Here is a 113,179-nt window from a genome sequence, read left to right as displayed (position 1 = left end):
GTGTCATCGTTCCTCAGCGTCGTTCCGTGGGAATGACAGCATCCGCCTGGAAGACGTCAGCGGGGGCTGCTGCTCGCACCCCTGTCGCCATGGCAAACAACCTCACGCAAATGATCAAGGAATACAAGAAGCGCGGCGTCTTCGTGCTCGGCCTCGACGGTGATGGCGACGTTTCACTTCCGTCATTGCCACTGGCCAAAGAGCCCGTGCTGATCGTTGTTGGTAGCGAAGGCAAGGGCCTGTCGCGCCTCGTCACCGAAAACTGCGATGCGATCGTTTCGATCCCGATTAGCGCAGCGACCGAGTCGCTCAACGCGGGTATCGCGGCAAGTGTCACGCTCTACGAAATCTCGAAACTGCGCGCAGCGGCACGCAAGAAAAAGTAGTTCAGCCTCCACGCAGAAGAGCCGCTGTTCCCTCGGGAACAGCGGCTCTTCGCGTTGCGCGAGGCGAGTGTGCCTGGCTACTTGCCTGTCACAGCGTCGAGGGCGGCGGTGATGTCGTTCATGAGATCCTCGATGTGTTCAAGGCCGATCGAGATGCGCACAATCCCCGCACCCGGCTTCGCTTCAGAAGCGACCGGGCGGTGGGTGAGCGATGCCGGATGCTGCACGAGAGTATCGATTCCCCCAAGCGACACCGCGTGGGTGATGAGCTTCACCGACTCCGTGAACTTAGCGGCAGCATCGTAACCGCCAGCGAGATCAAGAGCGATGAGCGAGCCAGCGCCTGCCGACTGAGTCCCGATGAGGCCGGCAGGATCTTGACCGGGGAGTCCGGGGTAGAGAACGCGGGCGAGAGCCGGATGTCCGTCTAGACGACGAGCGAGTTCTCCGGCAGTCTCCTGCTGCGCGCGAACGCGAAGTGGGAGGGTGCGAAGTCCCCGGTGAAGAAGGTATGCGGCGAAGGGGTGGAGCACACCGCCGGTGAGGGCGCGAACGTTGCGCAAGCTCTTGGCATGTTCCTCGCTTGTTGCGATAACGCCACCCATGACGTCACCGTGGCCACCGAGGTACTTGGTGGCGCTGTGAAGCACCATTGCGGCACCGAGCTCGAGGGGACGCTGGAGCACTGGAGTCGCGAACGTATTGTCAACGAGCACAGGAACGGTGCCGGCTGCCGCAACAATCTTCTTGATGTCGACCAACTCAAGCGTGGGGTTGGCGGGGGACTCGATAACAACAAGTCCGGTGTCGGCCTGGATGGCATCCGCTATAGAGTCAGCATCAGCCCAAGTGACGGTCGTTCCGAGTAGCCCATTGTCGAGCACGTGGTCGGTTCCGCCGTACAGGGGGCGAACTCCAACAACGTGGGGGCGGCCAGCGGAGGCAATGGAGATGAGTACTGCAGCGAGTGCAGCCATTCCGCTGGCATACGCCACGGCGGCCTCCGCGCCCTCCAATGCAGCAAGGCTGTCTTCGAAGCGCGCAACCCCCGGCTGCCACAGGCGCTGGTAGACAGCGGAATGACCATCGATGATGGGGTTTCCGGTGGCGAGGTTCTCATAGGAATCTCCGCCGACCTCAACGCTGGGTAGCGGGTTGGTGGTCGAGAGGTCGATGGAGGGAACGTGTTGGCCACTTTCGTGTACGCCCTCCAGTCCCGCGTGAACAGCAAGGGTTTCGAGACGAATGTCGTGAGGCAGCATCCTCTGATATCAGCAGAAAATTCGACACAAATCAACTACCGATGCAGCTTCTTCACGGATTGTGACGTTATTCGCATAAGCTGCGGTCAAGGAGGACACCGTGACTGAGCAAAAATCTTTGCCGATCGACTCGATAGATCGGGCGATTTTGGCCAGCTTGGCCACCAACGCCCGCATGTCGGGCTCGGCACTCGCGGCACGGGTCGGCGTTGCTGAATCCACAGTGTCGCAGCGACTGCGCCGACTGCACGAGGACGGATACTTGCGTGGCTTTCACGCCGATATTGATGTCGCCAAGCTCGGAATGAGTGTGCAGGCGCTCATCTCGATCAAGCTCGTCAAGCACGTGCGAGAAGATGTGGACGCATTTCGCAGCGCGGCGCCCTACTGGCCAGGTGTGCTCGCCTTCTTCCACACGGGCGGCGCGGACGATTACCTGCTGCACGTTGCCGCTCACAGCGCAGCCGAGTTGCGTGACTTTATGCTCACCTATCTGGCGAGTCATCCGGCTGTTTCTCACACCGAAACGAACCTTGTCTTTGAACACGTGACAGGGCGCGGTCTTGAGCAGCTACTTTCGTAGTCGTGGTTAAGCCCGGCTAGACCTTGAGGCGCCAATCCTCGCTATCGCCTTCGTCGTCATCATCGTCCTCATCGGCCCCTGCGGTGACGGCAATGGAGATGGGCGAAGTGAATGCCCCCGTTGGAGGGTTGATCATCGTTGCTTCGTCACGTCGGAACTGCAGCACGTTTTCGACGTAGCTACCCACAGCTTCAGCCAGTGGGATGTCGTGACCTGAATCTTGGGCGAGCTGACGACGGTGATCGAGCAGTTGGTGAAAAATTTCAGCAGGTTCGAGCTTTCCCCGTAGGGACTTAGGAATAGCACGGATCACGGGCTCAAAGACTCGCGCGGCCCACTCATGTGCCAGCATCTCTTCGTCCATGTCCTGCTTATCGAATGCTGCACGGTACGAATCCATATCGTTCAGCAAACGGCGCGCTTGGTTTTCTTGGGCATCAAGACCCGTCAGACGCAAGAGACGACGTGAATGGTGACCGGCGTCCACAACCTTGGGCTGGATGCGCACTCGAGTTCCCGAATCTTCGGTTTTGATGGCAAGTTCTTCGATATCGAAGCCCAGCGCGTTGAGTCGTTCGACGCGCTGGTTGATGCGCCAACGCTCAGAGTGGTCGAATCGCTCCGAGCCAGTGAGCTCCTGCCACAGTGTGCGGTACTGCGCGACAATTCCGTTGCTGATCTCGATCGGATCAATGTCTTCCTCGAGCCGACCACCTGCCTGCAAATCGAAGAGTTCGCCCGCGATATTCACTCGACCGATCTCGAGGTCGTTCTCACGTTGACCGTTCGAAAGCCGGTCGTACAGCTGACCGGTTTCAGCATCCACGAGGTAGGCGGCGAAGGCGCCGGCATCCCGACGGAAGAGCGTGTTGGAGAGTGAGACATCGCCCCAGAAGAAACCGACGATGTGAAGACGAACCAGCAGCACTGCCAGCGCATCAACCAAACGACGAGCGGTCTCAGGGCGCAGACTCTGGGAGTAAACGGCACGGTAGGGGAGCGAAAAGCGCAAGTGGCGAGTGACAAGCACCGACTTGAGTTCTTCGCCGTCGCTTGCCGTGCGGTTGGTGATGATCGCAAGGGGGTCAACGCACGGAACATCGAGCTTCTGCAGAGTGCGCAACATGTCGTACTCGCGTTTGGCCAGCTCGCTCGATGTCTCTTTGATGGCAACGATGTACCCCGAGAGGTTCGCGAACCGCACCAAGTGTCGAGAGATGCCCTTGGGGAGGGTGGCGATTGCATCATCCGGCCATAGCTCTAGCGGCAACTCCCACGGAAGATCGAGCAGAGCGGGATCGGCGGTGGCCGAGGTGATGTTGACTGAACCAGACATTCACGTTTCCTTAAGCTGAAACGAGCCCGTCAACGCATCCGAACACAGTTCGACGTTGACGGGCTCGATCGTAAAGCGGAACTAGCTCGCTACCACAGGCTTCTTAGTCAAGCGCAGGCCTGACTCGGTGTCGAAGACGTGAACGTGGTGCGGCTCAGGGGTCAGGAAGACCTTGTCGCCGGCGTTCGGGTGTGAACGGCCGTCAACGCGAGCAACGATGTCGACTCGCTCACCCTTGATCTCTGCGTGACCATAGAGGTAACCGTCGGCGCCGAGTTCTTCAACGAGGTCAACATCAACCGGAAGGCCGCTGCCTGTCGTCGAAACAATGACGTCTTCTGGCCGGACGCCGATGGTGACGGTCTTAGCGTCAGTCTCGCCGAGGGTCTCGCTGTCAACGTGTACAACTGCATCGCCGAACTGAAGGCCACCATCGACGATGTCGACGCTGAACAGGTTCATCGCGGGGCTGCCGATGAAGCCAGCAACGAAAATGTTCTGTGGTGCTTCATAGAGGTCACGAGGAGTACCAACCTGCTGGAGGAGGCCATCCTTGAGAACTGCGATGCGATCACCCATGGTGAGTGCTTCAGTCTGGTCGTGAGTCACGTAAACCGTGGTGACTCCGAGTCGACGCTGAAGGCTAGCGATCTGCGTACGAGTCTGAACGCGCAACTTGGCGTCCAAGTTCGAGAGCGGTTCGTCCATGAGGAACACCTGAGGCTGGCGAACGATAGCGCGACCCATAGCAACACGTTGGCGCTGACCACCCGAGAGTGCCTTGGGCTTGCGGCTCAGGTAAGGCTCAAGGTCAAGCAACTTTGCTGCCTCAAGTACGCGGGCTGCACGCTCTTCCTTATTGATGCCGGCGATCTTGAGCGCGAAGCCCATGTTCTCGGCAACCGTCATGTGCGGGTAGAGAGCGTAGTTCTGGAAGACCATGGCGATGTCACGGTCCTTCGGAGGAACATCAGTGACGTCACGGTCTCCGATGAGGATGCTGCCGTCATTAACCTCTTCGAGGCCGGCGAGCATGCGAAGGCTAGTGGACTTACCGCAACCCGATGGGCCGACAAGTACGAGGAACTCGCCATCTTCAACGTGAAGATTGAGCTTGTCTACAGCCGGGACTGTTGATCCGGGGTAGAGGCGGGTTGCGTTGTCAAAAGTTACAGACGCCATTGTTGTATTTTTCTCCTTCACCGGCAGGTACGTGCCGGACGATCCTTAGTGAATGGACGGTGGTCGAAACCACGTTGGGTCATTATTGCACTCTTTTGGGGGTCGCGTTACCGGGTTATGTGGGCGCTCACAGGGTGAGTCTCAGGATCCAGTTGGGCAATTCCCAGAGATTTCTCCTAGAATTCGACGGGTGCGCCGCCATTTCTGGCGCTCGCCACAGCGAAATACACGGCAGATGAGGTTCGATTGAGCAACGGCAATTCCGGCGACGGCCGACTCAGCAAGAATGAGCGACGCGAAGCAGCACGTGAAAAGGCTCGCGTTCAGCGCGACGAACAAAAGAAGAAGGATCGCCGCACTCGGCTGTTCCTTCAGGGCGGTGTAGGCCTCGCACTCATCGCGATCGTTGCCGTTATCGCCCTCGTGCTCGTGAACTCGAACCAGCCCGCTGGTCCTGGCCCCAAGAACTTTGCCAGCGACGGTATCCAACTCAATCAAGGCTTCATTGCTACCCCGACTGATGCCCTCGACGCGGATGCTGAGCCCATCGCTAGCGTTCCCGATGAAGGTTCAGGCGTGCTCGATATCCAGATGTATGTCGACTACCTGTGCCCGATTTGTGGCTCGTTTGAGCAGACAAACGCAGAGTACATCGAAGGTCTTGTCGACAACGGCGCGGCAACTCTTGAAGTCCACCCCATCACGATTCTTGACCGATTCTCTCAGGGGCAGCGGTACTCATCCCGTGCAGTAAATGCTGTCGCGTGTGTTGCCGATTCTTCGCCAAACGACTTCTACGCGTACCACAAGCTGCTGCTTTCTGAGGAAGTCCAACCAGCAGAGAACACCTCCGGCCTGAGCGACGACGACCTGATCGCGTTGCTCGACACAATAGGAGCTGACAGCGTTCCAGCGATTAGCGAGTGCATTCAAGATGAGACGTTCAAGTCGTGGGTAAAGAACTCAACGGCTCGCGCTCTGTCGGGTCCGCTTCCTAACACTGACGTGCCTCAGGTCACGGGAACCCCAACGGTTCTTGTCAACGGGCTCAAGTATGAGGGTGCAGTAAACGACCTCGCTGCTTTCCAGGCCTTCGTTATTCAGGCGGCGGGCGATGACTTCAACGCCAACTCGACTCCGACCCCGACGCCGACACCTACCCCGTAGGTTCTTCTAGCGCACAACAAAAGGTGCCCCCGGTCATACGACCAGGGGCACCTTTTGTGTCATACAGCGGAGTGTCGTGCAGAGGAGTGTTGGTTAGCCGAAGGTGTACGAGCACGCCTCAATGCTTTCGCTTGCGGTACCAGCGTTGAACAATTCGCAGCTGACCATCGTCAACGGTGCAACCGTCTACCTCAGCGATGCTGTTCTCACGTCTCTTGCCTCGTAATTCCTTAGCAACGGTTACGGGTCCCGTTTTTGCGTGCCCGGATGCCCGTAGTAGAGGGGTTCGGATGCGCGGAGGTCGAGGAAGAGGAAGTCCTGACGATTGCAGAAAGTTTTTCCAGCGCACGTGTCGATTCGGCACGTGCGCTGCGTCATGTCAGTGAAGGGCAAGAAATTCCGGCCCCGAAAGGACATGATGATGCTGAATGTGCTGGCGATCGCAATCGCCACCGCCGCGGGAATGCTCGTTGGGTGGCTCGTTCCTGACCGTCACGCTGGCTGTGGCATCCGTTAGCTGGCTCGGGTTTACCGCGTCGCGTAATGCTGTCGAGTATCTTTTTGAGAAGAAGTCCCCGACGCTGTTTGCGATCAATATGGGTCATCAGCTTGCAGTTCTCATCGTCATGTCCGTCGTTATTGGCCTTTTTGGCCACACTTCACAGATCGGTTAGGGAGAAAAACATGCAGTACATGATCCTGATTCATTCAGAACCGTTTGATGGCCCAGAACCGGGTACAGACGCCTTCGACGCAATGATGGCGCCGTGGATGGCCTACAACCAGAAGCTCATTGATGGCGGCCACTATATCGCCGCCGATCAGCTGCAGGGTGTTGAGACCGCGACCACTATTCGTCGGGCGTATGGTGCCGGCGACACAATCGTCGATGGCCCGTTTGCTGAAACCAAGGAGCACTTCGGCGGCTTCTACATTGTGGAAGCCGAAGACCTGGATGAGGCGCTTGCGCTCGCTGCCGAGGTTCCGATTCCGGCCGGCTCGCTCGAGGTTCGCCCGGTGGTGCCCTCCTAGCGTGCCTGATAACTCAGAGGCGGTCACCCGCCTGGCGCGTGAGGAGAGTGGGCACGTGCTCGCTCTTCTCACGCATCGCTTTGGCCTCGATGCGGCCGATGAAGCTGTGCAGGATGCGCTCGTTGAAGCGCTGAACTGGGGCAGCGTTCCTGACAACCCTGCTGCGTGGCTCTATACGGTCGCACGCAATCGCGCGGTCGACGGAGTACGACGCGACGCTGCGACAGCGCGACGGCTAGCTCGGGCAGCCCCCGATTTGGTGCGCTCTAGCCACAGCACCGGCTACGGCGGTAACGACAGCGAGGAGGTGCCACCCGAGATGATTGATGACGCTCACTATTCGGGCGACGAACACCTGCGACTGCTGTTGCTCTGTTGCCACCCGGCGCTCAGTCGCGAGGCTCAAGTGGCATTGACTCTGCGCCTGACTGGCGGACTCACGACCGCCGAGATCGCGGCCGCATTCTTGGTGCCCGAGCAGACTCTTGCCCAGAGAATCGTGCGGGCGAAACGCAAGATTCGCGACGCCGGCATCCCGCTGACTATCCCCGAAGACCTCACGCTGCGAGTGGATGCGCTGCTCACCGTTCTCTACCTGATTTTCAACGAGGGCTACCTCTCGCGGGGGAGTGCAACCGGTGGCCGCGTTGACCTCGTGGAAGAAGCGATTCGCCTCACGATCACCACTCGCGAAGTCCTCCCCGGCAACGCTGAAGTAGAAGGCCTGTTGGCGCTAGAGCTCTACGCTCGCGCCCGCCACGACACCCGCTTTCGCGGCGACGAACTCATCCTGCTCGAACAGCAAGATCGCACCCGCTGGGACGGCGAGCTGATTGAGCAAGCCAACGGGCTCCTGCACAGTGCCCTCGGTCGGCTGCAGCCAGGGCCCTTCCAAACCCAAGCGGTCATCGCGCGCCACCATGCCACCGCGCGCACCGCCGCCGATACCGACTGGCCGGCCATCGCATCCGCCTATTCTGTGCTGCTGACCATGACCGGCAGTTCTCCCGTTGTTGCGCTCAATCGGGCGGTCGCCGTGTCGATGGCTGATGGCCCGGATGCCGGACTGCGGCTTCTCGACACCGTGACCGGTCTCGAGAATTATCACTTGTACTGGTCAACGAAAGCGGAGCTGCTGCTGCGTGCGGGTGATGTGGATGCCGCGGCTCCGGCTTTCGCGCGTGCCCGCGAACTTGCCACCAACGGGGCCGAACAGCAGCACCTCGATCGGCGGATTGCGCAACTGAGGCAGTAGGTCTCCGCGAGATTCGCTTTCTGAAAGAACGCTCACAGAAAAGAGTTGGATTCGAGGGCGAACCTTCAGCGGCGAACGAAATTCTAGGGCTCATGACTGAGACCCTTTCCCACCACACCCGCACCATCCTGTTGAACAGGGTGCCTGAGATCACGTTCGCCTTTTGGGTGATCAAAATTCTTTCGACCACGACTGGCGAAACTTTCGCCGACTATCTCAACGTTGATGTTGGGCTTGGCCTGACCTTTACCACCTGGATTATGGGGGCGTTGCTGGTTGCCGCTCTCATCGGGCAGTTCATGACGAAGCGCTACACCTCCGGGATTTACTGGACTGCAGTGGTGCTCATCAGCGTTGTCGGCACGCTCGTCACTGACACCCTCACTGATGTCTTCGGCGTTGAGCTTTGGGCGAGCACGCTGTTCTTCAGCGTCCTCCTCGCGGTGACTTTCGGAATCTGGTTTACACGGGAGCGCACGCTCTCCATCCACACCATCTTTACGCGCCGCCGTGAAGCGTTCTATTGGATAGCGATCCTGTTCACATTCGCACTGGGTACTGCCGCTGGCGACCTCATCACGGAAGGATTTGGGCTTGGCTACCTCGTTGGCGTGATCCTGTTCGCAGCACTCATCGGCGTGATCGTGATTGCCCGCTATGCCTTCAACGTGAATGTAGTGTTCTGCTTCTGGGCGGCGTACATCCTTACCCGCCCGCTTGGGGCGTCGATTGGTGACCTGTTGTCGCAGAGCCCGCAAGACGGCGGATTAGGCATTGGAACGACTGCGACGAGTGTCGCCTTCTTGGCGATCATCGTTGCGGTCGCGGCCTACCTCGGCGTGAAGATTGGTCGTCAGCGCCGCGAGGCCGAAGCTCTTTCTGCGCACGTCGTTACTGTGGCGGCATAGTTCCAACTATCCGATGCACCGTACTGTTGACCGCGTGGTCCCACGCATCCTGATTGTCGACGATGAGCCTGAACTTGCGGCGCTGCTGGCGCGCGGCCTTCAGTCGGAGGGTTACGCGGTCAACGTCGCCTCTAATGGCATCGAGGCGATCACATTGAGCCGTGACATCCGCTTCGACGCGGCTGTTCTCGACATCATGCTTCCGGGGATGTCGGGCTTTGAATTGTGTCGTCGGCTTCGCGAAGAAGCCACCGGTGTCGCCATTCTGTTGCTCACCGCACGGGATGCTCTTGACGATCGTGTGCGGGGCCTCGACTCTGGGGCGGATGACTACCTCACCAAGCCGTTTGAGTTCGCTGAACTGGCTGCCCGCTTGCGTGCTCTGCTGCGTCGCGATCAACTGGGATCGTCGCGACTCGACATCGGAGGCTTACGCATAGATTTCACGCGTCACGAGATTAACGCTGGAGGCGCTCCTCTGCGGTTGAGTCGCACTGAGTTTGACCTGCTGCGGCTCTTAGCCGTCAATCGCGACCGGGTGCTGTCTCGCGCTGAGATCATCGACGTGGTGTGGGGTTCCGCCGCCTACATCGACCCGAATATCGTTGACCAATACGTTCGCTATGTACGCAAGAAGTTGGATGCCGTGGAGTCGCCAGTCCGAATTGTCGCAATGCGGGGGCTAGGTTTTCAACTCAGCGAAGCCGTCTCGTGAATTTCTCGCGACTCACTATTCGCGCCCGGATCACGGGCGGAAGTTTGATAATTGCGATCCTTATTTCCCTAGTCGCTGGCATTGTCATTTTTGCCCAAGTGCATCGCATAGTCACCGATGGGCAGCAGCGAGTGCTCGACAATGTAGAAGCACCCTATCTGGTGGCGTTGGGGGAGGATCCCGCCGAAGACATCGACCCTCCCGGTGCTGACCAACTGGTCGCGATTGTGGCTCCCGGCGGAGAAACCGTGCTCGATACTTTGCCAAGCTCGCTCAGTGTGCTGCTCCCGTCAGTGCTCGAGGGCTCAAGCGAGACAACGCCGCTTACCATCGGAAGCGAATCTTTTTTGGTGCGCGTAAGTCCTGTCGAAACCACTTCGGGAACGTTCAGCGTCGTGAGTGCGACCCGCAATGATGCGCAAGCGAGCGTGCTCAATCAGGTGGCGCTGCTCCTCGTCGCGAGCATCGCGGGTATCAATATTGCGTTCGGAGCAGCCTCGTGGCTGATCGGATCCGCAGCGCTCGCACCAGTCGCACGTCTCCGACGCAGCGCGGCTGAACTCGTGCACTTACGTAGTGACGAGCTGCTGCCGGTTGGCCTGGCACAAGACGAGATATCCGAACTAGCCAACACCCTCAACGAGTTGATTGTCCAGTTGCGCGCTTCGGCCGAGCGCGAACGAAATATTGTGTCGGATGCGAGCCACGAGTTTCGAACACCACTTGCTATCGTTCACACCCAACTTGAACTGGCGCAGCGCGAGGCATCCTCGTTGCCTCAGATGCAGGCGGATGTAGCGGCAGCCCAACGCACTCTCGCGCGCCTGACTGCTCTCGCGACGTCAATGCTTGAGCTGTCTCGTATTGATGCTCAGGTTGTTCCGGGTAGTTCACATGTGGGGGCGCTTTCGGAGGAATTGGCGGATGCCGCTGACCGAGGTCGCGTGCGTGTGGCAGGGCGCAACATCCGAGTTGAATACGATGTCGAGGGCCTTGTTGATGCAGAACTGGTTTCGGTGAGTGTCGCCGACTTCGGGCGCGTGTGTGACAACCTCATCGGAAACTCGCTCGCGGCGATGGGAGAGGTGGGGCTGATTGAGATCTCTCTTGCCCGGAGTGCAGCCCACGTAGTGCTTCGAGTCAGCGACAACGCTGGAGGCATGGACGAAGTGTTTGTGTCGAACGCGTTCCACCGTTTTTCGCGCGCGGAAGAATCCCTGGGAGGCTCAGGCGCCGGGCTTGGGCTCTCGATTGTTGCGGGGATCGTTGCAGTGGCTGGGGGCGAGATACGTCTCAACAACCAGTCCGGTATCGGGCTCGCAGTCGAGGTCGTTCTGCCGACGCTATCGGCCTAGTTCGACTGCGGAGCAGAAGGTGAGTTTGGTGGTGATTTCCGTGGCTTGGGCTGCGCGTAGTGATGCTCGCCCCGAGCGCCCTTCTCGACAATGTCGCGGATGCGCGCGGCTCGCACAGCGGGTGTCTTGACCGCAGTCACGCGCGCGTAGATCTGAAAGCGCACGCTCCTCGTGAGGCTGGCGTGGAACTCCGCCGACGCGGGGTTAGCGTCGAGCGCAGCTTGCAGGTCTGGGGGAGTCATCATGTTCTTCTGGCTGTAGGCGGCATCCCAGCGTCCATCGGCTTTGGCCCGTTCGATCTCTGCGAGACCACCGGGGCGCATCTGGCCGGCATCAATGAGACGAGCGACGTGGTCGCGATTGATTTGCGACCAGGGGCTGTTCTTGCGGCGCGGAGTGAAAGCTTGCAGCGTGAAGTCGTCGTCGAGACGTGCGCTTTGGCCGTCGATCCAGCCGAAGCAGAGGGCAACATCGAGCGCTTCTGACCAGGTCATCCCTGTGGCTTTAGAGAGTTTCTTGCGCAACTTGAGCCGCACTCCGTCTGGCGAGGGCGCTCCTTCGAGAAAGGTCGTCCACTCAGCGATTGTCACATCGAGGATGGGCTTGTCGGCGAAGCTGACCATGGGTTGATGCTAGTAAAGGCCACTGACGTTCGGTCGACTACATCGTGGCCCGCCGAATCCGGATATCGCCAACCTGGGCTCGTGCGCGCACGGAGACCGACTGCTCGTAGTCTTCCGGCCCGCTGCCGGGCTCGAGCTCGTTATGCACTCGGCCTGTTTTGGAGACGAGGTCGAGCCACGCGGCGACGCCTTTCTCGATTCCGATTCGGATTTGCCCGAGGGAGCTGCTGGCATCGATGGTGCCGCTCGATACTTCGTCGAGGGTGATGCTGCCGTATGCCGTTTTTGCCGTTACGGAGGCGAGGGCTTTGTTGATCTCGAGATCGCCGTAGGAGAGTTTGGCTTCGAGGGCGCCACTGATTTCTCCCAGGCGGATGTTGCCGTGTGAGGCTTTGAGCGTGGCATCTCCGGTGATGGTTCCGATGCGCATCTGGCCGTTGTCGACGGTGAGTTCGGCATCACCTTCGACGGTTCCGATGGTGGTGCCGCCGTGGGACAAGCGAAGCCATAGGTCACCGGTGGTATCGAGGTTGACTGCGCCCATCGCGCTCTTGATGCGCGTTGCACCGAGGCGTCCGACGGTGTGCACGTCGCCGAGCGCGATTTCTCCAGTGAACCGCGAATCTACCGGCAACTCAACTTTCACATCTACGGACTCGCTTGGCCCAACGAGGCTGAATCGGGGGCGTGGAGTGGTGATAGTGACGCGGTTGTTGTCGAAGTCCACAGTGGTATTTTCTGCGGCCCGTCGATCGCTTTCTCTACCTGCATCGGTGGGAGTGATCGTCACGATGGTGTCTTCGCGCTCGCTTGCGACAATGTCGATGGTGCCGACTTTTGCGTTAATCGCGAGATCGATGGGGATCGGGGTGGTGAAGGTGGGCATGCTGGCGCCTTTCTGTGGGCGTGGTGGAGAGACCTCGCGGCTGCGCGGGGTTGATGGATGTGCTGGGGTGGGCGGCTTAGCGCACCCAGCCAGCGAAGGAGTCGCCTATTGCGGAGGGTCGTTGCGGCGTCTTCGGCCGCTGCGGTTGCCCGGGCGGCTGCGGTGGCGTCTGATGGATGGGTTGAGCGGCGGCCGCGATAGCGCGGACCAACCAGGTGTTGACGGAGACTCCGTCAATAGCAGCAGCTTCGTCTACTCGTGCTTTGAGGGCATCGGGGAGGCGAAGTGTGGTGCGTGAAGTGCTCGCGTCATCAAAGTCGATTGCGGCGGCGGTGATGCCGTGGTCATCGTCTTCGGTGGGCGCGTGGGCGACGACGAAGTCGACCTCGCGACCGCGCAGGCGAACGTCAACCGAGCTGGGGGCGAGATCGCGCGTGATTTCGCCGGCAGCGGCAGACAGTACGTCGAGCAGAACGAGCCGTGCAGCGGAGTCCAGCTTGGTGACGAGGCGTTCGGCGACGACGCGAGTTTCGTCGCTGCCGTTCTCTGCGGCATCCACGAGCTGACGCTGAAGGTCGTTAATGTACTGTCCCAGCTCCATAGCATCAGAGTGACACCACTATGGTGTCATGTCAATACTTTTTGGTGTCAAGAATCTCAGCTACTCCTCGTCGCTGAATAAACCCTGATTCGTTGCTGGGCGCGACTCGGGCGTTGAATAGACCCATGCGAGCTACTTATATTTATGGCGCGGGCGATGTCCGCGTAATCACCGCCCCCGACCCCAGGCTCATCGAGAGCACTGACGCCGTTGTGCGCATCACGCGCGCGTGCGTCTGCGGCAGTGACCTCCACCCCTTCCATTCCATGCCGGCGGATGTGGATGCTCTGCCGATCGGCCACGAATTCATCGGCGTTATCGAAGAAGTCGGTAAAGAAGTGGCTACTCTCTCGGTTGGCGACTTTGTCATCGCCCCATTCGCGTACTCCGATGGAACCTGCGAGTTCTGTCTCGAGGGGCTGCAGACCTCGTGCATCCACGGTGGCTACTGGGGCAACGGTGGAATCACGGGTGGCCAGGCTGAAGCAGTGCGCGTGCCCTACGCCGACGGCACTCTCGTGAAGGTGCCTGGCACCATTGATGAGTCGCAGTATGCCGGTCTCCTCACGCTCTCCGACGTCTACGCCACGGGGTGGCACGCCGCCTACAAGGCTCGCGTTTCGCCTGGTCAGACCGTCACAGTGATCGGCGATGGCGCGGTCGGTCTCCTCGCCGTTCTCTCGGCCAAGCAAATGGGGGCCGAGCGCATCATCCTCATGGGTCGCCACAAGGCACGCACCGATCTCGGCATCCAGTTTGGTGCGACGGATGTCGTGGCTGAGCGAGGCGAGGAGGGAATCGCTCAGGTGCGCGAACTCACTGGCGGCACAGGAAGCCACGCTGTACTCGAGGCTGTCGGCTTCATGCCCGCCTACAAGCAGGCCCTCGGCGTCGTTCGTGCTGGCGGAGTGATCAGTCGAGTGGGGGTTCCTCAGTATGAGGAAGCCCCCGTTGGCCGCCGCAGTCTCTTCGGCAAGAACGTCACTCTCACCGGTGGTGTTGCTCCCGCCCGCGCCTACATCGAACAACTGCTGCCCGCCGTGCTCGAAGGAACGGTGAACCCCGGCCTTGTCTTCGACCAGACCGTGAAGCTCGAACAGACCCCTGATGGCTACACCGCCATGGATGAGCGCACGGCCCTCAAAGTGATGGTCGATCCCACGTAGCTCTCACATCGGGTCGCCCTCTGGAGCTATCCTCTTCGCATGACCGCCAGGATCTCTAACATTTCCGTTCATGCTGAAAATCCGGATGCCCTCGCCGAGTTTTGGTCGAGGTCGAGTGCGCACGCCTCGTGTCTCTCGGTGCCTCAGTAGAGCAGGTACTCGAGGGAGCGTGGGGGCCGTTTAACGAATTCGCAATCATGATGAGAGACCCCGAAGGCAACGAGTTTTGCCTGCAATGAGGATGGCCGGGATGGCCGGGATGGCGGGCATGGCCGTGAGGCCGAAGCCTGGAACCGGGCGATGTGGATGGTTGCGTCCGAGTTCTGAACGTCGACGCCTATACTTCTGACGTGGTCGACTTTGTCGTCGCGGGGCTAAGCGCCAACTCCGTGCCGTATTTGACGGCCCTAGACCTGCAACGTGCCGTGCACGCCGCTGTTGTCTCGGGCCAGCGCACCGATACTCTCATTCTGCTTGAGCACCCGTCCGTGTATACGGCGGGCAAACGCACAGAGCTAAGTGAACGCCCCGATGACGGCACTCCCGTCATCGACACTGACCGTGGGGGCAAAATCACCTGGCACGGTCCCGGGCAACTGATCGGCTACCCGATCCTGCGATTGCCCGATCCGGTCGACGTCGTCGCCTATGTTCGACGGCTCGAAGGCTTTCTCATCGAGGTGCTCGCCGAACTCGGTGTTGCCGGGCATCAGGTGCAGCACCGCTCGGGGGTGTGGGTGACCACTGGCGCAATCGAAGACAAAATCGCTGCCATCGGAATCCGCGTTGCCGACGGAGTGACCATGCACGGATTTGCCCTGAACTGTTCAAATGAGTTCGATGCCTACGAACACATCGTCGCGTGCGGCATCCGCGATGCTGGCGTCACCTCGATCTCTCGAGAATTGGGGCGCACAGTGCAACCGGGAGACATCGTTGAGCTCATTCAAGCCAAGTTTTCTGACATGTGGGAGCTGGTGCAATCGTGAGCGCCGCACCGTCCGGCCGCAAGATGCTTCGCCTCGAAGTCCGCAACGCTGAGACTCCGATCGAGCGCAAGCCCGAGTGGATCAAAACGACAGCCAGAATGGGTCCCGAGTATCGGCAGCTTCAAGAACTGGTGAAAAGTGAAAACCTCCACACGGTCTGCCAAGAAGCAGCCTGCCCCAACATTTTCGAGTGCTGGGAAGACCGAGAGGCAACGTTCTTGATCGGCGGTGCACAGTGCACTCGGCGATGCGATTTTTGCCAGATCGACACGGGAAAACCCGCCGACTACGACACAGATGAACCTCGTCGCGTCGCCGAATCTGTCGTCGAAATGAAGCTTCGCTACGCAACTGTGACCGGGGTGGCTCGAGACGATCTCCCGGATGAGGGCGCGTGGCTGCACGCCGAGACCGTCCGACAGATCCATACCCGCGCTCCCGGAACTGGCGTAGAAATTCTCGCTACCGACTTTTCGGGAAATCCGGACTATCTCGGCGAAATCTTCTCGGCAAGCCCGGAAGTCTTTGCCCACAATGTAGAAACCGTGCCGCGGATCTTTAAGCGCATCCGCCCAGCATTTCGCTACGAACGATCGCTGGACGTTCTCACCCAAGCTCGTAATGCGGGAATGATTACCAAGTCAAACCTCATCTTGGGGATGGGCGAAGAGCGGGCCGAGATCAGTCAAGCCCTGCATGATCTTCATGACGCGGGCACCGACATCATCACCGTCACCCAATATTTGCGACCAACAGCTCGCCATTTGCCAGTAGCCCGCTGGGTGCGACCAGAAGAATTCATCGATATCAAGGCAGAAGCAGAAGATATCGGATTCCTCGGAGTGCTCGCCGGCCCGCTCGTGCGATCCTCGTACCGTGCCGGGAGGCTCTGGGCGCAGTCGATGAAGGCTAAGGGCCGTGAAATTCCCGAACATCTGCGATCTCTTGCCGATGCAGCAGCGGTATTCAAACAAGCAGTGTCGTAGAGCGCTGAGCGAATCCCGCCCTTCGCGTGCCCTGCCGCTGGCACTGTTCTCGTCGTAACCGCGAAATGGAGTCGCGGCGAAACAAGAGTTGCTACGAAACAAGAGTCGCCGTTAAACAGCGATGTCGAAGGCCGCTAGGGTTTAAATAACCCCGACGGCCTTCGACATCTTTGCTGGGCCTCCTGTCGGATTCGAACCGACGACCCCCGCTTTACAAGAGCGGTGCTCTAGCCAGCTGAGCTAAGGAGGCTTGGACCAACGTCCTATTTTAGACATGACTACACCTATGCTCCCAACCAATCCGCAAAGTCGGCGTCGTGCACTGGCCGGAATTTTCGCTGCAGTCGCTGCTGGCGCCCTCGTTTCAGCTCAAAGTCGCATCAATGGAGAACTTGCGGTTGAGCTTCACGACTCAACCCTCGCAGCCCTGATTTCTTTTGGATCGGGCCTCATCATCCTCACGCTCATCGTGCCGTTCGTGCCAACCGCCCGCGCTGGATTTCGCACCCTCCGTACCGAAGTTTCCAGCAAAAGACTGCCCTGGTGGTACCTCACCGGTGGTGCGTTTGGAGCATTCTTCGTCCTGACTCAGGGCCTCGCGGCGACCGCCCTCGGCGTTGCGCTCTTCACTGTTGCGGTCGTGGCTAGCCAAACAATTAGTTCCGCCGTCATCGACCGAGTGGGGATCGGCAGCCTACAAAAGAGACCAGTCACCGCATTGCGAGTCGCGGCATCCGCCCTCGCAGTTGGTGCCGTAATTTTTTCTGGGCTCTCTGATTTGCGACTCGACGGACCCTTCTTGCTCGTGTTTCTGCCGCTTGTTGCCGGATTCGGCATCGGCTGGCAACAAGCCATCAACGGTCATGTGCGTCACGTGACCCGTTCGCCACTCACCGCCACCTACGTCAACTTTGTCGTCGGAACATCAACCCTCGCTATCGCGACAATCACGTTCGGATTCTTTGGTGGGTGGCAACACGAGTTTCCGACCGACCCAACGCTCTACATCGGGGGAGCAATCGGCGTGATCTTCATTGCCGTCGCTGCAGTGCTCGTACCTATCACCGGGGTCCTGTTCTTCGCACTCGGATCCATCGCGGGGCAGTTGATGGGCGCACTAGCACTAGAAATCTTCGTGCCAACAGACAGCGATGGGGTGGCACCGACCACCGTAATCGGTGTGGTGCTCACCCTCATCGCCGTAGCGATCGCTTCACTTTCGAGTCAGCGACCGCCAAAAAAGAAGCTGTCTAGCTAGTTGTCTTCTTCGAATTCCAGTGAGCTCGAGTTCAAGCAGAAACGGTCACCCGTTGGGGTTTGGTGCGCGTCATCAAAGAGATGACCCAAGTGTGAACCACAGGTTGCGCACACAACCTCGGTGCGAACCATGCCCAAGGAGCGATCTTCGCGCAGTTCAACAGCATCCGGGTTGATCGCCTCATAGAAACTGGGCCACCCTGAACCGGAGTCAAACTTGGTGCCACTCTTAAAGAGTTCAGCGCTGCAGGCGCCACAGCGGTAGGTGCCCTCACGCTTTTCGTCAAGAAGAGCACCAGACCATGGACGATCAGTGCCGGCTTCACGCAACACCGAGTACTTGAGGCCGAGCTCTTCGCGCCACTCTTCTTCTGTCTTATTCACCTTGTAGGTCATGGTGGTCTCCTTAGTTCGTCAGCTTTCGCTGCCCAGTACATTAAACTCGTGGTTGTGCCTAATGATTCCGTGATCGCCAAGTCTTGGGGCGAATTAACAACAACCGAGCTCTACTCGATCATGAAACTGCGCACAGACGTGTTTTTTGTTGAGCAAAAAGTCGACGAAGAAGAACTCGACAACCGCGACCAAGAAGACGCAACGGCTCATTACTGGATCGCCGACGACCACGGTGTCGCTGCCTACATCCGTGTTCTCTACAACGAGACCGCAGAATACCTAGATGGCCACCGCGTCATTGGGCGTGTTGTTGTACGCGAAGATCGTCGTGGTGAAGGCTTAGCGCAGATCATCATGAAGCGGATCATTGGCGACTTCAGCGGCGAAGCAATGCTGCTCCACGCCCAGGAATACATCGTGCCGCTCTACGCCAAATTTGGTTTCGAATCATTCGGTGAGCTCTATGAAGAAGCCACCATCATGCATCAATCGATGTACCGCACAGCCCAGTAATGCGTGGCCTCAACGTCTGCGTTCTCGGCCCCGCAGCGCTCATTATCACTGCCGTCGCTATTGCCATTACCCCCATGACAAGCAACGCCACAGAATTGGATGCGCCAGATACCCGCACCGGCACACGGTCGGCGACAACTGACGTGAACCTCGCCGCCGACGACTCCACCTGCCAAATATCGGATGCCGCCATCACCTGGGGTGTCAAAGAGTCGCTTCGGTCGTACATCAGCGGCACCATCGCGAACGGCGAATGGGCGGTGAGCGACGGTGCCACCTATGACACCCCCAACTTTGGTTGGAGCGAAGGTGCAGGCCAACTCGACGCGGGCCGTGGCACCCTCGTCTTTGACGGCACCCTGCGATTCACCGGCCACGACGGAATTCTCGACACCACGCTCGACGCGCTCGAACTGCAGTTCGACGGCACCACCAGCGCAAAGCTCGTCTTCGACGTTAGTGGAACCACTCAAGACGGGACGCCCGTCGACCAGTCCGGCGTGGAATTCGCAACCATTGACACATCCACCGTCGCAGTCGATAACGGCACCGCACAATTATCCGCCGCATCCGTGACGCTCACAGAGGCAGGGTCTGCCGCGTTCGGCACCTACCCCGCTGGTGAAAAACTCGACCCCATCACGGTTACGTTTAGCGCGACGACCAACTGCATGCCAACGCCCCAAGCGAGCGTCACCCCGCGAGAACGGAACACCGTCGTGGCATTGGCGGTCGTCGCTGCCGCGGCAGCTGCAGGCATCGTCTTTTTCGTCACCCGGTGGCGCGGAACCAAACGTTCGCCGCGCCAACGCCCCTAACTACGAACCAGAGCCAGGTGCATAAATGGCACGCGCGAGCGCATCAAGCACCATGACCGTGCGTGGGCCGAAGCTCAAAATCTCGCCATCATCCATCTCGACAAAGCGCTGATTTTTGCCAGCCTCCGTCAGCGCGACCGCCGGGCGAGCCTCAAGTAAGCCGCTTACGCCGCCAACACTGTCGAGGCCATTGGTCATCACCAGAATGAGATCCGGATTCGCCGCAACCATCGCCTCATCCGTCATCGGACGCATACCTTCGAGACCGATCTCGGCAGCAACATCCACCCCGCCAAGAGCATTGATCAAGACATCTGAACCAGACTCCTGACCAAACAGGTAATAAACACCTGACGTTCCCCGCAAATAAAGAAACACCATGCGCAAGCGATCACCGCGCGGAACAATGCCCGCGATCTCCGTAATCTTCGCCTGAATTTCCGCAGCCAACTGCTCACCGAGCGCCACTCCCGCAGCCGGAACCCCCAACGTGGCTGCAGTTTGACGCGCCAACTCAGCAACCCCATTCACCGAGGGATCAGTCTCCACAAACACCACAGCAATGCCAGCATCCCGCAACTGCAACACCACATCGATCGGACCAATCGAACCATCCGTCACAATCAGATCTGGGCGCATCGCCAAAATCGCTTCGCTATTGACCGTATGGGCACTCGACGTGATTACCGGCAACGCAGCAGCCTCATCAAACGTCGTAGAAATATCGCGCGCCACCAAAGAATCAAGCAAACCCAAACCGGCAACCGTCGCCGCAATCGACCCCGAAATATCCATCGCAATAACGCGGTCGGCCGACGAAACCGTCACCGAGACATCACCACTCAGATCATGTGACATCACGGTCGTCGGCAAGGACTGCTCCGGCGCAGAATCAGGAGCAGAAATACCCGCCGTCGGAAGAGCCGCGCGCACCAACCCGCTGTAATCCTTCGCATCATCCAACACTGTCAACTGAGACAAAGGAGAACTCGCATCAGCAGTGACCGTAACCATCGGCTGCTCCGCAACCGTCGAGATCGAACAACCGCTCACCACAAGCGCAACACAAGACACCACCACAGCAGTGGCGAAAAGTCGTAAGCGCATGAAGACCAATCGGAGACATCGGGTACTAAGGACATCCTAACCTCGACCGCCCCTGATTGACCGAGCAAGCCGCGTCGTTAGGCAATCCCAAAGGTTGCGCGCCCTAGAATTGCCACAATATTGGAGGTCGTCATGTCAGAACCCGAAACAACAACACACGCCTCCAACGGGCTACCCGAAAATGCGACCCAGATTCTCGACTTCGAACGCGAATGGACCCGCCACGTCGGGGCAAAAGAAGAAGCCATCAGCAGCCTGTTCCACGTATCAAGCGCGCGCTACTATCAAATGCTCAACGCCGTAATCGACGCACCAGCAGCCGTCACCTACGACCCCATGCTCGTCTCGCGACTACGACGCAACCGAGACAACCGGATGCGCAACCGCACAGTGCGCACAACACACCACCACAACGAAGAATTGACAGACTAATCAATGGCTAGTTACCCGAAAGATCGATTCGACGAACAGCCCGACGACATCGAACGCGTAGGCGCACACCGCGGACCCAAACGACGCGGAGGCGGCTGGATCGGGCTCGCCTGGGCCCTACTCGCAACCGGAATCCTCGTCTTCGGCGGCCTCTTCGCCCTCAGTCAATACCTCGACGACGACCTCGGAATCCCCCTCTTCGCCTCACCAGAAGAACCCGCAGCCACCCCAGAACCCATAGAAACAGTCGAACCCCTCACCGACCCCACAACCATCGACCCCGCACGAGCACTCACCATCGACATCCTCAACGGAACCCCCGAAACCGGAGTACAAACCAGCCTCCTCGACGAACTCACCGCCGTCGGCTGGCCCATGGGCAGCGCCGCACCAGCCTCCCAACGCGACATCGAAGACACCTACGTCTACTACAGCAACCCCGACGACGAAGACGTAGCCGCCGGCCTCATCAACGCCCTCGGAATCGGCGAAATACGACTCATCGAAGCCGACGTCTTCCCCGCAGCACAACTCACCATCGTGCTCGGAACCGACTACCTCACCGCCGGACAATAAGCAGCCAACCCCCACACCACACGACCACACCCGGAACACGCGCACTCGCCCCTGTCGAGTGCGCTGGGCTGTCTTGCACTCGCCCCTGTCGAGTGCGCTGGGCTGTCTTGCACTCGCCCCTGTCGAGTGCGCTGGGCTGTCTTGCACTCGCCCCTGTCGAGTGCTAATTTTGACCTTGGCACTCGCATAGTTCGAGTGCCAACTTATTCGCTTGTACGACGTCCGGGAGGGACGAGAAACACACATGGCAAAGATCATTGCTTTTAACGAAGAGGCCCGTCGCGGCCTTGAGCGCGGCCTGAACATTCTCGCTGACGCCGTAAAGGTCACACTCGGCCCGCGCGGTCGCAACGTTGTTCTCGAGAAGAAGTGGGGCGCTCCCACCATCACGAACGACGGTGTATCCATCGCCAAGGAGATCGAGCTCGACGACCCGTTCGAGAAGATCGGTGCTGAGCTCGTCAAAGAGGTAGCAAAGAAGACGGATGACGTTGCCGGAGACGGTACGACTACTTCTGTTGTTCTTGCACAGGCACTCGTACGCGAAGGCCTCCGCAACGTTGCTGCGGGTGCAGACCCCATCAGCCTCAAGCGCGGAATCGAAAAGGCCACCAACTCGGTCATTGAGGCACTCATTGCGAGCGCCAAGGAGATCGAAACCAAGGAAGAGATCGCGGCTACCGCATCAATTTCTGCTGGTGACCCCGAGATCGGTGCACTTATCGCTGAGGCGATCGACAAGGTCGGCAAGGAAGGTGTTGTCACCGTTGAGGAGTCGAACACGTTCGGCACCGAGCTTGAGCTCACCGAAGGTATGCGCTTCGACAAGGGATTCCTGTCGGCATACTTCGTCACTGACCAGGAGCGCCAGGAAGCGGTCTTCGAAGACCCCTACGTTCTTATCGTCAACGGCAAGATCTCGAACATCAAGGATCTGCTCCCCATCGTCGACAAGGTAATCCAGAGCGGCAAGCAGTTGCTCATCATTGCTGAAGACGTTGACGGAGAAGCCCTCGCAACTCTCGTTGTGAACAAGATCCGCGGCATCTTCAAGTCGGTTGCCGTCAAGGCTCCCGGTTTTGGTGACCGTCGCAAGGCTCAGCTCGCTGACATTGCAATCCTCACCGGTGGACAGGTCATCTCAGAAGAGGTTGGCCTCAAGCTCGAGAACGCAACGCTCGAACTCCTCGGTCGCGCCCGCAAGGTCGTTATCACCAAGGACGAGACCACGATCATCGAAGGTGCGGGTGACGAAGAGGCAATCGCAGGTCGCGTCAAGCAGATCCGTGCCGAGATCGACAACACCGACAGCGACTACGACCGTGAGAAGCTCCAGGAGCGTCTCGCCAAGCTCGCCGGTGGCGTTGCAGTAATCAAGGCAGGTGCCGCAACTGAGGTTGAACTCAAGGAGCGCAAGCACCGCATTGAGGACGCAGTCCGTAACGCAAAGGCAGCTGTTGAAGAGGGAATCGTCGCCGGTGGTGGCGTTGCCCTGATTCAGGCTGGCAAGATCGCGTTCGACAGCCAGGCAATGGCTGACTTGGTCGGCGACGAAGCAACCGGAGCGAACATCGTTCGCGTTGCTATTGACGCACCGCTCAAGCAGATCGCACTCAACGCAGGCATGGAGCCAGGTGTTGTTGCTGACAAGGTCCGCAACCTCCCCATTGGTCACGGCCTCAACGCGGCAACCGGCGAATACGTCGACATGCTCGCTGCAGGTATCAACGACCCGGTAAAGGTAACCCGCTCGGCTCTGCTCAACGCATCGTCGATCGCTGGACTCTTCCTTACGACTGAAGCTGTTGTTGCTGACAAGCCAGAGAAGAACCCCGCTCCGATGGGCGACCCGTCAGGTGGCATGGACTTCTAAGTCCCGCCGCTAAACGTAGTCCCACCGCAGTAAACAGAATGGGCGTCTCCTTCGGGAGGCGCCCATTCTGGCGTTAACGGCCGCAACCCAGCCGCAACTCGCCCGCACAGGGGCGTCAGCGCGGCCGAGCGGGCTTCTTCAGTGTCCTTTAGGCCCTCACGCGCTAGCGTGCAAAGAGGCGAGCATTAGCTGCCTCGATCTCCGCATACTGCTGGCCAGCCTGAGTGAGCGCGTGATTGATCGCAGCGAGGTTCTCTTCAACGCGCTGCTGAGTTGCCTTCCAATCAGTAACGACGGTCGAGAAGGCAGTCGCTGCCTGCCCGGTCCAGGAACCCTGAAGGTTGGTGAGTTGGCCGTGCAGTCCAGAAACTTCGGCCTGAATTCTGCTGATGGAGTTCTGTACCGCTCCAGTCGCGCTGAGAACGGCATCGCTATCTACTTGGTATCGAGTCATGGCTCAACGGTAGATTTCGGTACCGGTGCTCGCGCAGCCTAATCCTCTTCGGTTGCCTCAGGCGCGTCAGGTTCGCTGGGGAGGAGAGGAAGTTCAACGCGGAAGGTTGCGCCGCCTCCGGGGGTCTCAAGCGCTTGCACGGTGCCTTTGTGGGCGTGCACGATTGCCGAGACGATGGCGAGGCCAAGGCCGCTGCCACCAGTGTCACGGTTTCGTGAGCTGTCGGCGCGCCAGAACCGTTCAAAAACTTTGTCGCGAATCTGTTCGGGAATGCCCTCGCCGTGGTCGATGACGGAAAGCACCGCGAGCTGTCGTTCGCGGTCAACCCCGACACCGATCTCGACGGGAGTATCGGGAGAAGCGAAACGCAGGGCGTTGGTCACAAGGTTGGTGAGCACTTGGCGAATCTTGTTTTCTTCAGCCATGACAACGGCGTGAAGATCCTTCGCTGGCGGTGCAGAGATTTGGGTGATTCGAGCCGCAGCTTTGGCCACCGCAACTGATTTTTTGCGTGAGGCAAGGCGGGAGAGCCGAGCGCCGGCAGCGGCGATGGGACCTGTTGCCAGTGCGGCAACCCCGCGCGGTGGCGTACTCGGTTGCGGGTGGGAACTCTCCGGCAACGTAATCGCCTTGGTTGCGGTGTCGGCGTCAGCGGCAGAATCCGGGTCTGGCTTAACCACGGGGTGAGCGCTAATGGTGGGGTGAGTGTTGATGACATTCACGACACGGCCAGCGGAGGCACGAGCATCCATTGCAGCGTCGTTTGCGAGCGGCAAAAGATCGACCTCGGTGAGTTGCAGCGGCTTGGTTTCATCGATGCGGGCCAACTCGAGCAGGTCTTCTACGAGCCCACCCATGCGGATGGCTTCCTTTTCGATGCGTTCCATTGCCTGCAGAACATCGTCGGGCTTGGTAATCGCGCCCATGCGGTACAGCTCCGCATAGCCGCGCACCGTCACAAGGGGAGTGCGCAGTTCATGGCTGGCGTCGCCGACAAAGCGGCGCATCTGGTCAATGGTGCGCGCGCGATCAGCAAAGGCACGATCGATTCGTCCAAGCATCGAGTTGAGGGAACGATTGAGCCGCCCCACTTCAGTATTGGGAGTCGCGCCGGATAGTCGTTGGTCGAAGTCTCCGTCGGCAAAACGGGCAGCGGTCGCTTCCACTTCGCGCAGAGGGGAAAACGTGGAGGTAACAAGGAGACGTGTCAGGGCGCCACCGACAATCACCACTGTGAGTCCGAAGAACAGAAAGATCGCGGCATAGCGGGCGACGATGGCGTTTGAGTCGCCCAAATCTCGGGCGATCACGATGGTCACAAAATCGATGCCGATAGTGCTGGCAGCGGGGTAGGCAATGACTCGCCACTGCCCTCCGATAGAGGTGCTTGGCAGGGTAAATGCCGAAGTTTGCTGGCTGGCAACAGCAATCGTGAGACCCTCAAGCACGGGGCGGGCGGCATCCTCTTCACGACTGTTGCAGCGCATGCTGCCGTCATGATTGAGCACTGCAAAGTAGAGATCGTTTGGCAGTCGAGAGACACTGCACTGGGGGTCGCGTGCTGTTCCGGTGTACTGGATGCGGCCATCAAGTCCGTCGGCTGCTGCGCTAATTTTTTCGTCAGTTTGCTGCAGCAGGTAGTCGCGTAATACGGCGGCAGTGCCGACGCCGGCGACGAGGAGCCCCATGGTCAACAGAAGCACCGTCACTCCGGTGACTTTCGTGCGAAGCGAGATGCGGCTCCACGCGTCTGGGATGTTCTCCTGCATGATTGTGAACGCTACCTCGCGTGGCTGGGAATCGGGAAACAGTTATGGCCAGCTCGACAACGTTTTCGTGTCGAACCGGCCACCTGACTAGGTCAGACCTTTGCAGCCTTCAGCATGTAACCAAAGCCACGCTTCGTCTGGATGAGCGGCTCTTCGGTGTGAATGTCGAGCTTGCGACGGAGGTAGGAAATGTAGCTCTCAACAATGCCGGCGTCGCCGTTGAAGTCGTATTCCCAGACGTGGTCGAGAATTTGAGCCTTCGAGAGCACGCGGTTGGGGTTCAGCATGAGATAGCGCAACAGCTTGAACTCGGTGGGGCTGAGTTCGATCTGCTCGCTGCCGATGCTTACTTCGTGGGTGTCCTGGTCCATGGTGAGGTCACCGGCACGGATGATGGTCTCTTCATCGTCTGCCATGGTGCGGCGAAGAATTGCTTTGATGCGGGCAACGATCTCGTCGAGACTGAATGGCTTGGTGACATAGTCATCGCCACCGACGGTGAGGCCGGTGATCTTGTCTTCTGTGTCATCTTTTGCCGTGAGAAAGAGGATAGGGGAGGTGTACCCAGAGGCGCGCAAGCGCTTAGTTACCCCGAACCCGTTCATATCGGGCAACATCACGTCGAGGATGATGAGGTCGGGTTCTTCTTCAAGAACCGCCGAGATCGTTTGTGCCCCGCTCCCTACCGCACGCACCGCAAATCCTGCGAAGCGCAGGCTCGTAGTGAGTAGGTCGCGAATGTTGGGTTCGTCGTCAACAATCAGAATCTTGGGTCCGTCAGCCATGCCCTTAGTATCTGCGTGTTTCCTGAACGTTGGCTGATGAGCATAGGCGTGTCGGCGCGTTGTTCACTCAAACTTTCCTTGAGTATTAATTAATTTTAAGCATAGGGTGGGCATACGGGATTTCAGGTGAGGGGAGACGCGTGATGACACGACTAGTTCGGTGCACACTAATCGCATTTGGTGTTGGGGCATTGTCGTTTCTCGCAACCGCGTTCATCGCAAATTATGCGCACTCGAACAGCACCGGGTGGGGAAGCGTTGACGGGATGACCCCGATGTGGCCCGTGAGCGTCGGCCTAGCGGCCATGTCCCTTATGGCACTGAGTGTTGTGGCGTTGCTCCTCTGTGCTGGCGTTGGGCTCATCCGCGAATTGCTCACGACTCGCCAAGCAAAAGCCTGAAACGTGGCTTACGTCAGGTCGGCGGCATCCAGAATCGTGTAGCTGTAACCCTGCTCGGCGAGGAACCGCTGGCGGTTCTGCGCGAAGTCCTGGTCGACAGTGTCGCGCGCAACGAGCGTGTAGAAGTTGGCGGGCAGGCCACTCTCCTTGGGGCGCAAGAGGCGGCCAAGGCGCTGGGCTTCTTCTTGCCGGGAGCCAAAGGAGCCACTGACTTGGATGGCAACAGTCGCTTCGGGTAGATCAACAGAGAAGTTGGCGACTTTGGAGACGACCAATATCTTCGTGATGCCTTCGCGAAATTCTTGGTAGAGGCGTTCACGTTCCACAACGGACGTAGCGCCGGTCAGTTGGGGCGCATTCAGCTGTTCGGCGAGATCGTCAATCTGATCGAGGTATTGCCCGATCACGAGAATGCGTTCGCCGGCGTGCTTCTTTACCAGCGCCCGCACAACCTCGGTCTTTGCTGGGGCCGTTGCAGCAAGTCGGTATCGCTCGTCGTCAGCGGATGCCGCATATTCGAGACGCTGGTTCTCCGGAAGATCTACGCGAACCTCGAAGCAACTAGCGGGAGAGATGAAGCCTTGAGCCTCGATCTCTTTCCACGGCGCATCAAAGCGCTTGGGGCCGATGAGGGAGAACACGTCACCTTCGCGACCGTCTTCGCGAACAAGAGTGGCGGTGAGGCCGAGGCGGCGTCGTGCCTGCAGGTCGGCCGTCAGCTTGAAGACGGGGGCGGGAAGCAAATGGACCTCGTCATAAATGACAAGACCCCAGTCGAGAGCATCCAACAGCGCAAGGTGGGCATACTCACCCTTACGCTTCGCGGTGAGAATTTGGTAAGTCGCAATCGTCACAGGCAAAATCTCTTTCACCTGGCCCGAATACTCACCAACTTCCTCTTCCGTGAGAGTCGTTCGCTTCAAAATTTCGGCACGCCACTGTCGCGCCGAAACCGTATTTGTGACCAAAATCAGGGTTGTGGTCTTGCTTTGGGCCATGGCGCCCAAACCCACGAGCGTTTTGCCGGCACCACAGGGCAAGACAACAACGCCAGAACCGTGGTGGAAGAAATTGTCGATGGCGTGCTGCTGGTACTCGCGCAGGCCCCAGCCCGCAGCATCCAACTCCATCTCGTGGGGAGTGCCGGGCGTGTAACCAGCGTGGTCTTCTGCTGGCCAGCCCAACTTCAAAAGTTCTTGCTTGAGCTGACCACGAGCCCACGGCTGCACGACAAAAGTGTGCTCGCCGCGACGCTCGAACAAGAGACTCGCAACCTTTTTGCCGCGCGTAATTTCGCGCAAAACAGCGGGATCAATTGCCGTCAGAGTGAGAGCGCCGTCATCGTCGCGGTTGATGACCAGACGACCATAGCGCCCAACAGTCTCAGCGATATCAACGCTGACACTCTGCGGAATCGGAAACTTCGAATACTTCTCGAGGGTCTCCAACATGGCATCAGCATCATGGCCAGCGGCGCGCGCATTCCAGAGCCCCAATCGCGTAATGCGATAGGTATGGATGTGTTCTGGCGCGCGCTCTAGCTCAGCAAAGACAGCCAAATCGTGACGTGCGTCTTCTGCAAGAGGGTGCGCTACCTCAAGCAAAACCGTGCGGTCAGACTGCACGATGAGAGGTCCGTCGGGTGCTGTGTTCATCCGACCTAGCCTACGCCCGCAAGCTTAGCGTTCGGTCGTTGCCTCAACCCCGATGATGCTCGACAGCGGCAGGGTGCGCTCGATGTCTGCCCCACGGTCGAGACCGCGCATGCGCCCCGCTGCCACCGTTGACGGTTCGAGGGTATACACAACCTCTCGACCGTCCGGCATTTTCACTGTGACCTTGAGCAACAGCTTGTTGCGAATAGCGACCTCGATCTGTCGAGACAGCCAGGCCTGATCCTCATCGCCCGTAGCGCCACCTTGGCCGTTGCGAAGCTTCGCCAACAATTGCTGCGGCTGCGGATCCTGAGCTTCTGCCTCGTTCACATCGCTCACCTGATCACGCCGAAGCGACAAAATCTTGCCAGTGCTGTCTTCTGCCGCGACCGGATACCGGGCGTCGCTGAGAGCCCAAAACAGCTGCTCGACACCAAAACGCGAGACCAAACGGTCGGCCTCATGTCGCAACCCAAACAGACCAAAGTTGGGGTCAACAGCGATCGACTGCAGCAACAACCTGTCTGGTGAGGTGACGTAGCTGCCGACAGACCCGTGAACACCAACCCGAACCAGCCCATGCCGTGACGCTGCCTCAGCGAGCAAGTATTCGACCGGTTGCGGAACACCGGTCAACGAAATCTCGGCCAAGAATTCGCGCATTCCTTCGAGCGTTTCGCCCAGAGTCATCGCGTGATGAAGGCTCGACGGGGAAATCCGATACGTGGATGCCAAAGCTCGAGTTTCGACATCGGCAATAGTGCGCAAGCGCGCATCAAGCTGCGGCGCAAGGGGCCCCGGCGAAATAACAGTGAGATCGGGCTGCACATACACGTGGTGCACTTCGTTCGGAAACAGTACAGCCATCGCGGCTGCAGCATCGGCCGGGGTTTGAGTGAGAAGCGCAATGCCTGCCGTGCTCGGGAGCCTCTCCGCCGTCACGCCAAGTAATTGTGCATCACGGCTGTAGCGCCGCACTTTTTCGAGCATCCACTCCACGCCGGCAGGAAACAACCAGCGAACATACGCTTCGACTCCGTCACCCCAGAAGCTGTGAGTGCGGTCGGCCAAGATGGTGCGGATCTCCTTTGGCACACCCTGATGCCACGCTTCAGCAAGCTGTAGCCAGCGCTGATCTGCCGAGCGCGACATCCACTCGGTGGCGTTAGCGGTGGGCATCCATTGAGCGTTGGTTGTTGCGACCAGACCGGCACGCTCGGCAATATCGACTAGCCCGGCAACTTTCTCAAGCGGCACAGACATTGATACGGCGAGGCGCTTTGAGTCAGGCAGCGATACTCCGCCGCGGGCAAGATCACGCACAGGAGAACTGCGAAGCTGGTTGAGAAGCTCGGTTACCTCATTAGTGGTGGAGAACGCGTTCTCGGCCGCAATGCGATCGAGGGAGGCACGCTCAGACGGTTCAACAGAAGTGAGCGTCGACGGGGGAGCTGTATCGAGCAACTCGCCAGTAGAAGGCAGATCATCGAACGGCCACCCAGCGAGATGGTCGATAACGCCGTCTGGGGCGCTGTAGCGACCGCCCCGGAAAATTAGCAACGCATGCTCAACTAGGCGATCCAAGCGTGACTGCACAGCAACGGGGTCGGTGCCGAAGCTGCCGAGGGCAGCCGCAACATCTTCCGCCGTCAGCGAAGTCGTATCGGCAATAACCGCGATTGTCGCCAAGGTTGGGCGGTCAAGAGTGCGAAGAACCCGCTCTAGTGACGTCGTCTGCTGCAGGGCATCCGCGAGGTCAAAGAAGTCGCTGACAGAGTTGCTGCGAACAACGCGCGAGCGCAGCAAGTGAAGGAGTTGACTATCGTCTAGTGCGCGCAGTTGAGCAGCGAGCAGAAGAGCAGCGTCGCTAATTGTGGCCATTCCTATATTCGCGTTGGCGGCGGCGCCCATTCAGCACCAGGAGGGTGATGATGAAAACCACGCCCAACGGGAGAGCAAAGTAGGGCATAGTGATGACTGCGGGCCACGCACCTGTGTCGAAATCGCTGAGACCAGCTGCGGTGGCAACAACTACGGCGACAAAGCTAATCACGGCGAGTGCGATCGAGATGGCGACGAGGTAGGCGAGCACACGCTCGATACGAAGGTCGCGTTCAGTTGAATGATTTGTCACGTTGACAAGGATACGCGCCCGTTTACGTTCTAAGCTTGAGTCACGATACGAAGGAGCATGCCCATGCCCACCGGCAAGGTTAAGTTTTACGATGACGAGAAGGGTTTTGGCTTCATCATGAGTGATGAAGGCCAAGAGGTCTTCTTGCATGCCTCTGCGCTGCCTGCGGGCACGACAGGGGTAAAGGCGGGTACGCGCCTCGAGTTCGGCATTGCTGACGGCAAGAAGGGTGCTCAGGCGCTCTCCGTGCGCGTCATGGATGCTCCTGCGAGCATGAGCAAGCTCAATCGCAAACCAGCCGATGATATGGCCGTGATCATTGAAGATTTGGTCAAGCTCATGGACGGCATCGGTTCTGGTCTCAAGCGGGGTCGTTACCCAGACAAGGCGCACGGCGCCAAAATTGCTTCAATGCTGCGAAAGGTAGCGGACGAACTAGATGCCTAATAGCCAGTACGAAAAGCTTGCTCGAGGGGCACTCCTCGAGATCACTAACGATGCGTCGATTGGTGCACTCGTCGGTGAGCAGGTCGAAAGCGAAGGCACCGTCTCGGTGATCTTTGCCTCGGCCATGCCAGGCTATCCGGGCTGGAATTGGACCGTCAGCATCGCCCACGTAGAGGGCGCTGAGCCAACGGTTCTCGAAGCAGAGCTCATGCCGGCCGAAGGCGCACTGCTTTCGCCAGACTGGGTTCCGTGGTCTGAACGACTTGCTGACTACAAGGCTGCGCAAGCAGCAACGGATGCCGCAGGTGCAGAGAAGGCGGAGTCGGACGAAGTCGTCGGTGACGACGACCTTGACGACGACGAAGACGAAGACGACGATTTTGACTCCGCCGTCTTACACGGTGGCGATCTAGATGGTGTCGATATCGACGATGTGGCTGACGACGAAGACGACGACGATTACGACACTGGTGCATTTCGTGGCGGAGACCACGACGGCGTGAGCGTCGACGACCTCGACGATTCGAGCGATGATGACGACGACGAATCGGACGATGATGACGACGACGACGATTCGGATGATGACGAAGAGTCTGACGACGACGACGCCCTCGATGACGACGACGATCTAGACGATGACGAGTAGCACTTCGCGCCTAGCGTGAACCCTTGCCACGCCTGACGTGCGTGTAGACGAGTCCGATTAGCCCAAGCACGAGTCCTGCGACCGCTGTCCACAACCACCACAGGTTACCGGCAGCATTCAATGGCTCGATAAAGAGCAACAAAACGGCAAGAGCAATGGCCCACGCGACAATGCCAACGAGCATCGCCTTGCGGTCGTCAGTCTCGACCGGCTGGGGGTCGGGCCGTCGTTCCGAATCTTTGAGCCAGATGCGCACGGTTTCAGGCTAGTGGCTATTGGCGATCACAAAGTCGATCGATGAGACCAACTTGCGTACGTCATCCGGTTCGATCGCAACGAAGGTGGCAACGCGCAGCTGGTTGCGACCGAGTTTGCGATACGGGTTGGTGTCAACAATGCCGTTGGCTCGCAGCGTCTTGTCGATTGCCGAAGCATCGATGGCATCATCGAAATCGATCGTGACAACAACCTGCGAGCGGTGCTCCGGGTTGATGACGAAGGGTGTGGCAACGTCGCTTGCCGAAGCCCAGTCATACAGAACTGACGAGGATTCACGGGTGCGAGCATCTGCCCATGCAAGGCCGCCGTTGCCGTTGATCCAATCGATCTGGTTCTCGAGAAGTAGCAAAGTACTGAGTGCCGGGGTGTTCAGCGTCTGGTTGAGGCGTGAATTGTCGACCGCATTCTTGATCGACAAGAACTCGGGAATGTAGCGACCCGAAGCAGCGATACGCTCGACGCGTTCGATCGCAGCGGGCGAGAAGAGGGCAAACCACAGCCCGCCGTCCGACGCAAAGTTTTTTTGCGGTGCGAAGTAATAGACATCAGCCTGACTGGCATCAAACTGGATGCCGCCTGCAGCACTCGTGGCATCAACAACGGTGAGCACGCTGCTGTCATCAAAGCGGCGAACAGGAGCCATAACGCCGGTTGAGGTCTCGTTGTGGGGATACGCGAACACATCGGCGCCATTGATTTCGTCGAGTTCAGCGAACGACCCGCCCGGGGCGTTCACGACATGAGGCGATTCGAGGTGGGGTGCTGCGGCCGCTTTCGCAAACTTTGACCCGAACTCTCCGAAGGAAAGGTGGGCGCTGCGACGTTCGATGAGGGCGAAGGCTGCGGCATCCCAGAAGGCGGTCGAGCCACCATTTCCGAGGACAACTTCGTAGCCGTCAGGAATCTGGAACAGGTCGCCAAGCCCCGCACGTACGCGGCCGACGAGGTCGCGAACGGGTGCCTGACGGTGAGAGGTGCCGAGGATTGTGTGGGCGGCTGACGCAAGATATTCGATCTGTTCTGGGCGCACCTTGGATGGGCCGCATCCGAATCGTCCATCGGCGGGAAGGAGGTCATTGGGAATCGTCAGGCTTGCCATGCGTCCGATTCTATTGGCCCATTCGGGCTAGTCTTATTTCATGACCGATCTCGTTGACACCACCGAGATGTACCTGCGCACGATTCTTGACCTTGAAGAAGAGAACATCGTTCCGTTGCGGGCACGCATCTCTGAACGGCTCGGCCACTCTGGGCCAACCGTTTCGCAAACTATCGGCCGCATGGAACGTGACGGCCTTGTCGTTGTTGAAGGCGACCGTCACCTCGAATTTACTGCGGAAGGCCGCCGCCGTGCCACGCACGTGATGCGCAAGCACCGTCTCGCTGAGCGACTGCTCGCTGACGTTATTGGGCTCGATTGGGCTCTGGTTCACGATGAGGCGTGCCGCTGGGAACATGTGATGAGCGAGCAGGTTGAGCGCAAGCTCATCGAAATGCTTGATCACCCCACTGAGTCGCCCTACGGCAATCCGATCCCCGGCCTTGAAGAGTTGGGTGGCGTCGCTGCTCCCTCTTTCAGTGCGGGAATGGTGAACATCGTTGATTTGGTTGCGGAGACAACTGCACCAGTTTCGGGGCTCATCCGTCGACTCGGGGAGCCTGTGCAGTTCGAACCAGAACTGTTGCAGCAATTGTTCAATGCCGGCGTGATGCCAGGCAAGACGGCAACGTTCTCTGCCGCCGACTCCTATGTTGCGGTCACCGTCGAAGGATTTGGTGAGGGGCTCGAACTGCCAAACGAGGTTGCCGTTCATATTTTCGTTGAGAAGCCGCGCGTCTAGTTCTCTGAATCTCGTGTTTACCAAGACGTAACCGTCTTGTCATTCTGTGCGGCGCGCCTCCGTGCAAAAGGTGCCAAAAATTGGGTTAGCCTGTAGCTCTTGGAGTTCACGAATGAACCGGAGAATCGCATGTTGAGTAGGTGCAGCGTCCAAACCGTGGACGCGCGTGCCCACTTCTACATACGACACAGCAGTATTGTGCGCGGCAGTTTTCGCGCGCTGAATCACTAGGCATCGTCTTTCGACGGTGCCTTTTTGTTTTCTGCCTCCCATTCGCTGAGCCTCAAGGAAGTCGATTGCCTGCAAGCCGTGCAGGCTCTTTCGAGAGGATGACAATGCGTACTTTGGTATTGAACGCCGGCTACGAGCCGCTTGCGGTCGTGTCTTTCAAGCGAGCGATTGTGCTCGTGTTGAATCAGAAGGCGACGATCATTGCTGCCGATTCGGAGCATCCGGTGTGGGGTTCAAGCGGATCATGGGATCGCCCGTCGGTGATCATCCTGCGAAATTATGTGCGCATTCCTTCTGCGAGAAGACTGCCAGTGTCCCGTCGGGGAGTTTTGCGCCGAGATGGCCACCGCTGTGGCTATTGCGGCGGCTCGGCGAACACCATTGACCACATAATGCCGCGGTCGCGAGGGGGCGAAGACTCGTGGGAAAACTTGGTGGCGTGTTGCCTGCGCTGCAATAACATCAAGAGCAATCGCACCCCTGCTGAGATGAAGTGGCGCCTGCTGATTAAGCCGCGCCCACCACACACGAGCGCGTGGCTTGTGAGGGGAATTGAAAGGGCACTCCCAGATTGGGAAGAATATTTGGCTCCAGCCGCATAACTGTTATGCTGTTGTGATTATTCCCGTAGCCCGAGACTTTCCCTAGATCTGTCTCGATTTCTCTTAACTGTTAGGTTTTCGTTTGTCGCGCTTGCCCTCTGATAGCTCGGATGCTCTCGGCGTCCCCGCGGGAGAAGCCGACAGCAATGCACCAGTATTTCTTTCGCGACGCGAAGCGCGTGCTGCCCGTGACGCGGCTGCCGCGAAGCACACGGCGGTAGCAAAATCTCCGAGTGCACAGCCAACAGTGGAAAAGGCGCCGCAGATTTCGGCAGTCATCCAGGCGCCAGCGGTCGTGCCCGAGATTCCGATTGCTCCCGATGCTGTGGTGCGCTCAAACGTTGCTGCGTCCAGCCCCGTAGCGAAAGCTGCGAATCGTGCGGTGGCGCGACCACGTACCGGTTCGCCAAAGCGCGCTCGCCGCAACCCCGTGCGAGCTATGGCGTCAATGGTTGTCATCGGCGGGCTTTTTGCGGTCGCAGGGTTGCCGGCTTACGCAGAGAGTGGCCTCTTTGCTGATGAGGGTTCGGTTGTCGCTTCTGCCGAGGTTTCAGATGCTGCCACGGTAAGCGTCCAGTCGCTTACTGTCAGCGCAGACCTCACTCTTCCTGAGCTGAAGCGCGACCAATTCGAGGCGACCTCGCCTGAAGATTTGGCTCTCATCCGTCAGCAAACCGCACTTGCTTCGGCCAACGCGGTTTACGCAGCATCGGGCGCTCGAGCGTTGGGCGACGATTACCCGTGGGCGACAGCGGGCTACAACCTGTCTCCTCTCAACTACTACTACCGCCAGTGCACCGACTTTGTGGCGTGGCGTCTGAACCGCGATGTCGGTTCGTTCTCGGCACCCTTCCGTTGGGCGTGGGCTGACCTGACTCCGAACGGCGGAAACGCATCGCAGTGGAAGGCCGCTTGGGATGCCCACGGCTGGACAGTCAGCGCCACCCCCGTGGTCGGTTCTGTTGCCTGGTTCGGTTGGGATAACCACGTCGCTTACGTCAAGGCAGTAAATGCCGACGGCACTGTTTTGCTCGAAGAGTACAACTACGTGAACCGCGTCTACAGCCAGCGCACGCTTGCTTCTGTTGATGTTGAGGCGTTCCTTTACCCACCTGGGCAGTAGCATCCGCTTGGAGTGCGCGGTGAATGTGCGCCTATGAACAACACCGAACTCGTTGCCGCCTTTGAGGCTGGCAAGATTTCTCCCGCAGAGTTTTCTCATGAAAACCATGTCCGTGTAGCGTGGGGCCTCGCTCGCCACTACGGCAAGGCTGATGGGCTTGAACTGCTCACTATCGGGATAAAGGCGCTCGCTGTTCGGGCTGGCAAGCCGGATGCGTTCCACGTCACCCTCACGCGAGCCTGGTTCGAGCTCATCTCCTCGGTAGGAGATGTTGATGCGGCGCCTGAGCTGTTCGGTAAGTCGATCATCAAGCATTTCTATTCTGCCGGGCGGATTGCTTCGGGTCGCGAGCAGTGGCTCGAACCAGACCTCAATCCGCTGAAGTGGCCGATCCCTGAGCTCGCTGGCGAGCCGACCAGCGAATCGCACTGAGTCCGGGCCGGTCGCCTTCGGCATCCGAGTGCCTGACTCGACTACACTCGTAGCGCCAGCCTCTGTAGCTCAACGGAAGAGCAACTCCGTCCTAAGGAGCAGGTTGGGGGTTCGAATCCCTCCAGGGGCACAATGTAAAAGTGCTGATCAGCGCCAATATTTATCCGCAATCCCGCGGTTTTTGAATCGCGTGTGCCCACAACTGAGGAGCATTGACAATGGTCTCTGCGGTTTTGCCCACGGTTTGATCACAGTTCATACAAAGTACAGACCCGCGTTGGACGATCGTCGAAGCCCTTTCTGAGGCCGTTGCGTCGAGCGTATGACGACCGGTCGTCGGGCTCGATTTCGAATCACCTGTACCCGCACATACTGGCCCAGACGTGCCTCGATTCCCGCGACGGTGGCGGAATTCCCGTGCGCCGAACCCAATCCAGCAGACTTTCGAACGGAGGGCATGGAGCAGTGTTCGGGCAGTACGCTGGACGAAAAAATTTCGAGGCTACGAAGACCAATTGAAGGCTGAAGAAAAGGCCGAAGTCATTGCCGCTGTCCGTATCCATCGCTCTCATGAGGCCAAACTCGCGAGTGCGATCCTGCTCCGGCATGATAAGGGTGTTCACCATCCTGAAGCTTGCCGCTATCAGGGTGATGCTTCATCGACTAGAACACCTGTCGGTGAGGCTCGTATGGTCTGTGATCTGTGAAGTTGGTCCAAGCTTCGCTGATCACTCCGAAGCTTCTGCACTGCCGACGTCACGCGGGTCCGACCCATGTCTGGTTTGGGCCGCCCACGCAATCCCACACGATGAGCTGTCGCCCGTTGGTCAGATTACCGGAGTCAAGATCCAAGCAACGACCGGCGGCCACGTTGCGGAGTTGTCCGTTCGCGAAACGGCTCCATTGCTGGTTGGCGGCCGTCGGCGAGCACGTGGCCGCGGAGACAAGCGCGCCGTTTCCCAGTGAAGAAGGAGAAAGCTGCATGCAGACTTCCGTGTTGTTGAGCGTTCCGTCTCGCTCAAGACTCCAGATTTGGTTGGCCAACCCGTTGCACGACCATATCTGGACCTCGCCGCTCGCGACATCCAGATCGACGCACGAGTTGGACGTGTTCCAAGCGATGGAGCCGACCGCCGTCGTGTATGTCGGCCCCACCCAACTCTGGTTTCGGCTACCTACGCAGTCGTAGATCTGAAGCTGTCGAGCGTTGCTGAAGTCGGCTTCGGGAACGTCGAGGCACTTGCCAGACGCTAGATTGATCAACGATCCGAAGTTGCCTTGTCGCCATTTCTGATTCGGAGCCCCGGAACATGCTGCGATCGACACAAGTGTCATGTTCACGTTTTGCCCTTGTGGCACTCGCAAGCAGAAGCCGTCGGTTGTGAGCTGACCGTAGCTGTCGAGTGTCCACGTTTGGTTGGCGTTGCCAAGACAATTCCATAGCTGTGCTTTGCCGCTGGCTACATCCCGGTCGATGCACATGTTTTGGTGTCCGGTTGAGGTGATCGCCCCCGCGGGTGCGATTCCTTGAGGCGCAGGTGCCCAGGCGGATGATATAGGGGAGAACTCCAGTGAGGTAAGCGTGACTGAACCTCCGATCGCGTACAGTTCGAGCCCAAGGCTTCCTGCTGACGAATCGAATGAGACGTTGTCGCTGAACACCATTTTTCCGCCATTGCCAAAGACCTCTAGCTGCCCACGGTCAACCAACAGTTGCATTGTCACCTCGTTCGAGATGGGTGGTAGCGACATCCCATAAAGTTGCTGCGTCGCGGTGGTATACGCAACGGTGCGGTCACTCGTTCCGTCATTCCGGGTGTGTAATCGGAATCCGAACTCGGTTGCGGTCGCATCGCTGACGGAGAAGGTGGCGTTTAATTCGTAGGTGTCGGCTGAAATTCCGCTCAACGGATCACTGGCTGGATCGGTAGTTATCGTTCGGCTGCCCCAAGTCTGGGTCGACGTGCGGATTGTTGCGATCTCATCCACTGGGTTGCGTGTTAGACGTATTCCCTCTGGATAGGTCGTCAGTCCAAGTTCAACGGGGAATGATGCGTTCCCAGTCCACGTCACGCCAGCATTGCTCGGCTGCCAGCCTAGCTGGACCACTCGCCCATCGGGAAGTTGGTTGAAGGTTTGTGGGGCGTACCAGACTGATGGTGCAAATGCTGCGTCCGACTTGCCCCACTCCATGTTTTGTGGCGTCGCCCAGTCCGAAGTGAAGTTGCCCGCTGAACTTAGGGAACCGATCACGTACTCGCCGCTTGCGTCTTGTAGCACCCATTTCTGAGATGCTCCGCCATCGACATTAAGCAGGTAAAGATCGGGGCATTCGACGAACCATTCCGCGGTGAAGGTGGAACGGTAAGCCCAGTTCAAAAGGTTTGTTGATGTGTAGAACACTGCCCCGGTTCCCGCGCGGAACGTGACCATCACCCACTGGTTGTTGGCCGCGTCCCACTGAATCTTTGGGTCGCGGCTCTCTTGTAGGTCACTTACTACTTTGGCGCCGCCGTTGTACATTTGGAATGACTTTGCGCCATCGGTGGAGTAGGCGATGCTTACGCCTTCGGTGTTGGTAAACAGTAGTATCGGATCGTCGTTGCCCGTTTTGAGCCCAGTCACATTGTTCACATCGACCCAGCCGGCCCCCGACCAGAGATTGCCGGCATGGACTCCAGGCTCGAGCGCGATTGGCTTTTGCGTCCAATGCACTAGATCGGGACTTGTGGCGTGCCCCCAGTGCATAGTGTCCCAAGTGAGGCCGTGTGGGTTGTGCTGGAAAAAAAGGTGGTAGGTGCCCCGGTAGTAAAGCGGGGCATTGATGTCGTTCATGAAACCACTCTGAGGGCTGAAGTGGAACTGCCCGCGGAACGTTTCGTTGTAGTCAGTTGCCGCGTACGGGGACTCGGGGTAGTCGAGCGGTGAACCCGCCTCTGCAGTGGAAGCCGGCGGCGTTAGCAGCAGTCCGAATGACACCGCTATCGCCGCGGCGGCGGCAATGGCAAATCTGGAGCGAGTGGGGGGCGAATGGCGAGCCATGATTATCTCCTTTGACAATCAAACGGAATCAGAGGGGAGGGGGAGGGGGAGCTACGGTGTCGCGCGGAAACCGTAGGAGGATCCGGCGAGGGCTTGAAACTCGCCTGCGGACCCGCAGTCGAGCACCTTAGTGTTTACAGTGCTGCCGTCGAGCACCACAGTTTTCACGCCTATGTTTGCGATGGTGTGGTTGGTGGCGACGAAGTTGTTTGCTCCTGACTTAACTAAAACGATCGTCGGTGTCGTCCCGAGAGGCTGAACGTACGCAGCAGCCACGTCGAAGCTGAAGTGGTTGCTCGCGACCGTATTGCCGCTGCCGTTGATATGGACCAGACCAAACAAGTCGTCTAAACCATTATTGTTGGCTTGGAATGGCGGAAACGATTCTCGCTGTCGAAGGAAGTGATTCGATGCCACCAAATTGTTCGTGCAGCCGCTTTCGAACTGAATCATTCCCGAATAGAAGGCATGTAGCCGGTTGGCTGTAATGCTGGAGTTTGAGCAGGCTTTGAGATGAACCGAACTCTTACCGCGCGGAAAGATGTTGTTTCCTGAGATCAGCAGACCAAAGTGGTTCTCCGCATAGATGGAGAACCCGACGAACCCGGCTCCGATTAAGTTGTCATTGACCAGGCAGGCTTGCCCTGATCCGATGAGTTCAATGCAATTGCCGCATTCAGCGATGAAGTTTCCAGTGACGGATAGTGCGTCGGCTCCAGTGATAACGAGGCCGCGTTGAAGGTAGACCATCCCCATCCCCGCGATGCGCAACGAGTCTGTGTCGCTCGTTGAGCGGATTCCGATCTTTCCGTTAAGGTAGCTGTTCTGATTGGGGCTGAACGACAGCCCGTCTAGACAGAAGTCGATTAGCTCGATCGAGCTCAGCCTTGGTGAACCTCCACGGTTGATTAAGATCGCCTCAGAGTTGCCGTCGGTGTTCTCGACCTTGATGCGGCTACCGCCCGGCCAGACTTCGAACCAGCTCGCGGTACTCCCGGCGTTGTATCGGATGCTTGATGAAGTGAATCCATGGCCGGAGCCCTTGATTTGCAAATAGCTGATATCGATAACAATTCGGGTCTTGAGCGAGTAGTCGCCCGGCGGGATGTAGACAACTGCTCCAGGCTTGGAAGCTTGGGTCGGTTGGTTCGCCTTGATGTCAGCGATGATGCTGTTCACGACCGCACCGATGTCGGTATAGGCGGTGGTGCCGGGAAGCCCTGGGATAGTCCAAGTAGTTACGTCGTAGATGGTCGAAGGCATAGTGGCCTCTCTGCTGAAATGTGGATGGGGTGGGCAAAAATTTAGAGCACACCAAGCAACGTGCTATGGGTGTGCTCGACTGATGTGGTGGCCGCCGGTGTGGGAGCCGCCGTGGCCGTTTTTTCGTGCGTGGTCAGCCACACAGTAATAGCCGCCGTCGATCCCGCAATAAGGAATCCTCGACGTGACAGCGACATGCTCGCGTGCGCAGGCTCAGGTTCGAATTTGTTCATGGAGCTCCCTCAACATTGAGTGAATTGCAAAAAGGTTTTGGCATTCGTGAGTTGCTCGATAGTAGGGCGGGACCGTCGGCGGGTCAAGACTCGGTGCGCCCTTTTATCTGTTTGGCAATTTTTGGCGTTGACTCCGAAAGGCCCGTAGGGGAAACTCGTGCCAAGACGTTTTGCCAAAACGTTTGATCATCGCTATGGTGATCTCAATCACAGTGCGTAGCAATACTGCTACCAAAGAACGGAGTCGAAGTAATGAAGCTTCGCAATATGCGCGGTACTCGTGCCGCATTACTCGGAACGGCTGTACTGTCGGTCACGGCACTCGCACTCTCGGGGTGTGGCGTCGGTGGCGGAACCAACGGAAGTTCCTCTGACGAACTGACAGTCCTTGTCGAAGGTGGCGGCCTTGCAGAGCTCCAGCCAATCGCCGACTTGTACAAGGAAGAGACTGGAACGACTATCAAGCTCGTTGAACTGCCATACGACGGACTGTATGACCGCATCCAGACGGAACTTGGTTCGGGCAGCGTCTCGTTCGATATTGCCGCGCTTGATGCGATCTGGCTGAGCGCATTCGCGGAGGGTGTCGCACCTCTTGATGACCTGTTCACTGACGATGTCACGTCAGACCTCTTCCCCGGACTTGTGTCAGAGGCGCAAGTGGGAGGCATCTACGTAGGGATGCCGATCTTCACCAACTCCGAGATCCTCTATTACCGCACTGATCTCTTCAACGATGAGAAGAACAAGACAGACTTCGAAGCTGAGTTCGGCTACCCACTCGCCGCGCCGACGACATGGGACCAGTACACCGATGTTGCGAAGTTCTTCACTCGCGACACCGATGATGACGGACAGATTGATCTCTACGGTACAGATGTCAAGGGCGCGGTGGAGACTGAATGGCTTGCGACTGTGTCGCAAGCTGGCGAGACTCAGATGGTGCTTGACCCATCCAGCGGCGATGTGACCATCGACAGTGCTGAGCACCTCGAAGCGCTCGACTTCTATACGAGCCTGCTTCCCTACGCCCCCCCTGGTGCTTCGCAGCTCGACTGGGCAGGAGCGCAGAACCTCTTCTACCAGGGCAATCTGGCGATGATGCGGTTCTGGGGTCACGCATACACGCAGACTCCTGATGATGCCGCCGTCAAGGGAAACATTGGTGCCGCACCAATGATCGCCGGCCCGGGCGGTGTCGCAGGCGTACCGGGTGCCTGGTATCTCTCCGTTCCGACAGCGACCACCAAGCAGCAGGAAGCGAAGGACTTCATTGCCTTCGCCTATGAGAATAACGAGTTGTCAGTGGACACATCGTTGGGACTTGTCTCGCGAATTTCTGCCTTCGAATCGCAGGCTAACGTCGAGGGTCGAGAAAACTACCCAGCAATCCTCGAGACACTCAACTCGCCCGCGACGTTCGCGAGGCCCGCGACGCCGAAATGGCAGGAGATTGTGAACACTGTGCTCACGCCGATGCTCCAGAAGGCTGTTGAACCTGGCGCTGACAACGCTGCCCTGTTGAAAGATGCCAAGATGCAGATCGAAGCAATCATCCAGTAACTCGCACTGCAATCTGGGGCAGTCTGTGTAATTGCGGGCTGCCCCGCCATCCGACTCGTTCAAAGGATTCACTCTCGTGCGCCTCACCGACCGACGGTTCGCCTTGCTACTGATGGCACCGGCCGCCGCTTTTCTCGCAGCATTCGTGCTGTGGCCTCTTATTAGATTCGTCTCCAACGGTTTCTATGAGATCTCGCCCATTTCCGGAGGACCCCGAATCTTTGTGGGGTTCGATAACTTTGCCGCCGCGTTCGCTTCAACGGCGTTCCAGGGCGCAGCATTCCGCACGATCGTCTACACCGTTATCGTCGTTGCCCTTGAGTTTGCAATTGGGTTGGCTGTAGCGCTTATTTTTGCGTCGCTCGGAAGCCGATCCGCGGTATTCCGCACTATCTTTATGTATCCGCTCATGATCGCGCCCGTCGTCGCCGGGCTGCTGTGGCGTTTCCTGCTTATTGACAACTTCGGGATTATCAACGAACTTCTTCGCCAAGCGGGAATCCTCCAAACGAGTAGTCAAATCGGATGGCTAAGCGACCCGAACATTGCATTGTTCTCGGTGGCACTGCCTGACGTCTGGCTTACTACCTCGTTCATTACCCTCGTGCTTTTCGCGGGCCTGCAGAACGTGCCGGGTGACGTAATTGAAGCGGCGAAATTGGATGGTGCTCGCTTTTCCACCATGCTCTTCCGCATCATTATCCCTCTGCTTCGACCTGTAATTGCTGTAGCGCTCATTGTTCGGGGAATTGATGCGGCTCGCGCTTTCGACATCATCCTCATTCAAACCAACGGTGGACCACAGGAGAGCACAACGACGTTGAGCCTTCTGGTCTACCGAACCATGACTCGCTACGGCGACCCTGGCCTCGCGAGTGCTATGGGCACTATCTATCTTGTTGCAATGCTCGTGATTGCCACCGCGGCGATATACGCAATCTGGCGCCCAGGGAGTGACAAATGATTGGCATCGAAACTAACCGACGTTCATCACGGCTGATCCTGTGGAGCGCACTCGCAGTAGTTCTTGTGATCTATGCGTTCCCTTTCCTTTATCTTCTGTTCACTTCGTTCAAGACGCCGCTCGATGCGATCGCTGTGCCGCCCTCTGTGTTGCCCTCGGTCTGGACACTAGAGAACTATGTGACAGCGCTCAGCAAGGACGGGGTAGTTCCGGCGCTGATTAACAGCACCGTGACCGCTGTCTTGAGCACGGCGTTCTCCCTCGTGCTCGCGGTACCCGCGGCCTATGCGATCACACGGTATCGCACACCAAGCGGGCAGGTCTTCGTCATGGCAGCGCTAGTAACACGGATGGTGCCCACGATCGCAGTGGGAGCCCCGCTCATAGAGACGATGCGCGTTCTCGGAATCAGCGACACATCTCTGGGCCTTGCTATCGCGCACACCACCCTCTCGCTTCCCCTCTCGATCTGGCTAATGGCGAGCTTCTTCGAAGCCGTCCCTGGTGAGCTCGAAGAAGCGGCTCGGGTTGATGGAGCATCACGTCTGGGAGCATTGTGGCGAGTCGTAATCCCGGTAGTCTCCGGCGGCCTTGCAGTCACGGCGATCTTCGCCTTCCTTGCGTCATGGAACGAGTTCCTTTTCTCGCTCCTACTCACCTCTGTTCGTGCGCAGACAACGCCTATCGTGATCGCGAACTTCCAAACGCAGTTTGGACTCGACTGGGGAGGGATGACCGCGCTTGCTGCGATCTACTCAATCCCCGTTATCCTGCTCACTCTCGCACTGCAGCGTCATATCGTCGCGGGCCTCACTCTCGGTGCAGTGAAAGGATGAACGGTCGCGCCATGGAACGAAATCAGACCTCCGATGGAATTCTGGAGACTACAAACTCCGCTCAGCGGACTTACTCGGCGCGCACCCGACAAGAAGCCGCTTCAGACCTAATGGTGGCAGCGGCGCTGGTCGCTACGACGAGTGGACTCGCGCATCTAGAGGAAGAAGAAGAACTGTGGCAGTGAGAAATGTCGGGATTCGAGATGTCGCCGAAATGGCTGGAGTTTCGGTTACTACGGTGTCCCACGTCCTGAACGACACCCCTCAAATGCGGGTCGCCGCAGACACACGAGCTCGTGTCCGCGAAGCAGCGAAAACACTTGGCTATGGCCCGAACCGGATGGCGCAAGCGCTCCGAACCAACAGGTCAGGGCTCATCGGCCTGCTGAGCGAAGAGATCGCAACCACTCCTCACGCGGGCAGGATTATTCTTGGCGCCCAGAATGCGGCGCGCGAACATGACCTGACCCTGGTCATCATCAACACTGAGCGCGAATCCGGCGATTCACACAGAGATGACGTTCAGGCGCTGATTGACCGGCAAGTGGATGCCGTCCTCTACGCGACGATGTATCACCGTCAAGTATCCCTCCCTCCAAACCTGAAGGGTCTGCCTGCCGTCCTGATCGACTCGACCGACAAGGCAGGCATTGTGCCGGCAGTAGTGCCTGACGAGGTGGGGGGCGCGATCGCCGCCGTCACGCACCTTGTCGAGGCCGGTCACCGACGCATCGGCTTTCTCAATAACGACGACGATGTGCCGGCTGCGCACGAACGTCTGGTCGGCTACAAGGAGGTGTTGCGACAGCACGACATTCCGATCGATGAACAACTGATCGTTCAAGCACCGTCAGAAACCCTTCCTGGTTACGAGATTGCTCGAGAACTCCTAGCGAGACACGACCGGCCAACCGCCCTTTTCTGTTACAACGATCGGATGGCAATGGGTGCCTACCGGGCCGCGAATGAACTGGGTCTGGACATCCCGCACGACCTCTCGATCGTCGGTTTCGACAACCAGGAACTCATCGCGGCCAACCTGTTCCCTGGCCTGACCACTGTGGCGCTCCCTCACTACGAAATGGGCGCTTGGGCCGTCGACACTCTCGTGCACCTGCTTCACGGAGACGACGAATATAAGCTCCTCGCCGACACCCCCACACGCCTCGACTGCCCACTGGTCATCCGAGGATCAGTCGGCACACCACGAGACAACTGAAAGGTTACATAAAATGCTTCGACTGGCCTCGTCCTGGGTGTGGGACTTCTGGATTGCCGATGATGGCGACCGCTACCATCTCTTCTTTTTAAAGGCGTCCCGAGCTCTCCTTGACCCCGACCGACGGCACTGGCGTGCCACCATCGGACACGCGACTTCCACAGATCTCACGACGTGGATCGAGCACGCCGATGCGGTCATTCCGGATGATTCCCCGGCCTTCGATGACCTCTCAACGTGGACGGGGTCAGTAGTGCGTGGCGACAACGGCAAGTGGCGAATGTTCTATACGGCGGTCAGTCGTGCCGAAGGTGGACTCAACCAACGGATCAGCTCCGTCGTCTCCGACGATCTTTTCACTTGGCGCCGAGAACCCGAGAGACAGATTCTTGAACCGGACGCCCGTTACTATGAAACCGCGGACACGAGAATTTGGCCTGACCAGGCTTGGCGCGACCCGTGGGTATTCCGCGATCGGCGCGACTGGCACATGCTGATCACTGCGCGCGCCAACCACGGCGATCCCGATAACCGCGGAGTCATCGGGCACGCAACCTCACCGGACCTCACCCACTGGACTGTTCAGCCTCCGCTGTCCGAGCCAGGCGCCGGATTTGGACACATCGAAGTGGTTCAGACTGTCGTTGTTGACGGCACGCCAGTGGGAATATTCTCTTGCCTTGCCTCCGAACTGTCGCACGAACGCCATGCGGAAGATCCCGTCGGAGGTATTTGGGCGTTTCCTGCCGACTCTCTGACAGGGCCATTCCATCTGGCAGATGCGTACCGACTCACCGACGAGCGACTTTATGTTGGACGGCTGGTTCAGGATCGTGAGGGACAGTGGCAAATTCTTTCATTCCGCAACGACGACGAAAATGGCGGTTGGGTCGGAGAGATCAGCGACCCGCAGCCTGTTCACTGGGTCGATGGCCGGCTGACGATCGTATTGACGAGCCATTCAGAAATGTTGGAAGAACGAGTTCCGTCGTGAATGGCGGCGCGCTAGTAGTAGGGGAAGCGCTCATCGACGAAGTTGTCGACCTCGGCCGTGTTAGTCGCTATACGGGAGGATCGCCCGCGAACGTGGCGCTCGGACTCTCTCGTCTGAATGTTGCTACTCGTTTGCACTCCGCTATTGGGAACGACGAAGACGGGGAGCTAATCCGAAAGCACCTCGGTGAATCCGGGGTGATTATCACCCCAGATTCCTTGACGAATGCGCCGACATCGAAAGCGATAGCCACCGTCGCAGATGACGGATCGGCAACCTACGAATTTGCGTTGAGCTGGGACCCCGTCAACCTCGGTGAACTCGGGGCACCGAAGGTTATTCACGCAGGTTCGCTAGGGGCGTTCCTCGAGCCGGGTTCTGATGTCACAAACGACATCGTCCGACGAGGCGGTGCAGCGGGAGCGCTGATCACGTTCGATCCGAACGTTCGACCGAGCCTCGTCCGAGACTCACGAAAGTCCCACAAACTTTTCGAGGCGCTCGCCTTCTCCAGCCACATCACAAAACTAAGTGATGAGGACGCCGAGTTCTTCTTCCCGGAAAAATCCGTCAACTATGTACTCGATCTCCTTATTGATGGAGGGGTGACCGTGGCCGGGATCACGCTAGGAAGCAGGGGTGCGTGTCTTGCGAGCGGTGCGAATCGCATTATTATCCCGCCAGTCAAGACGGTAGTCGTGGACACTGTGGGCGCTGGCGATTCTTTTATGGCAGCTCTGATTTGGGCCCTCGTATTCAGAAGCGGTGGCTGGGATGGGCATCCGATTTCCCAGCAACAGCTCGAGGACGTCGGAGGGAAAGCAGCCCTTGCTGCGGCCGTTACAGTCTCCCGGCCCGGCGCTGATCTGCCGAGCCTGGCCGAGATCATTTCGCAACTAGCTGCAGCCTGATTACGCCACAAAGGAGAAAATCTATGTCAAGCGCAAACTACTACGATGTGACTAAGTGGCCCGTCGGTAACCCGGCCGAGGACATCGGCGAGGTGCTTAACAGCATCATCGCTGATATCAAGAGCCGACAGGTAGCCACCGATGAGAACAAAGGCGGAAAGCCGGGCGCGGTGATCTACTTTCCACCTGGGGACTATCACCTCCGCACACAGGTTCTGATCGACATCAGCTTCCTCAGGATCCAGGGCTCGGGTCACGGCTTCACGTCTTCGAGCATCCGGTTCAATACTCCCCAAGACAAGTCTCTCGGCTTGCACGAGTTGTGGCCCGGGGGCAGTCGCATTCTTGTGGAAATTCATCTCGACAAGGATGACGAAGAGTCCGCAGGCGCAGCCTTCTACATTGAGCGCAGTGGGAGCCCGCGGATCAGCGCGGTTGAATTCTCTGATTTCTGCATCGACGGGTTGCATTTCACTCCGGACGGCTCGGACCTGCATCCAGAGAACACCTATATAAACGGCAAAACCGGCATCTATGTCGCGAATGCCAATGACTCGTTCCGCGTCAACGGCATGGGGTTCGTCTACCTCGAGCACGCTCTCACTATCCACAACGCTGACGCGCTTTCCATTCATGACAACTTCATTGCTGAATGTGGCAGTTGCATCGAGCTGCGTGGGTGGGGGCAGGCTTCGAAGATCACTGACAACCTCATCGGAGCAGGCTTCACCGGCCACTCGATCTACGCCGAGAATCATGGCGGGCTGTTGATCACAGCCAACAACATCTTTCCACGGGGGGCGAGTAGCGTCTATCTCAACGGAGTCACGCGTTCAAGCGTCACTAATAACCGCCTGCATTCGTTCTACCCTGGGATGGTGGTTCTCGGAGCGAATAGCTCGGAGAATCTTGTGGCTTCGAATCACTTTCTGCGCGATCTTGAACCTTGGACGCCTTTCTTGGGCGTCGATAACGGCCTAGATGATCTCATTGGGCTCCTTTGTGTCAGCGGTAGCAACAATTCGGTCATCGGTAACCACTTCTCCGAGGTCATCGACTCTGAGAGCATCCGCCCGGCTGGTGCGACGCCGGTCATCATCCGGTTAATGGCGGGGAGCTCCAACTACGTCTCCAGCAATCACATAGTGGCAGTGGACGTTCACGCCGAGTCGAGTAATTCCGCCTTCGAAGCTCAGGTAAACGCTTTGCTGACGACTGAGGCTTCGGACAGCTTGGTCGTTACGGCAGTCAAGGTCGATTCCGAGTCAGTTCGAAATACGATCCTCGATTCTGGAAGCGAGGCCGAAGTTGTCGTCGATACGAAAGTTAATGCGTTTAGGGCCACACCTTCTGTCGGCGCCTAGTGGATTGAGACTGCTCACGGTATCGGTTATGTCTTCACGCGGGGATGCGCCGAATCGCGGGGTCAGGCCAGCTGGTGAGCGCGACGGTTCTGGAGGCGGGCGACCGCCCGGGCTGGAAAGGATGGACTGCCGCGACCGCAGCGCCGTGGAGCGAAGCTTTTTGCGGCATCGAGCAAAAGGGTGGGCTGGCAACACTTCGCGACGAACGCGCTACAGCCTTCCGCTATAGCGCAGCCCTAGGGTCCGTCACAATCTGCGCGGCAAGTCGGCAAGTCGGCCAGTAACGGCGTCTGCGGAAACCATTCCTGGCTGAGCGAACGCCCGGCCGTGACGCGTATGAGGCTCGTCCCTTAGTAAAGCCGTCGCAATGGGAGACCGGGAAAGAGTGGGGGGTGTGAACTGCCGCCGATGTCCTGGTGGGGCACAGATATTTTGTTATGTCTCAGGGCATCGGTAACAGTTCGGGTCTGCTGCACTTGAAGCGAGTTGCCCTCCTGGCGCAAGGGCCGCAGATCTCGAACCCGGTCAGTTCGGGTAACATGACATCAATCGCGGCAGCCGAGAAGTTTTCGTTCGCGGTGGCGATCAGGGCATCTATTCCGTTGATCACCAGAGTTACCGCGCAGCCGTCGTTTTCTGGGCCGTGCTGAACGAGCGTGCCATGGCGACATCGTCCTCGACGACAAGAATCTTGAGAATGACGGTCAGGCTACGCACGTCTTGTGCGCACAGTTTCGCGCCCCTAGCTCTTGACAGCACCTGCAGTCAGCCCAGCAATCACCTGACGTTGGAAGATGGCGTAGATGATCAATTGCGGCAACAGTACTAGCGTTGCCGACGCCATCATCCCGCCGTAGTCGACAGTGAACTGACCCTGGAATCTCGACACTGCAAGAGAGACGGTCACGAGATCAGGATCATTGATCAGGATCGACGCGAACGGAAACTCATTGAAGACGTAGACGACGTTGAAGATGAGGATGGTTGCGATCACTGGGCGCATGAGGGGAAGCACCACTGAGGTGCACAAGCGCCACAGGCCTGCGCCGTCAAGGATGGCAGCCTCCTCGATCTCCGTGGGGAACTCTCGGAGGAAACCCGTGAGAAGCAAGGTGTTGAAGGGAATCGACACCGCAATGTACGGAAGAATTAGCGCGGCATACGTCCCGAAAACTCCGAGCGCTAGGTCGAGGCGGTACACCGGGAAGAGAAGGATGTACACCGGCACCGCCAGTCCAGCGAGCACGTAAAACCGAAGGCTCGATTGCACACGCTTGCGGCGGAAGATCATTCGAGTGAACGCAAATGCCGCCATGAACGAAACTCCGGCACCGATCGTGACCGAGATGACACCGATGAGAATCGTATTGCCGTACATCCTCAGCAGTGGCAAGGAAGTGATCGCGTTGACGTAGTTCTGGATTGTTAGCGAGTCGAACGAGAACGGATCACTCAGGATGTTTTCGCTTGGTTGGAACGAGAGTAGGGCGATCCAGAGCAGCGGCAGGATGATGAGGAACGTGATGAGGTAGGCGGCAATCGCTGCGACGAGTCGCCAGCCGCTCAGTCGGCGTAGGGCGTTCATGCTGTCTTCCTTTCGCGGGAGAGCAGCAAGTAGGCGGCGGACACTACCGCGCCAAGCACCGTAACGATCACTGCGATTGCCATGCCGAGCCCGTACTGCTGGTTGGTGAAGGTGATGAAGTACATGTAGCTGACGAGAGTCTCGGAACGGTGAACAGGCCCGCCGCCGGTCAGGACGTAAACGAGTTCAAAGATCTTGAAGACATTGGTAATGAGAAGGATCGTCACGATGGCGAACGTCTCGCGCATCATCGGGATTGTGACCCAAGCGAGCTGTTGCCATCCCCGAGCTCCATCCAAGGCGCTCGCTTCCATCACATCGTTAGGCAGCACTTGAAGCCCGGCGTAGAAGATGGTCATTGCGAAGCCGACGCTGCTCCAAATGAACACGAGGGAGACGGCGTAGGGGGTGAGGGTGTCGCCACCAATCCACTGCACCGGATTGATTCCGAGCGCGGCCAGCAGGCGATTTAGAAGCCCGATCTTGGGATCGAGAATGAAGACCCAGATCAGTCCGATCAGAATCGGCGCGATGATTGCGGGGCCGAAGACCAGTGCACGCAACCCTGATCCGCCAGGGATGCGCACACGCAGCAGCAGCGCGAGTCCGAATGACAGCGGAACGAGGAGCACGATGCTTACGCACAGGATGATGAGAGTGTTTTGCAGCGCTTGCCAGAAGAAAGGGTCCGCACCCAGCGTTGCGTAGTTGTCGAACCCGATGAACTCGGGTTCTCCAAAGCCTTGGAATTTGGTGAGGCTGAAGCCCATTGAGTAGAGCACCGGATAGACGATGAACAGTGAAACCATCGCGAGCGCCGGCGCGACCATCGCGATGATCTTCCAACGCGAACTAATCCAGATCACGGGACGCTCCTCTTGCGGTGACGGGTGGGTATATTGGTTAGGGGCGAGCCCGGCGTGATGAGCGCCGGGCTCGATCACGCTATTCAGCGTCGAATGCTTTTTGCACTAGTTCAAGTGCTTGCTTCGGGGTGAGCTGATCTTGGATAACGCCATAGATGCTGTCGTACATAGCGTTGGCGATAGGGGTCGAGACGATGAGATCCGGTTGGGTCTCAGGGCTTGTCACACCATCGGCTGTTGCAGTGTCCAATGCTGCCTTAAGGGCGGGCTGCTCAGCTTCATCAACCTGAGGAATGTAGGTCGTTACTGGGGGCTGGCCGTTGTCTACGAGCAACTGCTGGGCGTCATCGCTGTAGTAGAACGCGATGAATTTCTTTACTGCGGCCAGCCTGGCCTCGTCTTTGGCAACGGTTGCCGCGACTGAGAACGGTGCTGAGGCGACGTTCATGACGATGTTCTGTTCGCCAACACCGTCGTCGAATTGGGGTCCGGCCCAAAAACCGGCGTCTATCCCGGCATCCTGAATGGCGCTCGACGCCCACACACCGGCGTCGAGCATCGCTGCGTTGCCGCTCGTGAACTGGTCAACTGCCTGCTGGTAGGTCTGAGTTGAGACGTTGGAGGCAAACGCGCCAGCATCACGAAGCTCGGCAATGTTCTCGTAGAGGCGAAGGAAGTCGGGGTTGTCATATTTCTCGGTGCCCGCGAGGATGCCGTCAATTTTGTCTTCGTATCCGAAGCGATTGAGGTCGACGAGAAAACTCCAGACACTGAATGACGACTGGTTGGCTCCGTTGGATATCGTTGTAATGCCCTTGGCGTTGAGCGCCTTCGCAACAGCGACGAGTTCATCGAACGTCACAGGGAGTTCAAGGCCATTATCCGCAAGCACTTGCTTGTTGAACCAGAGGCCAGTGAGGAGCCCTTGGTAGGGCACTCCGAAGATGACGTCATCGGTTGAGAAGTTTGACACCGTGCTCGCGGGGAACTTGTCGGTGAGGTCTAGTTCGTCGAGTACGGGGCGCAGGTCGAGTAGCTTGCCTGCCTTTTCCATCTCGACTGCGGTCGACTTGTAGACCCAAAAAATGTCAGGAAGAGTGTCGCTCTGTGCGGCGATGGACAGTTTCTGGAGGTGTTCAGCAACGGCTTCTCCGGTCACGGCTACAGAGATATCTGGGTTCGCCTCTTCGAATGCTTCGATGATCGCCCAGGTGGCAGGGTCGGCAGTCTTCACGTCCGGGTTTTGCATCGAGAGAGTGATCTCGATGGTTCCGTCCGAAGCGTTGTCGCCGTCTGTTCCGCAGGCGGTGAGAGCCAGCGCGGTTGAGGTGGCCAGCACGCCAGCAGCTATACGCCGCAGCAGGGTATTGCGTGGTGAGTTGTGCACGTTCATCTCCTTCGATGAGATTAGGCTGTGTCGAAACGTTTGTAGAAAAACGTTTGTCTGAAAGTATTCGCTCTTGCGGGCGGTGTCAAGTGGCCTTACGAAGAGGCTCCCTGAATGTAACTTTCTGTCGAATCTCGTAGTTCTAGTTTTTGTTGCAGCCGAACCGTGCGCGCGCTAGGTTCTGGAGCAGCGAGTCGATCAGCGAGCAGCCCCACAGCGGCAAACCCCATGTCGAACGCGGGTTGACGCACGGTAGTGATACGGGGCTCGAAGAGATCGGGGTGGTTGAATCCGTCAAACGTTGCAAAAGCGATGTCCTGGGGGATTCGGATCCCGCTAGCGCTCAGCTCTTCAAGCGCAAGCGTTGCCAACACTGTGCTCGTTGCGATCACGGCCGTCACGCCACTCGCTGGCAGCATCCGAACAGCATCTCGTGTTGCTTGCGCATCCGTGCCAGTGAGAACTACTTGGTCGTCGCCGTTGAGCCCGGCCAGCATTACGGATTCGGTGAAGCCGTCGAGTCGCTCACGCAATGTTGGCACGCGAGTATCTCCCGCAATTACTGCAAACTTGCCGTGCCCTGCGCTGATCATGTGCTGAATCAGTCGCCGCATAGAGTCCCGATTGTCCGCTCCGACCTGATCGAAAGGGAGTTCTGAAAACAGACGGTCGAGTAGCACGATGGGTGTCTTCTCGGTCTGAAGTGAAGCCATAAGCTCGGTGTCAGGCTCGGCGGCGCAGGCCAGGATTAATCCGTCGACTCTTCGATCTAGGAGAGTGTGCACAGCACGGCGTTGTCGCACGGCATTCTCGGCAGAGTTGGCGAGCACGAGTGTTAGACCGCGTTCTGCCGCCGCTTCCTCGACCCCATGAACCATGTCGGCGAAGGCCGGCTCCCCGGCATCAGAAACAACGAGGCCGATGCTGTCAGTTTTCGACCGCCGCATCGCTCGGGCCAGAGCGTCTTGCCGGTATCCAGTCTTTTCGATTGCTGCGACTACGCGGGCACGGGTTGCAGGCTCGACATTCCGGGTGCCGTTGAGCACATGCGAGACAGTGGAGATTGAGACTCCTGCAATTCGAGCAACTTCCACCATTGAGGCCATGGGCACTCCTCCTCCGTCGATGCGGCAGTTTTTTGCACCGCTTTGCGCAAATGTACACGACGGCGCTTTCTCCGCCAATCTCCAATTAAAGGCTGGGTTGGTTGCGAAGAGAGCCTCTCGCCCCTACTATCGGGATGCGCAAACGTTTCGATGCGCTTTCGACAGGCTTCGCCGTTTGCGCGAATCGAAAAGTTAGGACAATGGTGACCGATTACACTCCCGCCGGCATGCTCGGCGATCTCACCCGCGCACGCACTGCCCGAAGCGCTCGCGCGTCGAGCTTTGACCAAACTGGTCGCAACCGTGATAACTGGCTGATCATGCCAGGGGAAGAACGCATACTGGCCGACCTCGAAGGCCCAGGTTTCATTACCCATATATGGATGACCCAGTCGTGCCGCATCAATCCAGGCCCCGGTCAGATCGATCCAGCGGTCGTTGGCGTGCCCATGCTCGAGATCCACAATGCTCTTGGTGTCAGTTGGGAAGTGGTCGACCCTGACTACTACCGAAAGATTGTGTTCAAAATCTACTGGGACGAGCAGGAGACTCCGAGCGTGATCGCACCTCTCGGCGACTTCTTCGGCCTGATGAACTCGCTTTCGGGCAGCTATGACTCGCTGCCTCTCTCTGTTTCCGCGAAGGAGCCTGAGCTACACACTTTCGGTGGAAGCGCCGCGTTCAATAGCTACTTCCGGATGCCGTTCGGAAGCCGGGCGCGCATCGTGGTCGAGAACCAGAACGATATCCCGTATCTCCAGTACTTCTACATCGACTACGAACTCACGCCGGAGCGGCTCCCCGAAGACACTGTGTACTTCCACGCTCACTGGCGACGGGCCCTTCCCAACAGTGGCTGGGCGCCCGACCTTCAGACAAACAGCATCGAAACGACGGTGCCGAATCTGAACGGTGCTGATAACTACGTTGCGCTCGAGACAGAGGGACGCGGGCACTACGTGGGGTGCAATCTCGCCGTACGACATTTTCAGGGCTCGTGGTGGGGCGAGGGCGACGACATGATTTTCATTGACGATGACACCTGGCCCCCCAGCCTTCACGGAACAGGGATGGAGGACTACTTCGGGCATGCGTGGGGGATGCAACGGAACGCCTTCCAGTTCAACGGCACGATCGTTCACGAAGAAGACGTCCCCGGCTTCCATCACAGCTACCGCTTCCATGTGGTCGATCCGATTCGTTTTGAGAAGCGCATCAAGGTGACATTCGAGCATGGGCATGGCAACCATCTTTCTGATGACTGGTCGTCCACTGCCTATTGGTACCAGACACTGCCTTCGCCGCTCTTGACGGTCCCTCCGGTCGGGGAGCGACTTCCGTTGCGTCCGGTTGAGCGGATGATCGAAGCGGCTCTGCCCGCACTCACTGCTGACCAAACGGCCGCGCGGGCTGCGGCCGCAGCACGAATGGAGCGCTTCACAAAGGCCCGGGACGACATGCGCGCCCAGCGCCAGCTCGAGATCAACGACTGGGAGGCGGGAAATATCGCGCAGGCCCGCGACATCCGAGCCCGTTTCGATGCAGGAAAGGCGGATGCCTGATGCGCCCTCAGTTTCACTTCACTGCTGAAGCGGGCTGGATCAATGACCCTCACGGAATCACCTTTCGCGATGGCCAATACCACCTCTTCTACCAGTTCGTTCCAGACAGTGTCTTCTGGGCGCCGAACTGCCACTGGGGCCACGCCACGTCCCCAGACCTGTTCTCGTTTGACGAGCTTCCGTTAGCGATTGTTCCAGGCGATGGCGATGACGGAATTTGGACCGGCTCGCTCGTAACCGATGAAGCCGGCGCGAGCACGATCTTTTACACGTCTGTTGTTCAGCCGAACATCGGAATCGGGCGAGTCCGTACCGCCACTCCCGATGATGAGTCCTGGGCCAATTGGACTAAGGGACCTGTCGTTGTCGAACCGCCCGCAGATTTAGACATCATTGCGTACCGGGATCCCTACGTATTCCAGGATGCTGGAGGGTGGACAATGTGGATCGGCGCCGGACTTGCGGATGGCACGGCAACGGCCCTCTCGTACTCGTCTCAGGATCTGGTGAGTTGGAGCTACAACGGGATCGCGGCCCAGCGCTCAACCAACGAGCGCGAACCTGTCTGGACGGGCGCACTGTGGGAATGCCCTCAGCTCTTTGAACTGGACGGGCGCCATGTCTTGGTCAGTTCTGTCTGGGACGATGACGTGCTCCACTACGTTGCGTATGGCGTTGGCTCCTACGAAAACGGCATCTTTACTGCAGATTCGTGGGGGCGTCTAAGCTATGGCGAGAGCTATTACGCCCCATCGTTCTTCCGTGACGAAGAAGGTAAGCCCAGTTTGACATTCTGGTTGCGTCATGTTGAAGACAAGCTGGCGGGATGGGCGAGTGCTCATAGTGTGCCCCACACGCTATCGCTCATAGGCAATGTCCTTGTGGCCACACCGCACGCTGGCCTCAAAAAGTATCGCGACGTGGTGGCTACTGGAGACCTGATCAGAGGACACTCGGCTGACATCGACTGGAGCGGAGGCATTGCGCTCCAGATTTCCTCGGGGGAAGTTCTTGTGGCGAGGATTGAGCGAGGCGATGAACTGTTGACGCTCACAGTCGGCACTAACTCCTGGCAACAGCCCGACACCGGAGCGGAAGTTCGCATCATTCTCGATGGGCCCGTACTGGAGCTATCAAGTGAAAGTGGAGTATTGGCAGCGGCGATCACTCAATTGGGGGATGCGATTACTGTGACCGGCAACGGCGGGGTCACAGCGAACCGCCTCTCGCGATGACTCACATCCTGAGTATTGGTGAGGCGCTCATCGACGTTGTAGAACATGAAATGCGAGTGGATTCTTACCTTGGCGGCAGCCCGCTTAATGTTGCTGTCGGAGTCGCGCGACTCGGAATGTCTACTACATTCCACTCCCAATTTGGTGTTGACGAAGGCGGCCGCCTCATTGCACACCAACTATCGAGAGCAGGCGTCGAGGTCACTCGCAGTTCGATCACCGCTGATCTGACATCGAAAGCTTTCGCGACGATCGATTCCACCGGCTCAGCCACCTACGAGTTCGCGATTCAATGGGATCCCTCTCCGCTACTTCCAGCTCCAGCGGCAGACGTAGTTCACGTGGGATCTCTCGGCTCGTGGCTAGACTCTGGGTATGCGACCGTGGAAGCTAAAGTTCGCGAACGCCGGCCCCGCTCGGTCGTGACTTTTGATCCCAATTTCGAAGCAGGAAGTTCCTTCGCGCGCTCACCCGCCATCGAAGTGTCGGATCGATGGGCCGAGTCGCCTCATGCGGCGACAGCGCCGCGATGGAGAGCTTCTTTCTCGAGAACGTCTTGGGCCGCCGATCCTGGACCTCCCCCGAGCAACTGCGCATCTCGGTCGTAACCTTGATCGAGCGGACTTACCACCGGCGGTGCCGACAGCCCCGACTGGAACGGTTGACCCCGATCGAATTCGAGGCCATTATGAACACGCCTGCCACACTGGCTGCGTGACTAGAAACTGTCACCTACTCGTGCAGCAGACCAATGCAGTTTGCCCACATTTTGCCCACAACCGTGGGTAAACAACACAGATCCTCCGTGGCTATTGTCACTCTAGAACGCTGAATTCCCGAGGCTTTTGGGCATCCGCCTTTTTCTCATAGTGCCGTGGCGAGGGTTCGAATCCCTCCAGGGGCACAGCCTTTTTTGCCTTCTGACCAGGTATTTGTTCTGTGGTCAGACCATGAAAAATCCGTTTTTGCCCACCTTTTGCCCACTCTTAGAAAACTCTGACGGCAAACTCGAGCCAGATTCTATGGCGTCCATTGCGCTTCGTTCGTCGTCTCAGAACGCCGAAATCGAGCGTTTCGAAACTCTCTTGGCTCGATAAAGAACTGAGCATTCTGCTCTCTGAGTCCCTGGCGCGAAGGTTGTCAGACGTTGACGAAGTTCCTGGACGGCCGCGTTCTCAGCAAGCTTCGGGCCCAACCCGGTGCGAGGACCGAGGCGGCGCAAAGGAGCCGGTCGACACGTAAAGCCCGCAAACGCCGAGGAGCGTGTCCACACGGCTACTGGTCGATAGATTCGGCGCGTGGACTTTGAACACATCGCCGTCGTGTTGGACCGTTAGTCAGGGGGCCGCAGCGCGCGGGCGGTAGGCTCAAACCTGATTGAGGGTGTCGACGCATGGGAGAGCTAATGGCCGAGCGCAAGTCAGCGAGAAAACCGATCGCAGATCAAATGTACGACGTGTTGCTACATCAGTTCATGTCGGGGGAGCGCGGAGCGGGCGAGAGTCTGAACATTGGCGCACTCTCTCGCGAGCTCGATGTCAGTCAGACGCCGCTGCGTGAGGCGCTCGCGCGCTTGGAGTACACGGGCCTTGTTCAGCGTGAGGCGCTTCGTGGGTACCGCGTCGCACCAATGATGACGCGCGCCGAAGTCGAGCAGCTGAAGGAAGCGCGTCTTGTGCTGGAGCCCCGTCTCGCCTACTGCGCCGCGTTGCGAATCACGCCTGAGTTTCTTGCCGCGTTGCGTGAGAGCCTGAACGAGTTCGAACAGTCAGCGGATGCGGCTGACATGGAGACCGAAGGTTTTGACCTGTATTGGCGATCGGACAACCAGTTTCACACGCTGATCGCGGAACAGTCGGGTAACCAGTTCTTGGCACTCGCGTACGCGGCGCTCAGCGGCCAGATTCAGCGGTTCCGACTCTTTTCCAAGTTTGGTCGCACGGGAGCACGTCAGGCAGCGCCCGAGCACGGTGCGATCTTCGATGCGATCGTGGCGGGCGATGCGGACAGTGCGGCAGAAGCGATGCGCCTGCACGTTCTCGGTGCTACGGAGCGACTTTTGGGGAGCTAAGTCGGCGGCAGCGCTCATGGACAAACCAGTGAGAATCCAATACTATAGTCAATAGTATTGGAAGGAGATGCGATGGAGCAGATGAAGCAGGCCGCGGCGCGGTATACCGCTCACCCTCTCGTTGAAGGGTTTCCCGGCAAGTCCAGCTCGCACGGCGCCTTTGGCTGGAGCAGCCTCTGGCTCCTAGACGATGGCACACGCCGTGTACTGGTCGATGCGGGGCAGCCCGCCTACATTCCTCTGATTCACGAGTCGCTCGAACGTCTGGGTCTGACCGCGGCAGACATCACGGACGTATTGCTGACCCATATGCACTGGGATCACGTCGCAAACTTTACGATGTTCCAGAACGCCGTCACCTGGGTGGGCGAGCAGGAACTGGCATGGGCGGCAGAGCAGCCAGCAGGAACCAAGTTCATCCCTGACCTGCATGTGCAAGAGCTCATGCGCCGTACCGAGCGTGTCGAACGGATGCGGCCGGGGCAAGAAGTGCTGCCAGGAATCCACGCGATTGCCGCCCCCGGTCACACGCCTCATCACCTGGCATTCTTCACTGAGCGCGCTGAGCAGTCCCTCATTTTTTCGGGGGACTCAGTGAAAAACATTCACGAGCTGGCCACTGCGCACGTTGACTCCACCATGGACGAAGACGCGAGCGTTCGCACAATCGATCGCTTGCGTTCGCTTCTGACCGACACGAGCGCGACTCTGCTGCCCGGCCATGATGTCGGCCTCAGAATTATCGATGGTGAGGTGCAGCGCCTGCGAGAACAGCGCGCCCAGATCAGTTTCTTTGCCGACGCACTGAGCCCCGAGGCGGACCGCAGCATCGGCTGCGCCGACGCCGGATGAAAGGACAATCATGACTTCCGTCCTCTATACAGGAGGCGCTGGCCGCATGGGCCGCGTGATCCGAGAAGGACTCGCGGGGAACTATGAACGCGTGGTCCTATACGTGCGCAGCGAACCGGTCGAACACCTCTTCGCACACGAAGAGGTCGTCGTCGGTGACCTCAGCGACCTGGAGGCCCTGACCGCGGCTGCCCAAGGCATCGACGTGATCGTGCACCTTGGAGCTGTCGCAGACGAAGCGTCATTCGAACGCATCCGCGAAGCCAACATTGACGGCACATACAACGTCTACGAGGCATCGCGCCGCGCGGGAGTGCGCCGTATCGTGTTTGCCAGTTCCAACCACATCATCGGGTTTCACCCCGCCTCCGAACGTCTCGACGAGAGCGCTTCGATTCGCCCAGACTCGTACTACGGCGTTTCGAAAGCGTTTGGCGAGGCACTGGCGAGCCTGTACTACGACAAGTGGGGAGTGGAATCGGTGTTATTGCGCATCGGAACGTTCCGTCCCGAGCCCGAAGATGTGCGCCAGCTTGCGCTGTGGTTGAGCTGGCGAGATGGCATTGAGCTGACTCGCTGCGCGATTGAAAACGGTCCTGTGGGATGCCAGGTTGTTTATGGTGTCTCGGCAAACGCCGATGGCTGGTGGGATGCGCAGGCCGGTTGGGCTGCTATCGGATTCACCCCGCAAGACAATGCGGCGGAGCACGCGCAGGACGTCGACCTTGACGTTCCTGCCCCCCAGTATCACGGCGGTGCATTCACCGCCTCTGAGTACCAAGGAGGAATCTGGTGAGCGAAAACACCACGTCCCACGATGTCATAATCACTACCGCGTTCCTCAACCCGGGCGACGAGGTAGACACACTGCTGCGTGGTGCCGGTCTGACGACGCGCCACGAGCCGAACCTTGCTGCCTATTCTGAGGTAGACCGTCGTGCGATCTTGGCCTCAACGCGCGCCATCATCGCGGGAACTCAGCCGCTGACAGCGAACGATCTTGCCAGCGCTCCGAACCTGCAGATCGTCGTACGAACGGGTGTCGGGTACGACAGCGTTGACGTCGAAGCAGCAACGATTCAGGGTGTTCCAGTCTGTGTCACGGCGGGCGCTAATCGTCAGGCCGTTGCCGAACACGTTTTCGCACTCATGTTGGGTGTTGCCCGTCGTGTTCCCGAGAACGTCACCAACCTGAGAGCAGGGACCTGGCAGCAGCTCTCGGGCCGCGAGCTCCGTGGCGCGACGTTGGGAGTGTTGGGTCTCGGATCCATCGGCAAGGCCGTGGCCACGATTGCCGCAGGTTTCGGCATGAAGGTCATCGCCTATGACCCGTACTTCGACGACGAATTCGCTTCAGAACACAATATTGCCCGTGCGGAGCTTGACGACGTTCTTTCGCAGGCCGATTTCGTGACGCTGCATCTGTTCCTCGATGACTCGACGCGAAACCTCATCAATGCGGAGCGCTTGCGTTCCATGAAGAACGACGCGGTTCTGGTTAACACGGCTCGTGGCGGCATTGTTGATGAAGCGGCCGTTGTCGACGCTGTTCGCGCCGGTGTGATTGGCGGCGCAGCTCTGGACGTGTTCGAGCAGGAACCCCTGCCTGCAGACAGTGCGCTTCTTCACACGCCTGGCATCCTCGCCACGACCCACGTCGCGGGCGCAACCCGTGAAGCGCGTGGCGAGTCTGGTCGTATGGCCGCAGCCAACGTGATCAGCGTTCTCGCGGGGGGCGATGCGCAGTTCGTTGTGAATCCGGCATACCGAGAAGACGTAGCATGATCATCCAGACATCGGGCGGGCAGCTCCGGCTGGCAGCCAACCTCAAATGGATGTACACCGAGCTGCCCTTCGAAGCACGATTCGACGCGGCTGCGGCTGCAGGTTTCACGGGGGTTGAATTTGCATCCCCCTACGAGCTCCCTGCTGCGCGCGTGCGAGAGTTGCTCGATAACGCCGGCCTCACGCAGGCGCTGATCAACACCCCCGGTGGTCCTGCGGGTTCCGCTACCGCCATGGGCACAGCGTATGTGCCATCCGCTCAGACCGTATTTCGTGAGGGCGTCGAGCGGGCACTCCACTACGCAGATGTGCTCGGCAACCCCATCGTCCACGTGATGGCTGGCCTGCGTCCCGCGGAAGTGGACCCGGAGTTCGCCTTTGCGACATACGTCACCAACATTGGCTGGGCTGCAGCGCAGGCTCGCGCGGCTGGCGTTCACATCGTGCTCGAAGCGATCAACAAGCGCGAGCAGCCAACCTACGGCTTGGCTTCGATGGAGACGGCGGCCGCAGTAGCTGAAGCCGTTGACCCTGGCACCGTGGGCGTGCTGTTCGACGTCTATCACGCACAGGCCGACCGCGGCAACGTGATCGAGCGGTTCGAGCGGCTTGCCCCACTGGTCAAGCACGTACAGATTGCGGATAATCCCGGCCGAGGCGAGCCCGGAACAGGGGAAATTGCGTACGAGCAGGTGCTTGCACGGATTGCCGCCAGCGGCTACTCCGGATGGGTTGGTTGCGAGTATGGTCCCGTCGGCGACACTGACGAAGGCCTCAACTGGATCGAAAGGATTACCCAGTGAACGCCGTGAAAATCGCCCTGATTAGTGCGACAACGCTGGCCATTGCACCGGCAGCAGCCGCGGTGAGCGCGGCAATTCCGAACAGCACGGTGTGGAATCTTCTTGACGACCATCTGCTTTCCGATCTGAAGCAGCAAGGGGAGATGACCGCACCACTCGCTGCTCGCATGGACGTTCTGATCGAGTCCGCCCTCGCTGGCGGGGCGGACGGTATCTTGCTGACGTGCTCCCAATACGGCGTGCGCGCCGACTACCGTGACCCCGCAACCGACGGTGTTGCCGTGTTTTCCGCGGACGGACCGCTTTTCGAAGACACCGTAGCGCTCTCGCCCGCGAGCGTTCTCCTCGTCGCGTCACTGGAGTCAGCGGCTGAAGACAGCACCGCGCGCCTCAAAGCTGTCTTTGCAGCTGCAGGCGCGGCGACCTCCATCCACCCCATCGTGGTGCCCGCCGCGGCCAAACCTCTCGCCGTTGCCGAGCTAGCCGCCCACCTGGGCGCCGCTATTTCTGCGGCGAGCGAGCCCTACGACGTGGTCGTGCTCGCTCAGTATTCACTCGCTCCCGCGGCCGAGGTGCTGCGTGACCATATCACCGTGCCTGTCCTCGACGGTCCGAGTGTTGCCGCTTCGCGCTTGCGCGCCGTGATCGAGGGATCACCACGATGATTGGCGTCATTGCTGATGATGTGACGGGTGCAACCGATGTGGCTGCGGCCCTCAGCCGCGAGGGCCTGCGAACGCTGCTTACCCTCAATGCAGAAACTCCCGTCACGGGAGATGCTGACGCCATCGTGACTGGCCTGAAGACCCGCTCGATCCCGGTGGCTGACGCCGTAGCGACGAGCCTGGTGGCGCTACGTACGTTGCAGGACGCTGGCGCCACGCGCTTTTACTTCAAGTACTGCTCGACGTTCGATTCAACGGATGAGGGGAACATCGGGCCCGTCACTGAGGCGCTCGCCCAGGCTCTGGGAGTGTCGACGGTGGTGACGACCCCTGCGGCCCCCATCCACGGGCGCACCGTGAGTGACGGAAATCTGTACGTCTTTAACGTTCCGTTGCATGAGACGCACATGGCGCACCATCCGATCACGCCGATGCGAGACTCGAACCTCGTGAGCCTGCTCACTCCGCAGGTGCAGGGCACTGTCACAACGCTGCCGCTTTCTGCAGTGCATGCTGGAGCGGCTGTAGCACGCGCCACGATCACCGCAGCCGAGAGCGCAGGTATTGCACACGTGATCGCAGATGCCGTTGACGCCGCCGATCTCGCGGCAATCGCCGAAGCTGTAGACACCGCAGTGCTGACCGCCGGGTCTGCCGGTCTCATCGGTGCAATTGCCGGACGTCAGTTCGCATCCGGCCGCACAATTTCCGCACCGCCCGCCGGACGCACCGCGATCATCGCTGGAAGTTGTTCGCGACGGACTCTTGAGCAGATTGCCGCGTTTCAGACATCTGGTGGACCCTCGCACCGCGTCATTGCAGAACCAGGCCAGACGGCATTGGAACTGGCTGAGGCAGCGTTGACGTGGTGGGATAAACAGCCCGCAGAAATCTCCGCGCTGATTTACTCGTCAAGCTCGGACGAAGAACGCAATGACGAACTGCCAGAGGCCGGTGAGCTGTACGAACAAGTGGCAGGAATCGTCGCCCACGGACTGGCGTGCCGTGGGGTTCAGCGCATGCTCGTCGCAGGTGGTGAGACGTCGGGCGCAGTGATCCGTGAACTCGGAACCACGGTTGCTGTTGTGGGGGATGAGGCTGCCGTAGGTGCGCCCTGGATTCATGACGTGACCCATGGCGTGCACCTCGTGCTGAAGTCAGGAAACTTTGGTGACATCGACATGTTCACCTCCGTTGTGGGAGATGCAAGCGATGACTGACCTACGTAAAACTGTCGAACGCGTGGCACACTCTATCCACAGGCGCGGGCTCACTCATGGTCGTACGGGCAATCTGGCGGTACGCGAAGGAGATCGCATTTTGGTGACCCCAACAGGTGTGAGCATGGCCGATGTCTCGAGCACCGATCTATCTGTGCTCGATGGTGAGGGTCGTCATCTCGAAGGTCCTCCACCGACAAAAGAGGCGTTTTTGCACGTTGCCGTTCTTCGGGCTCGACCGTCGGCGCACGCAATCGTGCATACGCACTCGGTGCACGCTGCTGCGCTATCCTGCCTGGCTGATCTTGACCAAGATGACGCGCTGCCACCGCTCACCGCGTACTACGGAATGCGCGTTGCGCCACTGCAGGTCCTACCGTACTTTGCGCCAGGCGATAAGGCAGCGACCCGTGCCGTCCAGCGAGCTGCCACGCGCTCGCACGCGCTGTTGTTGCGCAACCACGGGCCAGTGATTGCCGGCGCTGACCTCGACTCGGCGTTGGATGCGCTCGAAGAACTCGAACACACCGCGCAAATCTTCTTCCTCACATCAGGGATGCGCACCGCACCCCTAACGACGCAACACCTCGCTGCCCTGCAGCCTCAGCCCCCTCAGGAGCCCAAAGCATGATCACGCTATACAGCGGACTCGTCGTTCGACAGCCGCTCGTTGAAGAACTTATTCCAGCGTTCGAAGCCGCTACGGGTGATCGCGTCGTGGCAACGTTTGAGCCGACCACTGTGCTGCTCGACAAGATCGCTGGCGGCGAGCGTCCTGATTTGTTTCTGGGCGTTTCGGCTTCCGCGCATGACCTAGCAGCTCAGGGCATTCTCGATGAGGAAACCGTTTCTGACATCGCAGTCTCGGCCGTCGGGTTCGCGCGGCTAACTGACACACGGGCGCCTGCTTCAGATACCGAAGAGGAATTTCTTCAGTATCTTTGCGACTTTCGAGTCGCGTACACGCTCTCTGGCGCCAGCGGTATTCATTTCATGAAAGTGCTGCGCGAACGTAACCTGCTCGACATTATCGACGAGCGTGCCGTGCACTTTCCCGCAGGTCTCACCGCTGAAGCCGTGGTCGACGGTCGTGCAGATATTGCCATCCAGCAGGTATCCGAGTTGCGCTCCGTGACAGGTGCGCACGTGGTGGCTCCGATTCCGCACGCGCTGCAGTCATACGGTCGCTTCGCGATCGGCGTTGGCGTTTCTGCACCTGCATCTGCCCTGGCATTCGCGGCGACGCTCACCGAAGCGCGCGCGCAAGCGGCATTCGCGAGCGTTGGACTCAGCGCACCGTAAGGCCCCACGCTCACAACCTGCTGCGCAGACGCAGCGGAAAGTTAGGAATCATGACGAAGAGAAAAGTGATTATCGACACCGATACGGGTGTAGACGACGCACTGGCGATCATGCTGCTTGCAGCGGAACCCGACGTGGAGATCCTTGCGGTGGTCAGCGTCTTCGGAAACTGCACGGGCGAACGTGCGGCAGACAATGCGCGATACGTGCTCGACACCTGCGGGCGCAGTGACGTTCCGGTCTACCGCGGAAGCGATGTTCCCGTTAAGCAGGAGCTGCGCCTGAACCCGGGCATTCACGGCGAAGACGGGTTCGGGAACACCGGTTTGCGCCCCGCGGTCTCCGTTGCGACCGAGCCCAGCGGTGTTGACGTAGTGCTCGAACTTGTGCGCCAGCATCCCGGTGAGATCGACTATCTCGCCATTGGCCCGCAGACGAACCTTGCTCGCGCGTTAGAGAGTGAACCTGATCTGCTGAAGATGCTACGCAGCACCGTGATCGTTGGCACGCTGGGGCCCGCGCTTTACCGCGACACCGAACCGTGGGCTGATCGCCGCTTCCGAGTGTCGCGTGATCCCAACGTGACGTTTGACATCGACGCCGCTGAATCTGTCGCCGCTCACGAGGGTGATGTGACATGGTGCGGCCCCTATGTCACGCGCCAGGCTCTCGTTCCCGAGAACTTCTTCCTCGAGATCGCAGAGTCGACGGGCTACGCACCCGCCAACCTGATCACGAAGATCAGTGCGGACTACGCAGGATTTTACAGCCGCTCGTACCCACAACCAGGGGACGAGCGCGTCATGGGTATCAACGACAGCATGGCCGTCGCTGCCCTTCTGCGACCTGATCTGATCACGGCATCCGTGCAGCGCCCGTTGCAGACGTTCCAAGATCCAGCGACGGGGGACCGCTACTTGGCCGGTGTACACCCCGTCGAGGATGAGACGCGACCCCTGCACCGCGTTGTGGTGGACATGAACTTTGACGGCGTTCTGCGAATGATCGGCGAAGCCCTGCGCAGCCCCCTTCCTTGGCGCTAGAAAACAACGAGAAGGCCCCCTGAACTCGAGCTGAGTTCAGGGGGCCTTCTTATTGCTTCTTTAATCGTCGTAGGAGCGAGCGCGTATCCACGGCATGGGCAGGAGTTCGATGGGTTCCGCTGCGGCGACGACACCGTCCCCAGTGTCGACGAGGACGCGTAGATCCTGACCAAATTTCGGGATCAGTTCACGGCACACCCCGCACGGATTGATGACGTGCGGAACATCGTCACCCCTGAGTCCGACAGAAACGATCGTGGTGATGGCTTCCTCGCCGCCAATTTTCGCGTTGGCGACCGCGCTGCTTTCTGCGCACACCTTGACGCGCGGGGTGGCGAGACTCACGCCGAGATACACGGCTCCCGAGACGCCACGTGCAGCGGCGGCAACTCGAACCGCGCCAGGATCATGCACCCGTGACAGGAGTGCGGCGGCGGCATCGATGAGTTCCGCGTCTGAAGCAAGAAGTTCTTGAGTCACAGTCGTACCTTTCTAAGTGTCCGGGAGAAAGACGAAGCCTTCGACCGTGTCTAAAATCCACGGCCGAAGGCTTGTGCTGCTGGCTGCGCTCAGAGTGTGCAGCCGTCCGTCGCTCTAGTGCTTGGTTCCGAAAGCGGTGACGGACTCGACGAGCGCGTCTGCAACAGCTGCCGCGTCAATGTCCAGCAACACATCGACATTGGGGACTCCGCCCCAGCGGTCAACCATCTGGACGACCGTCTGTCCGCGGGTGTGCTTGCCGTCGAGTTCGACATCGACGCGCAGATGGCGCATTTGGAACCAGTCGGGGTTGATGGCGTATGCAACACACGGAACATCGTTCAGGTGCATGCCTTCGATCTTCCACTCGGGCATCTCAGTGGTGTCCTGGTGGCGGTCAGGATAGCCGATCATCTCGCACAGGGCCCGGCCCATGGGCGAACCCGATGTCCAGAGCTTCTCGACCCGTTCAGGAGTAACCGAGAATTTGCGGCACACGTCGAGACCGACCTGTGTGAGCTTCGCTCCAGATTGGATGACGATTTCGGCAGCTTCGGGATCGTTGAAGATGTTCGCGCTGGCAACAGGAGAGGCATTTCCCCATGTGAGAGCTGCTCCACCCATATAGATGATCCGGCGAACGTTCTCAGCAAACTTCGGCTCCAACGAGATCGCGAGAGCGACGTTCGTGAGCGGTGCGAGCGCCATGATGCTGATCTCGCCCGGGTTCGACATGACGAGCTCGATCATCTTCTGCACGGCCTCGGTGGGGCCATCAGCGCCGGGAGCTGGATCGGGGTATTCCCAGTACCCAACTCCGCTGGGGCGGTGAATGTGCTCGGCGAAATTTGGCTCGCCTACGAGAGGGCGGGGAGCACCAACCCAAATCGGCAGGTCCGGGCGACCCGACAGGTGCGTGATCTTACGTGCGTTGGCGGTTGCCTTCTGAACGTTCACGTTCCCGAAGACGGTGGTGAGCGCCTCGACATGGAACTCGTCCGTTGCGAGTGCCCAGAAAAGTGCGCCGGCGTCGTCGATGCCGGGATCAGTGTCGATGATGAAGCGTTCCATGGTTCCGTTCTTTCTAGGGTGCCTGTATCGGTGGGGAACCTCTGCGCGGTACCGCCGACGTCGCCGACGGTACCGCGCAGAGAGTTCGCCTACTTACCGACGAAGATGCCGTTGCGCTTCTTCGCTGCGAGGTACAGAACCACGCTAATGGCGCACAGGGTGGCGATGTATATCGGGAACATCCAGAACGTGCCCTCGCCCTGCGTCCACAGCAAAAGATACGAAGCGGTGCCACCGAATAGCGCAACGCCTACGCCGTAACCGAGGCCGAGGCCCGTGCCGCGAATGTGTTGGGGCAGTAGCGAGTTCGAGACCGTGACGAAGATCGTCATGTTGAGAAGCAACACGATTGCGCCGCCGAACATAACCCCTGCGAAAGTTCCGATGCCGGGCTGTGTGTAGAGCAATGACAGGAAGATCGTCGGAATTGCCAGGACGCGAGCAACGACGAATACCTTCGACATCGGGAAGCGGTCAAGATACTTGCTGAGGAACAGTGCGCCAAGAGTCATGAAGACTCCGAAGCCGGTGGTGATACCGAAAACAGCGGCGGGGTCTTCCTGGAAAGCAGCGCGCGCGAGGTTGGGCAGACCGGCGATCCACGTGTAGTTATAGGCCTGAATGGCACCGACGATGAAGACGGTCGCCAAAACGCTCAGCCAGTACTTGCGCACGTCGCCCCATACCGAGGGGAGCTGCTTCTTCACAACCTTCGCTTCGCGTGCGCCGTCGATGTTGAGCGTCTCAGGCAGCGTGGTGCGCAGCCACAACACGATGAGACCGAAGAGACCGCCGATGATGAACGGAATGCGCCAGCCCCACTCTGCGAGGTTGTCACCCACGAGCAGCTGCGTGAGGAAAAAGATCGACAGTGGTGCGAGCAAGTTTCCGAGGTTGTTGAAGAATCCGAAGAAGCCGGAGACATAACCGGGACGGTTCGGAACCAGTTCGAGTGCGTAGGCGGTGCCAAGGGGTGCCTCAACGCCGGCAGACAGACCCTGCAGCAGACGCATGGCGACGACTATGACCGGCGCGGCGACACCGATGGTCTCATACCCCGGCAAGACGCCGATGACAAAGCTGCCAAAGGCAACGGCTGTGATGGCGAAGATCATGATCTTGCGGCGGCCGGCTCTGTCGGCGATAGACCCGAAGATGACGCCGCCAATGGGGCGAGCGATGAATCCAACGGCGAAGACGGCGAGTGCATTCAGCGTCGATGCGAGCGCGCTGTCTGCGGGGAAGAAAGCGGCCCCAAGGTACGAAGAGAGTAGCCCGAAGATCGCCCAGTCGTACCATTCGAGGGCGTGGCCCCAGCTGAGGGCGCGAAGGTGCTTACGCTCGGTTTTGCTGGCTTTGCCTGTCAGCTGTGCTGACGAGGGCGCCGCGACGTCTTGTACGTGCATGGAGCTCCTTTGCTCAACTCTCCCGGAGGATAGTCCTTTATATCTGCGAACGCCTCGGATCGGGCGGCAGGTCTCATCCCACTATAGTATAGCGCAAGCTATTTTGCGCATTCGGGTTTCGTTACGGGGGGGCGACGGTGAAAATTCCCGTAGTTTCGCCCGAAGAAGGTAATCTCCTTCAGCCACATCGGCGCCCCGATTGGACTTCGCGTCACCGAAACGATGCCGGACGTCCGCCGGTAGGACGAGCGCCTGACCTTCCACTGGTTGCTGCCAGCGAGCACAATGAACCAGTATCAGACGAACGACGCCGACCTGCCCGAGGCCGCAGCTTCGGCCTCGGATCGGGACCAGTCATCGATCCGGACCCGATCCCGGGTCAAACGTGCGTCGCAGAACCCTTAGTGCCTAACGTCGTCGGCCAGCCCGTGCGGCGAATTCGTACAGCGGCGTGGGCCTGAGCAGCGCGCCGAGCGGCGTTGTGCCTTCGGGCACCCCTCTCGAGGTCAGTTTTTCTGCGCCCAAAAATTGATACCAAACCACTTCGCGCAGGGCGCCGAATCATCTACATGTCACTCACCAGAACACTTCGGGCACCGAAAGCCACCCTCGCAGGTGCGCTCATCTTGCCAGCACTTCTCGTCGCGCTTTCAGGATGCGCAGGTTCGCAACCGTCCCCAACGATGCCGTCAGCGACAAGTGGCACCGAGCAGTCTGCCGAAGCCGGCGAAAACGTCGTTACGACTATCGGCCTGAAGTTCATGCCGAAAGACCTCACCGTCAAGGTTGGCACCACGGTTACCTGGCAGAACGGCGAGACGATCGGCCACACCGTGACCTCCGGAGCCTGGGGCGATGTAAACGAATCAACGGGTCTCCGCGGTACGCAGACACCCGACGGCCTCTTTGACCACGATCTAGCGCCGAAGGGTCAGGAGGGCGACACGTTCTCTTACACCTTCGACGAACCCGGCGAGTACTTCTACTACTGCCAACCGCACTTGACCATGAACGCAAGCGTCACGGTCGAACCGTAACAATCCGTACGACACAACACACCATCATCAAGGAGAAGAAACAATGCGTAAAATCACAGCAATCACCGGTCTCGGACTCGCCGCGGTACTAGCACTCTCGGGCTGCTCAGCTGCAGCAGAGTCGCCCGCCACTACCGACGACATGACCTCTTCAGCGGTCACTGACACGGTAAACAGCGACGGCTCGACGTTGCGTGCAACGCTAACCGCACTGCTCGCCGACCACGTCTACCTCGCCGGTGCAGCCATTGACCAGGCACTAGCCGATGGTGGCGACCTCACGACGGCAGACGTCGCTGCAGCAGTTGAAACCCTCGACAGCAACTCGGTTGAGATCGCAGCCCTCGTAGGCTCGGCCTACCCGGACGCTGAGCAGCCTTTCCTTGATTCATGGCGCTCGCACATCCCGTTCTTCGTGAACTACGCGGTCGCAAAGGCAACGGGAGACGAGGCTGGCATCGAACAGGCCATGTCAGACCTGGGTGGCTACGCGGTATCGTTCGGCCAGCTGATCAACTCTGTTGTTCCTGAACTGCCGGCCGAAGCCGTACAGGCTGAGCTTGAGATGCACGCCACGTCGCTCGTTGCAGCGATTGACGCGAACATCGCCGGTGACCCTGCCTACTTCTCGCTGTTGAAGGAAGCTGCAGGCCACATGCCGATGACGGCAACGGCACTCGCTGGCGGAATCGCAGCCAACAAGGGTATTCAGTAAAACCACTCTGTGAATGACGCCGGCGGGGAGCGAACGAATCGCTCCCCGCCGGCTTCAGCATTTCCAGAAAGTTATCGAGAGAGAGCAAGGACATGAAAATTTTCATCATTGCGGCACGAATCTGGATTGCACTAGCGCTTTTGGTTAACGCCTACGTGCACTTCGTCCTCGCGTCTCCCTTCGATGCCATCGTCGGCTCACTAGTCAGTCAGGGTGCCCTGTTCCGCATCCAAGGTGTAGTGAACATCCTCGCGGCCGTCCTGATTCTGGTGGTATATCGGTGGTGGACTGGGCTGGTCGTGGCAGTGATTGCGGCGGGCGGCCTCGCACTACTGGTGGCATCGGTATATGTTCCATTGGATTTGAGCGCAATCGGGTTCCCGGTGATCTACGAACCCGTGTGGTATCCCGACAAGGTAATAGCAGTTGTCGCACAGGGCCTCGCGCTAATTGGCGGGCTGGCGCTGGCGGTTGTGACTCGTCCTCGTGCAGCTCAGAAACAAACTTGACCTGATCAAACTCTCGCAACGACTGTGTGCTGGCGCCAACGACATCACGGTCTGCTCGGCGGTCTTCAGATATCGGCGTTAGAGTTCCGATGCATCGCGACCATCCCCATCCTGTTTTCGAAGGGATTCGATCGATCGGATGCCCTCTGGGCGGCCCGCGCGCACCCATAGCGCCCACAGTGTGGCTGCTATGAGCGCTGCAGCCGCGAGGCTCACGAGGGGCCACCCGCGGGCAAGGTTGACGATAAGCGTGAACGCCACAATGGCCGCGCCGATCACGTTGAGGACGAAGCGTTTGTGCTGGCGGGCCAGATGTGTGAACCGAGCCATCGCTAGCAAGCCGGAGAGGAAGCTCAAAAATACAGCCACCGCGTAGAACAGTACGAGCCGCTGGTCGTCAGCGCCGGTGGCAGCGAGGACGACCATCGAGAGAGCGGTGAAGAGTACGAGACCCCAATATGGGGTGTGGCGCCGATTCACACTCCCCAATGCCGCAGGCAGAATGCCCACGGCGTTCGTGCCCGAAGGATGCACCGCGAGCGCTTTCAGTAGCCCCGGGCCCGCCTGAAAGGAAGAACTTGCCGCGGCGAGCAGTAGCAGCGCGGTCATGAGCTGGAAGAGTCCAAACAGCGGGGCCGGGGCGACGTGCCGGGCAAAGTCGGCAATGAGAGTCGACCCCTCGTCGGGGATGCTGATGCCAAGCCGTGTCGCTTGCACTGCGAAGGTGAGCGTGAGTACGCCAACGATGCCGAGAGTGAGCCACAGTGTGAGTTGCCCGAACCAGCGGCGACCATCAGAATCGAGTCCGCCGAGCTGCGCAATCGCCGTCGAGGGAGCCTCGACACCGGTCGCGAGCGCCATCGCGACGGGAAAAGCCAGTATGACGGCGACAGCGCCCGCAAGCGCGTTCGGGTCGGCAGCTGCCGAATCGTCGAGGACTGCCGAATCGAGTGGCGCGGCAACAACACTGAACAGGAGCACCGACGCTGCCACCGCGACGAAGCTCACCGTCATCAGCGCGAACAGGATTCGCCCAAGATTTCCGAACAGGGACAACCCGCCAACAACGGCCACAAGCGCGAGGGCAATCAGCAAGCGCCACGGCGCAAGCACGGGAAAGTAGGCAATGACGGCCGATGCGGCTGCCGAGACGCTAATCGCGATGGTCAGTACGAAGTCGACCACGAGCGAGCCAACTGGCAGAAACGACCAGCCGTCACCGAAGGCTTCACCGATGGCAGCCGATGCTCCACCGCCATCCGGATAGCGGGCGATCAGAGCCCGGTAGTTCAGGACAACGAGCGCGATGATCGACACCACGAGCCCCATCGTCGCGACGAGCAGGTCGAGCCGACCATCCAGCGCCCGGAGCGCCGCTTCGACCGCGTAGGCGACCGAGGATACAGGGTCAGCCATGAGCGTGAACGCGAACGCAAGAAACAGAACGACGCGAGAGCGTAGGAAGGGCACGCGGCGACCCTACTCCGGTAGCAACCTAGTCCGTCGCGCGCCGCGGCGTGGCTGGGGGAAATTCGGGTGCTAGCCTCACGCGCGGGCTGAGGTGCGGAACACGCTCACCAGGTCGAGACCACGCCCGCAACGGAGCCGGTTGGGACCATGGCAGCGTGCGGGATGCCGGGCCGACTGCTTTCGCTTAGGTATAGTCGAGAGGGTGAATGAAAAAGATCTGCTCGGCCTCTGGTCGGGAGCACGGTTGCACATCGTAATGGCGCAATTTGCGCCAACCTTCCTGCTTACTGTTGTCATTACCGCGCTTGCTCTAGACGGATTCGATGGCAGCCCGGTGGCCGTGCGAATAGCGGCGGCGGGAATCCTACTCGCCTCGGGAATTCTTGGCTCCATCGCTCAGTACACGGCCGCCAGCGAAGCGAAAGCCGTGGCGGTCGATCTGGCGCAGATCGAGAGTCCGTCCCGGCTCGTGCAGCAGATCATCCAGACCGCATGGTGGACGACGATCGTGAAGTTCGTCACCCCGGCGATCTTCACCGTGATCTTCCTAGCGATCCTCTGGGAGCTGTTCATCGCAGGTTAGGTGACCGCCAGGCAGCGATCTATGACGAGCGCATCCCGATCGACTAGTGAGCTTCGCAGCAGATCAGGCTGCGGACTGCGGTGTGAAAGCTCCGCTCGGTAGGTCCTTCTCTCCGGCAACGATTGCGTCAACGATGCGGCGAGCAACATCGGCGGGGTCGAAGCCGGTGGGCATGGTGGGCGCGGTGCCAGCGACCGGCCTAGTGGCGAGCCCCGTCTCGGTGTGGCCGGGTCGGGCGTCAAGGAGCCGGATGCCGTCGCGGCGCAGTTCGCGGCCCGCTGCCTGCCCGAACGCGGCGAGTGCCGCTTTGGATGCGGAGTAGGCGGCCATGTTCGCTGTAGGGGATTCGCTGACGATGCCGCTCAGGGTAAGAAAGAATGGGTCGCGCTTCGCTGCCGCTGACTCGAGCAGGGCGGGGCGTGCTGCACGGAGCAGGCGCATCGGCCCAAGCGCGTTTACGGTGAAGAGCGCATCCATTGTCTCGTCGTCGGCGTGAGATGCCGGACCAAAGGCTACTACTCCGGCCGCGTTGATGACACCATCGAGCTGCCCATGGGCGCCTAGGGCGGCACTGATAAGTTCGACGCCAGAGCCGGAATCGCGAAGATCAGATTTCACGAATGTTCCTGGCACGGCCCGGGCGCGCACTTTTTCTTCTGATCGCCCGTGGAGGGTCAGGATGGCGCCTTCAGCAGCCAAAATTCGAGCGATCGCGGAGCCAAGGCCCCCTGAGGCGCCAACGACAAGAATGGAGGATCCTGCAAGCGAAGTCATACGCAAACGATACTGTTTTCGGCTGTGGAAAACCCCAGCCGCGGTGGCGTGGTGGCATGACAACAGGCGAGCCGGAGACACCGTGGTATGCGCTCGCCCCGAGGGGGCCTTCACACAGCTTGATTCGAGCTCGCACGGGCTGACGACGGCCGAGGCCGACGCGCGCCGCGCTAGGGTTGGGCCGAACCAGCTGGAAGTGCGCAAGCCGACGCCCCCGTGGGTGGTGGCAGCGCGACAATTTCGGTCGCCACTTATCGCAATTCTGTTGGTTGCGGCGACAGTTGCACTGTTGCTGCAGGACTGGGTTGACGCCACGGCGATTCTCATCGTGCTCGTGCTGAACGCGTCGATTGGGTTCTGGGAAGAGACGCACGCCGAGCGCGAGATGCGTGCGCTTGCCTCGCTCACGGTGCCCGCTGCACGCGCTGTGCGTGACGGCCACATCATCCGGCTTCCCGCGGTCGACCTCGTGCCGGGCGATGTTGTCGCGCTCGAGAGTGGCGAGCAGGTGGCCGCCGACGTGCGCGTCATCGAGGCTCATGCCCTGCAGGTCGACGAGTCGATGCTGACCGGCGAGTCAGAGCAGGTGCACAAGACTTCCGCGCCCGTTTCCGAGCATGCCGCAATGGGCGACCGTCACGGGATGCTTTACAGTGGCACCTTTGTCACGTTCGGTCGCGGCCGCGGTGTTGTCGTGGCAACGGGCCGCTATACCGAGTTGGGGCGCATTAACGAGCTCGTACAGACCAGCTCGGAGCGCACGCCGCTGCAGCAGAGTATCCGCCGCCTCGAGCGCCGTATCGGAATTTTCGTGGCCGCTGTCGCTGTCGCTGTGGTCATCACCGGCCTGTTGCTGGGGGAAAACCTCGAAACAGTATTCCTGTCAGCGATCGCCATGGCCGTCGCGACGATTCCTGAAGCTTTGCCGGTAGTGATGACCGTCGCGCTGGCGATCGGTGTGCGTCGAATGGCAGCCCAGGATGCGATTGTGCGCACGCTGCCCGCCGCTGAAACGTTGGGCTCGACAACCGTGATCGCGAGTGACAAAACGGGAACGCTCACCGAAAACCGGCTCACCGCCGAGCGCGTGTGGATACCCGGCGGCGATGCAATCGACGTGTCGACCCTGCCTCACCAGCCGAGCGGCGTGCTGCGCGAGATCGTCATGGCCGGCGCCCTCGTCAACGAGGCGCACCCGCACGGTGATAATGAGAGTGGCTTCATCGGTGACGCTGTCGACGTGGCGCTCGCCGTGCTTGCGCGCTCGCTCGGGGGGACGAGCGATGATGACGACCTACCCGACCAAGTGGCCCGACTCCCGTACGAGCCGCAAAACCGCTACTCGCAGTCACTGCGCCGTGGCGGGCACGGCGACGATGCCGCGCTCATGCTCTATGTGAAGGGTGCGTCCGAACTGGTGCTATCGATGTGCAGCTCAGAAGCTGGGGGGGGAGTACCCTCGACGCTGCCGCGCGCCAGCGAGTGCAGGATGCACACGATCAACTGGCCGGCGACGGTTACCGGGTACTGGCAATCGCCTGCCGTACGGTGGCCGACAACGAGCTGTCAGGGCCGGAGCTGCCGCACCCCGCCGGCTTGCAGTTGCTCGGGCTCGTTGCGCTCACCGACCCGCCGCGTGAGGAGGTCCTCGAGTCGATTTCACTCTGTGTCGGAGCAGGGATGCGCGTCATTATGGTGACCGGCGACCACCCGTTGACCGCCACCACAATCGCGCGTCGGCTCGGCATCGCCGACTACGACAACGTGATTACGGGCGACGAACTCGACGACCTCAACGACGCAGCGCTAGCCGAACGTGTCGCTCACGCCGGAGTGGTGGCGCGGGTCTCACCCTCAGACAAGCTGCGCGTCGTGCAGGCGCTGCAGGCCAATGGCGACACGGTTGCTGTAACGGGCGACGGCGTGAACGACGCGCCCGCGCTCAAGGCGGCCGCGATCGGCGTCGCGATGGGCGAATCGGGCACGGACGTGGCGCGCGAGGCCGCAGATGTCGTGCTCACCGATGACCGCTTCGCCACCGTTGTCGAGGCGGTGCGGCAGGGGCGCATCGTGTTCTCGGCGATCCGCAAAGCTACCTTCTTCTTGCTGTCGACCGGATTTGGCATCATGCTCGCCGTCGCCATCAGCTTCTTTTTTGAGCAGCCGTTGCTCTTGATACCCGTGCAGGTGTTGTGGATTAACGTTGTTACGAGTGGCCTACAAGACGTTGCGCTCGCGTTTGAGCCTGCGGAGGGGGACGAGCCGCGGCGACCTCCGCGGGCCGCGCGCGAGGGTATCCTGTCCCGCGAACTGTGGGTGCGCACCGTGATGTCGGCGAGTTGGATGGCGACCGTGCTGCTCATCACCTTCCAAATGGCGCTCGCCGCGGGCTATGAAATCGAGCACGTACGCACCATCACGATGACGGTGTTCGTTCTCATGAGTTTCTTCCAATCGGGCAGCGCGCGCACCGAGCGCCGCTCGCTCTTCACCATCAGCCCATTCAGCAACCCGTTTCTCATCGCGACCGCCCTCGGCTCGCTCGGGTTGCAGTGGCTCGTGATGACCTGGCCGGTCAGCGCGGGCGTGCTGGGGCTTGTGCCGCTCACCCTCAGCGAGTGAGTGGGGTGTGCACTAGCCGCATCGACCCTGCTGGGGTTCATCGAGACGGAAAAATTTGTGCGACGCATGCTGGCTCGGCGTACGAGTGCGACTGCGGTCTAGACAGGCTGGTGAGCACGCTGCGTCAATCTGGAGAGCTTCACCTCACCGATCGGCTCTTCGGCGAGCAGCGGCACGAGCGCGATCCGTGGGCTGAGCGCACGCACGCGGGCGATCTGTTCGACTTCGTTCGCGGCCCGCTTGCGCAAAAACGGCGACACCGGGTGCGTGGCAGCGATCGAATTGTTGACTACCCAGCCCCATGGGTGAATGCCCGCACGTTCCAGGTCCTGCTGTAGCCCTTCGGCTTCGAGTACGGGGGTTGTTTCTGCCAGGGTGACGAGGATGACCTTTGTCTGCGCCGGATCCTGCAGGCGCATCAGCGGCGTAACGAACGTGAGGCTGTCACCGATCTGGCGGGCGATCTCGGTGGTACACGACCGATATTGGATGCGGGGTCGGTGCTCACCAGCAGAACTTGCTTGCCGCGGGCAGCGATCTCGAGCGCGGTCGCGCAGGCGACCGAGGTTTTGCCGACGCCTCCCTTGCCGGTAAAGAAGAGGAATCTGGGTGGATCTTCGAGAAACTTCACGGTCGACTCAGCAACATCCAGTTCCACCGCAGCAGCCGCCGGCCGTCTTCTGGGTGAGCCCGAGGTCGAGACGCTCAGCGGATGTCGTGGCAGGGGTGCCGAGGCCGGCAAGGTCGTGCAGCGCCTCTTTAGTGGGATATGCGCCGGTGGCAACGGTGACTCCATCGACGACGGTCAGCGGCAGTCCCTTCGACCCGACGGTGTGCATGAATGCGCGCACCGTTTCATCGTCTGTGAACGCCGTGGGGTCGTTGGCCAGGTTATGGCGCGTAATGTCTGCGCCCAGTTCTTGAAGGCTGCGAACGTCTGCGGTAACGGTCACGAGTGACTGGTCGATGTCGGCACCGCACACTCCGGTGTCGCAGCAGAGGGCAGCTTCGTAAATATGGATCGTGGGCATGAGGTTCTCTTTCTCGCTTAGGTAGAACAGGTCGGGGGGGCGAAGTTGGCGGGCGCGTCCACATGGATAGCGACGCCGAGGGCCCGGATCGCCTTGGATTCGACCGCGTACTGCACGTTCATACCCCGGCGCTCCTTTGAGACAAGTCCGGCCTTCTCCAGCGTCTTTAGATGATGGCTAACCGTCGGTTCCGAAAGCCCAACGGCCGGTGCTAGGTCGCAAGTGCAGGCTTCCTTGTTGGGCTGGTTGAGCATAAACGCGATGAGCCGAAGACGCGCAGGATCAGCCAGTGCCTTCAATCGCACCGCGAGACGCACCGCATCATCTAGGGGAAAGTCCGGAGTTGATGACAGCGGCGCGCAGCAGATCGGCGACACATCATCCAAGACCGGGAGAGCTTTAGGCATGGTCCCAGTATGGCACTTATTAGACATATATCAAATAGTCAAGAAGGCGTTGTTAGCAAACCGTATGTCCGCTTCTGGTTGCCGTTCGACGGTTCCTGTCGTCGCCACTGCCCACTGGTCTGCCGACGTATGTACCGCACCGACTCGACAGCGTGGAACTTGTTGAGGTTCGAAGGCTGCGCATCCTAAACGCGATTGCTAGCGGCGAACGCAGGTAAGCGCAGCAAGCCCATGCGGTTGTGAATCGGTCGCGGATCATGGTTCCTACTTTGGGCGAGTTCAAGAACCAGTAGCAGGATGACCCAACTATGGTGTGACGCAGAGGAGCGTTGCGCTGCCGTCAGGGGAAAAGGTGACACATCATGTGGTTCGATTCGTGGTCTGACCTCATCCGTATCGCGCTTGCGGGAACAGCGGGATACGCCACTCTCATCATCGTCTTACGTATCTCGGGCAAACGCACCCTGTCACAGCTCAATATCTTTGACTTTGTCGTGACGGTCGCGCTCGGCTCCATCTTGGCGACAGTCTTGTCGAACACGGATGTGTCATGGTCGGAGGGCGCCGCAGCGTTCGCACTTCTTGCTGTTCTTCAGTTCATTGTTGCGTGGGCTACATCTAGGTGGCCGCGTGCCCGAGGCGTGGTCACCTCCACCCCAGTGCTGCTGTTTAGCGACGGGACGGTCCGCCACCAGGCACTAAGGCGCGCCCGCCTTACCGAGTCTGAAGTGCATCAGGCGATCCGGGAAAGCGGAGCGGGTGACCTAGCGGACATTCGAAGCGTCGTCTTGGAATCCAACGGGAAACTCAGCGTGATCTCTGCGAGTAAGTACGGGGACGGCTCAGCGCTCAAGGATGTGAAGAACTAGGCGCCGACTCGAGCGCCGACACCGCCGGATCTGTCGTGATCTCGGGATGAGTGCCGCTGAGCGTCGAGAAGAAGCAGAGCACCTTGGTTCGGATCTGATTTGTCGCCTGGTCTTCGCGAACTGAGCGCGGCAACCGGTACTAGAGATTTCCGATAAGGATGCTCGAACTAACCGATATCGTCGTGTGGGCCGTGATTCACTCGCAGCACTCGGACCTCCCACGGCCGAAGAAGGCCCATGCTCTCGTCGTAATTTCCGAGGACCCACTCGCCGACGACATTGTGATCGACGTTGTCCCCGCTCAGGTTTGCTGCGACAGTGAGCGTAACCCCATCCCAGAATCTTTCGTAGACAAAAAGTGAAGGATGAAGCGGCTCGAGAAGTCGAAAATTGCCGTGAACAACAACAGGATCAGCGTGGCGCAGCGCGATGAGGGAACGATAAAACTCATAGACCGATGACTCAACTCCCACCTGCGACTCTGCGTTCACCGACACCGTGTTGGGATTCATCGCGATCCATGGATCACCCGTGGTAAAGCCTCCGGCGGAGCTCCACTGCATCGGCGTCCGAGCGTTGTCCCTGCCGATTCGCTGGATCGAGGCGATCGCCACGTCGGGAGGTGTTCCCGAAGCAACTGCTTCAGAGTAGTAGTTGAGTGATTCGATATCACGAACGTCGCCGATGTTCAGCCCGGCAACGTTGGTCATGCCGAGCTCTTCGCCCTGATAGATGTACGGCGTTCCGCGTTGCAGATGCAGTACCGCACCAAGCGCTTGTGCGGACTTTTCGCGATACTCGCCGTCGTCACCGAAACGGCTTACCGCCCGTGGCTGATCGTGGTTGTTCCAGTAGAGACTGTTCCAGCCAACCTCTCCGAGCCCGATTTGCCACTTCTCCATCGACGCTTTAAGTTCGACGAGGTCGAGCGGGCGTCCTTCCCACTTGCCGGTTGGCCCGTGGTCGAGACCGACGTGTTCGAACTGAAAAACCATGTTGACTTCACCGCGGGATGAATCGGTGAAACGTTGAGCCTGATCAACGGTGACTCCGGGCATCTCTCCGACAGTGAGATACGCCTGGGGCCGCCCGCTAAATACTGACTCGTGCATCTCTTGGAGGTACTCGTGAATATGTGGTCCGTAGCTAAAATGCGGGAAGCCGTCACCGAAGCGTGAACCGGGATGCGATACGCCATCAGGCAGGCCCGGTTCCTTGGAGATCAGATTGATCACGTCCATGCGGAAACCGTCGACCCCACGGTCGAGCCACCAGCGCATCATCGAGTAGATCGCTTCGCGAACCTCTCGATTCTCCCAGTTGAGGTCTGGTTGCTTCTTCGAGAAGAGATGAAGGAAGTGCTGCTCGGTTTCCTCGTGCCATTGCCAAGCAGATCCAGAAAAGAACGACTCCCAGTTGTTCGGCTTGTCCCGCCATATGTACCAGTCGCGCTTCGGACTTTCGCGTGAGGATGAGCTATCTATAAACCATGAATGTTCGTCGGAGGTGTGATTGACGACGAGGTCCATTACGAGCTTCATCCCGCGCGAATGGATGTCTGCGAGTAGATCGTCGAAATCTTGCATCGTGCCAAATACTGGGTCGATTGCCTGATAGTCACTGATGTCGTAGCCGTTGTCGTCGTGGGGTGACGAGTAGATCGGAGAGAGCCAGATGACGTCGACTCCGAGATCTTGGAGATAATCTAGGCGACTGCGGATTCCCGGGAGATCTCCGATCCCATCGCCGTTGCTATCGGCGAAACTCCTCGGGTACACCTGATAAACAACGGCACTGCGCCACCATTCGGCGTTAGGAACTAAAACAGTGTTCGTCTTCTCAACGATTGTCATTGTCTTCGCCCTGTCTGCTCGTGGGATCAATCAGCACGAGCTGCCATACGGCCAAGGGCGGGAGCACAGCGAAGGCGAATTCGCCGTCGACCGTAACCTCCACATCGATCAATCGTCCAAGTCCGTCTGGGTCGGCGACCTGCACTCGTGGCACGCAGCCGGGGATTCGACGGATCTTTGCTCGGCCAGCGCCGACGTCGGCGGTCGGATTGCGGGGCGCGTCCCATAGAGAGTCGACCTGGCCGACCAGATTGATGAGATGGATGATCCGGCGACCATTGGATTCGGTGACTCGTCGCCAGATCTCGCCCGGCAGGCCAGTTTCGCCCACGATCGCGGACTCGAAAGTGACATCCGTGTCATCGTTGTATGCACCCACGGTCGCACCGGTGACATCGACGATTGAGGTGTCGAGCAGCAGCTCATCGTGCTCGACGAGGAAGTCGTACCACCGTTTCAGGAGCTCTGCAGTTGAGGGTTCGACGGTGTGGTTGCGCACATAGTAGGGGTCAACGAGGATTCGGTCGGCCTCGCCGGCGAGCAGATGGGTGGCGCCGTGGGAGTAGAGGGCAGCCATCGTCAGCGCGGTTGCTCGATCGGATTCCGCAGTTGGCGCGGAGTCATAGACGTGCTGATAGGCCGCGATGACGATCGGTTTTGATCCGGCCACCGTTCGTGCACGCGTGACCACTGACGCTAGAGAGCCCAGTGTTTCTTGGGGAGACCAGACTTCGATATAGACGGCGTCTTGCGGCGACGAGCCTGTGCTCCACGTCGGGAAGTCGTTGACGTTGTTGAATACGAGCGTGGCTTCGGGAAGTCCGCTCCGCACCGTATCGATCATCGTGGTGAATGATTGGGCCACGTCAACGATGTCACCATCAGGGCGTCGTGCCATTTTCGGGTAACCGTATTGGTCGAGGTGGAATCCGTCGAAGCCGACCGAATCGACAGCTGCGGTGAGGTCGCCGACGAAGTGTTCCAGCCAGTCCGGTGCGGCTGGGTCGACGAGGAACAGGAAGTCTCCCAAACCGTAGGGTGCTTGCGAGCCATTCAGCAATGCTTGATGTTGCCAGGCCGGCCATTCATCCGGCCCTACCGCGTAGACGGCGGCGTACCCAAGGGCTTTCGCTCCTGCCTGCTGTACGACCTGGACTAGTTCTCGAACGGTTGCGAGCGAGATCGGCTGCGCGAGGGCATCCGTGTAGTTCTCGCCTCCGCCCATGAGCTCTGCGTGCCTGTATGCCCAGTCGTAGAACTGGACTCCGGTGAGGTGGAGTCGACGCACGGTATCAGAGACACCGGTCAGGTCTCGGTTCGGGGAGTAGTCCACGACGAAGCCGTAGCGAAGACGCGCTGCACTCTGCTCCGCCACCTGTACAGCGCTCCGCACTGTGGACGTTCCGTCGCTGAGCTCGATTCCGTAGGACCCAATACCGAGTCCGGGGAGTGCGATTGTGGTTGACCCGTCGTAGTCGAGTTCCAGCACGGAATCCCCGAGGTACCAGACGCTCATTTTTCCTCGAGGCGCATCTCCTCTGATCTCGATCTCGACGAGCTCTCCCGGGGTAAAGGTTGACTTGGTGGGAAGGAGTTCGATCATCCTTTTACTGCTCCTGATGTGAGGCCCTGCACGAAATAGCGTTGGAATACGAGGAAGACGATGATCACCGGCACGATCGCGATCATTGATGCCGCGAATACGAGTCCCCACTGCACGGCGTTGTTCCCCTGACCGGCAAAGAGTTGTATCGCAATCGGTAATGTTCGATTCTCTGGTGAGTTAGTGAGGGTGAGCGCGATGGTGAACTCGTCCCAACACGCCAGGAAGGTGAAGATCGTCGCTGTAGCAAGGCCGGGTTTGGCTAGGGGTAGAGCGAGCTTCCAGTAGCGCAGCCAAGCGTTGGCTCCGTCGACCTGCATCGCTTGATCAAGTTCTGCCGGGATAGATTCGAAGAACCCCCGGAGGAGGAACGTATTCAGGGCGAGAGAGCCGGCGACGTAAAACACGATCAACCCCACGAGCGAATCCAACAGGTGCAGATTCTTGGCAAGGATGAACTGCGGAATGATCAGCATGATCGCCGGGATCATCAACCCGAGTAGGAGAACCCGGAACAGAGTTTCTTTGAAACGAAACCGGAATCGCGCGAAGGCGTAGGCCATCATCGAGCTAACAAGCAGCGAAAGTGCGGTCGAAATGACCGCAACTATCAGCGAATTCATGAAGTATCTGACGAAGTCCGACGATTCGATTGCCTGCTCGTAGTTCGCCGTGGTTGCGGGGTCGGGGATGAACTGCGGTGGGTTGGTGAAGACGTATGTCTGCTCCTTGAACGAGGTCGAGAGCATGTAGATGAACGGGATGATCATGATGATCGCCCCGACTGACAGTACGAGAATCCGGACCGCATTTCCGGCTGCGAAGCGTCGTGTTCTCACAGCGCACCTCCTCCATTGCGATCGCGGAAGACCCTCATCTGAACGACGGAGAGAGCGAAGACAAGCACGGTCAGGATGACGGCGATTGCCGATCCGTATCCGAAGTCCAGGTTATTGAACGCCTGTTCGTACATGTAGGTGAGGAGCACGTCGGTGCGCCCCGCTGGCCCGCCACCCGTTATCAGATACACGGATACGAAGACATTGAAGCCACCAATCACGAGCATGACAGTGACGAAGAGCAGCGCGGGCCAGATCGCGGGAACGGTGACGACCTTGAATCGTTGCCATCGGTTTGTGCCATCCATGGTCGCTGCTTCGACAAGCGTTTGGGGCACGCCTTGGAGGGCTGCGAGGAAGATCATCATCGACCAGCCGATACCTTTCCAGACGCCAAGGGCGCAGATTGCGATGAGGGCTGTCCACCGGTCGGCTAACCATGCAGTGTCACCGTTGGTGATCTGAAGCAGGTCGCCGAGCGCGAAGTTAATAAGTCCGTCATCGGAGAAGAGAAATTTGAAGAGGAACGAGACGACAACCCAACTGGTCACCACGGGCAGGTAGAAGAGCACGCGGAAAAGGGGCTGAGTTGGACTCTTCTTCTGAATAAGAAGCGCGATCGCGAGGCCAATGATGATCTGCGGTGCCACGGTGAGCACCATGTAGATTCCGCTGTTGCTCAGAGCGAGCCAGAAATGATCGTCAGCGAATGCTTTCGCATAGTTGTCTAGTCCGAGGAATTCGCTGGCCGCAGACCCGACGATTTTCCAGTCGAAGAAACTCATCTGGAATGCCTGGACCGTGGGATAGAGCACGGTGACAGCAAAGAGGATGAATCCGGGCGCGAGGAATAGGTAGGGCGTTGCAGCGAGGACTGCTCGGCCTTTAGAGCGCCGGCGCCGTTTTTTGGGTGGTGCTGGCGTGACGGAGAGGACCTCCGCCACGCCAGCGCTCAGGCTTTCGCCGGTTGAGAGTACAGACACGAAGCTAATTTCCTGCCAAAATTGCGTCGATCTCCGCGGCGGCGCCAGTTAGCGCGTCCTTCACCGTTACAGATCCTTCAAAGGCGGGAACGAGTGCTTGGTTGAGGATGGTGTCAACCTCAGACCCCTGGGGGATTGCCACTCGCGCTTTGGCGGTTGCGAGCTGGTCCGTGAACAGAGCAAGGTACGGCAGTAACTCGACCTGCTTGTCACCCAGAGCCTTGATGACCGTCAGCTGTCCTGTCGGAACAAGCGCCATCTGGAATTCTTCTGACTGAGTGAATTCGATGAACTTCATGGCTGCTTTTTTATGCTCGGACGTCGAGGTGAGAACGATGTCCTCGCCGCCAACGACGCTGACCGACCCACCGTCTCCGGCGGGCATTGGCGCATAAATGGGGGTGAAGTCGGGGAACTGCTCGCTCCAGATACCGTTCATCCACGGTCCGTCGAGGATGTTTGCGTAGTTTCCTCCGGGAAGGCCTTCTGATGTCGACGTTGCGCCGGCGTTGCCGATGATGCCGTTAGAGATTTGGCCGTCTTTGTAAAGATCCACGAGCATCTGCACTGCTGCCACTGACTTGTCGTTGTCGAGGTAGCCAGTCGACGTCGTGACCTTGTCGTCGGTGACAGCGCCGCCGCCCGACCAGATCCATGGCGAGATGTTCCATGCACCCAAGCCACCATCGGCGAACACTTGGACACCCGAATCAGTAAGTGCATCTGCTGCTGCGACGAACTCGTCGAAGGTTGCGGGTGGAGCGTCGAGTCCCTGTGCGTCGAGAGCTTCTTGGCTAGTGATGAGCACGCGGGTGTTGGTATCTAGCGGGAGCCCGTAGTACTTGCCGTCGTAGAGGTTGGTTGAAAGGACGCCGGGGAATGTTGCGTCAGCGAGTTCCTGGAAGTTGTCCATTTCGTCCGAGAGGGGTACGAGCACACCGAGGTCGGCGAACTTGGGAACCCATCCCAGATCGGCACGCACGAGGTCGGGCAATTCATCGCCTGCCGCGCTCGTGGTGAGCTTCTTGAGTAGGTCGTCATACGGTACGTCGACGTATTCGACCGTAATGCCCGGGTTCGCTTCTTCAAACGACGGGATCAGAGTGTCGTTGAGCACGTCTGCTTGTGCAGAGTTGCCGCCGTTGCCGTACGCGCCCCAGAAAGTAATGGTCACGGGCTCGTCGGCAGTGCCTTCGGACTCGGGCGCTGACGAGCAACCCGCCATTACGAGGGCGATGGTCGCGGCGACAGCTGTCACCGCGATGACTTTGGAACGCTTCATTGCAGTTCTCCTCATTGATGTTTACATTCTGACTCAGGGCAGAGCCGGGTATGTGCTTGCGAATTAGTTCTACGGCAAAAGTAATGCCGTGTCAATTGTTGTCATTTAACAAGTTTTGAGCCCTACTTACTTCCCTTGCAAAAGGAATAGGCGCTATGGTGAGACGGTCCGCCGATAAAGAGAGGGTCTTCGTGACTATTGAGGATCAATCGTGGACCAGAGACGGCGGAGCGTCATTATCTGTCGCTCTTCAAGTGCTCATTAACGGCCCGATTTCTCGCAGCGATATTGCTCGCCGACTCGACATGTCCCCGGGTTCGCTAACCCGCCTGAGCACGCCGCTAATCGACGGTGGGCTCCTAGTCGAGGTCGGAGAACGCGCTGACGGACGCGCAGGCCGACCCTCGACCCTGCTTGACGTCGTTGCTCGGTCGCGAAATTTCATTGGGATGAAAATCACTTCGACAGAGGTCCTCGCAGTGGTGACAGACCTCAGGGCGAGCGTGCTTCACCAACGCTCAGCGAAGCTCACGTCGCGCGATCCCTCTGCGGTGATCGCGGTAATTGCTGATCTGGTCCAGACCCTTGCCGCCCGCGTGCCATCGGTGACCGCTATTGGCATCGGCTTGGGCGGCTTGGTAGGCGCCGACGGAATCGTCGAGAGTGCCCCATTCTTGGAATGGACCGACGTCTCCATCCGGGCCCTCGTCGAGGACGCAACCGGCTTTCCCACGGTCATTGACAACGACCTCGTAGCCTTCACCGAGTACGAGCGCTGGTTTGGTGCAGGCAAAGGACTGCAGAACTTCGCCGTGCTCACCCTGGGCGCCGGCATCGGATACGGGGTCGTTATCCACAACGAAATCGTTACTAGTGTCGATTCTGGAATCGGATTGGTAGGCCACTGGCCGCTGGACCCGTTTGGTCCAGTCTGTCCTGCCGGGCACCGCGGTTGTGCGAAGAGTGTGCTTGAACAGGGCGCTATCGTTCGCAATGTTTCCGCCGTAATAGGCCGGGAAGTGACGTACGACCAAGCACTGGACCTCGCGGAGGCCGGAGAGCCGGCCGCACGGCGAATAATCGACGAGGCCGGAGCCGGGCTAGGAACACTGTTGGCTGCGATCGCGAACCTCACGATGCCGCAGCGGATCATCCTTGGTGGCGAGGGTGTTCGCCTTGTAGACGTTGCGTCGGCGGCGATCCAGGAAGGCATCAATGGCCACCGCAATGCGCGCGCATCCGCGATCGACCTCGTCGCCACTTCCGGCGACAACACTGAATGGTGTCGCGGTGCTGCCGTACTCGCGATCCAGAAATACGTCCTCGACAAGTAGTCAAGCCAGCCGCACGGGAAGGATCTCATGACCAACCATCGTTGCGTCATCCGCAGCGCACGAAGAGGCCAGCCGTGTGCGACGGTGCGAATACGAGAGTTTAGCCGCTGAAATTTGCGGTTGATCCCGGCGACACGGCCAGTGGAATGAGCGTGGCGCCGGGCCCGACACACAGTCGGGCAGCCCCGAGACGTCGGTCATTCCGATCGTCGTCCGTCGAAAGGAACCAATCGATGTTGAGTCTACGACAGCGGAAGCGGTTCAGATTCGCCGCCGCCGCTGCACTTTGTGCCGCGCTCGCCAGCGCCTCAATCGTGTTACCCCTCACTAGTGCTTCCGCCGCGACTGTTACCGATGCGTGGACGGACAAAGCTCGATACGCGCCGGGAGAACAGGCCGTCATCACTGCTGAGGTCTCGGGAAGTGGCCCCGTTACGTTCTCGCTCGTCCATCTTGGAATAGTGGTTCAGTCCTCCACCGTTCAGACTTCAGGCTCCGGGTCGGTGAACTGGGCGGTGACCCCTCCAACGCAGGACTTCACCGGTTACATGGTTCACATTGATGCAGGAACCACCGCGTTGGAAACGGCGATTGACGTATCCAGCGACTGGACCCGCTTCCCGAGGACCGGGTACCTAGAAAGCTACGCAAGTTCGCTCACACCGGCTCAACAGCAAGCCGCCGTCAACGAACTGGCTCGGAAGTACCACGTGAACTCACTGCAGTTTTACGACTGGATGTGGCGGCACGAAGCGCCGATCGAGCGGGACAGTTCGGGCAACGTCGTATCGACATGGACGGCATGGAACGGCGATGTCATCGCACCATCCACGGTGTCGGGATTGATCAACGCAAGCCATTCAGCGAATATCGCGGCTTTGCCTTACTCGATGAGCTACGCCGCGCTGGAAGGTTTTGCCGAGAATGGTGTGAGCAGCGACTGGAGGCTCAAATATCGTTCTGACGGCACTGACTGGAAATTCCAGATGCTTCCCAACCGACCTGACACAACCTTGTGGATCATGAACCCCGCGAATGCTGGTTGGAAAGATCACATCACCGGTCAGTACGCCGACCAGATCAACACTTTCGGATTTGATGGAACTCACATCGATCAACTCGGGAACTGGGGAGGCGCGTCCGACGGCGGAATGAACGATGCGAGTGGCAATGCGGTCGACTTGCCGCAAGGATTCTCGGACCTCGTCGCCGCAACGAAATCTGAGACCAACAAAGCGGTGGGGTTCAATGCAGTGGATGGCTTTGGCTCAGATGCCTTGGCTGGTTCGGCTAGCGACTACCTGTATACGGAACTTTGGGGTGATCATGAGACGTATTCGTCTGTTCAGACATATCTCGACGGCCAGCGCGCAGCATCCGGAGGCAAAGGTGCTGTCGTCGCCGCCTACGTTAACTATGGGAGCAACACTGGAGCCAAAAGTGAAGCGGAGTCGGCGACCACGAAGGTAGGGGTGACGGCCAACAACAATCACACCGGTTATAGCGGCACGGGGTTTATAGAGGGTTTCGGAGAGATAGGGGACTCGGTCACCTTCACCGTCACCGCACCGGAGTCACGCCGCTACGGAATCGTTCCCACGTGGGCGGGTGCAACCGCGTCGACAGCTACGAGAACCGTGACCGTTGATGGAGTGAATATCGGCAAGTTGAAACTACCGAGCACGCCATCCTGGGATTCTTGGAGTAGCGAGGCAGGGATCCCGGCGTACTTGAGCGTCGGCTCTCACACAATTAAAATCTCCGTCGAATCGTCCGATACTGGCTTTGTCAACCTCGACAGTATGACTCTCGGAACCTTCAATACTCCGTCGGTTCAACTAACCGACGCGGCGTTGACGGCCAATGGCGCGAGCCATATTGAGATGGGTCAGGGAAACCAAATGTTGGTTGCGCCATATTTCCTAGACCATTCGAAGCAGATGGATCTCGGGCTCCAATCATGGATGAAGTCCTACTACGACGTAATCACAGGATACGAGAACCTCTTTTACGGACCTACGTTGAAAAAGATCGATAATCAGGTAGTCGTCACGGGGCAGGCCACCAGCAACAACGGCGGCGCCAACACAATCTGGACAAACGTGATGCGCAACAATGGGGTCGACGTCATCCATCTCATAAACCTGAAGGGCAACGATTCGAACTGGAGAGAGCCAGCCGCAAGAGCCCCGACACTCTCAAATCTCCCCGTCAAGTACTATTTGGGCGACAAACCGGTACCGCCGAGCATCAACCTCGCGAGCCCGGACCGGGATGGCGGTCGTTCAACCTCGCTTGCGTTCACGAGCGGAAGCGATTCTGGGGGTGCGTACGTGAGCTTCACGGTCCCCCAGCTGAAAAACTGGGACTTCGTGTACATGGGGAGCTCCACACGAGGTAACGGCAACATCGTCGGGAAAGATGGCCAGTGCATGGATGTGGCCGGAGGCAGTAGCGCCAACGGAACTTCAGTACAGGTGTGGAATTGTGCGTCTGTTGCTGCACAACAGTGGAGCTTTCAGAACAACAAGCTCAGCGCCTTAGGTAAGTGCCTCGACCTTGTGGCAGGGGGAGGGACTAACGGCACGCTGGCCCATCTCTGGGATTGCGAGGCTGTTCAATCGCAAGTCTGGGAACACACGACCCAGGCGCAGTTTCGAAACCCCGCTTCGGGGAAATGCCTCGACCTGATAGGTGCTGCAACCGCCAACGGTACGAAGTTGCATCTGTGGGACTGCTTCTCGGGCTCGAGCCAGAAATGGACAGAGCCGCAGTAAGAGAATATGGCGGCAGGGGGCGGAGAACCATCCCCTGCCGCCAGTGCGTTCGTAGTTCCCTAGGGCCTGAGCTTCGCTTTACGTTTCTGCTCGGCAGCACGCTCGAGCCGTTCAATGCGTAAGACATCAACGAGCAGTGCCGCGATGGGGATGACTGAGGCGACACCCAACCATTCCTGCGTTGCGCCGGTGGTGACATAGATCACGTTGAAGACCACAGCCCAGATAAGACCGCCGATGAGCCAGACCAGCCGCCACCACGGTGTCGTTAGCTGGCGGATGCGAGTCTTGACCGCCGAAGGCTGCTTTGGTGGCGTCGCTGGCTCGGGCGCATTCGTGGGCGTAGTTTCGGGCATGCGCCAACTCTACGTTCTCTCGGTAGGGGCTGGGAAAGTTGGTCCGCGAACGGCGAAATTCTCAACACCGAAGCGCACCAGAGCCAAATCTGACACCGGATTCACCGAACACCTCAGGGTGCGCGAAACGTTTCTGTAACACCCGCACCACACGTTTTACGTGCGCGAAACATAACTGTGGGCCAGACGAAACGCTAAGACGGAATGCTTTGTCGTGCGGGACGGTGGGCGTGGAATGACCCGACACCCATCGACATCCGCCACAGCATTACGTGTGCACAGGGCGCACAAAGCGAAAGAGGTTGAGATGGATACAGTCGTATGGGTACTCATTAGCACTGCATTAGTACTGCTCATGACCCCCGGTTTGGCATTCTTTTACGGTGGACTCGTAAAAGAGAAGTCAGTAGTCAGCATGATGATGATGAGCTTCGGAGCTCTCGGCCTCGTGGCCGTTCTCTGGATCCTCATCGGCGCGAACATGAGCTCGATCGATGGTTCGATCTGGTCATTCTCGGGCAACCCCTTCAGCAACTTTGGGCAAGAGGGTGTCGCTGGCGCTGACCTCCTGTTTGTTGCATTCGGTGGAACCTTCGCCATCATCACCACCGCACTGATCTCGGGTGCCATCGCCGACCGTGCACGCTTCGGACCGTGGATGATCTACACCGGTGTGTGGGCAACGCTCGTCTACTTCCCCGTCGCCGCGTGGGTATGGGGCGGTGGCTGGATCCAGAACCTCGGAGACACGCTCGGTGGTCTGCCAGCAGTGATCGACTTCGCGGGTGGTACTGCGGTCCACATCAACGCTGGTGCTGCCGCTCTTGGTCTCGCCCTGGTTCTCGGCAAGCGCGTTGGTTTCAACAAGAACATCACCCAGCCTCACAACGTTCCTCTGGTTCTTATCGGTGCAGCACTGCTCTGGTTCGGCTGGTTCGGATTCAACGCTGGGGCCGCCGGTACGCCTGACGAAGCGGGACTGATCGTCTTCAACACTCTTGCAGCACCTGCCGCTGCAATTCTCGGTTGGATCGTTGTCGAGAAGCTCCGCACCGGTAAGGCCACAGCAGTGGGCGCCGTTTCGGGTGCTGTTGCTGGACTCGTTGCCATCACCCCGGCCTGTGCAAACCTGACACCGGGTTGGGCGCTGGTTCTTGGTGCTGTCGCCGGTGCCGTGTGTGCTCTCGCTATTGAACTCAAGTACAACTTGGGCTTCGACGACTCGCTCGACGTTGTTGGACTCCACCTTGTTGCTGGAGTCATCGGAACCGTCTACCTCGGCTTCTTCGCAACCGACACTGGACTCTTCGTCGGTGGAGATGCCGGACAGCTTGTCGTTCAGACGATCAGCGTGCTCGCCGTAGCAATCTTCTCCTTCGGAATGTCCTGGTTGATCGGAACCGCCATTCAGAAGACCATTGGATTCCGCGTTACTTCTGAAGAAGAAATCGCCGGCATCGACCTCGCAGTCCACGGCGAGTCGGGCTACGCAATGTCGGCACGGGGATCCGTACCGGCTGAGTAAAGCCCACAACCTCGGGAGGGGCACGACTGTTATCGCAGTTGTGTCCCTCTTTTGGCGTTAACAAACGGGACGATGAGCGGATGCCTGCCGCACGGCACGAGCCGCAACTGTCGCAGGGTTTCGCACGGTGCCTATAGCGTTGCGGTTCTGGCGACGCTACGGCTGGAGCCGCATCCGCTCCCATTCGCCAGACTCTGCACGCACGAATCGAACGCGATCGTGCAACCGCGAACTGCGGCCCTGCCAGAACTCGATCGTGTGAGGTTCTACAACAAAGCCGCCCCAGTCATCCGGGCGTGGCACCTCGCTGCCGTCAAACTCGGCCTCAAGCTCGGTAACGCGCTGTTCAAGCAGCGCTCGGGATGCGATGGGTTGCGATTGTTCGCTGGCGTGCGCCGCGATTTGACTGCCTCGCGGTCGCGTGGCGAAGTAGTTGTCTGATAGCGCTGCGGCAATGGGTCGAGCAGTTCCTTGCACGAGCACTTGCCGGTGGATCGAATACCACGGGAACACAAGAGCTGCGGCAGCGTTTGCCAGCAGCGCGCGGCCCTTGATGGAGCTGTAGTTCGTGAAGAACTCAAACCCGGCATCGTCGATGGCGCGCAGCAGCACGGTGCGGGCGCTGGGGGAGCCGTCGGCATCCACAGTTGAAAGCACCATTGCGTTTGGCTCGTACACGTTCGATTCACTCGCGTTCGATAGCCACAATCGGAACTGGTCGAGGGGGTTGTCGAGCACGTCGGTGTCGTTGAGTGGCAACTGGCCGTAGTCGGTGTGTTGGCTCAGTGGGTCGGACACGGTGATTCCTCTCGACGGTGCGGTGTAGCTTTCTCGCTAGTCTGCATCCTCGATGAGTTTTTTGTTCTTGTCGGGGATGCCGTCTTCGTTCATGTCGCGTTTGCGGGCGAGGCGAGAGTCCCAGCGCAGGCTGATGGCGGCAAGGATCGCGGCAATGCCTGTGCCGATGAGGATCGCGAGTTTGGCACCGGTGGTGTGCTCACTGTCGGGGAACGAGAGCTCGGAGATGAGCAAGGACACGGTGAAGCCGATACCGGTCAGGAAGCCAATCGGCAGCAGGTCACGAAGTCCGATCGAGTCAGCCAAGCGGAACTTGGTGACCTTGGTGATGAGGGCGGTTGTTCCCAACACTCCAATGATCTTTCCTGCAACCAGACCGATAATAATCGCTGGGACAACGGGCTGCACGAGCACGTCTGTGACGCTTTCGTCGCCTCCCAAAGAAACACCGGCAGCAAAGAAGGCGAAGACAGGAAGCGCGATTCCGGATGAGGTGGGGCGAACCGCATCGTCGAACGCGTGTGTTCGCGTTTCCTTCTCGCCGTGTACGAGTTTGGCAGGAACGGTGAAACCGAGCACAACGCCGGCAATTGTCGCGTGCACGCCAGAGTCGTGCATGAAGGCCCAGGCCACGAGCGCGAGAGGAATCAGCAGCCACCAGCGCGGCTTGCGTGAGCGAACTACGAGTCCGAATAGCACGATCGCGATGAGGGAGAACATGAGCGACAGCAGGTCGATGCTCTCGGTGTAGAAGAGGGCGATGATGATGATCGCGAGGAGGTCGTCGACAACGGCCATTGTGAGCAGGAAGGTGCGGAGCGCGCGCGGGAGCCCGCGACCGAAGATCGCCAGAACGGCTAGCGCAAACGCAATGTCTGTCGCTGTCGGAATCGCCCAGCCGCCGAGTGCGGATGAGTCACCCATGGTGAGAACCACGAGCGTGAAGAGTAACGCGGGGAAGAGCATCCCGCCGATTGCAGCGAACACGGGAACAGCAGCTTCGCGAGGTTTGCGCAGGCTGCCAGCAATAAGTTCTTGCTTGAGTTCAACGCCCACTACGAAGAAGAAGATGGCGAGTAGGCCGTCAGCGGCCCAGGTAGCAAGAGAGAGGTCGAGGTGTAGCGCAGCGGGTCCGACAACGGTCTCTGCGAGTGCTGCGTAGCCTTCGCGCCAGGGGGAGTTCGCCCAGATGAGGGCGATCGCGGCGGCAACCATCAGCAGAATTCCACTGGTGGTCTCCATGGTCACCCACCGACGTACTCGCGTGCGGGGGCTCGGCTTCTTCGTGGATGTGGTCACAAAATTCCAGACGTTGAGGTTCGTCAGCGGGGTCGCCGACACAATCGCCGACCAGACTTCCCGGCACTCCACTAGTAATTCTACCGGGTGCAACAGCCAGCGTCGCACGCGATACACGGGCGACTGTCGAATCGAGGCGCACCTGACTGCGCCATCCACGGGGTATGGGAGTTGCCTCAGAATCGGCGCTCACGGTTGATGTGTGCTGCTGACTAGAGGATCGTGGATTGTTCAATTCGCTGAACCTGGAAGGACGAACATATGCTCACCCTCACCGAAACAGCCACCACGGTCGTCAAGACGATTGTTGAACAAGATCCCAACACTGAGGCCTCTGGTCTCCGTATCAATGGGGAGCCTGGTGCCCCCAACCTCACCGTTGCTGTAGTTGCTGCCCCTGAGGCTGGCGATGCGGTCGTAGAGGCCGAAGGCGCGAAGGTTTTCCTGGAAGAAAACGCGGCTATCGCTCTCAGTGACAAGACACTTGATGCTGAGGTTGGCGAGAATGGCGCGGTAAGTTTCGCCATCGTCGACAACGCGTAGTCACGCTCACCACGTGTAGCTACTAGCTAGCAGCTGGTAGCTAGTTCAGGGTTTGTCGGCGCACGATCGACTAATCCCTGTCTCTAGTAGCGGGCGAGAGCGTCAGCATCTCGAGCATGAGTTACCGATCTACGGATGGCATCTAAGGCCTCCACAGGATCTGTCTCGGCTTCAGCGATCATCAGCTGGCGCTCTGCCTCCGCTAGTCGGGTGCGTGCACTCGCGCTTGCTCCACCCCGGCCGATCAGGTCTCGTACGACGCTGATCTGGCTCTTCGCCGCGACGAGCGTCCCTTGATATGCGGCGCGCGCGTGATCAAGCCTTTGTTGCTGATTGCGCGCTGTCGCCAGTGCAGCATCTAACTGCTCCGCATCATCACTCAACACCGCAAGTTGGCGGAATGGATCGCACGCGACACCGTGCTCGTCCGCCGTTACCGCTAACGAGCGCTCCACGGCGGCAATCGCCGCAAGAATGATGGCACCCGTGTCTGGATCCGGGGCGAGTTCTCGTGCCGCTCGCGCCTCGCTTAGGTCATTAGAGTTCGTTTCTCGCAGTTGTTTGACCGCAGCATCCGCAGTGCCGAGTTCTCTCAGTGAGAATTCGGATGCCGTCAGGTGTTGGCCGGCACGGTGCAGGCCGGCCGCTACTGCCTGCAGCAGGTCCGCGACGGCATTTACGCCGGTCGGGCTGATCTCTGCTGACACCTCCTCCAACTCGCGCTCGGCGTGAGTCAGTAGTGCGTCAGCGCGAGCGAGCTGCTCCTGTGGTGCGGCAAGTACTGCCGCCACGTAGTGCTCAGCGGCCTCAGTGAGTTTCTGCTGATCGTGCGAGAGGCGATCGCGCAGTGCCCTCAATTGCGCACTTAGCTGTTGGGCGGTGTGTCCCGCATCCACTTCGGTGCGTCGCCGTTGCGCGAACGCGTTCTCGAAGCGGTCGAGACTTGTGAGGGCGCGATCGCACAGCGCGATCATCTGCAGCGTGGTTCGACGGCGCAGCTGTTCGGCATCTTTCGCTGCGGTGTCTCGTTGTTGGCCAAGCCGAAAAGCTTCAGTCAGAGTGAGCCGCGCTTCCGCGAGGGCAGCGCCGAACTCATGGGTATCGGCGACACCAAACTGGGCAATGGCAAAACCGACTTCGTTTTCGGCGTCACGAACCCGGTCATCCAACGTGACGAGAAGTGCGGCAGCGCGGGCATCCAACTCCGATTGTGAAGTCGAACCGCGGATGCCGCGATCGCCGCCGCGGCGGAACAAGACAATGAATGCGCCAATTCCCAACCCCAGCACAAGAACGAGCAGTGCGACGACAGCGATCGTGGTTCCGCGCGCAAGTTCGGAGGCAGCAGTGAGGGCCACCAGGGGGAGGGCTACGGGCTCCATGGCTCGTATTCTACGGCTGTGTGCCGCGAGAACTGGGGGCGCGGGCGGGCAGTGAGTCTGACGAAACTCGTGGTTGTTGCACCATTTATTGCAGTTAGACGCTTAAGGTGGCGGTGTGTGGCGTGCAGATAAAGTTTCAGATGATTTCTCGGTCGACCCAGATTCGGTTGACGAGTCCGTTGACGACGCGCAAAATGAGCACTCACATCCCCACATTCAGGTAACAGCGCCTCATACGCTGAGTTTTGGTGAGCCGAACATCATGGCCGGAAACGTTGCAGAGCCCACGTGGACGCACTGGCGTTCGCAATTGTCAGAGTTAGGCGGTCAGTCACCGCTCCTGCATTTTGTGGATTCCCCTCGCACTCGAGTTGAGTTGTCTACGACTCACCCGGGTGGGCTCGCCCAGTTCATTACCGGCAAGCGCACTCTGCTGTCGAGCCTTATTCGTGATGATGTTGCGTTGCGCTCCGCCAAGGTCGCCGCTGGCGCGGTGGCTGCGAAGGGTCTTGAGCTGGCTACGGCCCGCGGAATCGACTCCGTTCATTTGGGAATTGGAATTGCTCGCTGGAACCACGACGACGTTGAGTATTGCGCCCCCGTACTGCTTCGACCGCTCGCTATTCGTCGTCACGGTCGTGACTTTGAGTTGAAGCTGCGTGGTGCCGCCTATCTCAATCCGGAACTTGCGCGCGCCCTTGATGACCAGTTCCACTTGCGTCTGGATGCTGAATCTTTTGTTGCTCTGACGGATGCTGACGGTACGTTCAAGCCGAACCCGGTGATCGATCGACTGCGCGGCCTCACTTCGCACTTGCCAAACTTCGGGGTGAGTCCTCGCCTCGTTGTGTCGTCCTTTGCGGATGTTGCGCCGGGCCTTGCTGACGATGCCGCCGAGCTGCAGCATCCGATTCTCGATGCCCTTGCAGGAAACACCGCGGCTGCGTGGACCATCAAGGAGGGTTACGCTCCGGTTCCTGCTCTGTCGGCAGATGAGCGCTCGCCGCAGACCGATAACTTGCTGCTCGACGCCGATGCTGAACAAGAGAACGTGATTGCTCAGATCGAAGCTGGCAACTCTGTTGTCGTTCGCACGCTTCCCGGCACAGGGGGAACCCAAACGATTGTCAACGCTGTTGGCGCACTTGTTGCCCAAAATAAGCGCGTGCTCGTCGTCACGCCGCGGCGCGCTTCGCTGCACTCCATAGCTGACCGTTTCGGTGACATTGGCTTGCCGGGACTCGCTGTCGCCCCGCGCACGCTGCGCCGCGACATCATCCGCTCTATCTCACGCAGTGAAAAGGCGTCACGACCACAAATTGAAGATGTGGATGACGCGCTGCTGCGTCTTCGCAAGATCATGCTCGACTACCGCGGGTCAATGTCGATCGCCGATGACGTACTCGGTGTCTCCGTTCTCGATTGTGTCGCAGAGCTGAGCCGCCTCGCGCTGCTGCCCAACCCGCCATCGACGACCGCTCGACTCTCGCGAGAAGCCGTCGAGAAGCTCGCGAAGGATCGCAGTTCGGCCACCGGCGTAATCATTGCCGCAGCCAAGCTCGGTGAGTTCAAATATGGGCCAGGCGATTCACCGTGGTACGGCGCACAGTTCGCCAATGGCGGGGAAGCGCTTAAGGCCCACGAGGTTGCCAAGCGCGTTAATTCTCAGTTGTCAGAACTGCTCGGGGTCGCGAACCGACTTGTGTCGAATACACGTATGCGACCGTTCCAGAGCATCGAAGAGTTGGGCGTCTACTTGCGTCTTCTCGTCGATCTGAGGGAAACCCTCGACCGTTTTGTGCCGACAGTATTTGATCGCGCGATCACCGAACTTATCGCCGCAACAGCACCGCGCCGCGATTTCCCCGACATGACGAGTGCCAACCGTCGCCGCCTCAAGAAGCTCGCCCTCGAATATGTTCGCCCGGGCGTTCGTGTGAATGACATGCATGCCGCGCTCATTCGCATCCAAAAGCAGCGTGTGCTGTGGCATCGTTTTGTCGCGGAAGGCGCAAGCCCCGCCGTTCCGGTGGGCATTGGCGAAGTTCAGCGCTCATACCAGCAGGTGTCAGAAGATCTGGCGACCCTCGACATCCCGCTCGGAATCGCCGACTCTCACGTGAATCTGGCGAGCTTGCCCATTCCCTTCCTCATTGACAAGGTTGCGTCGCTCGCCGCTGAGTCTGATGTGCTCAACAATCTGCAAGAGCGCACTGTGCTCATGGGAAGCCTTCGCGAGCTGAAGCTCAACCCCCTCATCGATGACCTGGCCAAGCGCCACGTTCCCGAGGACCAAGTAGCGGCTGAACTTGAACTGTCGTGGTGGAAATCTGCACTCGACTCCATGCTCGAAGCCGACCGTGCGCTGCTCAATGCCAACACGTCGGTTGTTGACCGTCTCGAAGCTGACTTCCGCCTCGTCGATGAAGCGCACGCCTCCGCAAACGCCAAGCAACTCTCTTGGCAAATTGCCGAAAACTGGAAAATTGGGCTCGTCGACTGGCCAGACGAAGCAAGTGCTCTCAAGCGCGCTCTTTCCAAAGAGCGGCTCACCTCGTTCGACGTTCAAACGTCGGCACCGCACCTTTCACGCACCATTGCCCCCGTCTGGCTTGCGTCGCCATACGAGATCGACTCCGTCGTCGACACGATGCCCTTCGACACCGTTTTTCTGGTTGACGCCGGCGCGATGACGGTTGCCGAAGCGGCAGGCGCAATCCGCCGCTCGAAGCAGGTTGTCGTTGTTGGCGACCCTGTCATCCAGTCGCCGACACCGTTTGAGATCGCCGTTCGCGATGTCACCGCTGACGCACCGCCACCCGTTGATGATGAGGTGCGAGAAGCCTTGGTTGAAGACTCGGCTTTCGCTCGCTTGAGCGTACTGTTGCCGACTCTCACCTTGACTCGCAGCTACCGTCCTGGCGGTGAAGAACTCGCCGAGCTCGTCAACCGTCGTTTCTACGGCGGCCAGATTGAGTCGTTGCCGTGGGCCGGAAGCTTCTTGGGGCACGGCAGTCTTGCTGTCAGCTACGTCAAGGATGGTGTCGGTATGCCCGACCCCGATTCTGGTGCAGTCGAAAGCCCTGACGCCGAAGTTTCGCGCGTAGTCGAACTCGTCCTTGACCACGCCACGAAGCGGCCACAAGAGTCGCTCATGGTCATCACAGCAAGCCCGTTGCACTCAGTGCGGGTCATGCAGTCAGTGTTGGATGCTGTGAGCCGGCGTCGGCCAGAACTGCTCGACGTCATCATCGGCGATCGAGCAGAACCGTTTACTGTCACCACAATCGACCAGGCTGTGGCCCAAAGCCGCGACCGGGTTATTTTCTCTATCGGATACGGCCGCACGCCACACGGTCGCGTTCTCTCTGATTTCGGTTCGCTCGGCGAGCCCGGGGGAGAGCGCTTGCTTGCAGTCGCCATGACTCGTGCTCGTCGCTCGCTCGAAATCGTGACGTCGTTCCGTTCGGAAGATCTCGATGATGGTCGCATGAAACATGGTGCCGTCGCTCTGGCCGAAGTGCTCGACGAAGTGGATGCCCGCTACGCCGAAGTTCCGGTTCCAGACGACAGCGATCCGATGCTCGTTGATCTCGCTCGCCGGCTTGAGGCGCGCGGTCTCCGTGTTGCACTCGGCCACCGCGCCAAGCTCGGACTTGTTGCCTCTCGCGGCGGCCGCTGCGGAACCATCGAGACCGATGCCATGGTGCATGAGTCGAGCCTGCGAGAGTCACTGCGGTTGCGCCCTGAACTCTTGCGCCGCCTCGGCTGGCACTACTTGCGAGTACACGCCTTTGAGCTCTTCAGTGACCCCGATCAGGTCGCAGACAAGGTGGCCCGGATGCTCGGGGCTGAGCCTGCTCCCACAACTGAGCCCATCACGATCATCCCCACGATACGTCCCCAGCAGTAACTCGTGGGTGGCACTGATAGCTCACGTCGGAGCGAGCAGCACGACGACCCCGACGTCGAGTCTGATGTTGAGCTCACAAGTGATCCTGCGCCTGCGCAAGGGCGGATTCCGAAGAAACGTCGCCGTGTGATGACCACTCCGCCGGAGGGCTCCGATCCGCATCCGACGTCAGAACCCGAGCGTCATCTGGCTCACGAAAACGACGAGCGGCTCAAGGGCGACAAACCTCCGCATTGGGGGTAGTGCCTTGCCGCCCGTCGAAAACTCGCGGGCTACTCGAGGTGGGTGTTAGCTGTTGTTCTGCTTCGCAAGAAGGTCGCGAATCTGAAGAAGTAGCTCTGCCTCGGTGGGGCCAGCTTCTGGTTCGATGACCACCGGCTTGCGAGCGGCAGCCAGCTTGTTGGCGTAGTTCATGGGGGCAACAATCGCGAAGTACACGACGACCGCCACGAGCAAGAACTGGATGAGCGCTGCGATTACCGCACCGAAGTAGATGACGGCACCTTCGCCGCCAGCGGTCGGAATCGCAACGGGGAGTGCCGTGGAGAGTGTCGCAGCATTGAAGAGTGCGCCGATCAGCGGGTTAAAGACGGCCTCGACGATGGTGTTGACGACTGCGGTGAACGCGGCGCCAATGACCACCGCGACTGCGAGATCGATGACATTGCCACGCAAAATGAATGTTTTGAATCCGCTTAACATTGTTGCTCCTTCTCGTGGGGATACGTCAACTATGACGCTGTGGAGGCCTGAGCAGAAGAAGATGACGAGGAAGAGGAGTTCGACGAACCTGACGTCGAAGAACTCGAGGTGGATGTTCCTGCGGCCGCAGAGCCCAATTTCTTGGACTCGGATGACGAACTCGTCGACGAGCCAACCGAGCCAACCGAGCCAGACGAGCCAGCCGAGCCAGACGAGCCAGATGAGCTCGAGCTGGAGTCGCTTGAACTCTTCGTGGCTCGCGAATCGTTGCGGTAAAAGCCTGAGCCGTTAAATGTCACGCCGATTGCGGAGAATACTTTGCGCAGCTTGCCTTGGCAGGTGGGGCACACCGTGAGGGACTCGTCAGTGAACGACTGCTGAATATCGAAAGCGTTGTCGCACTCGGTACAGCGGTATGAATAGGTAGGCACTAGATCCTTAGTTGTGATCGGTAATGGTCACAATTCCCGAGGGAGTAACTATGCCATTGACTGGTTGGTCGTGAAGTTCCGTGGGGACGGCGTCGACATATTCGCTCTCGAAGATCACGGCATAGATGGGAGGTTTGGTCTCCATGGAGCCGAGAGTTTTATCGAAGTAGCCGCGGCCCCAGCCCATGCGCATCCCAGTGCGATCCACGGATGCAGCGGGCACGATGATGAGGTCGACATCGTTGATAGCAATCGGGCCCAGTACTTCGCTGGTGGGCGCTGGCATGCCGATGAGGTCTTCGTCTTCTTCTTCACCGTCATAGGGTGCCCAATCGAGGAGGCCGTCAGCGCGGGAAATGGGGAGCAGAACGCGAATGTCGTGTTCGCAGGCCCAACGGAGAAATCCGCGAGTTTGGGGTTCGTCTGTCGTAGACAGGTAGGCGGCGACCGAGGTTGAGCCGAGACGTGTTGCGAGTTCGATAAGGTTCGCGGTCACACCCGCTTCAGATTCTTCCCGCTCTTTGGCGGTACAGATGCGGCGGCGTTCGCGTAATTCGGCCCTAAGTGCACGTTTATCGTGACTGACGTCGTCGGTCATGCAACCATTCTACGAGACTGTCCCAGTACGCTGTACCTATGGCTAAGAAGATTACTAAAGCGGTTATTCCTGCTGCAGGTCTGGGCACACGATTTCTTCCGGCGACTAAGGCTATGCCGAAGGAGATGCTGCCGGTTGTTGATAAGCCGGCTATCCAATATGTCGTCGAGGAAGCTGTCGCAGCTGGCCTGACTGACGTACTGATGATCACGGGGCGAAACAAGAATGCCCTGGAGAATCACTTCGACCGGATGACGGAGCTTGAGGCAACTCTTGAGCAGAAGGGCGACACCGATCGTCTTTCCAAAGTTGAGTTCTCAAATGACCTCGCTGACATGCACTATGTGCGTCAGGGTGATCCGCGCGGTCTTGGCCACGCCATCCTTCGGGCAAAAATGCATGTCGGGAACGAGCCATTCGCTGTGCTCCTCGGTGACGACCTCATTGATGAGCGCGACGTTCTTCTCTCCCGAATGCTGGAAGAGCAAGACGGTCGCAACGCGACAGTAATCGCCCTCATGGAAGTCGACCCGGCACAGAGCCACATGTACGGCATCGCCACGGTCGAGCCGACAGACGACGACGACGTTGTGCGCATTACAGGCCTCGTAGAAAAGCCAGTCCAGGGTTCCGCTCTCTCGAACCTCGCCATCATTGGTCGTTACGTTCTTCGCCCCGAAATCTTTGACATCCTTGAGCGCACTGACCCCGGCAAGGGCGGGGAAATTCAGTTGACGGATGCTCTGCAAGAGATGGCCGAAAGCGACATTGCCGGAGGCGTCTATGGTGTCGTGTTCCGCGGACGTCGTTACGACACCGGTGACCGCCTCGACTACATCAAGGCAATTGTGCAACTCGCTGTTGAGCGCGAAGACCTAGGCCCTGATCTGCGCCCGTGGCTCAAACAGTTCAGCGCGACCCTGGACTAGTTCATGGCGTTTGGCATTCCGACGCTCAGCGACGGAGAGATCAGCATTCGGCCTATCAGGGTTCGAGATGCACGCGCGTTGGAGAGAGAGCTCCGCGATAACCGGGGGTGGCTTCGCCAGTGGGAGGCGACCAGTCCCGTTGGGCCGGTCAGCTTTGATGTGAAGTCGAGCATCCGGGGTCTGCTTCAGCAGTCTCGTTCTGGCGCAGGCTTGCCATTTGTGATTGAGCAAGCGGGTGAGGTTGCTGGTCAACTGAACGTGTCATCGATCACTTATGGTTCTCTCGCGTCGGCAACGATCGGCTATTGGGTTTCTGAGCGCTTTGCGGGCAAAGGGCTCACGCCGACCGCGGTGGCATTGGCTACTGACTACTGTTTCTTCCAACTTGGCCTGCACCGCATGGAGATCTGCATTCGGCCCGAAAATGCGCCGAGTCTACGTGTCGTGGAGAAGCTCGGTTTTCGCTACGAAGGACTGCGGCGACGCTTCATCCATATCGATGGAGATTGGCGCGATCACTTCTGTTTCGCGCTCACTGTCGAAGAGGTGCCGCAGGGAGTCTTGCGTCGCTGGCGGGCAGGCGATGCTCCTGAACAGGATGCACATATTCCCACCGCGGATCGCACGCGCGCTGCCAACCCGCTGTTGCCTCCGCGCCGCTAACGGCAGCGATTTTGGGGTCCCGCCGAACGTGCCTGCTACGGATCTCCGCGCCCAGCGAGGGTGATTCTCAGCATCTTTTGATTTCACTGCCGCGTGCCGACAGCGAGTCTTGCTCGGATGCTCGTAGCGTATAGCCATGGAATTCACCAGCATCGGCGGCGGCGTGATGATCGCGCTCGCAGCAGGGCTCTGGCTGGTGTACTTGATTCCCAATTGGTTTAAGAACCGTGAGTACCTCGCGACCGAGCGCAATGCGGTTCGCCTTCAGCAGACGATTCGCGTGCTTGCTCAGACCGCTGAGGTGCCAGAAGAGGTGCGTGCCGAGGCTGTCGCCCGTCGTGCTGCTGAACTCTCTAGGGTTCGTGCGCTCCAAGGTCCGGTAGCTGTGGGTCGCGCAGTAAAGCCACCGACTCGAGAAGAAGCACTCGCCCTGTCGACGAGACGACTTCGCCGTACTCGCGCATTTACCGCACTCGTGCTTCTCGCAAGCATTGTTGTGGCGGCTGTGCAGCTCCTGATGATTGTGACGGCTGGCGGTGCGATCGTCTCTGGTGCGTGGCTGGTGCTCGCTACCGCGACTGTCTCAGGTATCAGCGCAAGCGCGATGCTTTCGCGACTCGCAGAACGCTCACGCGCTCGCCGCGAAAATGCGGCTCCGGCTGCCCGCGCTGCGGCTCCGCGGCGTCGTATCGTGCTCTCGTCGGATGCCCCCATTGAACAGCCAGCATCAAAAGTTAGCTGGACTCCGGTTCCGGTTCCCAAGCCGATGTACTTGACGCGAAGCAATGCCCCAGCAGCAGCGTTGGCTGCGGCACGTCACGCTGCTGATATTGATACTGAGTTGCGCAAGGCCGCAGAGTCGGCCGAACATGCATTGCGCGCTAATTCTGCTGCGATGGCGGCAGCGACTCGAGAGACAGAGCTCGCGAGGGATGCCACGCGGCTAGCTGAGAAGCCAACCGATATTGCTGCAGCGCCGGCCCCGAGCCGTTTCGCGGGCATGGGAATCGTCGACATCGATGGGAGCGCGCCCGATCTGGACGCCGCACTCGCGCGTCGCCGTCGAGCTAGCTAGCGCAACTCACTTCCGTCTCTCGCGCCTGACGCTGAGTGATATTGTTGCTTCAGCAGTACGGGCCCTTGGCGCAGTTGGTAGCGCGCCTCGTTCGCATCGAGGAGGTCAGGAGTTCAAATCTCCTAGGGTCCACCACTCGTTTTGCTTAGTCAGCAATGTTCAGCAGCAAGTGGCCAGACGATACCGTCAGGCCAACGCTCGCGTTGACAGAAGTAACGACGCCATCCTTGTGTGCGACAAGCGGCTGTTCCATCTTCATCGCTTCAAGCACCAAGATCAGGTCGCCCTTGACGACCTTGTCTCCTTCAGCAACCGCAACCTTCACGATGGTTGCCTGCATCGGCGCCTTCACCGAGTCACCGGTGATGGTGTTCACGGCAGAGGCAGCGCGACGTTTGGGTGCGGCGGAGAGTGTGGCACCCGTCGTGGTGCTGGGAACTAGTTTCGAGGGTAAATTCACTTCGATGCGCTTGCCGGCAACTTCAACGACAACGTTGTGGCGTGCCGCAGCAACAGTTGGTTCACCGAGTGAGCCAGTCCACGGTTCGATGTCGTTGTCGAATTCGGTTTCGATCCACCGGGTGTAAATCGTGAACGGGTTGCTGGTAAACGCCGGATCGCGAACGATCTTGCGGTGGAACGGCAGCACCGTGGGAAGCCCGGCAACCTCAAACTCGTCAAGGGCTCGACGTGAGCGCTCGAGGGCATCCTCGCGGCTGGAACCGGTGACGATGAGCTTGGCGAGCAACGAGTCAAATGCACCACTGATCTCATCGCCGGTCGTGACACCGCTATCGACACGGATGCCGGGGCCGCCAGGGACTCGGAGAACGTGCACGGGGCCGGGTGAGGGCATGAAGTTGAGTCCGGCATCCTCACCGTTGATGCGGAACTCGAAAGAGTGGCCGCGAGGGATGGGGTCGTCGTAATCGAGTACGCCGCCCTCAGCGATGCGGAACTGTTCACGCACGAGGTCGATGCCCGTGACTTCTTCAGAAACGGGGTGCTCGACCTGAAGACGGGTGTTGACCTCAAGGAACGAGATGGTGCCGTCCTTGGCGACCAAGAATTCACACGTGCCGGCACCGAGGTAGCCGACTTCGCGCAGAATGGCCTTAGAGGACTCATAGAGAGCCTTGTTTTGCTCGTCGCTCAAGAATGGCGCCGGGGCCTCTTCTACGAGCTTCTGGTGACGGCGCTGCAACGAGCAGTCACGGGTGGAAATTACGACGACGTTGCCGTGAGCGTCCGCCAAGCACTGCGTTTCAACGTGGCGGGGCTGGTCGAGATACTTCTCAACGAAGCACTCACCGCGACCAAACGCGGCAACAGCCTCGCGGGTGGCGGAATCGAAAAGCTCGGGGATTTCCTCGCGAGTGCGCGCAACCTTGAGGCCACGGCCACCGCCGCCGAAAGCAGCTTTGATCGCAACCGGAAGACCGTGAAGATCAACGAAATCCAGCACTTCGGCTGCACCAGAAACCGGGTTGAGCGTTCCGGGAGCCAGTGGAGCTCCGACCTTCTCAGCGATGTGGCGAGCAGAAACTTTGTCGCCAAGCTTCTCGATGGCTTCGGGTGATGGGCCGATCCACATAATGCCGGCATCGATCACGGCGCGAGCGAATTCGGCGTTCTCAGCCAAAAAGCCATAACCGGGGTGAATCGCATCAGCACCCGAGCGGCGGGCGATCGACAAAATCTTGTCAATTACGAGATACGTCTCCGCGCTCGTCGCGCCATCGAGTGCATACGCCTCATCGGCGAGCTTGACGTGCCGAGCATCCCGATCTTGGTCTGCATAGACCGCAACCGAAGCGATGCCGCTGTCTTTAGCTGCGCGGATAACGCGAACGGCGATCTCCCCGCGGTTGGCGATGAGTACCTTCGTAATTCGAGCCATAGTTACCTAGCTTAAGGGGGTTACGGCCGAAGCCTTGAGGTATTGCACACAAAAATAGGACGCAAGCACTGTGGATGCCTACAGACCGGGGCGCTCCATGTTCCAGAGATCGGTCCATTGCGCATCAAATTCGCGCAAGAGCTGACGGAGAAGAGAAACCGAGAGCCCAACAACCGCATGAGGATCGCCCTCAATGCTGGTGATAAATGCTGCGCCCAGGCTATCGATCGTGAATGCTCCAGCGACCTTCAACGGTTCGCCTGTAGCGACGTAGGCATCAATCTCAGCGTCGCTGATATTGGAAGCAAAGGTGACGCGCGCGCTCGAGACGGCGCCGGTTGCGCCGCGAATTTCGCCACCGCGGTGATCAATGAGCCAATGCCCCGAGTGCAAGGTTCCGGTCTTTCCCCGTTGAGCGAGCCACCGTTGCTTAGCGATTTCAGGCTCGTGCGGCTTTCCAAATAATTCGCCATCTAATTCAAACGCAGAATCTCCACCAAGAATGAAGCCATCAATCGGTTCACCATTGATGCGCGAATCGGTGACTGCCTCAGCCTTCGCTCTCGCCAACAAGTCAACAAGGGCGGGGCCATCGAGGGGGCCAGGCGCCGCAGCCGCAACTGCTTCTTCATCTACTCCGGAAGCCAAAAGTACCGGGTCAACACCGGCGGCGCGCAGTGTTGCGAGCCGTGCTGGAGAGGTAGACGCAAGATAAAGGCGCACAAGGCTCCTATGCTCAAGGGATGGGTGAATGGCTTGGCCGAATGATCGAAGTAGACGTTACCAACATTGCGCACGGGGGTGTCGGTGTTGCGCGTCACGATGGTCGTGTCGTTTTTGTTTCCGACGCGATCCCCGGTGAACGCGTACTTGTGCGTGTGACCGACGACAAGAAGAAGTCGTTTTGGCGCGCCGAAACGGTGAAGGTTGTCACCGCGAGTGAACACCGCAGAGAACACGTGTGGTCGGCGGCCAGTGTTGACCGCGATCCAGACAACCGCGCCGGTGGCGCCGAATTTGGGCATATAGAGCTCAGCCACCAGCGCGCCCTCAAGGCTCAAATTCTTGGCGAATCACTCGAACGGATGGCCAAGCTCACGCTGGCGCCCATCGTCGAAGCAGTGTCAGGCGACGACGAACGCAACGGGCTCGGATGGCGCACCCGCGTGAGCCTTCACGTTGACGAACACGGCAATGTTGGCCCGTTCGCGGCGCGCTCTCATCGCGTCGTTTCCGTTGCCGACCTTCCGCTAGCAACCCCCGAACTCTCCGCAGGGGCCCCGCTCAGCCAAAACTTTTCGGGCTTCGATCGCGTTGATGTGCTCAACCCGAGTAGCGGTGGAGTGCGCCTCATCATGGGCAAGCAAAAGCCACAAGTCATTACCGAAATCGTGGGAGAGCGCGAATTCACGCTGCTCGACTCGGGTTTCTGGCAAGTGCACCATGGTGCAGCCCAAGTGTTGTCCGCTGCCGTGCAAGACGCCATTGACCCAGAACTGTTTGACCCAGCGGCATCCAACTTGGATCTCTATGGTGGTGTTGGTTTGTTCGCCGCTGCGGTCGGAGACAAGTTTGGTTCCGCGACCAAGATCACCACGGTTGAGGCCGAGTCCACTGCTACCGATCACGCCGCAAAGAATCTCTCGGAATGGTTGGGCGCTCACGCAGAGACGGGACGCGTCGATCGTTGGCTTCGTCAGCTGGTCAGGAACGCGACCAGTAGTGAGCAATCGCGGCTCGAGCGAGCCACGATTATTCTTGACCCCCCGCGCTCTGGCGCCGGATGCGAAGTGGTTGAGTTAGTTGGAGCAGCCAAGCCCGCTCAAGTGGTCTACGTGGCGTGTGACCCCGTTGCGTTCGCTCGGGATGTTGCATTCTTTGCCGAGCAGGGCTATAGCCTCAGCACCGTGCGGGCGTTCGATCTCTTCCCCCATACGCACCACGTTGAAGCCGTCGGAACGTTTACCCGCGACTGAACGCGTGTTGGCGTCGTTCACGCATGATTTCGTCGTAACCCGACTACTATGGGGGACAGAAACTCAGGAGGACGCCACATGGCCCAGACCGAACCATCCGGGACCGAAGCGCCCAATGACAGCGCCAAACGCAATATTGCCGTCGCTGTAGTCGACGACCACGAATCCGTTCGGCTCGGGCTTAAAGCTGCTTTCATCGACGACGGTTATGACTTTGTTCTTGCCGCCGCGACGGTGAGGGAACTCGTTGAGGGACTCAATGGTCGCGAAGTCGACGTTGTCGTGCTCGACCTGTCGCTCGGCGATGGATCGACTGTCACCGATAACGTCAAGAACGTTCAAGCTACCGGCTCTGCCGTGCTCGTGCACAGCATTGCTGACCGCGTCGCAAGCGTTCGTGAGGCACTCGCCGCTGGCGCCGCCGGAGTTATCCCGAAGTCTTCCGCCACCAAGACAGTGCTCGCCGCGGCAGCAACCGTTGCGCGCGGCGAAGTATTGAACAACCTTGAGTGGGCAACTGCCATCGACGCAGACCGCGACTTCTCGAAGGCCCAGCTAGGTCGCCGTGAACGAGAAATTCTCCACCTCTACGCCTCGGGCCTACCGCTCAAGCTCGCCGCACAGCAGCTCGGAATTGGCTACTCGACTGCGCGCGAATATCTTGACCGCATCCGCGTCAAGTACGTCGAAGTCGGTCGCCCAGCTCCCACCAAGGTCGATCTTTTGCGTCGTGCTGTCGAAGACGGAATCCTGCCAGGTCTGGATTCCGAAGGCGGCGATGGCCACTAGCCTCTCCGCTGCACGCCAACCACCGTCGGCAAAGCAGCCACGTAATCCGATCAGCCGCAAGCAGGTTGAGCGGGTAATTTCGCGCTCGGTTGCCGTGATCGGGCTAGTTTTCGGCGCGCAAACTGTGCCCTGGCTATTGAGTCAGGCGCGGGAGGCGCAACCGTGGTGGTTGTCGATCGTTGTTCCCGCACTGTTCGGCTTGTTGATCATTGTGGTCATCGTGTCATTCGCCAATCGTTGGGTTCGCCAAGCGCACGGCACATTCGCGGTGGTGTACTTCCTTGCCTTGCTGAGTTGGCCATTTACCGTTCTACCCGGCGTCGAGATTTTTAGCGGCATTCACTGGCTCAACTATCTCATCACCGTCGCGACCGCCATGGCAGCGATCGCATTTGGGCGTGTGCTCGCTACCGTCTATCTTTTCGCTGCGCCGTTCGTCTACCTTGTCGTTCGTCTTCTTCCCGTCGGTGGCGCAGCTCCATGGCAGTTGGCAGTGCTTGAAGCGTTCTATGCACTCATTTTGGGTAGCGCAATCATGATCATCGTCACGATGCTGCGCCAGGCGGCATCCAACGTCGACAACGCGCAAGCGACAGCTCTGTCCCGCTATGGAAACGCGGTGCGGCAACACGCTACTGAGGTCGAACGAGTTCAGGTCGATTCGATCGTGCACGATAGCGTACTGACCACACTGATCTCCGCTGCCCGGGCATACGTGCCAGAAGCCCAACGCCTTGGCGCGGTCATGGCAGGCAATGCCATCGGCCATTTGAAAGAGGCAGCGTCGACGTCTCCCGATGATGTATCGACAGTGCAGGCGACGGAGCTTGCTCAACGAGTCGTCACCTCGGCTGAATTGCTCGCGTCGAACTTCCAATTCTCGATTCGAAGCGTTGGTGCCAGATCGTTGCCGGCTGTTGCAGCAGAAGCCGTCCATTCCGCAGCCGTCCAAGCAATGGTCAACAGTCTGCAGCACGCTGGTGGCGCAGATGTCCAGCGCAGTGTTGAAGTTCGTGGACTTGAGGGTAATGGTATTCAGGTTGTCGTCACAGACACTGGCCGGGGGTTCGACCTCGATCATGTGCCTCAAGAGCGCCTAGGGGTGCGCGTCTCCATAGTGGAGCGCGTCGCGAACGCTGGCGGTCGCACGGCGGTAGCGTCGGTGCCTGGTGCTGGCACCGAAGTCTGTATTCAGTGGCCGCATGGCAACGAAAGCGACGAAATCCTTACCCCGGACGACATCGGCGAAGAGGGTGTCCTGTGAACATTGGAGTACCGCGCTACTTGATCGTCGGTATGGCGGGGCTGTTCTCCGCGTACCACATCCTCTTGGCGCTCTACACGATCGACATTCCTGATCGACCTGGCCCCATCTTTGTCGCGATGGCACTGTATGGCGCCGCAACGATCATCAGTCTTCTTCCCTTTGGTCCGCTTCGGATGCCCATTTGGATGGCGACATTCAACTTTGCGATCGTCGTCGCCATCACTCTTCTTGTCGCCAACGAGCTCGATTTCGCCCGTGAGGGCGGCACCGGGTATGCAACCTGGTACGTAGCAGCGAGCGGAACGTTGCTGACGATTACCTCCACGCGAGGCCGTCACACTTTCGCTTGGTTGGGGATCGGATTCTTAGTCGCGCACACCTTTAGCCTTGGTCCCGTTGGACCGGCAGGGCTGTTCAGCCTCGGAATCGTCGGGAGCGCCTCGTGGGTTGCCGTCTCGCACGTGCTGAGCAGTGGCCTCGCTAAGGCATCCAAAGATGCTCAACGTTTTGTCCTTGCCGAACAGGAAGCAACTGATTGGCAGGCGGCTCAAGACGCGCACGTTCATGAGCGGCAGTTCCGGCTGGAACAGACCGGCAGTATGGCATTGGCAATGTTGGAACGAATCCAGGAGACCAACGGAAATCTCTCAGAGGAGGAGCGCCGAGAGTGCCTCAACCTCGAGGGTGCCATTCGCGATGAGATCCGCGGTCGCAAGCTTCTGAACGACGCTGTGCGCGATCAGGTGATGATTGCGCGCCGTCGCGGGGCCACTGTGACGCTGCTCGATGAGGGCGGCATCGACGATCTCTCTGACGCCGATCTCGATCGAGTTCTTAACAGGCTCGCTCTGGCCATCCAATCTACGAGCGCAGACAAAGTCATTGCTCGCACGGTTCCTGAGGGTTCAGACGTCGCGGTGACGGTCGTCGGACTGCACAGCAGCGGCGATGGAGAGTCGAGCGCCCTTGGCCAAGACTCCCTCGAAGAAGACGTCGTCGACATTTGGCTCGAGATTCCTCGCGTCGACGCTGCCAATGCGGGCGCTGCTCACGCAGACGCTGCTGGCTGACTCAAACCACCGTTAAAGGCGGAAGAGCCGGAGTGGCTATCAGAAGCACTTCTCCGGCTCTTCGCTAGAACCCGGGTCAGGACGATAACCCGAATACCGTCCTGACCCGCCCCCAAAGAATTAGCCCGCTTACCCTAGTCGGCTAACCTTTGGCGGTGTAACTCCTATGGAGAGACACCTAGCACTTAATATTCTGCATCAAGAAAGTGACGAGCAAAGTCGGTTCTTTGGGGGACCCTCGGGGGACAATATTTTCAGAATCGTGTGGAAATCACTGTATTTCTGTGGTTTTCAACGAATTCCGCATCGTGCAATTGGGGTACGACCGCGAAAAGTCCTGTTGTGCCATCCGCAAAAGGTTTAACGTCGAGCGCTCGCGTTCCACACGCCGGGGCCCGGATGAAGCGGGGCGCGAATGGGGCGTTGGCTACGCGCCCACGCTGAAATGGGAGCTGTCTCATCCCCACCGGCGTGCTCGGCAGACTCAACCAGTGCTGCGCGTACAACCGCAGTGACCGCCGCGACTTCTTCTGGTGTGACGTTGGTCGAGACGATGCGGATGTCGGCGGGCTCGTCTTGCGCGTGCCTCCCCATCACAGTGGAATGTTTCCGTGTTTCTTGGGGGGCATGCTTGCGCGCTTCGTGCGGAGAGCGCGGAGCGCCTTCACGACTTGCACTCGAGTTGCAGCAGGCTCAATGACTCCATCGAGCTCGCCCCTCTCAGCAGCCAAGAACGGGCTTGCCACGTTGTAGGTGTACTCGTTTGCCAAGCGGGTACGAACTGCGGCGACATCCTCGCCAGCGGCCTCTGCTGCTTTGATCTCGCCGCGGTAAAGGATATTGACGGCGCCTTGGCCGCCCATGACGGCGATCTCAGCGGTCGGCCACGCGTAGTTGAGGTCAGCGCCCAACTGCTTGGATCCCATGACGATGTATGCCCCGCCATAGGCCTTACGCGTGATGACGGTCACGAGGGGCACGGTTGCTTCGGCGTAAGCGTAGAGAAGCTTGGCGCCACGACGAATGACACCGGTCCATTCCTGATCAGTGCCCGGTAGGTAGCCGGGAACATCGACGAGGGTGAGGATCGGAATGCTGAACGAATCGCAGAAGCGCACGAAACGTGCTGCTTTCTCGCCAGCCTCAATGTTGAGGGTTCCTGCCATCGCCTGTGGCTGGTTAGCGACGATACCGACCGAGCGGCCCTCGACGCGACCGAAGCCGACAACGATGTTTGGCGCGAACAGCGGCTGAGTTTCGAGAAAATCGCCGTTGTCAACGATGTGCTCAATGATCGTTTTCACGTCATACGGCTGGTTAGGGCTGTCGGGGATGATCGTGTTGAGCTTGCGATCCTCATCCGTAATCTCCAACTCCACTTCGCTCTCGTAAAGGGGAGCGTCAGACATGTTGTTGTCTGGCAAGAAGCCGATGAGAGTGCGAGCGTAATCGAGAGCATCCTCTTCGTCGCTCGCGAGGTAGTGAGCAACGCCCGAAACCTTGTTGTGCGTGAGCGCTCCGCCCAGCTCTTCCATTCCGACGTCTTCGCCGGTGACTGTCTTGATGACGTCGGGGCCGGTGACGAACATTTGGCTTGTCTTGTCGACCATGATCACAAAATCGGTAAGCGCGGGGGAGTAGACCGCTCCACCAGCCGCCGGGCCCATGATGATGGAGATCTGCGGGATGACACCAGAAGCTTGAGTGTTACGGCGGAAAATCTCGCCATACTTGCCCAGGGCTACGACGCCCTCCTGAATGCGGGCTCCGCCAGAATCGAGCATGCCGATGATCGGAACACCCGTCTTCATGGCGTGATCCATCACTTTGATGATCTTCTCGCCAGCAACCTCGCCGAGCGAGCCACCAAAGATGGTGAAGTCTTGCGCGTAAACAGCAACCTGGCGACCGTGAATCGTGCCGGTACCGGTCACAACAGCGTCGCCATACGGGCGCTTCTTTTCCATACCGAAGGCGTGAGTGCGGTGGCGAACAAACTCATCGAGTTCGACAAACGAACCGTGATCGAGCAACTGTTCGATGCGCTCGCGGGCGGTCATCTTGCCCTTAGCGTGCTGCTTTTCGATTGCCGCGTCACCGCTGGCGGTCACGGCTTCGTGATAGCGGTTCTTGAGATCGGCGATCCGGCCGGCGGTCGTGAACATGTCTGGAGTCGTATTGTCTTCGGTCACTGTGTCACTTTACCCACCCATCCACCGCTTGTGTGGTTGGCGGAACCCACAA

General features: G+C 59.2%; 116 protein-coding genes, 3 tRNA genes and 3 pseudogenes (1 of these 122 cut by a window edge). 73 read left to right on the top strand and 49 right to left on the bottom strand.

Annotated elements, in window-relative coordinates; genetic code table 11:
* A protein-coding gene (gene rlmB / locus AC061P_RS11015; protein ID WP_449647324.1) for a 23S rRNA (guanosine(2251)-2'-O)-methyltransferase RlmB crosses the window boundary here: on the top strand, positions 1-386 show its 3' portion. Its footprint begins 652 nt before the window's first position; the window shows 386 of its 1,038 coding nt (coding positions 653-1,038); its start codon lies beyond the left edge, outside the window; the stop codon is at positions 384-386.
* Positions 387-463: 77 nt separating this feature from the next.
* Here rlmB and AC061P_RS11010 read toward each other — a convergent pair whose 3' ends face one another.
* On the bottom strand, positions 464-1,648 hold the full coding sequence (locus AC061P_RS11010; protein WP_449647323.1) for a trans-sulfuration enzyme family protein: 1,185 nt from the start codon (positions 1,646-1,648) through the stop codon (positions 464-466).
* 100 nt (positions 1,649-1,748) lie between these two features.
* Between AC061P_RS11010 and AC061P_RS11005 the strand changes: the two genes are divergently transcribed.
* Positions 1,749-2,231 (top strand): Lrp/AsnC family transcriptional regulator, encoded by a 483-nt coding sequence (locus AC061P_RS11005; protein ID WP_449647322.1) that lies wholly within the window; start codon positions 1,749-1,751, stop codon positions 2,229-2,231.
* A gap of 16 nt (positions 2,232-2,247) precedes the next feature.
* Here the strand turns inward: AC061P_RS11005 and AC061P_RS11000 are convergent, their stop codons facing one another.
* Together AC061P_RS11000 and AC061P_RS10995 are read right to left on the bottom strand one after the other, a co-directional pair.
* Positions 2,248-3,567 carry a DUF4032 domain-containing protein gene (locus AC061P_RS11000; protein ID WP_480391212.1) on the bottom strand — a complete coding sequence of 440 codons (1,320 nt, stop codon included), beginning with the start codon at positions 3,565-3,567 and terminating at the stop codon, positions 2,248-2,250.
* A gap of 81 nt (positions 3,568-3,648) precedes the next feature.
* Positions 3,649-4,749, bottom strand: coding sequence for an ABC transporter ATP-binding protein (locus AC061P_RS10995; protein ID WP_449647320.1), 1,101 nt, complete (start codon positions 4,747-4,749; stop codon positions 3,649-3,651).
* 246 nt (positions 4,750-4,995) lie between these two features.
* On the opposite strand from AC061P_RS10995, the gene AC061P_RS10990 reads away from it, so the two are divergent.
* The 9 genes from AC061P_RS10990 to AC061P_RS10950 all read left to right on the top strand — a co-directional run bounded on the left by AC061P_RS10990 (position 4,996) and on the right by AC061P_RS10950 (position 11,181).
* Complete coding sequence (locus tag AC061P_RS10990; RefSeq protein ID WP_480391211.1) at positions 4,996-5,916, top strand: DsbA family protein; 921 nt, start codon at positions 4,996-4,998, stop codon at positions 5,914-5,916.
* A 103-nt stretch (positions 5,917-6,019) separates the two neighbouring features.
* Positions 6,020-6,142: a hypothetical protein gene (locus AC061P_RS10985; RefSeq protein WP_480391210.1), complete on the top strand. Its 123-nt coding sequence runs from the start codon at positions 6,020-6,022 to the stop codon at positions 6,140-6,142.
* Between the two features lie 99 nt (positions 6,143-6,241).
* Positions 6,242-6,433, top strand: a complete 192-nt coding sequence (locus AC061P_RS10980) for a hypothetical protein (RefSeq protein ID WP_480391209.1) — start codon at positions 6,242-6,244, stop codon at positions 6,431-6,433.
* Positions 6,420-6,590 carry a DUF1761 domain-containing protein gene (locus tag AC061P_RS10975; RefSeq protein ID WP_480391208.1) on the top strand — a complete coding sequence of 57 codons (171 nt, stop codon included), beginning with the start codon at positions 6,420-6,422 and terminating at the stop codon, positions 6,588-6,590. Before AC061P_RS10980 ends, AC061P_RS10975 begins: the two co-directional genes overlap by 14 nt.
* Before the next feature lie 10 nt (positions 6,591-6,600).
* A complete protein-coding gene (locus AC061P_RS10970) occupies positions 6,601-6,948 on the top strand; it encodes a YciI family protein (RefSeq protein ID WP_449647317.1) in 348 nt (115 codons plus the stop codon).
* Between the two features lies 1 nt (position 6,949).
* A complete protein-coding gene (locus AC061P_RS10965) occupies positions 6,950-8,203 on the top strand; it encodes an RNA polymerase sigma factor (RefSeq protein WP_480391207.1) in 1,254 nt (417 codons plus the stop codon).
* Positions 8,204-8,295: 92 nt separating this feature from the next.
* Entirely contained in the window at positions 8,296-9,111 is an 816-nt protein-coding gene (locus tag AC061P_RS10960; protein ID WP_449647315.1) for a COG4705 family protein, read from the top strand.
* Between the two features lie 34 nt (positions 9,112-9,145).
* Positions 9,146-9,826, top strand: a complete 681-nt coding sequence (locus AC061P_RS10955; protein ID WP_449647314.1) for a response regulator transcription factor — start codon at positions 9,146-9,148, stop codon at positions 9,824-9,826.
* Positions 9,823-11,181, top strand: a complete 1,359-nt coding sequence (locus AC061P_RS10950) for a sensor histidine kinase (RefSeq protein WP_449647313.1) — start codon at positions 9,823-9,825, stop codon at positions 11,179-11,181. Before AC061P_RS10955 ends, AC061P_RS10950 begins: the two co-directional genes overlap by 4 nt.
* On the opposite strand, the gene AC061P_RS10945 is transcribed toward AC061P_RS10950, so the two are convergent.
* From AC061P_RS10945 to AC061P_RS10935, 3 genes are all read right to left on the bottom strand, one after another.
* A complete protein-coding gene (locus AC061P_RS10945; protein ID WP_480391206.1) occupies positions 11,178-11,804 on the bottom strand; it encodes a YdeI/OmpD-associated family protein in 627 nt (208 codons plus the stop codon). The genes AC061P_RS10950 and AC061P_RS10945 overlap by 4 nt on opposite strands.
* A 37-nt stretch (positions 11,805-11,841) precedes the next feature.
* Positions 11,842-12,690 carry a DUF4097 family beta strand repeat-containing protein gene (locus AC061P_RS10940; RefSeq protein WP_480391205.1) on the bottom strand — a complete coding sequence of 283 codons (849 nt, stop codon included), beginning with the start codon at positions 12,688-12,690 and terminating at the stop codon, positions 11,842-11,844.
* A gap of 76 nt (positions 12,691-12,766) precedes the next feature.
* Positions 12,767-13,291, bottom strand: coding sequence for a type II toxin-antitoxin system HicB family antitoxin (locus tag AC061P_RS10935; RefSeq protein ID WP_449647310.1), 525 nt, complete (start codon positions 13,289-13,291; stop codon positions 12,767-12,769).
* Positions 13,292-13,416: 125 nt separating this feature from the next.
* Here AC061P_RS10935 and AC061P_RS10930 point away from each other — a divergent pair, with 125 nt between their 5' ends.
* The 4 genes from AC061P_RS10930 (at position 13,417) to lipA (ending at position 16,432) form a co-directional block, all read left to right on the top strand.
* On the top strand, positions 13,417-14,457 hold the full coding sequence (locus AC061P_RS10930) for a zinc-binding dehydrogenase (RefSeq protein ID WP_449647309.1): 1,041 nt from the start codon (positions 13,417-13,419) through the stop codon (positions 14,455-14,457).
* Between the two features lie 101 nt (positions 14,458-14,558).
* Positions 14,559-14,696 (top strand): VOC family protein, encoded by a 138-nt coding sequence (locus AC061P_RS10925; protein ID WP_449647308.1) that lies wholly within the window; start codon positions 14,559-14,561, stop codon positions 14,694-14,696.
* Positions 14,697-14,807: 111 nt separating this feature from the next.
* Positions 14,808-15,446 (top strand): lipoyl(octanoyl) transferase LipB, encoded by a 639-nt coding sequence (gene lipB / locus AC061P_RS10920; protein ID WP_480391204.1) that lies wholly within the window; start codon positions 14,808-14,810, stop codon positions 15,444-15,446.
* Positions 15,443-16,432, top strand: coding sequence for a lipoyl synthase (gene lipA, locus AC061P_RS10915; RefSeq protein WP_449647306.1), 990 nt, complete (start codon positions 15,443-15,445; stop codon positions 16,430-16,432). Before lipB ends, lipA begins: the two co-directional genes overlap by 4 nt.
* A gap of 176 nt (positions 16,433-16,608) precedes the next feature.
* On the opposite strand, the gene AC061P_RS10910 is transcribed toward lipA, so the two are convergent.
* Positions 16,609-16,682: transfer RNA gene (locus tag AC061P_RS10910), tRNA-Thr, on the bottom strand.
* Between the two features lie 24 nt (positions 16,683-16,706).
* On the opposite strand from AC061P_RS10910, the gene AC061P_RS10905 reads away from it, so the two are divergent.
* Positions 16,707-17,690, top strand: a complete 984-nt coding sequence (locus AC061P_RS10905; protein WP_480391203.1) for a DMT family transporter — start codon at positions 16,707-16,709, stop codon at positions 17,688-17,690.
* On the opposite strand, the gene msrB is transcribed toward AC061P_RS10905, so the two are convergent.
* Positions 17,687-18,085 (bottom strand): peptide-methionine (R)-S-oxide reductase MsrB, encoded by a 399-nt coding sequence (gene msrB / locus AC061P_RS10900; RefSeq protein ID WP_480391202.1) that lies wholly within the window; start codon positions 18,083-18,085, stop codon positions 17,687-17,689. The genes AC061P_RS10905 and msrB overlap by 4 nt on opposite strands.
* A 54-nt stretch (positions 18,086-18,139) precedes the next feature.
* On the opposite strand from msrB, the gene AC061P_RS10895 reads away from it, so the two are divergent.
* Positions 18,140-18,598, top strand: coding sequence for a GNAT family N-acetyltransferase (locus AC061P_RS10895; RefSeq protein ID WP_480391201.1), 459 nt, complete (start codon positions 18,140-18,142; stop codon positions 18,596-18,598).
* On the top strand, positions 18,598-19,416 hold the full coding sequence (locus AC061P_RS10890; RefSeq protein ID WP_480391200.1) for an HtaA domain-containing protein: 819 nt from the start codon (positions 18,598-18,600) through the stop codon (positions 19,414-19,416). Before AC061P_RS10895 ends, AC061P_RS10890 begins: the two co-directional genes overlap by 1 nt.
* Here the strand turns inward: AC061P_RS10890 and AC061P_RS10885 are convergent, their stop codons facing one another.
* Positions 19,417-20,430 carry a heme/hemin ABC transporter substrate-binding protein gene (locus AC061P_RS10885; RefSeq protein ID WP_480391199.1) on the bottom strand — a complete coding sequence of 338 codons (1,014 nt, stop codon included), beginning with the start codon at positions 20,428-20,430 and terminating at the stop codon, positions 19,417-19,419.
* Between the two features lie 225 nt (positions 20,431-20,655).
* Between AC061P_RS10885 and AC061P_RS10880 the strand changes: the two genes are divergently transcribed.
* The 3 genes from AC061P_RS10880 to groL all read left to right on the top strand — a co-directional run bounded on the left by AC061P_RS10880 (position 20,656) and on the right by groL (position 23,404).
* A complete protein-coding gene (locus AC061P_RS10880; protein ID WP_449647300.1) occupies positions 20,656-20,955 on the top strand; it encodes a DUF3263 domain-containing protein in 300 nt (99 codons plus the stop codon).
* A 3-nt stretch (positions 20,956-20,958) separates the two neighbouring features.
* The gene (locus tag AC061P_RS10875; RefSeq protein ID WP_449647299.1) at positions 20,959-21,531 is read left to right on the top strand and encodes a LytR C-terminal domain-containing protein; all 573 of its coding nucleotides are present in this window, start codon (positions 20,959-20,961) and stop codon (positions 21,529-21,531) included.
* 244 nt (positions 21,532-21,775) lie between these two features.
* Positions 21,776-23,404 (top strand): chaperonin GroEL, encoded by a 1,629-nt coding sequence (groL, locus tag AC061P_RS10870; RefSeq protein ID WP_449647298.1) that lies wholly within the window; start codon positions 21,776-21,778, stop codon positions 23,402-23,404.
* A gap of 163 nt (positions 23,405-23,567) precedes the next feature.
* Here the strand turns inward: groL and AC061P_RS10865 are convergent, their stop codons facing one another.
* The 3 genes from AC061P_RS10865 to AC061P_RS10855 form a co-directional block, all read right to left on the bottom strand.
* Positions 23,568-23,858: a WXG100 family type VII secretion target gene (locus AC061P_RS10865; RefSeq protein WP_343924626.1), complete on the bottom strand. Its 291-nt coding sequence runs from the start codon at positions 23,856-23,858 to the stop codon at positions 23,568-23,570.
* A 38-nt stretch (positions 23,859-23,896) separates the two neighbouring features.
* Entirely contained in the window at positions 23,897-25,627 is a 1,731-nt protein-coding gene (locus AC061P_RS10860) for a sensor histidine kinase (RefSeq protein WP_480391198.1), read from the bottom strand.
* Between the two features lie 92 nt (positions 25,628-25,719).
* Entirely contained in the window at positions 25,720-26,412 is a 693-nt protein-coding gene (locus tag AC061P_RS10855; protein WP_449647296.1) for a response regulator transcription factor, read from the bottom strand.
* A gap of 140 nt (positions 26,413-26,552) precedes the next feature.
* Here AC061P_RS10855 and AC061P_RS10850 point away from each other — a divergent pair, with 140 nt between their 5' ends.
* On the top strand, positions 26,553-26,813 hold the full coding sequence (locus tag AC061P_RS10850; RefSeq protein ID WP_480391197.1) for a hypothetical protein: 261 nt from the start codon (positions 26,553-26,555) through the stop codon (positions 26,811-26,813).
* A gap of 8 nt (positions 26,814-26,821) precedes the next feature.
* On the opposite strand, the gene AC061P_RS10845 is transcribed toward AC061P_RS10850, so the two are convergent.
* From AC061P_RS10845 to AC061P_RS10835, 3 genes are read right to left on the bottom strand one after another with little or no spacing between them, the layout of a single operon-like run.
* Complete coding sequence (locus tag AC061P_RS10845; RefSeq protein ID WP_480391196.1) at positions 26,822-28,468, bottom strand: DNA repair helicase XPB; 1,647 nt, start codon at positions 28,466-28,468, stop codon at positions 26,822-26,824.
* A gap of 24 nt (positions 28,469-28,492) precedes the next feature.
* On the bottom strand, positions 28,493-30,349 hold the full coding sequence (locus tag AC061P_RS10840; RefSeq protein WP_480391195.1) for a helicase-associated domain-containing protein: 1,857 nt from the start codon (positions 30,347-30,349) through the stop codon (positions 28,493-28,495).
* Entirely contained in the window at positions 30,336-30,602 is a 267-nt protein-coding gene (locus AC061P_RS10835; RefSeq protein ID WP_449625716.1) for a hypothetical protein, read from the bottom strand. Before AC061P_RS10835 ends, AC061P_RS10840 begins: the two co-directional genes overlap by 14 nt.
* A gap of 63 nt (positions 30,603-30,665) precedes the next feature.
* Here AC061P_RS10835 and AC061P_RS10830 point away from each other — a divergent pair, with 63 nt between their 5' ends.
* Both AC061P_RS10830 and AC061P_RS10825 read left to right on the top strand, forming a co-directional pair.
* Entirely contained in the window at positions 30,666-31,049 is a 384-nt protein-coding gene (locus AC061P_RS10830; RefSeq protein ID WP_219950420.1) for a cold-shock protein, read from the top strand.
* A complete protein-coding gene (locus AC061P_RS10825) occupies positions 31,042-31,695 on the top strand; it encodes a DUF3027 domain-containing protein (RefSeq protein ID WP_480391194.1) in 654 nt (217 codons plus the stop codon). The genes AC061P_RS10830 and AC061P_RS10825 overlap by 8 nt, the downstream gene beginning before the upstream one ends.
* A gap of 10 nt (positions 31,696-31,705) precedes the next feature.
* On the opposite strand, the gene AC061P_RS10820 is transcribed toward AC061P_RS10825, so the two are convergent.
* Together AC061P_RS10820 and serC are read right to left on the bottom strand one after the other, a co-directional pair.
* Positions 31,706-31,951 carry a DUF2530 domain-containing protein gene (locus tag AC061P_RS10820; RefSeq protein ID WP_480391193.1) on the bottom strand — a complete coding sequence of 82 codons (246 nt, stop codon included), beginning with the start codon at positions 31,949-31,951 and terminating at the stop codon, positions 31,706-31,708.
* Between the two features lie 9 nt (positions 31,952-31,960).
* Positions 31,961-33,073, bottom strand: coding sequence for a phosphoserine transaminase (gene serC, locus AC061P_RS10815; RefSeq protein WP_480391192.1), 1,113 nt, complete (start codon positions 33,071-33,073; stop codon positions 31,961-31,963).
* 40 nt (positions 33,074-33,113) lie between these two features.
* Here serC and AC061P_RS10810 point away from each other — a divergent pair, with 40 nt between their 5' ends.
* The 5 genes from AC061P_RS10810 to AC061P_RS10790 all read left to right on the top strand — a co-directional run bounded on the left by AC061P_RS10810 (position 33,114) and on the right by AC061P_RS10790 (position 36,333).
* Complete coding sequence (locus AC061P_RS10810; RefSeq protein ID WP_449647289.1) at positions 33,114-33,815, top strand: iron-dependent transcriptional repressor DtxR; 702 nt, start codon at positions 33,114-33,116, stop codon at positions 33,813-33,815.
* Positions 33,816-34,150: 335 nt separating this feature from the next.
* Positions 34,151-34,648: an HNH endonuclease gene (locus AC061P_RS10805; protein ID WP_449647288.1), complete on the top strand. Its 498-nt coding sequence runs from the start codon at positions 34,151-34,153 to the stop codon at positions 34,646-34,648.
* A gap of 82 nt (positions 34,649-34,730) precedes the next feature.
* Entirely contained in the window at positions 34,731-35,771 is a 1,041-nt protein-coding gene (locus tag AC061P_RS10800; RefSeq protein WP_449647287.1) for a CHAP domain-containing protein, read from the top strand.
* A 33-nt stretch (positions 35,772-35,804) separates the two neighbouring features.
* Entirely contained in the window at positions 35,805-36,203 is a 399-nt protein-coding gene (locus tag AC061P_RS10795) for a hypothetical protein (protein ID WP_449647286.1), read from the top strand.
* A 58-nt stretch (positions 36,204-36,261) separates the two neighbouring features.
* Positions 36,262-36,333: transfer RNA gene (locus AC061P_RS10790), tRNA-Arg, on the top strand.
* Between the two features lie 626 nt (positions 36,334-36,959).
* On the opposite strand, the gene AC061P_RS10785 is transcribed toward AC061P_RS10790, so the two are convergent.
* The 3 genes from AC061P_RS10785 to AC061P_RS10775 are packed head-to-tail and all read right to left on the bottom strand — an operon-like array spanning position 36,960 to position 40,741.
* Entirely contained in the window at positions 36,960-39,245 is a 2,286-nt protein-coding gene (locus AC061P_RS10785; RefSeq protein ID WP_480391191.1) for a ricin-type beta-trefoil lectin domain protein, read from the bottom strand.
* 51 nt (positions 39,246-39,296) lie between these two features.
* Positions 39,297-40,508 (bottom strand): NosD domain-containing protein, encoded by a 1,212-nt coding sequence (locus AC061P_RS10780; protein ID WP_480391190.1) that lies wholly within the window; start codon positions 40,506-40,508, stop codon positions 39,297-39,299.
* A 41-nt stretch (positions 40,509-40,549) separates the two neighbouring features.
* A complete protein-coding gene (locus AC061P_RS10775; RefSeq protein ID WP_480391189.1) occupies positions 40,550-40,741 on the bottom strand; it encodes a hypothetical protein in 192 nt (63 codons plus the stop codon).
* A gap of 252 nt (positions 40,742-40,993) precedes the next feature.
* Here AC061P_RS10775 and AC061P_RS10770 point away from each other — a divergent pair, with 252 nt between their 5' ends.
* From AC061P_RS10770 to AC061P_RS10735, 8 genes are all read left to right on the top strand, one after another.
* Complete coding sequence (locus AC061P_RS10770) at positions 40,994-42,304, top strand: ABC transporter substrate-binding protein (RefSeq protein ID WP_480391188.1); 1,311 nt, start codon at positions 40,994-40,996, stop codon at positions 42,302-42,304.
* 76 nt (positions 42,305-42,380) lie between these two features.
* Complete coding sequence (locus tag AC061P_RS10765) at positions 42,381-43,268, top strand: carbohydrate ABC transporter permease (protein WP_343922828.1); 888 nt, start codon at positions 42,381-42,383, stop codon at positions 43,266-43,268.
* Positions 43,265-44,104 (top strand): carbohydrate ABC transporter permease, encoded by an 840-nt coding sequence (locus AC061P_RS10760; protein ID WP_343922821.1) that lies wholly within the window; start codon positions 43,265-43,267, stop codon positions 44,102-44,104. Before AC061P_RS10765 ends, AC061P_RS10760 begins: the two co-directional genes overlap by 4 nt.
* 175 nt (positions 44,105-44,279) lie before the next feature.
* On the top strand, positions 44,280-45,323 hold the full coding sequence (locus AC061P_RS10755; protein WP_480391187.1) for a LacI family DNA-binding transcriptional regulator: 1,044 nt from the start codon (positions 44,280-44,282) through the stop codon (positions 45,321-45,323).
* Between the two features lie 13 nt (positions 45,324-45,336).
* Complete coding sequence (locus AC061P_RS10750; protein WP_480391186.1) at positions 45,337-46,317, top strand: glycosyl hydrolase family 32; 981 nt, start codon at positions 45,337-45,339, stop codon at positions 46,315-46,317.
* A complete protein-coding gene (locus AC061P_RS10745; RefSeq protein WP_480391185.1) occupies positions 46,314-47,228 on the top strand; it encodes a carbohydrate kinase family protein in 915 nt (304 codons plus the stop codon). The genes AC061P_RS10750 and AC061P_RS10745 overlap by 4 nt, the downstream gene beginning before the upstream one ends.
* 23 nt (positions 47,229-47,251) lie before the next feature.
* Positions 47,252-48,592, top strand: a complete 1,341-nt coding sequence (locus AC061P_RS10740; RefSeq protein ID WP_480391184.1) for a right-handed parallel beta-helix repeat-containing protein — start codon at positions 47,252-47,254, stop codon at positions 48,590-48,592.
* A 74-nt stretch (positions 48,593-48,666) separates the two neighbouring features.
* Positions 48,667-48,876: a hypothetical protein gene (locus AC061P_RS10735; RefSeq protein WP_480391183.1), complete on the top strand. Its 210-nt coding sequence runs from the start codon at positions 48,667-48,669 to the stop codon at positions 48,874-48,876.
* Between the two features lie 458 nt (positions 48,877-49,334).
* On the opposite strand, the gene AC061P_RS10730 is transcribed toward AC061P_RS10735, so the two are convergent.
* From AC061P_RS10730 to AC061P_RS10715, 4 genes are all read right to left on the bottom strand, one after another.
* Positions 49,335-50,177 (bottom strand): carbohydrate ABC transporter permease, encoded by an 843-nt coding sequence (locus AC061P_RS10730; RefSeq protein ID WP_480391182.1) that lies wholly within the window; start codon positions 50,175-50,177, stop codon positions 49,335-49,337.
* Entirely contained in the window at positions 50,174-51,121 is a 948-nt protein-coding gene (locus tag AC061P_RS10725) for a carbohydrate ABC transporter permease (RefSeq protein WP_480391181.1), read from the bottom strand. The genes AC061P_RS10730 and AC061P_RS10725 overlap by 4 nt, the downstream gene beginning before the upstream one ends.
* A 1-nt stretch (position 51,122) precedes the next feature.
* On the bottom strand, positions 51,123-52,430 hold the full coding sequence (locus AC061P_RS10720; RefSeq protein ID WP_480391180.1) for an ABC transporter substrate-binding protein: 1,308 nt from the start codon (positions 52,428-52,430) through the stop codon (positions 51,123-51,125).
* Between the two features lie 95 nt (positions 52,431-52,525).
* Positions 52,526-53,536: a LacI family DNA-binding transcriptional regulator gene (locus AC061P_RS10715; RefSeq protein ID WP_480391179.1), complete on the bottom strand. Its 1,011-nt coding sequence runs from the start codon at positions 53,534-53,536 to the stop codon at positions 52,526-52,528.
* A gap of 200 nt (positions 53,537-53,736) precedes the next feature.
* Here AC061P_RS10715 and AC061P_RS10710 point away from each other — a divergent pair, with 200 nt between their 5' ends.
* From AC061P_RS10710 to AC061P_RS10650, 13 genes are all read left to right on the top strand, one after another.
* Positions 53,737-55,098, top strand: coding sequence for a glycoside hydrolase family 172 protein (locus AC061P_RS10710; RefSeq protein ID WP_480391178.1), 1,362 nt, complete (start codon positions 53,737-53,739; stop codon positions 55,096-55,098).
* Positions 55,098-56,333, top strand: a complete 1,236-nt coding sequence (locus tag AC061P_RS10705; protein WP_480391177.1) for a glycoside hydrolase family 32 protein — start codon at positions 55,098-55,100, stop codon at positions 56,331-56,333. The genes AC061P_RS10710 and AC061P_RS10705 overlap by 1 nt, the downstream gene beginning before the upstream one ends.
* The gene (locus AC061P_RS10700) at positions 56,330-56,941 is read left to right on the top strand and encodes a PfkB family carbohydrate kinase (RefSeq protein ID WP_480391176.1); all 612 of its coding nucleotides are present in this window, start codon (positions 56,330-56,332) and stop codon (positions 56,939-56,941) included. Before AC061P_RS10705 ends, AC061P_RS10700 begins: the two co-directional genes overlap by 4 nt.
* A gap of 785 nt (positions 56,942-57,726) precedes the next feature.
* Positions 57,727-58,404: a GntR family transcriptional regulator gene (locus tag AC061P_RS10695; RefSeq protein ID WP_480391175.1), complete on the top strand. Its 678-nt coding sequence runs from the start codon at positions 57,727-57,729 to the stop codon at positions 58,402-58,404.
* Between the two features lie 72 nt (positions 58,405-58,476).
* Entirely contained in the window at positions 58,477-59,256 is a 780-nt protein-coding gene (locus tag AC061P_RS10690; protein ID WP_480391174.1) for an MBL fold metallo-hydrolase, read from the top strand.
* Between the two features lie 10 nt (positions 59,257-59,266).
* On the top strand, positions 59,267-60,052 hold the full coding sequence (locus tag AC061P_RS10685; protein WP_480391173.1) for an NAD-dependent epimerase/dehydratase family protein: 786 nt from the start codon (positions 59,267-59,269) through the stop codon (positions 60,050-60,052).
* Positions 60,049-61,041: a phosphoglycerate dehydrogenase gene (locus tag AC061P_RS10680; protein WP_480391172.1), complete on the top strand. Its 993-nt coding sequence runs from the start codon at positions 60,049-60,051 to the stop codon at positions 61,039-61,041. The genes AC061P_RS10685 and AC061P_RS10680 overlap by 4 nt, the downstream gene beginning before the upstream one ends.
* Positions 61,038-61,844: a hydroxypyruvate isomerase family protein gene (locus AC061P_RS10675; protein WP_480391171.1), complete on the top strand. Its 807-nt coding sequence runs from the start codon at positions 61,038-61,040 to the stop codon at positions 61,842-61,844. The genes AC061P_RS10680 and AC061P_RS10675 overlap by 4 nt, the downstream gene beginning before the upstream one ends.
* The gene (locus tag AC061P_RS10670; protein WP_480391170.1) at positions 61,841-62,509 is read left to right on the top strand and encodes a hypothetical protein; all 669 of its coding nucleotides are present in this window, start codon (positions 61,841-61,843) and stop codon (positions 62,507-62,509) included. Before AC061P_RS10675 ends, AC061P_RS10670 begins: the two co-directional genes overlap by 4 nt.
* Positions 62,506-63,729, top strand: a complete 1,224-nt coding sequence (gene otnK, locus AC061P_RS10665; RefSeq protein ID WP_449647279.1) for a 3-oxo-tetronate kinase — start codon at positions 62,506-62,508, stop codon at positions 63,727-63,729. The genes AC061P_RS10670 and otnK overlap by 4 nt, the downstream gene beginning before the upstream one ends.
* Entirely contained in the window at positions 63,722-64,360 is a 639-nt protein-coding gene (locus AC061P_RS10660; protein ID WP_480391169.1) for a class II aldolase/adducin family protein, read from the top strand. Before otnK ends, AC061P_RS10660 begins: the two co-directional genes overlap by 8 nt.
* A complete protein-coding gene (locus AC061P_RS10655; RefSeq protein ID WP_449647277.1) occupies positions 64,357-65,031 on the top strand; it encodes a substrate-binding domain-containing protein in 675 nt (224 codons plus the stop codon). The genes AC061P_RS10660 and AC061P_RS10655 overlap by 4 nt, the downstream gene beginning before the upstream one ends.
* A gap of 50 nt (positions 65,032-65,081) precedes the next feature.
* On the top strand, positions 65,082-66,074 hold the full coding sequence (locus AC061P_RS10650) for a nucleoside hydrolase (RefSeq protein ID WP_449647276.1): 993 nt from the start codon (positions 65,082-65,084) through the stop codon (positions 66,072-66,074).
* A 60-nt stretch (positions 66,075-66,134) separates the two neighbouring features.
* Here AC061P_RS10650 and AC061P_RS10645 read toward each other — a convergent pair whose 3' ends face one another.
* The 3 genes from AC061P_RS10645 to AC061P_RS10635 all read right to left on the bottom strand — a co-directional run bounded on the left by AC061P_RS10645 (position 66,135) and on the right by AC061P_RS10635 (position 69,031).
* Positions 66,135-66,554 (bottom strand): cytidine/deoxycytidylate deaminase family protein, encoded by a 420-nt coding sequence (locus tag AC061P_RS10645; RefSeq protein ID WP_449647275.1) that lies wholly within the window; start codon positions 66,552-66,554, stop codon positions 66,135-66,137.
* Positions 66,555-66,668: 114 nt separating this feature from the next.
* The gene (locus AC061P_RS10640; protein ID WP_449647274.1) at positions 66,669-67,625 is read right to left on the bottom strand and encodes a nucleoside hydrolase; all 957 of its coding nucleotides are present in this window, start codon (positions 67,623-67,625) and stop codon (positions 66,669-66,671) included.
* An 89-nt stretch (positions 67,626-67,714) separates the two neighbouring features.
* Positions 67,715-69,031, bottom strand: coding sequence for an MFS transporter (locus AC061P_RS10635; RefSeq protein ID WP_449647273.1), 1,317 nt, complete (start codon positions 69,029-69,031; stop codon positions 67,715-67,717).
* A 569-nt stretch (positions 69,032-69,600) separates the two neighbouring features.
* Between AC061P_RS10635 and AC061P_RS10630 the strand changes: the two genes are divergently transcribed.
* The 3 genes from AC061P_RS10630 to AC061P_RS10620 all read left to right on the top strand — a co-directional run bounded on the left by AC061P_RS10630 (position 69,601) and on the right by AC061P_RS10620 (position 71,292).
* Positions 69,601-70,068: a cupredoxin domain-containing protein gene (locus AC061P_RS10630; protein WP_449624221.1), complete on the top strand. Its 468-nt coding sequence runs from the start codon at positions 69,601-69,603 to the stop codon at positions 70,066-70,068.
* Between the two features lie 43 nt (positions 70,069-70,111).
* Positions 70,112-70,783 (top strand): hypothetical protein, encoded by a 672-nt coding sequence (locus AC061P_RS10625; protein WP_449647272.1) that lies wholly within the window; start codon positions 70,112-70,114, stop codon positions 70,781-70,783.
* A 92-nt stretch (positions 70,784-70,875) separates the two neighbouring features.
* A complete protein-coding gene (locus tag AC061P_RS10620) occupies positions 70,876-71,292 on the top strand; it encodes a hypothetical protein (RefSeq protein WP_449647271.1) in 417 nt (138 codons plus the stop codon).
* Between the two features lie 78 nt (positions 71,293-71,370).
* Here the strand turns inward: AC061P_RS10620 and AC061P_RS10615 are convergent, their stop codons facing one another.
* A complete protein-coding gene (locus AC061P_RS10615) occupies positions 71,371-72,762 on the bottom strand; it encodes an APC family permease (RefSeq protein ID WP_449647270.1) in 1,392 nt (463 codons plus the stop codon).
* 202 nt (positions 72,763-72,964) lie between these two features.
* On the opposite strand from AC061P_RS10615, the gene AC061P_RS10610 reads away from it, so the two are divergent.
* The gene (locus AC061P_RS10610; RefSeq protein ID WP_449647269.1) at positions 72,965-73,345 is read left to right on the top strand and encodes a hypothetical protein; all 381 of its coding nucleotides are present in this window, start codon (positions 72,965-72,967) and stop codon (positions 73,343-73,345) included.
* A gap of 63 nt (positions 73,346-73,408) precedes the next feature.
* On the opposite strand, the gene AC061P_RS10605 is transcribed toward AC061P_RS10610, so the two are convergent.
* A complete protein-coding gene (locus tag AC061P_RS10605) occupies positions 73,409-74,119 on the bottom strand; it encodes an SDR family NAD(P)-dependent oxidoreductase (RefSeq protein ID WP_449647268.1) in 711 nt (236 codons plus the stop codon).
* On the opposite strand from AC061P_RS10605, the pseudogene AC061P_RS10600 reads away from it, so the two are divergent.
* From AC061P_RS10600 to AC061P_RS10590, 3 genes and pseudogenes are all read left to right on the top strand, one after another.
* Positions 74,025-75,503 (top strand): annotated as a pseudogene (locus AC061P_RS10600) (cation-translocating P-type ATPase); the annotation flags it as partial. The gene AC061P_RS10605 and the pseudogene AC061P_RS10600 sit on opposite strands and share 95 nt — an antisense overlap.
* A 44-nt stretch (positions 75,504-75,547) precedes the next feature.
* Positions 75,548-75,703: pseudogene (locus AC061P_RS10595) on the top strand (hypothetical protein); the annotation flags it as partial.
* Positions 75,704-75,715: 12 nt separating this feature from the next.
* A complete protein-coding gene (locus tag AC061P_RS10590; protein WP_480392177.1) occupies positions 75,716-76,741 on the top strand; it encodes an HAD-IC family P-type ATPase in 1,026 nt (341 codons plus the stop codon).
* A 98-nt stretch (positions 76,742-76,839) separates the two neighbouring features.
* Here AC061P_RS10590 and AC061P_RS10585 read toward each other — a convergent pair whose 3' ends face one another.
* Genes AC061P_RS10585 through AC061P_RS10570 form a run of 4 tightly spaced genes read right to left on the bottom strand, consistent with a single transcriptional unit; the run spans position 76,840 to position 78,179 of the window.
* Positions 76,840-77,160 (bottom strand): ArsA-related P-loop ATPase, encoded by a 321-nt coding sequence (locus tag AC061P_RS10585; protein ID WP_480391168.1) that lies wholly within the window; start codon positions 77,158-77,160, stop codon positions 76,840-76,842.
* A complete protein-coding gene (locus AC061P_RS10580) occupies positions 77,160-77,372 on the bottom strand; it encodes an ArsA-related P-loop ATPase (protein ID WP_480392176.1) in 213 nt (70 codons plus the stop codon). The genes AC061P_RS10585 and AC061P_RS10580 overlap by 1 nt, the downstream gene beginning before the upstream one ends.
* Positions 77,373-77,379: 7 nt before the next feature.
* Positions 77,380-77,772 carry an arsenite efflux transporter metallochaperone ArsD gene (gene arsD, locus AC061P_RS10575; RefSeq protein WP_480391167.1) on the bottom strand — a complete coding sequence of 131 codons (393 nt, stop codon included), beginning with the start codon at positions 77,770-77,772 and terminating at the stop codon, positions 77,380-77,382.
* A gap of 17 nt (positions 77,773-77,789) precedes the next feature.
* The gene (locus AC061P_RS10570; protein WP_480391166.1) at positions 77,790-78,179 is read right to left on the bottom strand and encodes a metalloregulator ArsR/SmtB family transcription factor; all 390 of its coding nucleotides are present in this window, start codon (positions 78,177-78,179) and stop codon (positions 77,790-77,792) included.
* A 362-nt stretch (positions 78,180-78,541) separates the two neighbouring features.
* Here AC061P_RS10570 and AC061P_RS10565 point away from each other — a divergent pair, with 362 nt between their 5' ends.
* Positions 78,542-79,048, top strand: coding sequence for a DUF421 domain-containing protein (locus AC061P_RS10565; RefSeq protein WP_480391165.1), 507 nt, complete (start codon positions 78,542-78,544; stop codon positions 79,046-79,048).
* A 167-nt stretch (positions 79,049-79,215) separates the two neighbouring features.
* On the opposite strand, the gene AC061P_RS10560 is transcribed toward AC061P_RS10565, so the two are convergent.
* From AC061P_RS10560 to AC061P_RS10540, 5 genes are read right to left on the bottom strand one after another with little or no spacing between them, the layout of a single operon-like run.
* Positions 79,216-80,901 (bottom strand): alpha-glucosidase, encoded by a 1,686-nt coding sequence (locus AC061P_RS10560; protein ID WP_480391164.1) that lies wholly within the window; start codon positions 80,899-80,901, stop codon positions 79,216-79,218.
* Positions 80,888-82,504 carry a glycoside hydrolase family 66 protein gene (locus AC061P_RS10555; protein WP_480391163.1) on the bottom strand — a complete coding sequence of 539 codons (1,617 nt, stop codon included), beginning with the start codon at positions 82,502-82,504 and terminating at the stop codon, positions 80,888-80,890. The genes AC061P_RS10560 and AC061P_RS10555 overlap by 14 nt, the downstream gene beginning before the upstream one ends.
* Positions 82,501-83,343, bottom strand: a complete 843-nt coding sequence (locus AC061P_RS10550; RefSeq protein ID WP_341954096.1) for a carbohydrate ABC transporter permease — start codon at positions 83,341-83,343, stop codon at positions 82,501-82,503. The genes AC061P_RS10555 and AC061P_RS10550 overlap by 4 nt, the downstream gene beginning before the upstream one ends.
* Complete coding sequence (locus AC061P_RS10545; protein WP_480391162.1) at positions 83,340-84,326, bottom strand: carbohydrate ABC transporter permease; 987 nt, start codon at positions 84,324-84,326, stop codon at positions 83,340-83,342. Before AC061P_RS10545 ends, AC061P_RS10550 begins: the two co-directional genes overlap by 4 nt.
* A 4-nt stretch (positions 84,327-84,330) precedes the next feature.
* The gene (locus AC061P_RS10540; protein WP_480391161.1) at positions 84,331-85,608 is read right to left on the bottom strand and encodes an extracellular solute-binding protein; all 1,278 of its coding nucleotides are present in this window, start codon (positions 85,606-85,608) and stop codon (positions 84,331-84,333) included.
* Positions 85,609-85,799: 191 nt separating this feature from the next.
* Here AC061P_RS10540 and AC061P_RS10535 point away from each other — a divergent pair, with 191 nt between their 5' ends.
* Both AC061P_RS10535 and AC061P_RS10530 read left to right on the top strand, forming a co-directional pair.
* Entirely contained in the window at positions 85,800-86,942 is a 1,143-nt protein-coding gene (locus AC061P_RS10535; protein ID WP_480391160.1) for an ROK family transcriptional regulator, read from the top strand.
* Between the two features lie 233 nt (positions 86,943-87,175).
* The gene (locus tag AC061P_RS10530; protein ID WP_480391159.1) at positions 87,176-89,719 is read left to right on the top strand and encodes a glycoside hydrolase family 66 protein; all 2,544 of its coding nucleotides are present in this window, start codon (positions 87,176-87,178) and stop codon (positions 89,717-89,719) included.
* Between the two features lie 59 nt (positions 89,720-89,778).
* Here the strand turns inward: AC061P_RS10530 and AC061P_RS10525 are convergent, their stop codons facing one another.
* On the bottom strand, positions 89,779-90,075 hold the full coding sequence (locus tag AC061P_RS10525; protein ID WP_480391158.1) for a hypothetical protein: 297 nt from the start codon (positions 90,073-90,075) through the stop codon (positions 89,779-89,781).
* Between the two features lie 307 nt (positions 90,076-90,382).
* Here AC061P_RS10525 and AC061P_RS10520 point away from each other — a divergent pair, with 307 nt between their 5' ends.
* The gene (locus AC061P_RS10520) at positions 90,383-91,600 is read left to right on the top strand and encodes an ammonium transporter (RefSeq protein ID WP_449647265.1); all 1,218 of its coding nucleotides are present in this window, start codon (positions 90,383-90,385) and stop codon (positions 91,598-91,600) included.
* Positions 91,601-91,756: 156 nt separating this feature from the next.
* Here the strand turns inward: AC061P_RS10520 and pdxH are convergent, their stop codons facing one another.
* Together pdxH and nhaA are read right to left on the bottom strand one after the other, a co-directional pair.
* The gene (gene pdxH, locus AC061P_RS10515; protein ID WP_480391157.1) at positions 91,757-92,398 is read right to left on the bottom strand and encodes a pyridoxamine 5'-phosphate oxidase; all 642 of its coding nucleotides are present in this window, start codon (positions 92,396-92,398) and stop codon (positions 91,757-91,759) included.
* 36 nt (positions 92,399-92,434) lie between these two features.
* Positions 92,435-93,769, bottom strand: coding sequence for a Na+/H+ antiporter NhaA (nhaA, locus tag AC061P_RS10510; protein WP_449647263.1), 1,335 nt, complete (start codon positions 93,767-93,769; stop codon positions 92,435-92,437).
* Positions 93,770-93,958: 189 nt separating this feature from the next.
* Here nhaA and AC061P_RS10505 point away from each other — a divergent pair, with 189 nt between their 5' ends.
* Positions 93,959-94,240: an iron-sulfur cluster assembly accessory protein gene (locus tag AC061P_RS10505; RefSeq protein ID WP_449647262.1), complete on the top strand. Its 282-nt coding sequence runs from the start codon at positions 93,959-93,961 to the stop codon at positions 94,238-94,240.
* 83 nt (positions 94,241-94,323) lie between these two features.
* On the opposite strand, the gene AC061P_RS10500 is transcribed toward AC061P_RS10505, so the two are convergent.
* A complete protein-coding gene (locus tag AC061P_RS10500; RefSeq protein WP_480391156.1) occupies positions 94,324-95,622 on the bottom strand; it encodes a hypothetical protein in 1,299 nt (432 codons plus the stop codon).
* Between the two features lie 115 nt (positions 95,623-95,737).
* On the opposite strand from AC061P_RS10500, the gene AC061P_RS10495 reads away from it, so the two are divergent.
* Entirely contained in the window at positions 95,738-99,535 is a 3,798-nt protein-coding gene (locus tag AC061P_RS10495; RefSeq protein ID WP_480391155.1) for a DEAD/DEAH box helicase, read from the top strand.
* 3 nt (positions 99,536-99,538) lie between these two features.
* Positions 99,539-99,778 (top strand): hypothetical protein, encoded by a 240-nt coding sequence (locus AC061P_RS10490; RefSeq protein ID WP_449647259.1) that lies wholly within the window; start codon positions 99,539-99,541, stop codon positions 99,776-99,778.
* A gap of 45 nt (positions 99,779-99,823) precedes the next feature.
* On the opposite strand, the gene mscL is transcribed toward AC061P_RS10490, so the two are convergent.
* Positions 99,824-100,237 (bottom strand): large conductance mechanosensitive channel protein MscL, encoded by a 414-nt coding sequence (gene mscL, locus AC061P_RS10485; protein WP_449647258.1) that lies wholly within the window; start codon positions 100,235-100,237, stop codon positions 99,824-99,826.
* Between the two features lie 108 nt (positions 100,238-100,345).
* Here mscL and AC061P_RS10480 point away from each other — a divergent pair, with 108 nt between their 5' ends.
* On the top strand, positions 100,346-100,513 hold the full coding sequence (locus AC061P_RS10480) for a hypothetical protein (protein WP_449648222.1): 168 nt from the start codon (positions 100,346-100,348) through the stop codon (positions 100,511-100,513).
* A 14-nt stretch (positions 100,514-100,527) separates the two neighbouring features.
* Here AC061P_RS10480 and AC061P_RS10475 read toward each other — a convergent pair.
* Both AC061P_RS10475 and AC061P_RS10470 read right to left on the bottom strand, forming a co-directional pair.
* Positions 100,528-100,668: pseudogene (locus AC061P_RS10475) on the bottom strand (FmdB family zinc ribbon protein); the annotation flags it as partial.
* Positions 100,669-100,675: 7 nt separating this feature from the next.
* Positions 100,676-101,266: a 5-formyltetrahydrofolate cyclo-ligase gene (locus tag AC061P_RS10470; protein ID WP_449647257.1), complete on the bottom strand. Its 591-nt coding sequence runs from the start codon at positions 101,264-101,266 to the stop codon at positions 100,676-100,678.
* A gap of 38 nt (positions 101,267-101,304) precedes the next feature.
* Here AC061P_RS10470 and galU point away from each other — a divergent pair, with 38 nt between their 5' ends.
* The 4 genes from galU to AC061P_RS10450 all read left to right on the top strand — a co-directional run bounded on the left by galU (position 101,305) and on the right by AC061P_RS10450 (position 104,068).
* A complete protein-coding gene (galU, locus tag AC061P_RS10465) occupies positions 101,305-102,195 on the top strand; it encodes a UTP--glucose-1-phosphate uridylyltransferase GalU (RefSeq protein ID WP_449647256.1) in 891 nt (296 codons plus the stop codon).
* Positions 102,196-102,198: 3 nt separating this feature from the next.
* Entirely contained in the window at positions 102,199-102,858 is a 660-nt protein-coding gene (locus AC061P_RS10460; protein ID WP_449647255.1) for a GNAT family N-acetyltransferase, read from the top strand.
* Between the two features lie 136 nt (positions 102,859-102,994).
* The gene (locus tag AC061P_RS10455) at positions 102,995-103,933 is read left to right on the top strand and encodes a hypothetical protein (protein WP_449647254.1); all 939 of its coding nucleotides are present in this window, start codon (positions 102,995-102,997) and stop codon (positions 103,931-103,933) included.
* A 59-nt stretch (positions 103,934-103,992) separates the two neighbouring features.
* Positions 103,993-104,068: transfer RNA gene (locus AC061P_RS10450), tRNA-Ala, on the top strand.
* Between the two features lie 10 nt (positions 104,069-104,078).
* Here the strand turns inward: AC061P_RS10450 and AC061P_RS10445 are convergent.
* Positions 104,079-105,833 (bottom strand): acetyl/propionyl/methylcrotonyl-CoA carboxylase subunit alpha, encoded by a 1,755-nt coding sequence (locus tag AC061P_RS10445; RefSeq protein ID WP_449647253.1) that lies wholly within the window; start codon positions 105,831-105,833, stop codon positions 104,079-104,081.
* Positions 105,834-105,911: 78 nt separating this feature from the next.
* Positions 105,912-106,556 (bottom strand): Maf family protein, encoded by a 645-nt coding sequence (locus AC061P_RS10440; protein ID WP_449647252.1) that lies wholly within the window; start codon positions 106,554-106,556, stop codon positions 105,912-105,914.
* 20 nt (positions 106,557-106,576) lie between these two features.
* Here AC061P_RS10440 and AC061P_RS10435 point away from each other — a divergent pair, with 20 nt between their 5' ends.
* The 4 genes from AC061P_RS10435 to AC061P_RS10420 all read left to right on the top strand — a co-directional run bounded on the left by AC061P_RS10435 (position 106,577) and on the right by AC061P_RS10420 (position 110,935).
* Positions 106,577-107,809, top strand: a complete 1,233-nt coding sequence (locus AC061P_RS10435) for a class I SAM-dependent RNA methyltransferase (RefSeq protein WP_480391154.1) — start codon at positions 106,577-106,579, stop codon at positions 107,807-107,809.
* Positions 107,810-107,887: 78 nt separating this feature from the next.
* Complete coding sequence (locus tag AC061P_RS10430) at positions 107,888-108,598, top strand: response regulator transcription factor (protein ID WP_480391153.1); 711 nt, start codon at positions 107,888-107,890, stop codon at positions 108,596-108,598.
* A complete protein-coding gene (locus AC061P_RS10425) occupies positions 108,588-109,862 on the top strand; it encodes a sensor histidine kinase (protein WP_480391152.1) in 1,275 nt (424 codons plus the stop codon). Before AC061P_RS10430 ends, AC061P_RS10425 begins: the two co-directional genes overlap by 11 nt.
* Entirely contained in the window at positions 109,859-110,935 is a 1,077-nt protein-coding gene (locus tag AC061P_RS10420; RefSeq protein WP_449647248.1) for a hypothetical protein, read from the top strand. Before AC061P_RS10425 ends, AC061P_RS10420 begins: the two co-directional genes overlap by 4 nt.
* A gap of 360 nt (positions 110,936-111,295) precedes the next feature.
* Here AC061P_RS10420 and AC061P_RS10415 read toward each other — a convergent pair whose 3' ends face one another.
* Both AC061P_RS10415 and AC061P_RS10410 read right to left on the bottom strand, forming a co-directional pair.
* A complete protein-coding gene (locus tag AC061P_RS10415; RefSeq protein WP_449648196.1) occupies positions 111,296-111,529 on the bottom strand; it encodes an acyl-CoA carboxylase epsilon subunit in 234 nt (77 codons plus the stop codon).
* On the bottom strand, positions 111,529-113,100 hold the full coding sequence (locus AC061P_RS10410) for an acyl-CoA carboxylase subunit beta (protein WP_449648195.1): 1,572 nt from the start codon (positions 113,098-113,100) through the stop codon (positions 111,529-111,531). The genes AC061P_RS10415 and AC061P_RS10410 overlap by 1 nt, the downstream gene beginning before the upstream one ends.
* Positions 113,101-113,179 lie beyond the last annotated feature (79 nt).

Source organism: Rhodoglobus sp. G.S.4, from assembly GCF_056619605.1.
This window is presented reverse-complemented; position numbering and strand designations above follow the sequence as displayed.

Bases quoted from the DNA above. Each gene is read 5' to 3' on its own strand.
- AC061P_RS11010 (WP_449647323.1), bottom strand. From the start codon at position 1,648: ATGCTGCCTCACGACATTCGTCTCGAAACCCTTGCTGTTCACGCGGGA.
- AC061P_RS11000 (WP_480391212.1), bottom strand. From the start codon at position 3,567: ATGTCTGGTTCAGTCAACATCACCTCGGCCACCGCCGATCCCGCTCTG.
- AC061P_RS10995 (WP_449647320.1), bottom strand. From the start codon at position 4,749: ATGGCGTCTGTAACTTTTGACAACGCAACCCGCCTCTACCCCGGATCA.
- AC061P_RS10970 (WP_449647317.1), top strand. From the start codon at position 6,601: ATGCAGTACATGATCCTGATTCATTCAGAACCGTTTGATGGCCCAGAA.
- AC061P_RS10960 (WP_449647315.1), top strand. From the start codon at position 8,296: ATGACTGAGACCCTTTCCCACCACACCCGCACCATCCTGTTGAACAGG.
- AC061P_RS10945 (WP_480391206.1), bottom strand. From the start codon at position 11,804: ATGGTCAGCTTCGCCGACAAGCCCATCCTCGATGTGACAATCGCTGAG.
- AC061P_RS10940 (WP_480391205.1), bottom strand. From the start codon at position 12,690: ATGCCCACCTTCACCACCCCGATCCCCATCGATCTCGCGATTAACGCA.
- AC061P_RS10935 (WP_449647310.1), bottom strand. From the start codon at position 13,291: ATGGAGCTGGGACAGTACATTAACGACCTTCAGCGTCAGCTCGTGGAT.
- AC061P_RS10930 (WP_449647309.1), top strand. From the start codon at position 13,417: ATGCGAGCTACTTATATTTATGGCGCGGGCGATGTCCGCGTAATCACC.
- AC061P_RS10905 (WP_480391203.1), top strand. From the start codon at position 16,707: ATGACTACACCTATGCTCCCAACCAATCCGCAAAGTCGGCGTCGTGCA.
- msrB (WP_480391202.1), bottom strand. From the start codon at position 18,085: ATGACCTACAAGGTGAATAAGACAGAAGAAGAGTGGCGCGAAGAGCTC.
- AC061P_RS10890 (WP_480391200.1), top strand. From the start codon at position 18,598: ATGCGTGGCCTCAACGTCTGCGTTCTCGGCCCCGCAGCGCTCATTATC.
- AC061P_RS10885 (WP_480391199.1), bottom strand. From the start codon at position 20,430: ATGGTTACGGTCACTGCTGATGCGAGTTCTCCTTTGTCTCAGTTGACA.
- AC061P_RS10880 (WP_449647300.1), top strand. From the start codon at position 20,656: ATGTCAGAACCCGAAACAACAACACACGCCTCCAACGGGCTACCCGAA.
- AC061P_RS10875 (WP_449647299.1), top strand. From the start codon at position 20,959: ATGGCTAGTTACCCGAAAGATCGATTCGACGAACAGCCCGACGACATC.
- groL (WP_449647298.1), top strand. From the start codon at position 21,776: ATGGCAAAGATCATTGCTTTTAACGAAGAGGCCCGTCGCGGCCTTGAG.
- AC061P_RS10865 (WP_343924626.1), bottom strand. From the start codon at position 23,858: ATGACTCGATACCAAGTAGATAGCGATGCCGTTCTCAGCGCGACTGGA.
- AC061P_RS10860 (WP_480391198.1), bottom strand. From the start codon at position 25,627: ATGCAGGAGAACATCCCAGACGCGTGGAGCCGCATCTCGCTTCGCACG.
- AC061P_RS10855 (WP_449647296.1), bottom strand. From the start codon at position 26,412: ATGGCTGACGGACCCAAGATTCTGATTGTTGACGACGAACCCAACATT.
- AC061P_RS10845 (WP_480391196.1), bottom strand. From the start codon at position 28,468: ATGAACACAGCACCCGACGGACCTCTCATCGTGCAGTCTGACCGCACG.
- AC061P_RS10840 (WP_480391195.1), bottom strand. From the start codon at position 30,349: ATGGCCACAATTAGCGACGCTGCTCTTCTGCTCGCTGCTCAACTGCGC.
- AC061P_RS10830 (WP_219950420.1), top strand. From the start codon at position 30,666: ATGCCCACCGGCAAGGTTAAGTTTTACGATGACGAGAAGGGTTTTGGC.
- AC061P_RS10825 (WP_480391194.1), top strand. From the start codon at position 31,042: ATGCCTAATAGCCAGTACGAAAAGCTTGCTCGAGGGGCACTCCTCGAG.
- serC (WP_480391192.1), bottom strand. From the start codon at position 33,073: ATGGCAAGCCTGACGATTCCCAATGACCTCCTTCCCGCCGATGGACGA.
- AC061P_RS10810 (WP_449647289.1), top strand. From the start codon at position 33,114: ATGACCGATCTCGTTGACACCACCGAGATGTACCTGCGCACGATTCTT.
- AC061P_RS10805 (WP_449647288.1), top strand. From the start codon at position 34,151: ATGCGTACTTTGGTATTGAACGCCGGCTACGAGCCGCTTGCGGTCGTG.
- AC061P_RS10795 (WP_449647286.1), top strand. From the start codon at position 35,805: ATGAACAACACCGAACTCGTTGCCGCCTTTGAGGCTGGCAAGATTTCT.
- AC061P_RS10785 (WP_480391191.1), bottom strand. From the start codon at position 39,245: ATGGCTCGCCATTCGCCCCCCACTCGCTCCAGATTTGCCATTGCCGCC.
- AC061P_RS10780 (WP_480391190.1), bottom strand. From the start codon at position 40,508: ATGCCTTCGACCATCTACGACGTAACTACTTGGACTATCCCAGGGCTT.
- AC061P_RS10775 (WP_480391189.1), bottom strand. From the start codon at position 40,741: ATGAACAAATTCGAACCTGAGCCTGCGCACGCGAGCATGTCGCTGTCA.
- AC061P_RS10770 (WP_480391188.1), top strand. From the start codon at position 40,994: ATGAAGCTTCGCAATATGCGCGGTACTCGTGCCGCATTACTCGGAACG.
- AC061P_RS10760 (WP_343922821.1), top strand. From the start codon at position 43,265: ATGATTGGCATCGAAACTAACCGACGTTCATCACGGCTGATCCTGTGG.
- AC061P_RS10750 (WP_480391186.1), top strand. From the start codon at position 45,337: ATGCTTCGACTGGCCTCGTCCTGGGTGTGGGACTTCTGGATTGCCGAT.
- AC061P_RS10740 (WP_480391184.1), top strand. From the start codon at position 47,252: ATGTCAAGCGCAAACTACTACGATGTGACTAAGTGGCCCGTCGGTAAC.
- AC061P_RS10730 (WP_480391182.1), bottom strand. From the start codon at position 50,177: ATGAACGCCCTACGCCGACTGAGCGGCTGGCGACTCGTCGCAGCGATT.
- AC061P_RS10715 (WP_480391179.1), bottom strand. From the start codon at position 53,536: ATGGCCTCAATGGTGGAAGTTGCTCGAATTGCAGGAGTCTCAATCTCC.
- AC061P_RS10710 (WP_480391178.1), top strand. From the start codon at position 53,737: ATGGTGACCGATTACACTCCCGCCGGCATGCTCGGCGATCTCACCCGC.
- AC061P_RS10705 (WP_480391177.1), top strand. From the start codon at position 55,098: ATGCGCCCTCAGTTTCACTTCACTGCTGAAGCGGGCTGGATCAATGAC.
- AC061P_RS10700 (WP_480391176.1), top strand. From the start codon at position 56,330: ATGACTCACATCCTGAGTATTGGTGAGGCGCTCATCGACGTTGTAGAA.
- AC061P_RS10695 (WP_480391175.1), top strand. From the start codon at position 57,727: ATGGGAGAGCTAATGGCCGAGCGCAAGTCAGCGAGAAAACCGATCGCA.
- AC061P_RS10690 (WP_480391174.1), top strand. From the start codon at position 58,477: ATGGAGCAGATGAAGCAGGCCGCGGCGCGGTATACCGCTCACCCTCTC.
- AC061P_RS10685 (WP_480391173.1), top strand. From the start codon at position 59,267: ATGACTTCCGTCCTCTATACAGGAGGCGCTGGCCGCATGGGCCGCGTG.
- AC061P_RS10675 (WP_480391171.1), top strand. From the start codon at position 61,038: ATGATCATCCAGACATCGGGCGGGCAGCTCCGGCTGGCAGCCAACCTC.
- otnK (WP_449647279.1), top strand. From the start codon at position 62,506: ATGATTGGCGTCATTGCTGATGATGTGACGGGTGCAACCGATGTGGCT.
- AC061P_RS10660 (WP_480391169.1), top strand. From the start codon at position 63,722: ATGACTGACCTACGTAAAACTGTCGAACGCGTGGCACACTCTATCCAC.
- AC061P_RS10655 (WP_449647277.1), top strand. From the start codon at position 64,357: ATGATCACGCTATACAGCGGACTCGTCGTTCGACAGCCGCTCGTTGAA.
- AC061P_RS10650 (WP_449647276.1), top strand. From the start codon at position 65,082: ATGACGAAGAGAAAAGTGATTATCGACACCGATACGGGTGTAGACGAC.
- AC061P_RS10640 (WP_449647274.1), bottom strand. From the start codon at position 67,625: ATGGAACGCTTCATCATCGACACTGATCCCGGCATCGACGACGCCGGC.
- AC061P_RS10635 (WP_449647273.1), bottom strand. From the start codon at position 69,031: ATGCACGTACAAGACGTCGCGGCGCCCTCGTCAGCACAGCTGACAGGC.
- AC061P_RS10630 (WP_449624221.1), top strand. From the start codon at position 69,601: ATGTCACTCACCAGAACACTTCGGGCACCGAAAGCCACCCTCGCAGGT.
- AC061P_RS10625 (WP_449647272.1), top strand. From the start codon at position 70,112: ATGCGTAAAATCACAGCAATCACCGGTCTCGGACTCGCCGCGGTACTA.
- AC061P_RS10620 (WP_449647271.1), top strand. From the start codon at position 70,876: ATGAAAATTTTCATCATTGCGGCACGAATCTGGATTGCACTAGCGCTT.
- AC061P_RS10605 (WP_449647268.1), bottom strand. From the start codon at position 74,119: ATGACTTCGCTTGCAGGATCCTCCATTCTTGTCGTTGGCGCCTCAGGG.
- AC061P_RS10585 (WP_480391168.1), bottom strand. From the start codon at position 77,160: ATGCGCCTGCAGGATCCGGCGCAGACAAAGGTCATCCTCGTCACCCTG.
- arsD (WP_480391167.1), bottom strand. From the start codon at position 77,772: ATGCCCACGATCCATATTTACGAAGCTGCCCTCTGCTGCGACACCGGA.
- AC061P_RS10570 (WP_480391166.1), bottom strand. From the start codon at position 78,179: ATGCCTAAAGCTCTCCCGGTCTTGGATGATGTGTCGCCGATCTGCTGC.
- AC061P_RS10565 (WP_480391165.1), top strand. From the start codon at position 78,542: ATGTGGTTCGATTCGTGGTCTGACCTCATCCGTATCGCGCTTGCGGGA.
- AC061P_RS10560 (WP_480391164.1), bottom strand. From the start codon at position 80,901: ATGACAATCGTTGAGAAGACGAACACTGTTTTAGTTCCTAACGCCGAA.
- AC061P_RS10555 (WP_480391163.1), bottom strand. From the start codon at position 82,504: ATGATCGAACTCCTTCCCACCAAGTCAACCTTTACCCCGGGAGAGCTC.
- AC061P_RS10540 (WP_480391161.1), bottom strand. From the start codon at position 85,608: ATGAAGCGTTCCAAAGTCATCGCGGTGACAGCTGTCGCCGCGACCATC.
- AC061P_RS10530 (WP_480391159.1), top strand. From the start codon at position 87,176: ATGTTGAGTCTACGACAGCGGAAGCGGTTCAGATTCGCCGCCGCCGCT.
- AC061P_RS10525 (WP_480391158.1), bottom strand. From the start codon at position 90,075: ATGCCCGAAACTACGCCCACGAATGCGCCCGAGCCAGCGACGCCACCA.
- AC061P_RS10520 (WP_449647265.1), top strand. From the start codon at position 90,383: ATGGATACAGTCGTATGGGTACTCATTAGCACTGCATTAGTACTGCTC.
- AC061P_RS10505 (WP_449647262.1), top strand. From the start codon at position 93,959: ATGCTCACCCTCACCGAAACAGCCACCACGGTCGTCAAGACGATTGTT.
- AC061P_RS10500 (WP_480391156.1), bottom strand. From the start codon at position 95,622: ATGGAGCCCGTAGCCCTCCCCCTGGTGGCCCTCACTGCTGCCTCCGAA.
- mscL (WP_449647258.1), bottom strand. From the start codon at position 100,237: ATGTTAAGCGGATTCAAAACATTCATTTTGCGTGGCAATGTCATCGAT.
- AC061P_RS10470 (WP_449647257.1), bottom strand. From the start codon at position 101,266: ATGACCGACGACGTCAGTCACGATAAACGTGCACTTAGGGCCGAATTA.
- galU (WP_449647256.1), top strand. From the start codon at position 101,305: ATGGCTAAGAAGATTACTAAAGCGGTTATTCCTGCTGCAGGTCTGGGC.
- AC061P_RS10460 (WP_449647255.1), top strand. From the start codon at position 102,199: ATGGCGTTTGGCATTCCGACGCTCAGCGACGGAGAGATCAGCATTCGG.
- AC061P_RS10455 (WP_449647254.1), top strand. From the start codon at position 102,995: ATGGAATTCACCAGCATCGGCGGCGGCGTGATGATCGCGCTCGCAGCA.
- AC061P_RS10445 (WP_449647253.1), bottom strand. From the start codon at position 105,833: ATGGCTCGAATTACGAAGGTACTCATCGCCAACCGCGGGGAGATCGCC.
- AC061P_RS10435 (WP_480391154.1), top strand. From the start codon at position 106,577: ATGGGTGAATGGCTTGGCCGAATGATCGAAGTAGACGTTACCAACATT.
- AC061P_RS10430 (WP_480391153.1), top strand. From the start codon at position 107,888: ATGGCCCAGACCGAACCATCCGGGACCGAAGCGCCCAATGACAGCGCC.
- AC061P_RS10425 (WP_480391152.1), top strand. From the start codon at position 108,588: ATGGCCACTAGCCTCTCCGCTGCACGCCAACCACCGTCGGCAAAGCAG.
- AC061P_RS10415 (WP_449648196.1), bottom strand. From the start codon at position 111,529: ATGGGGAGGCACGCGCAAGACGAGCCCGCCGACATCCGCATCGTCTCG.
- AC061P_RS10410 (WP_449648195.1), bottom strand. From the start codon at position 113,100: ATGTTCACGACCGCCGGCCGGATCGCCGATCTCAAGAACCGCTATCAC.